The organism is Streptomyces sp. Y2F8-2 (genome assembly GCF_014905555.1).
In the GTDB taxonomy this organism is placed as follows: domain Bacteria; phylum Actinomycetota; class Actinomycetes; order Streptomycetales; family Streptomycetaceae; genus Streptomyces; species Streptomyces cynarae.
The window spans coordinates 226794-342136 of sequence record NZ_BNGS01000010.1 but is presented as its reverse complement, the minus strand read 5'-3'; the positions used below and the strand labels follow the sequence as shown (position 1 = coordinate 342136).

The following is a 115343-nucleotide window of genomic DNA, read 5'->3' as shown; positions in this document are numbered from 1 at the left end:
GGCTCTTCGCGTCCAGCTGCGCCGACTGCTCGGTGATCTTCGACCCCAGCGCACCGGCCCGCTCGGCCATCACGTGCTGCACCCGGTTGTTGAACAGCGCACCCATGATCGCGACGCCGAAGGAGGAGCCCAGCGTCCGCGCGAGGGTCGTGGTCGACGAGGCGACACCCATGTCCCGCATCTCGACGCTGTTCTGCGCCACCAGCATGGTGACCTGCATCAGGCAGCCCATCCCGGCACCCAGCACGGCCATGTACACACCCGAGGTGAACCGGCTGGTCCCCGTGTCCATCTGCGACAGCAGGAAGAGGCCCGCGATCATCAGCACGCTGCCGACCACCGGAAAGACCTTGTACCGCCCGCTGTTGGTGGTGACCCGCCCCGCGATCATCGACACCACGAGCATGGCGCCGAGCATCGGCAGGAGCAGCAGCCCCGAGTTGGTCGCGGACGCACCCTGCACGGACTGCTGGTACAGCGGCAGGAACAGCGTCGCACCGAACATCACGAACCCGGTGATGAAACCGATCGCCGACATCAGCGAGAAGTTCCGGCTGCGGAAGATGTGCAGCGGCACGACCGGCTCGGCGGCCTTCGTCTGCCAGAACACGAACCCGACGAGCGCGGCGACACCGATCCCGATCAGCTCCATGATCCGTGCGGACGTCCACGCGTACTGGGATCCGCCCCAGGTGGTGACCAGCACGATCGAGGTGATGCCGACGGTCAGCAGGGCGGCGCCGAGGTAGTCGACACGGGCCTGGGAGCGCTTCTTCGGCAGGTGCAGCACGACGCTGATGGCGGCCAGTGCGACCACACCGAGCGGCAGGTTGATGTAGAAGGCCCAGCGCCAGCCCCAGTTGTCGGTGATGGTGCCGCCGACCAGCGGACCGCCGATCATCGCGAGCGCCATGACGCCCGCCATCATGCCCTGGTACTTGCCGCGCTCACGCGGCGGAATCAGATCACCGATGATGGCCATGACGCCGACCATGAGACCGCCGGCGCCGAGGCCCTGGACGGCCCGGAAGCCGATGAGCTGGCCCATGTTCTGCGCCATGCCGCTGAGCGCGGAGCCGGCCAGGAAGATCACGATCGAGGTCATGAACGAGCCCTTGCGCCCGTACATGTCGCCGAGCTTGCCCCACAGCGGCGTGGCGGCGGCGGTGGCGAGGGTGTACGCGGTCACCACCCACGACAGGTGTTCGAGGCCGCCCAGCTCGCCCACGATGGTCGGCATCGCCGTGCCCACGATCATGTTGTCGAGCATCGCGAGCATCATCGTGATCATCAGCGCGAGCAGGACGACCCGTATGCTCCGAGGTTGTTTCTCACTCTTCTCACCGTCAGCGGCCGGTGCCGCGCTGTCCGCCATGGTCCCCAGACTCCCCTTGGTACTGCCTGCCGCCCGGCTACTTACTTGTCGCCCGGCTAGTTCACTATTCTCGGGGAAGATAGCCCCGTAACTAGCCGTGCGTCAAGTAAGTTTCGTAGGCTCGGCCAGGAGGCCTGCACACAGGCTCTGCGGGAGTGCGAGGAGTACGAGGATGGGCGGCACCACCATGGAAGGCACCAAGCGGCAGCGGCGCGGGGACACCCGTCAGCGCATCCAGGACGTGGCGCTCGACCTCTTCGCCGAGCAGGGCTACGAGAAGACCTCGCTGCGGGAGATCGCCGAGCGCCTGAACGTCACCAAGGCCGCGCTCTACTACCACTTCAAGACCAAGGAAGAGATCCTCGCCAGCATCTTCGAGGACCTGACCCGCCCGATCGACGAACTGATCGAGTGGGGCAAGGCGCAGCCGCACACCCTCGAGACCAAGCAGGAGGCGCTGCGCCGCTACAGCGAGGCACTGGCCGGCGCGGCCCCGCTCTTCCGCTTCATGCAGGAGAACCAGGCCACGATCCGCGAGCTGAGCATCGGCAACCAGTTCAAGGACCGGATGCTGCAGATGCGCGACATCATCCGGGACCCGGACGCCTCCCTGACCGACCAGGTCCGCTGCGTCAGCGCGCTGTTCACGATGCACGCGGGGATGTTCGTCCTGCAGGAGGTCGAGGGCGATCCGGAGGACAAGCGCAGGGCGGTGCTGGAGGTCGCGATCGACCTGGTCACGCAGGCCCACTCGGGTGAGGGGACGGCGTAGGGAGGGCCCGGGCACGCCTCAGACGGCCACGCCCCTGCCCCTCAGGTAGGCGACGGGGTCGACGGCGGATCCGTAGTGCGGGGTCGTCCGGACCTCGAAGTGCAGATGCGGGCCGCTGGAGTTGCCCGTGTTGCCGGTCAGCCCGATGCGCTGACCGGTGGCGACGGCCTGGCCGACCCTGACGTCGATCCGTGAGAGGTGGGCGTACTGCGAGTAGGTGCCGCCCGCATGCCTGATGACGACGGCCTTGCCGTACGCCGCCCCGTCCCCGGCGCCGCCCGCTCCCGCCTTGACGACGGTCCCGGCGTGCGCGGCGACGACGCTCGTCCCGCTCGGCACGGCGAAGTCCTGCCCGCTGTGGGCGGACTGCCACATGCCGCCGGCCTGGTTGAAGCCGGCCGTGAGCGAGTAGCCCCTGACCGGATGGACCCAGGACGCGGCGCTCACCGCGCCGCTCCCGGCGGCGGCCGCCACACCGGCCCCCAGCACGGCTGAAGCCCCGGCACCGGCGGCCAGCACGGCCAGCCGGGCACGCATCCGGGACGTACGGAAGGAGGAGGGCATGACGCTCTGAGACATGGAAACCTCGGGAAGCAGGCGACTTGACCGTTTCTTGGTACAAGTCATCCCTCTCGATTACCAAACGTGCGATCTACGAGGACATGCCGTACTCGCGGCGAAATCGCCCCATCCTGGGCGCCTCACTGGCGGCCGGCCGCTACTAGGCGCCCTCGTACCAGACCCTCCCCCTGTGCGGCATGTCACCCGGCGGGCCCGCTAGGCTGACCCACCGTCACGGACCGAGCACGGGGGAGCAGATGGATCCAGCGGCCCTGGGCGTCAAGGTGGCCTCCAGCGTGGTCACCCCGCTCGTGAAGCGGCTCTTCGTCACGGAGGGGCCCGGCGCCGGGCTCGTCGACAAGCCGGTGCGCGTCTCGCAGTTCGTCTCGTTCCGCGGCGAGAAGCGCGCCCTCGCCGAGAAGGAGCTCAGCAAGCTCGCCGCCGAGCTGGTCAGGCGGGCCGTCACCGCGGAGGGCGAACGCCCGCTGCCCGAGGACGAGACACCCGCCGTCGTCCTCGCGCTGGCCACCACCCTGCATGCCCTCGGCGACCTCAACATGACCGACGTCCAGGCCGTGCGACTGGGTCCCCAGACCCTCGCCCTGCACCTGCGGGCCGCCAGCGGCACCCCCGACCGCGACCTCTCCCTCGACGCCACCCTCTTCTACGAGCGCGTCCTGGAGATCGCCTGCCTGCACATCCTGCACTTCTTCACACAGCGGTCCACCTTTGTCCCACGCACCCTCGTCGAACAGACCCGGCGACAGGCCGAGATCATCGCGAAGATCGACGAGCTGATCGCCCGCACCCCGCCCACCGGCGGCACCGACCCGGCCTTCGACCAGCGCTACCTCGCCTATGTCGCCACCAGGCACAGCCACCTGACCATCTACGGAATCGATCTCGTCAACTCCCCGGAGCGCTGGCCCCTCGACACGGCCTACCTCAGCCTCCAGGCACTGCGCCCGGACGACGAGACCGACGCCCGTATCGCCACCGCCTCCGCGGCCCTGTCCGCCGACCAGGCCCTCACCGGTCACGACCGGGTCCTGCTGCGCGGGGTCGCCGGCTCCGGCAAGACCACGCTGGTGCAGTGGCTCGCGGTGACGGCGGCCCGCGGTGAGCGCGGCGACCGGATCCCGTTCGTCCTGCCGCTGCGCACCCTCCTGCGCCGCCCCGGCGGGCTGCCGGCGCCCGACGCCTTCCTGGACGCCGTCCGCGTCCCCTTCCACGCCACCCAGCCGCCCGGCTGGGCCGACCGGGTCCTCACCGCCCGCCGCGCGCTCCTGCTCGTCGACGGCGTCGACGAGATCCCCGAGCGCGAACGGGAACGCACCCGGCGCTGGCTGCGCGAACTGCTCGACGTCTACCCCGGCAACCAGTGGCTCGTGACCTCGCGCCCCTCCGCCGTGCGCGAGGACTGGCTCGCCGCCGACGGCTTCACCGAACTCTCCCTCGCCCCCATGGGCCGCGACGACGTCGCCGCGTTCGTCCGCCGCTGGCACACCGCGGCCCGCGTCGGCGCCCCCGACACCGACCGCCTCGACGACTACGAACACTCGCTCCTGGACGCCGTACGCACCAAGCCGGACCTCGGCCGGCTCGCCACCAACCCGCTGATGTGCGGGCTGATCTGCGCCCTGCACCGGGACCGGCGGGGGTATCTGCCGCACGGCAGGCAGGAGTTGTACGAGGCGGCCCTGTCGATGCTGCTGGCGCGGCGCGACGAGGAGCGGGACATGTTCGTCCGGCAGGACGGCATCCACCTGACCGAGGCCCCGCAGATCCAGCTGCTGCAGCGCCTGGCGTACTGGCTGATCCGCAACAACCAGTCCGAGATGGACCGTGAGCGCGCGGAGCGGATCATCGCCGACGTGCTGCCCTCGCTGCCGGCCGCCGCCTCCCAGGGCGATGCCGGACAGATCCTGCGCCACCTCCTGGTCCGCAGCGGGCTGCTGCGCGAACCCGCCCCCGGTACGGTCGAGTTCGTCCACCGCACCTTCCAGGACTACCTGGGCGCGAAGGCGGCGGTCGAGGACGGGGACTTCGGGCTGCTGGTGCGGGGCGCCGCCGACGAACAGTGGGCGGACGTGATCCGCATGGCGGTGGCGCACGCCCGGCCGCGGGAGAGGGCCGAACTGCTGGACGACCTGAGCGCCTCCGCCGACCGGGTCCCGGCAGCGGCCGCGACGCGCATCCGGCTCCTGGCGCTCGCCTCACTCGAACACGCGACGGAACTCGATCCCCGTGTCCGCAGCCGGGTGGAGTCCGAGGCCGCCGCGCTCATCCCGCCCCGTACGACGGCGGAGGCCCGAGCCCTCGCCGAGGCCGGCCCCCTCGTCCTGGAACTGCTTCCGGGCCCGGAGGGGCTGACGGACGCGGAGGCGAGGGCAGTGGCCATCACCGCGTCGCTGATCGGCACCGAGGCGGCCATCCCGGTACTGGCCCGGTTCCGGTCGCATCACGCCCTGTCCGTGCGGGCGCAACTGACGTGGACCTGGCACCGCTTCCACACCGAACGGTACGCGGAGGAGGTGATCGCGCATCTGCGGCCCAAGGGCCTGTACTTCGCGGCGCACTCGGCGGCCGAACTGCGCGCTCTGCGGGACCTGGGCGGGCCGTCCCTGCTCCAGATCGTCGGCGACATCGGCTCGGACGACATCCGGGCCGCACTCCGCCCGGACCAGGTGCGCAAGCTGGTCGTCCGCGACAACCGCGCATTGCGGGACCTGAGCTGTCTCTCCGATCAGGGGCGGCTGAACGAACTGGATCTCGGAAGCCTGGACCCGGACGTCGACGATCTCTCGCCGCTCGCGGAACTGCCGATCACCCTGCTGTCGCTGCACGGCAACTCCCGTCTGGGGACGCCGGACGCACTGGCCCGGCTCGGGCCCACCGTGACGGGGCTCGACCTCAGTATCCGGCTGCACGGCGACTCCCTCGACGCGGTCCTCCCCCGGGACCACCCCCTGGAATACCTTCGGCTCTCCGAAAAGGCACTGCGGTTCACCGGACTGCGCGGGCTTCGGCACCTGCACACGGTGAAGAGGCTGAGTCTGGCCTCCCTTCCGAAAGAGCTTCCCCCGGAGGACTTCGAGGAGATCGCCGCCCTGCCGGCCCTGGAGGATCTGCGGCTCATCTGGAATGCCACCGGCTGGGAAGCGGGCCCCGTTCTGCCCCGGATCACCCGGCTGCGGCTGAACATGTTCACCGGGACCGAGGACCTCTCGAAACTCCCCACGCTCTTCCCCGGAGTGCAAGACCTCACCCTTCGCCTCGCCCCGGACGTGTCCGGCCTCCCGGATCACGTACTGGATCTTCTACCGATCCGGCCCGTCATCGAACGCACCGACAGCGTGCTGTGACCGCACACGGAAAAGGGGCTGCCCCGGGACCGAAGTCCCGGGGCAGCCCCTTTCCGTCTCACCCCGGCAGGGGTCAGTCCTTGCTCAGGTTCGGACCGCCACCGGCCGCCTGCTCGATCGGCGGAACGTCCGGCAGAGCCGACTTCTCCTCACCACGGAAGGTGAACTTCTGGGCGTCGCCCTCGCCTTCCGTGTCGACGACCACGATGTGGCCCGGACGCAGCTCCCCGAAGAGGATCTTCTCGGACAGCGTGTCCTCGATCTCGCGCTGGATCGTGCGGCGCAGCGGCCGGGCGCCCAGCACGGGGTCGTAGCCCTTCTTCGCCAGCAGCTCCTTCGCGGACTGGGCGAGCTCGATGCCCATGTCCCGGTCCTTGAGCCGCTCGTCGACCTTGCTGATCATCAGGTCGACGATCGCCAGGATGTCGTCCTGCGTCAGCTGCGGGAAGACCACCACGTCGTCGACGCGGTTGAGGAACTCGGGCCGGAAGTGCTGCTTGAGCTCGTCCGACACCTTGTTCTTCATACGCTCGTAGTTGGTCTTCGTGTCGCCCGCGGCGGCGAAGCCGAGGTTGAAGCCCTTGGAGATGTCCCGGGTGCCGAGGTTGGTCGTCATGATGATGACCGTGTTCTTGAAGTCCACGACCCGGCCCTGGGAGTCGGTCAGGCGACCGTCCTCCAGGATCTGCAGCAGCGAGTTGAAGATGTCCGGGTGGGCCTTCTCGACCTCGTCGAAGAGGACCACCGAGAACGGCTTGCGGCGCACCTTCTCCGTCAGCTGGCCGCCCTCCTCGTAGCCCACGTAACCGGGGGGCGAACCGAAGAGACGCGACACCGTGTGCTTCTCGCTGAACTCCGACATGTCGAGGGAGATCAGCGCGTCCTCGTCGCCGAACAGGAACTCCGCCAGCGCCTTGGACAGCTCGGTCTTACCGACACCGGACGGGCCGGCGAAGATGAACGAACCACCCGGACGCTTGGGGTCCTTCAGGCCCGCACGCGTACGGCGGATCGCCTTCGACAGCGCCTTGACGGCGTCCACCTGGCCGATGACCCGCTTGTGGAGCTCGTCCTCCATGCGGAGCAGGCGGCTGGACTCCTCCTCGGTCAGCTTGAAGACCGGGATGCCCGTGGCCGTGGCCAGCACCTCGGCGATCAGCTCGCCGTCGACCTCGGCGACGACGTCCATGTCGCCGGCCTTCCACTCCTTCTCCCGCTTGGCCTTCGCGGCGAGCAGCTGCTTCTCCTTGTCGCGGAGGGAAGCCGCCTTCTCGAAGTCCTGGGAGTCGATCGCGGACTCCTTGTCCCGGCGGACGGCCGCGATCTTCTCGTCGAACTCGCGAAGGTCCGGCGGCGCGGTCATCCGGCGGATGCGCATCCGGGAACCGGCCTCGTCGATCAGGTCGATCGCCTTGTCCGGCAGGAAGCGGTCCGAGATGTAGCGGTCGGCCAGGGTGGCGGCCTGGACCAGGGCCTCGTCCGTGATGGAGACGCGGTGGTGCGCCTCGTAGCGGTCGCGCAGGCCCTTGAGGATCTCGATGGTGTGCGGCAGGGACGGCTCCGCGACCTGGATGGGCTGGAAGCGGCGCTCCAGGGCCGCGTCCTTCTCCAGGTGCTTGCGGTACTCGTCCAGCGTGGTGGCGCCGATGGTCTGCAGCTCACCGCGGGCCAGCATGGGCTTCAGGATGGAGGCCGCGTCGATGGCGCCCTCGGCGGCACCCGCACCGACCAGCGTGTGCAGCTCGTCGATGAACAGGATGATGTCGCCGCGGGTGCGGATCTCCTTGAGCACCTTCTTCAGGCGCTCCTCGAAGTCACCGCGGTAGCGGGAGCCGGCGACCAGCGCGCCCAGGTCGAGGGTGTAGAGGTGCTTGTCCTTGAGGGTCTCGGGCACCTCGCCCTTGACGATGGCCTGCGCCAGGCCCTCGACGACCGCCGTCTTGCCGACGCCGGGCTCGCCGATGAGCACCGGGTTGTTCTTGGTACGGCGGGACAGCACCTGCATGACCCGCTCGATCTCCTTCTCGCGCCCGATGACCGGGTCGAGCTTGGACTCACGAGCGGCCTGGGTGAGGTTCCGGCCGAACTGGTCCAGGACGAGAGAGGTCGAGGGCGTGCCCTCGGCCGGGCCGCCCGCGGCGGCGGTCTCCTTGCCCTGGTAGCCCGACAGCAGCTGGATGACCTGCTGGCGGACACGGTTGAGGTCTGCTCCGAGCTTGACCAGGACCTGGGCGGCGACGCCCTCGCCCTCACGGATCAGGCCGAGCAGGATGTGCTCCGTGCCGATGTAGTTGTGGCCCAGCTGAAGGGCCTCGCGGAGCGACAGCTCCAGGACCTTCTTGGCACGGGGGGTGAAGGGGATGTGCCCGGACGGGGCCTGCTGGCCCTGGCCGATGATCTCCTCCACCTGCTGGCGGACCGCCTCGAGCGAAATCCCGAGGCTCTCCAGGGCCTTAGCGGCGACACCCTCACCCTCGTGGATCAGGCCCAGGAGGATGTGCTCGGTGCCGATGTAGTTGTGGTTGAGCATCCGGGCTTCTTCCTGAGCCAGGACGACAACCCGCCGCGCGCGGTCGGTGAACCTCTCGAACATCGTTAATCGCTCCTCAGAGCGGTCAGGCAGTGGGGGGAACTTCCCCTCCCTGTCCTTCCGCAGCTTAGTCCCGCAAGCGGGGACCGCTCATTCCAACTGCCGACACCGTCGATGGCCTCCTGACCCCGAACGCCGACATCTGCTCCAACCCGATGGTGCGAGACGATGTTCCCGCAGGCCAGGCAGATACCCCACTCGCCAGTACGCCGATGGCGAACGTGAGACAGCCTCTCCCGCGAAACGCCCCCTCCCACTAGGGATGTCTTACCCGCCGACACCGACACTCCATGCCGCGCGCACCGTTTCCCTCCGCTACGGGCGAACATCCTTGCGCCGCCGGACACCCCCGTACGCCCCTTTTTTCGGCACTCGGCGCAATCGATCGGCCACCCAGCGTAACCCGGCGCCGACTCGGGCGGTTGCTTCGTACATGGTCCACACGGTCCTCCCGGCGCCCCCGCCACGAAGGCCACTCGATCCCGGCACGAGCGCCACGGTGCGTCAGTGGTACGAGCACGAGCTGGGCTGGGCGACGGCGCCCGGAGAACCGGTGCGGTTGGTCACCGGGGTGCGTTTCGACGTGCTGGAGGTGCCCGCGGAGGCCGGTTTCGCCGCGCTGAGGCATCTGGGGCCCGCGTCGCCGGTCGCGTTGTGTGCCGGGCGGATGCGACTGCTGGTGGCGGCGGGCAGCGCGGAGGAGCTGCCGGGGCTGCTCGACTGGCTGGAGTGGGGGGCGCTGGCCCTGGACCTCACGGTCACCGGCGCGGGCGGGCGGACGGAGGCGCCGCTGCCGCCGGGATGGCCGCCGGCTTCGGTGCCGGACCCGGCCGGCACCCCGGATTCCCGGCCGCTTCCCCTGGACCGGGCCGTTTCACAGGGGGCCGCTGTCTGGCTGCGGCCCCCCGAGCCGGGGTGCGAGGTCGAACAGGTGCTGCCGACGCTGTCGGCCGTGGGGGGCGGTGGGGGCGCCCCCGATCTGGTACGGCTGGTCGACACGGTGGCGACGCAGTGCCACCGGGTCCGGCTGCGGCGCGCGTGCGCTCAGCCCATCGCCTTCTCGTAGGCCTCGCGGATGGTCGCCGGAACACGGCCACGGTCGTTGACCTCGTAACCGTTCTCCTTCGCCCAGGCGCGGATCTGCGCGGTGTCCTGGCTGCCACCGGAAGCGGCCGCACGGGCCTTTCCACGCCCACCCGAAGCACGGCCTCCGGTACGACGGCCGCCCTTCACATACGGCTCGAGAAGGCTGCGCAGCTTGTCCGCGTTGGCGGTCGTGAGATCGATCTCGTACGTCTTGCCGTCCAGTGCGAACGTGACGGTCTCGTCCGCCTCGCCACCGTCGAGGTCGTCGACAAGAAGGACCTGAACCTTCTGTGCCACCGGATTTCCTTTCATCGATAACTTCGGGGCCGAGGGTCTGCGGCCGGTGCCGCCCGTTTCGCGTCCCCTGTTATATGCAGTACTGCAGTACGTCGGAAAGCAAACCGCTTTTGCCGGAAAAACACAAACCCCCCGGGAGAGACCGACGGGCGGCCGGGAGACCGGAAACATGCGCGTTTCGGACATAGGGAACCTGGGCAACGTCTTCAGGCTGTAGCGCGGTCTGAATAGTCCCCTGGGATCGCCCGGCGATCACAGATGCAGAAGCATCCGGCTGTTGCCCAAGGTGTTCGGTTTCACTCGTTCGAGACCGAGGAACTCCGCCACGCCCTCGTCATAGGAACGCAACAGCTCGGCGTAGACATCCTGGTCGACGGGCGTCTCGCCGATCTCCACGAAGCCGTGCTTCCCGAAGAAGTCGACTTCGAAGGTGAGACAGAAAACCCGGCGAACGCCGAGCCACCTGGCGGTCTGCAGCAACTTCTCCAGCAACTGGTGACCCACGCCCAGGCCCCTGGCCTCGGGCATCACCGCGAGAGTGCGGACTTCCGCCAGGTCCTCCCACATCACGTGCAAGGCGCCGCAGCCCACGACCTCGCCGTTGTCGTCGCGTTCCGCGACCCAGAACTCCTGGATGTCCTCGTAAAGCGTGACGGTCGCTTTGTCGAGCAGGATGCCGCGGCGGACGTAGGAGTCGAGGAGGCGGCGCACCGCCGGGACATCGCTCGTCCTGGCCCGTCGGACAGTGATGGCTTTTGTGGTGGCTTCGGGGCGCTTCGCTGGCATGAGCGGACGCTATCGCCCGGTGTCGCCCTCCGCCGAGGCGGGGTTGTTCTCCTCTGGCGTCCCGGCCGGGTTCTCGGGGCCCGTTTCGGCACTCGGGGGCTCCGGGGTGCTCTCCGGGCCCTGCACGATGCGCATCGCGTCACGGAGTGCCTGTCTCTGTTCGTCGCTCATCATCCCGAAGAAGGCGACAAGCGCGGCGGCCGGGTTGTCGCTCTGCGACCAGGCGTCGTTCATCAGGGCGGCCGCGTAGGCGGCGCGGGTGGAGACCGCCTCATATCGATAGGCCCGGCCTTCCGCTTCCCGGCGGACCCAGCCCTTCTGATGGAGATTGTCCAAAACGGTCATCACCGTGGTGTAGGCGATGGACCGTTCCTGCTGAAGGTCTTCCAGGACTTCTCGAACGGTCACCGGGCGGTTCCACTTCCACACCCGCGTCATGACCGCGTCTTCGAGTTCTCCCAATGGGCGAGGCACGCTTAGCACAATAGTGGGAGAAGTCGCCAATGGCTTGCGGGACGTGCACTTGCGCGGCAAACCACAACAAAAAGGGCGTATGACTCCTAAACGCACTCAGGGCATGAGTCGTACGCCCGGTGGCACGGGGTGCCACCCGGAAGGCCCGAGGGCCGCAAAGGGTGTCAGGCGTCGCCGTCCACGGACTTCCGGGGAGCGCTTTCCGCGTGCGCGAGGGCCGCGTCGACGGCGGCGTCCTCCTTGGCCTTGTTGGCGCCGCCCTGGGTCTTCACGATCACCCGGATGAGCCCGATGAAGAACACGGCCATGACGACCGGGGGCACGAGCGCGGAGACGTAGTCCATGCGTCAAGAGTAGCCAGGGGTGTCCGAAGGATCCCGGTCGGGTGGGCGTCACCGGATTGCGCCCGATCCAGGGCCTGTCGGTTCGACCGGCCCTAGCCGGCCGCGAGCTGCCCGCGGGAGTGGGCCGGGGGGCTCGGCCTCCGCTTCGGCGGGAAGACCTCGCCGGGGGTCGGGATCGGGCGGCGCGTCGGGCGCGGGGCCTGCGGCTCACGGCGGGGAGCGGGCTTCTCCGGCTTGCGCTCGGGCTTCCGCTCGGGTTTGCGGGTCGGCTCCTCCGGCCGCTCCTCCTCGCTCGCACGGCCGCCGGGAAGCGCCGTCAGACGCGCACGGCAGACGGGGGCCGCGGCCCCGCGGGGAGCGAGGTGCGCGCGCCCCCCGGGCTCGGCCGGTGCCGAAGCCCTCGCACCGGGCGTGCGTCGCGACGGGTCGAACGTCGCCTGTTGGGGCACCAGGGCCCGGCAGCGGTCGAGCAGGGCGGCGGCCAGGGGGGTGCCGCGCAGGGCGCGCAGCGCGGCGAGGTCGTCCGGGGCAGGGCGGTAGCCGGCGCGCAGAGCGTCCTGGAGGAGCGTGAGATAGCCGCCGGCGGCGCCCGGGAGGGCGGCGCGGTAGCGGGCGAGGTCGGCCAGCAGGAAGGCCCTCAGACGGTCCCCCTCACGCACCGCCGCGTCGACGGACTCGGCGAGGCGGAGGCAGTCCTGGACGTCCTCGGCGGAAGCGGTGCGGGGGTTCAGGGCGAGGGCGAGGGCGCGGCGGAGCACGCGCAGCTCCTCCGCGCCGAAGGCCAGGGCGCCTCGGGATCCGTGTGGCGTGGGCATGCGGGGACGCTACCGCTAATCGGACAAAACGGATCTCTCCGGGTGCCGTGTCGCTATGGGGTTCCCCCAGGTGGGGGCGCGGGTGCGCCTATTCGCCATTGAGCTGTTCGCCTTTCGGCGGGTGCCGCCTCGCGGCTCGTCGCGCCCACGCGGCGGAGCCGCACATCGACACGGCCCCGCGCCCCAGGAGTGCGCTCAGCCCCCCATACGTGAAACGTTCCGTTCGTACACCAACCGCAGGCCGATCAGTGTCAGCCACGGTTCGTGTTCGTCGATCACCGCCGACTCGCCCAGGACCATGGGAGCCAGACCGCCCGTCGCGATGACCGTGACGTCGTCCGGGTCGTCCGCCAGTTCTCTGGCCATGCGGGTGACCACGCCGTCCACCTGGCCCGCGAAGCCGTAGACGATGCCCGCCTGCATCGCCTCGACCGTGTTCTTGCCGATCACCGCGCGCGGCCGGGCCAGTTCGATCTTGCGGAGCTGGGCGCCGCGCACCCCCAGGGCCTCGACGGAGATCTCGATGCCGGGGGCGATGACGCCACCCGCGTACTCGCCGCGCGCCGAGACCGCGTCGAACGTCGTCGCCGTGCCGAAGTCCACCACGATCGCCGGGCCCCCGTAGAGCTCGACCGCCGCGACCGCGTTGATGATGCGGTCCGCGCCGACCTCCTTGGGGTTGTCCATCAGGATCGGCACGCCGGTCTTGATGCCGGGTTCGACCAGGACGGCGGGGACGTCGCCGTAGTAGCGGCGGGTCACCTCGCGCAGTTCGTGCAGGACGGACGGGACCGTCGAGCAGATCGCGATGCCGTCGATGCCCTCGCCCAGGTCCTCGCCGAGGAGCGGGTGCATGCCCATCAGGCCCTGGAGGAGGACCGCCAGCTCGTCGGCCGTGCGGCGGGCGTCGGTGGAGATGCGCCAGTGCTCCACGATGTCCTCGCCGTCGAACAGGCCGAGGACGGTGTGCGTGTTGCCTACGTCGATGGTCAGCAGCATGGGGCCCTACCTACTCCGCCGCTCGCAGGTCCAGGCCGATGTCCAGGATCGGGGAGGAGTGCGTGAGCGCGCCGACCGCCAGGAAGTCGACGCCCGTGTCCGCGTACGCCTTGGCGTTCCCCAGGGTCAGGCGGCCCGAGGCCTCCAGCAGGGCGCGGCCCTTGACGATGGCCACCGCCTCCTCGCACTCGGTGGGCGTGAAGTTGTCCAGGAGGATCAGGTCCGCGCCCGCGTCGACGGCCTCGCGCAGCTGGTGCAGGGTGTCGACCTCGACCTCGATCGGCACGTCCGGGAACATCTCCCGGACCGCCTGGAAGGCCTGGACCACGCCTCCGGCCGCGACGACGTGGTTGTCCTTCACCAGGGCAGCGTCCGAGAGGGACATGCGGTGGTTGACGCCACCGCCGCAGCGGACCGCGAACTTCTCCAGGGAGCGAAGGCCCGGCGTCGTCTTGCGGGTGTCCCGTACGCGGGTCTTGGTGCCCTCCAGGGCGTCCGCCCACGCGCGCGTGGCCGTCGCGATGCCGGACAGGCGGCACAGGATGTTCAGCGCGCTGCGCTCGGCGGTGAGCAGGTCCCGGGTGCGGGTGGTGACGGTCAGCAGCTTCTGGCCGGCCTCCACCCGGTCGCCGTCGTCCACGTGGCGCTCCACCTCGAACTCGTCGGTGCACACCACGGAGATGACGGCCTCGGCGACCCTGAGGCCCGCCACGACGCCCGCCTCGCGCGCGGTGAAGTCGCCGGTGGCGACCGCGTCCTCGGGAATCGTCGCGACCGTCGTCACGTCCACGCCGTGGTCCAGGTCCTCCTGGATGGCGACGCCTGCGATGTCCTCGACCTCCACCGGGTCGAGTCCGGCGTCGGCCAGGAGCTGGGCGAGCGCGGGGTCGAGCCCGCACTCCAGGTATTCCTCGTCGCCGTCCGCGCCGCAGGCGCAGCCGTCGCCGCAGCCGCCGTTGGAGGCGAGAGGGAGGTCGGGGGTACTCACTTCGGTCACTGCTCCTGGGGACGCTGGAAGGTCGGGGGGAAGTCTGCGGTGTCCGTGGTGTGCACGGCCAGCGATCGGTCCGGATTCAGCCGTACGACGATGTGGCGGCGCCAGTTCGCGTCGTCGCGGTCGGCCCGGTCCTCGCGCCAGTGGCAGCCGCGGGTCTCCTCGCGCAGGAGGGCGGCGGCCACCAGGACGCGGGCCACGCACAGGAGGTTGGTGGCCTCCCAGGTGTCGACGCCGGGCTCGGCGGTCTTGCCGTTCTCGTGGAGGGCGTCGCGGGCCTCGGTGTGCAGCCGCTGGAGCTGGTCGTCGGCCTTGGCCAGGGATTCGGCGGAGCGCAGCACGCCCGCGCCCTCCGTCATGATCCGCTGGATCGCGAAGCGGGCCTCGGGGCCGAGCAGCGGGTGCGCCGGCTTCTCCGAGTACGGGACCGGCTCCGGCACGCGCGCGTGGAGGCCGTTCTCCGTCTGGTCCCGGGCGATGTCGGCGGCGATGCGCTCGGCGTAGACCAGGCCCTCCAGGAGGGAGTTGGACGCGAGCCGGTTGGCGCCGTGGACGCCCGTGCAGGCGACCTCACCGCACGCGTACAGGCCCGGCACGGTGGTCCGGCCGTGGGAGTCGGTGCGCACGCCCCCGGAGGCGTAGTGGGCCGCGGGGGCGACCGGGACGGGCTCGGTGACCGGGTCGATGCCGTTGGCGCGGCAGGCGGCCAGGATCGTCGGGAAGCGGTGCTCCCACATCTCGGCACCGAAGTGGCGGGCGTCGAGGAACATGTGCTCGGCGTCCTGCTCCTGCATCCGGCGCATGATGCCCTTGGCGACGATGTCCCGGGGCGCGAGCTCCGCCAGCTCGTGCTGACCGACCATGAAGCGCACCCCGTCGGCGTCCACCAGGTGGGCGCCCTCGCCGCGGACCGCCTCGGAGACCAGGGGCTGCTGCCCCTCCGCGTCCGCGCCGAGGAACAGCACGGTCGGGTGGAACTGCACGAACTCCAGGTCACTGACCTCGGCGCCGGCGCGCAGGGCGAGCGCCACGCCGTCGCCGGTGGACACCGAGGGGTTGGTGGTCGCGGAGAAGACCTGGCCCATGCCGCCGGTGGCGAGGACCACGGCGGGCGCGTGCACGGCGCCCACGCCGTCGTGCTGACCCTCGCCCATGACGTGCAGGGTCACGCCCGCGGTACGGCCGTCGGCGTCCGTGAGCAGGTCCAGGACCAGCGCGTTCTCGATCGTGCGCAGCCCACGCGCGCGTACCGCCTCCACCAGCGCCCGGGAGATCTCGGCGCCGGTCGCGTCGCCGCCCGCGTGCGCGATGCGGCGGCGGTGGTGGCCGCCCTCGCGGGTGAGCTCGATGCCGCCCTCGTCGTCGGTGTCGAAGTGCGCGCCGGTGGAGATCAGCCGCCGTACGGCGTCGGGGCCCTCGGTGACGAGGATGCGGACGGCCTCCTCGTCGCACAGGCCCGCGCCCGCGACCAGGGTGTCGTCCAGGTGCTGCTCGGGGCTGTCGCCCTCACCGAGAGCCGCCGCGATGCCGCCCTGCGCCCAGCGGGTGGAGCCGTCGTCGAGGCGCGCCTTGGTGACGACGACCGTGTTCAGGCCGGCGGCGTCGCAGCGCAGCGCCGCGGTGAGACCGGCCACGCCGGAACCGACCACCACGACGTCGGCGGGGATGGACCAGCCCGGGGCGGGCGCGTGCAGTCGTATGCCTGTGCCGGTCACGAGGCGGCTCCGTGAGGGTCGACGGGTTCGGGTGCTCCGAAGGAGAGCGGGATGTTGTCGATCAGCCGGGTCGTCCCGACCCGGGCGGCGACGGCGAGGACCGCCTCGCCGGTGAAGTCGTCGGGGACGTCGGTGAAGTCCGACGGGTCGACCAGTGCCAGGTAGTCCAGGACGAGTGGCGGGTCCAGCTGGGCGGCCTCGTCCAGGACGAGCTTCGCGGCGGCGCGGACGGCGGCGGGACCGCCGGGCGCGGCCTTGGCGACGGCGTGCGCGTCCGCGGCGGCACGCGACTCGCCTATGGCGCTCAGGGCCTCGGCACGCGCGTGCGTCGCGGGCACCTCCAGGGCACGCGCGCGCAGCGCCTCCTGGGCGGCGTGCCGGTCGCGGCCCGCGAACAGGGCACGGGACAGGGCGAGCGCGGTGTGCCGCTCCTGGGGCGAGAGGTAGCGGTTGCGGCTGGACAGGGCCAGCCCGTCCTCCTCGCGCACGGTGGGCACGCCGACGATCTCCACGCCGAAGTTCAGGTCCCGCACCATCCGGCGGATCAAGGCGAGTTGCTGGGCGTCCTTCTGCCCGTACAGGGCCACGTCCGGTCGGGTGAGGTGGAGCAGCTTGGCGACGACGGTGAGCATGCCGTCGAAGTGGCCCGGGCGGAAGGCACCTTCCAGGCGCTCGCCCATGGGGCCGGCGGAGATCCGCACCTGGGGCTCGCCGCCCGGGTAGACCTCGTCCACGGACGGGGCGAACACCACGTCCGCGCCGGACTGCTCGGCGACCTTCAGGTCGGCGTCCAGGGTGCGCGGGTAGCGGTCGAGGTCCTCGCCCGCGCCGAACTGGAGCGGGTTCACGAAGACGGTGACGATCACGAGGCCCTTGCTGCCGACGTGCTTGCGCGCCGCCCGGATCAGGGTGGCGTGGCCCTCGTGCAGAGCGCCCATGGTCATCACGACGGCGGTGCGTCCCGGCACCGCGTGGTGGTCCTGGACGTACCGCAGGTCGTCCACCGTGGGAGCGAGTTCGAAGGGGCGGCGGCTCATCGGTCTTCCCCGTTCTCGGGCAGGTCGGTGCCGTCGGCGAGGACACCGAGCAGGTCCTCGGCCAGCTCCGGCTTCAGCAGTCCGTGGGCCAGGGCCCGGTCGGCGGTGGCGCGGGCCATCGCCAGGTAGCCGGCGACGGTCTGGGGGGCGTGCCTGCGCAGCTCCGAGACGTGCGCGGCGACCGTGCCCGCGTCTCCGCGCGCGACGGGGCCGGTGAGCGCCGCGTCGCCGGAGCGCAGCGCGTTGTCCAGGGCGGCGCCGAGCAGCGGGCCGAGCATGCGGTCGGGGGCCCCGACGCCCGCCGCGCGCAGCAGCTCCATGGACTGGGCGACCAGGGTGACCAGGTGGTTGGCGCCGAGGGCGAGGGCCGCGTGGTACAGCGGGCGCATCTCCTCGGCGACCCACTCGGGCTCACCGCCCATCTCGATCACCAGGGCCTCGGCGGCCAGCCGCAGCTCCTCCGGCGCGGTCACCCCGAAGGAGCATCCGGCCAGGCGCTGGACGTCCACGGGCGTGCCGGTGAAGGTCATCGCGGGGTGCAGGGCGAGCGGCAGGGCCCCGGCGCGCAGGGCGGGGTCGAGCACGCGCGTGCCGTACCGCCCGGATGTGTGCACGAGCAGCTGGCCCGGACGTACGGCCCCCGTCTCGGCGAGGCCCTCCACGAGGCCCGGCAGGGTGTCGTCCGGGACGGTCAGCAGGACCAGTTCGGCGCGCTCCATCACCTCGGAGGGCGGCACCAGCGGCACGCCCGGGAGCATCTGCTCGGCGCGCCGTCTGGAGGCGTCCGAGACCCCGGAGACGGCGACCGGGCGGTGCCCGGCGAGCTGGAGCGACGCGGCGAGCGCGGGGCCGACCCGGCCGGCTCCGACCACGCCCACGGTGAGCCGCGCGGGGCGGTCCTTGGGGTCTGGCTGCTGGACTGTACTCACTCGACGGTGGCCTTCCCGTTCCAGTCCGCTCTGGGTACCGGACGATTTCTCGTCATGTTAACGCGATTGGGGGGCGAGGCGGCCGGTTGTCCACAGGCTGTGGGTTCCCGCAGGTGGTGGCCGGTATGGAAATCGGGGTGCCGCGGGGGCGGGCGCGCGGGATGATCCCGGGATGAGGACGAGGGCGGAGGGGGACATGGCGCGAACGGCTGAACAGGTCGCCGGAGAGCCGGCTCGGGAGGGCGGGGAAGACACGGCGGAGTCACCCGAGGAGCTGCGGCGACGGCTGCGGGAACGCCGGATCGCCGCCTACCGGGGCGCGGGGCGCGTGCTGGCGCGGCCGGGGTTCCTGGGGACGCTGCGGGAGCGGCTTGCACTGCTCGACGGCGCGGAGGGCCTGCACGACCTGGACCAGGCCGGGGACATGTACGGCACGGGGATCGTCGAGGCGCTGGAGGAGAAGGTCGCCGGGCTGCTGGGCAAGGAGGCCGCCGCCTTCTTCCCGACCGGGACCATGGCCCAGCAGGTGGCGCTGCGCTGCTGGGCCGGCCGCACCGGCGACCGGACGGTGGCCCTGCATGCGCTCGCCCACCCCGAGGTGCACGAGCGGAAGGCGTTCAGCGAGGTCAGCGGGTTGCGCCCGGTGCGCGTGACGAGCGAGCCCCGGCTGCCGACCGCCGAGGAGGTGCGCGACTTCGAGGAACCCTTCGGGGCGCTGATGCTCGAGCTGCCCCTCAGGGACGCCGGTTTCGTCCTGCCCTCCTTCGAGGAGCTCACCGAGCTCGTCGAAGCGGCGCACGAGCGCGACGCGGTGGTGCACTTCGACGGCGCGCGCCTATGGGAGACCACGGTCCACTTCGACCGTCCGCTGGAGGAGATCGCGGGCCTCGCGGACAGCGTCTACGTGTCGTTCTACAAATCTCTCGACGGGTACGGCGGCGCGGCGCTCGCGGGCCCCAGGACCCTCGTCGACGAGGCGAAAACCTGGCGGCACCGCTACGGCGGCGCGGTCTTCCAGCAGTTCCCGACGGTGCTGTCGGCCCTGGCGGGACTGGAGCGGGAACTGCCCCGGCTGCCGGAGTACGTGCGCCACGCGCGCGTGGTCGCCGCCGCCCTGCGCGAGGGGTTCGCGGCGGCGGGACTGCCGTGGGCGCGGGTGCACCCCGACCCGCCGCACACCCACGAGTTCCAGGTCTGGCTGCCGTACGACACGGACGTCCTCGCTCAGGCCGCCGTCCGCCAAGGCGAGGAGACGGGGACGCTCCTGTTCGCCAACCCCTGGGACCGCGGCGGTCCGGGCCTGGCCTTCACCGAGGTCTACGTACGCGCCGCCGCCCTGGAGTGGACGGCGGACGACGTGAAGAAGGCGGCGGTGGAGTTCGTGGAGCGGCTCCCGGGTGTCGACGCGTCCGTTTGACGGCCTCCGTCAAACAAGGGCGGCTCTGTCAGTGGCGGGGTGCACCATGAGGCCATGAGCGTGGACATCGACATCAGCGGGCTGCGGCCGGAGAGGGTTTCCGTCGTGCCCTCTCCCCTGGCCGAGCTCAGCATGGCGCTGCACGCACTGGCCGAGCCGGGGCACCATCCGGGCCTTCAGGGATGGGTGACGGGCGTGACAGCCCGGCTCGACCCGCACCTGGCCGACCGGATGTGCGAGGCCGACTTCCTGTGGCGGACCACGTTCTCGGACCTGTTCCTGCCCTACGCGGGCATCCCGGGCCGCGCGGCCCTCCCCGGTGCCACCCTCACCGAGGACATGGACCTGCTGGACAAGCTCAGCGACGAGCAGTTCGTGGACGCGGCCCTGGAGTTCACCTGCGCCACGTGCTACAGCACGCCCGGCCCGACGGCGCTCTCGGACGCCGGGCTACGGGGGCGCGCCCTGGAGCTGGCCGCCGCGCGAGGACCTCGCCAACTGCGCTTCACCGAGCGGCTGCTGGCCGACCCACCGCGCACTCGGGCCTGGCTGCGGCAGTTCCTCCAGGACTGCGACGAGGCGTTCTTCGCCGACGCCTGGTCCCGGCTGCGCCACCAGCTCGCCGCGGACGCCCGCCACAAGACGGACCTGCTGCGGCGCAAGGGTCTGGCGGAGGCGCTGGCGGCCGTTTCGCCCGCCGTGACGCTGGACGAGACGAAGGCCAGGATCCTCGTGGACAAGCTCGGTGAGGGCCGCACCACCACCGGGGACGGCGGCCTGCTGCTCGTCCCGACGAGCCTCGGCTGGCCGCATCTGATGGTCCTTCACCGCCATGGCTGGCAGCCCGTGCTGCACTACCCGGTGGCGTCGCCCGAGCTGTCGGCGCCGCCCTCGCTGGAGCAGCTGACCCTGCGGATGACCGCCCTGTCCCACCCGGTGAGAATGCGCATCTGCCGCCATCTGGCCCGCAGCGCGTACACGACGAGCGAGCTGGCGCAGGCGCACGGGATGACCGCCCCCGAGATATCCCGGCACCTGGGCGTCCTGAAGAAGGCCGGTCTGATCACCACCCGCCGCCGCGGCCGGTACGTCCTGCACCAGATGGACGTCACGGCGGTGGCCCGGCTCGGCAGCGACTTCCTGGAGGGCATCCTCAGGTAGGCGCGCACCGGCCCGGGGCCGGCCGCAGCTCAGTGGTGGCTCAGCCGTGCCCGCCCGCCCGGACGAGCCCCGTCTCGTAGGCGAGGACGACCACCTGTACCCGGTCCCTGAGCCCCAGTTTGGTCAGGATGCGACCCACATGGGTCTTCACGGTCGCCTCGGACAGCACCAGCCGGGCCGCGATCTCGCCGTTGGACAGGCCCTGGGCCACCAGCACCATGACCTCGCGCTCGCGGTCGGTGAGCCGGTCCAGCTCCTTGTGCCGTGGCTCGGTGCTGCCGCCCGGCAGCATCGGTGCGAACCGGTCGAGCAGGCGACGGGTCGTGGACGGCGCGACCACCGCGTCGCCGCTGTGCACGGCGCGGATGGCGGCGAGCAGTTCGCCGGGCGGCACGTCCTTGAGCATGAAGCCGGAGGCGCCCGCCTTCAGCCCCGAGAACGCGTACTCGTCGAGGTCGAACGTGGTGAGGATCAGCACCTTGGGCGGGTTCGGGTCCGCACAGATACGGCGGGTCGCCTCCACGCCGTCCAGCTTCGGCATGCGCACGTCCATCAGCACCACGTCGACCTCGGTCGAACGCAGCACCTGAAGGGCCTCCACGCCGTCACCCGCCTCCGCGACGACCTCCATGTCCGGCTGGGCGTCCAGCACCATCCGGAACCCGGTGCGCAGCAGCACCTGGTCGTCGACGAGCATCACGCGGATCGGCATGGCGGGGGTCCTCCGGTCGGGTGTCGGGCGGGCTGGGGCGGGCACGTGTCAGTGGGCCGGTTTCAGCGGAAGCAGGGCACTGATGCGGAAGCCTCCTCCTGGGCGGGGGCCCGCGTCCAGGGTTCCGCCGACCATGCCGACGCGCTCCCGCATGCCGATCAGACCGTGGCCCTGGCCGTCGAGGCCGCCCTCCTCGTAGAGCTCGTGCGGGGCGCCCTTGCCGTCGTCCTCGACGAGCAGTCCGAGGCCGTCGTCGAAGTACACCAGGCGCACGCTGGCGCCCGCGCCCGGCCCCCCGTGCTTGCGGGTGTTGGTGAGCGCCTCCTGCACGATGCGGTACGCGGTCAGCTCCACGCCGCTGGGCAGCGGGCGCGGGGTGCCCTCCACCTTGAAGTCGACGGGCAGGCCCGAGCTGCGGCACTGCTCGACCAGCTCGTCGATCTGTTCGACGTCGGGCTGCGGGACGTACTCGCCCTCCTCCTTGTGCTCGCCGGTGCGCAGCACGCCGAGCAGACGGCGCATCTCGGCGAGCGCCTGACGGCCGGTGGTGGAGATCGTCTCCAGGGCCTTCTTCGCCTGGTCGGGGGCGGTGTCGAGGACGTAGGCGGCGCCGTCGGCCTGCACCACCATCACCGAGACGTTGTGTGCGACCACGTCGTGCAGCTCGCGGGCGATACGGGCGCGCTCGGCGGCGACCGCGACCTTGGCCTGCGCCTCGCGCTCCTTCTCGAGCCGGGCGGCACGCTCCTCCAGCTGGGCGAAGTAGGCGCGCCGGGTGCGCAGGGAGTCGCCGAGGACCCAGGCGAGCGCGAAGGGCACGGTCTGGAAGACGGCTATCGCGATGTTGCCGAGGGCGCCGGAGTGGTGCTCCGGCCAGCGGATCGTGGCCAGGGTGCCCGCGCTCAGGCCGGCGATCAGGCCCACGCGGGAGGCCCAGCGGGCGCCCAGAGCGGCGACCGTGTAGATGATCACCAGCATGGCGAAGTCGGCGATCATCGACTGCTCGTCCAGGACCAGCTGGGCCAGGCCCATGCCGGCGGCGACGATCAGCATCTTCTCGGGCATACGGCGGCGCAGCGCGACGACGAGGCAGAGCACGGCGGAGACGGCGAGCCCGACCGGGAGCGATCCGTGGTGGTCCGGCGCCCCGTTGAGATTCGTCAGACTCACGCAGGAGAGCCCGAACAGGACGACGGCCCAGAAACTGTCGACCCAGGTGGGATGCCTGCGGAGGAAGTCATAGAGGCGCTGCACGTAACCCAGAGTAGGGAAACGCGCAGGGTGCGGGGGTCAACCGGAGGACCGATCCGTGACGGACACACGTACTCCGCAAGGTGGATACCTGCCGGCACCCCTTGGTCGGAGATGCCTGGCGAAGATGCGCCTAGCCTGACCCCGTGGACCAGCGGCTGAGCGGTGAGTGGCGGGGATGGCGGGCGGCGGCTGAGGAGGCGCTGTACGGGGCGGACGGGTTCTACCGGCGGCCCGAGGGACCCGCCGCGCACTTCCGCACGTCCGTGCACGCCTCGCCGCTGTTCGCCGTGGCCGTGGCCCGGCTGCTGTGCCTGGTCGACGAGGCGCTGGGGCGGCCGGCCGAGCTGACCTTCGTGGACATGGCGGCGGGGCGGGGCGAACTGGTCGCCGGAGTCCTGGACGCGCTGCCCGGGGACGTGGCCGCCCGCACGCGCGCGTGCGCCGTGGAGGTCGCCGGCAGGCCCCGGGGCCTGGATCCCGGGATCGAGTGGCTGGCCGAGCCACCGGAGAAGATCACCGGGCTGCTGTTCGCGAACGAGTGGCTGGACAACGTGCCGGTCGAGGTCGCGGAGGCGGACGCCGACGGTGTGCCCCGGCTGGTCCTGGTCCGGCGGGACGGGACGGAGCGGCTCGGGGAGCCGGTCACGGGAACGGAGGCCGCGTGGCTGGAGCGCTGGTGGCCGCTGTCCGCCGAAGGGGCCAGGGCCGAGATCGGCGCGCCGCGGGACAGCGCGTGGGCCGCCGCGGTCGCCACCGTGGACCGCGGGCTGGCCGTCGCCGTCGACTACGCGCACAGGGCGGAGGCCCGGCCGCCGTTCGGGACGCTCACCGGGTTCCGCGCGGGCCGGGAGTGCGCTCCCGTGCCGGACGGCTCCTGCGACATCACGGCGCATGTGGCCCTGGACGCGTGCGCCCTGCCGGGGGCACGCCTGCTGACCCAGCGTGACTCGCTGCGAGCCCTCGGGATCACCGGCGCACGCCCCCCGCTCACCCTCGCCTCCACCGACCCCACCGCGTACGTACGCGCCCTCGCGCACGCCGGAGCCGCCGCCGAACTCACCGCGCCCGGCGGCCTCGGCGACTTCGGCTGGCTGCTCCAGCCCGTGGGCATCCCGGAGGCGGCCCTGGCAGGACTCGAAGGCTCGTAGGCCACGAAAGCTCGTAGGCCACGAAGGCTCAAAGGGCTCGACGGCCACGGGGCTCGGCGGCCGGGAGGCCTCGAACGGCCGGAAGGCCTCGACGGCCTCGAACGGCTCGGGAAGCTACTTGTCGATGTCCCCGACCACGAAGAACATCGACCCCAGGATCGCCACCATGTCCGCGACCAGCGTGCCCGGCAGCAGCTCGGTCAGCGCCTGGATGTTGTTGTACGAGGCCGAGCGGAGCTTGAGCCGGTACGGGGTCTTGTCGCCCTTGCTGACCAGGTAGTAGCCGTTGATGCCGAGCGGGTTCTCGGTCCAGGCGTAGGTGTGGCCCTCGGGCGCTTTGAGCACCTTGGGCAGGCGCTGGTTGACCGGCCCGGGCGGCAACTCGGCCAGCCGGTCCAGGCACGCGTCGGCCAGGTCCAGCGCGTTGTGCGTCTGCTCCAGCAGGCACTCGAAGCGGGCCAGGCAGTCGCCCTCCTGCCGGGTGACGACCCTGAGGGTGTCCTGGAGTTCCCCGTAGGCCAGGTACGGCTCGTCCCGGCGCAGGTCGAAATCCACACCGGACCCGCGCGCGATCGGCCCGCTGACGCCGTACGCGTGCACGGTCTCCGGCGCGAGGACGCCCACGCCCCGGGTGCGCCCCCGGAAGATCTCGTTACCGAGCACCAGGTCGTCGAACCGGTCCATTCGGGAGCGCACGTCACGGACGGCGGTACGCGCGCGTGCGGTCCATCCGGCCGGAAGGTCCTCCTTGAGCCCGCCGACCCGGTTGAACATGTAGTGCATGCGGCCGCCGGAGATCTCCTCCATGACGTTCTGCAGCTCCTCGCGCTCCTGGAACGCGTAGAACACCGGCGTGATGCCGCCCAGCTCCAGCGGATAGGAGCCGAGGAACATCAGGTGGTTCAGGACCCGGTTCAGCTCCGCGAGCAGCGTGCGCATCCAGACGGCGCGCTCGGGCACCTCCATGCCGAGCATCCGCTCGACGGCGAGGACCACGCCCAGCTCGTTGGAGAAGGCGGAGAGCCAGTCGTGGCGGTTGGCCAGCATGATGATCTGGCGGTAGTCGCGCGCCTCGAACAGCTTCTCCGCACCGCGGTGCATATAGCCGATGACCGGCTCCGCGTGCCTGATCCGCTCGCCGTCCAGCACCAGCTTCAGCCGCAGCACACCGTGCGTGGACGGGTGCTGGGGCCCGATGTTGAGCACCATGTCGGTGCTCTCCGCGGCGCCGCCGATCCCGACCATGGTCTCCGTCGTAGGAGTCATGGACACAGTGTCTCGTACGTACGCTTGCGCCATGGAAACGGGGACGGTGAAGACGGACGGGGAGCCCCTCTGGACAGGTCTGCCACCGGGGCTGCTGAGGATGCGGCGGATGCTGCTGGTGGTGTGGCTGGGGCTGGGGACCGTTGTGGTGGCGCTGCTGCCGGGGCTGCTGGCCGGGCCGGTGTGGGCGCTGTTCGCACTGCTGCCGCTGGCCGGGCTGGCCTGGGGCTGGGTGCTGCTCGGCCGCAACTGGCGCTCCTGGCGGTACGCCGAGCGCGCCGACGACCTGCTGATAAGCCGGGGCGTGCTGTGGCGGGAGGAGACGGTGGTGCCGTACGGCCGCATGCAGCTCGTGGAGGTGACCTCCGGTCCCGTCGAACGGCACTTCGGGCTGGCGAGCGTCCAGCTGCACACGGCCGCCGCCGCGACGGACGCCAGGATCCCGGGGCTGCATCCGGCCGAGGCGGAGCGGCTGCGGGACCGGCTGACCGAGCTGGGCGAGGCCCGATCGGCGGGGCTGTGAGCGACAGCGGGGCACAGCCCGGCATACCCGAGGGGCAGCGAGGTGCCGAGCGGCGGCTGCATCCGGTGACCCCGCTGCGGCGCGCCTGGGCGCCGGTCGCCGTGGTCGTCGGCTGGGCCGTGCACGACCCGAACCAGGCCCAGGAGCAGCTGGCGAAGCTGACGGCGACCGCGCTCCTCACCGGGCTCGCGGTCCTGGTGCCGGCCGCCGCCCTGTACGGCTTCCTCAGCTGGTGGTTCACGCACTTCTCGGTGACCGACACCGAACTGCGCATCCGCACGGGCCTGCTCTTCCGCCGTACCGCGCACATCCGTCTGGACCGGCTGCAGGCCGTCGACGTGAGCCAGCCGATGCTGGCCCGCCTAGCGGGTGTCGCCAAGCTGAAGCTGGATGTCGTCGGCACCCACAAGAAGGACGAACTGGCCTATCTCGGCCAGGGGGAGGCGCGGGCGCTGCGGGCCGAGCTCCTCGCCCGCGCGGCCGGCTTCGCCCCCGAGACGGCGCACGAGGTCGGCGAGGCGCCGGTACGGCGGCTGCTGCACGTGCCGCCGGGCGACCTGGCCGTCTCGCTCCTCCTCATCGGCGCCACCTGGGGCTCGCTGCTTGGCGCCCTGGTCGTGCCGGCGCTGGTGTGGCTCGGCACGCACAGCATGGGGGCGGTGCTGGCCGCCGGGGTGCCGTTGATCGGCGGCGCGGCCACCAGGTCGGCGGGGCGTTTCGTGCGCGCGTACGACTGGACGGTGGGCGAGTCGCCGGACGGGCTCCGTATCGACCACGGGCTGCTGGACCGGTCGCACGAGACGGTGCCGCCGGGGCGCGTGCAGGGCGTACGGATCGTGGAGCCGCTGCTGTGGCGGAGGCGCGGTTGGGTCCGGGTCGAACTGGACGTGGCGGGCTCGTCCAACTCGGTGCTGGTGCCGGTCGCCCCGCGCGCGGCCGCCGAGTCGGTGATCGCCCGGGTACTGCCCGGGGTGGCGGTGCCGACCTCCCCGTCCCGGCCGCCGCGGCGCGCGGCCCGCTGCCTGCCGGTGTGGTGGCGCGGCCAGGGACTGGCCGTCACCGAGACGGTGTTCGCCGCCCGGGGTGGCCTGCTGCGGCGCACCCTGTCCCTCGTCCCGCACGCCAAGGTGCAGAGCGCACGGCTGACGCAGGGGCCGTGGCAGCGGCTGTGGCGGGTCGCCGACGTGCACCTGGACACCGGCGCGAACAAGACGGTCACTGCGCGCCTCAGGGACGCCGAGGAGGCGGCGGCGCTGTTGTACGCGCAGGCGGACCGGTCGCGCACGGGGCGGCGGGACGCGCGGCCGGACCGGTGGATGGCCTCGTAGGCGACAGCGCCACCACGTGACGAGGGACGACGTGAGGAGTGAGCACGTGACGACGTGGGGGCGGCGGCACTGGTGTGCCGCCGCCCCTCATCACGCCCTGGCGGGTTCAGGAGGCCGCGGTCCGCAGCCCCTGCACGTCGATCCGCTCGGTCTCGTCGTGCGCCGTCAGGTCGATGACCTGTCCGACGGCGCGCGCCTCGGGGTCCGCGGACTTGAAGCCGGACTCGGACTCCGCCTTGTGCACCGCGAGTGCCTCCTGGCCGACGACGTCCGCGAGGTCCTCGTTCTGCACGGACTCCAGGCTCTGCCGTGACTTGGTGCCGAAGAAGTCGAACCCGCCCTCGACGGCCGGGCGCGGACGCGGGGCCGACGGTACGACGGCCACGGCGGTCGGCACCGTGAAGTGGCCGGTGGTGTGGGCCGACTGGGCGGCGGGGGGCTGGGGCTGCTGTTCCGTCGAGGCGGCCGGGTGCTCCTGCTCGGCGGCCGGCTCGCCCTCGGTCTCCGCCCCGGTGCCGGCCTCGGGGGCCTCCTGGGCGTCGGAGGCGTCGGGGTCGGCGGAGGCGCGCTCGCCGCCGTCGTCATCCGGGCCGTCCTTCGTCGGGGAGTCCTTCCCGCTCGCCGCCCCGGCGTCGGCGTCAGGCTCTTCGGCCACGCCCGCGGCACCGCCCCGGGCAAGCCGTGCCAGCGCCTCGTTGGCCGCCGCGAAGAGCGCCGGTCCCTCCGGGGAGAACGCCCGGGGCGCGGACGGCGCCGGCCCGGCGTCCCCGGCCGGCTCGGTGGCGGGCGCCTCAGCGACCGGCGCGGACAGCTCCGGCGCAGCGGGCGCGGCCTCGATCGCCAGCCGGCGGCGGCCCTCCAGGGCGCTGGCGCGCTCCGTCTCCGCTGTGGCGTACCGCCGCAGCAGGGCGGCGTGCTCGTTGCGGAGATTGGCCAGTTCCGTGCGCTTGGCGCGGAGCCTCTGCTCCAGTTTGGCGCGCAGTTCGCGCGACTCCTCGAGGTCGGTCTCCAGCTCGGCGACACGCTCCTCGTGACGCCATTCGTCGCTCGCCCGCGCGCGCGTGAGGTCGGCGACGCGTTTGCCCGCGGCCAGATCCCAGCGGCGCATGACGACCGAGCCCAGGATCGTCGTGACCGCGGCACCTGCGGCCAGCACACGGAGCACCAGCGGCTCCGTGAACAACCAGGGCCCCACGGCGCAGACGACCGAGACGCCTGCGATCACCGAAGGAGGCAACAGCCTGTGCAAGGGTGGGGAATGACGGTGACGTCCACGTGGCATGGCCAGAAACTTACCGCGCGTAGGCGAATGATGGTGCCACGCCCGGTAAAAATGCGGCCACACCGCAACGTTCACACAGTCCCACCGCCATCGGAATGGGAACAGGCGGCTTGCGAATCCGCGCGATTCCCTTCGGCGCCGATACGCCGACGATCTTGCCAGTGGTCCCGGGGGCAGGTATCGACCGCCCTGCCAGGCCCTTCCCGTGGCACGGCAGTCGTCTTCCCGGGGCCGCCGGGACCCACTTTCAAGATCATTCATCGGGAGGCCGTGATCCCGATCTCCCGCCCGGGCTCCCGCGCCCGAAAGCGAGTCAGGTGAGCTCGACCCGCCCGTCTTGGGATTGCGCGGAATTCCCGTCCGAGCCGCCGCCTATTCGGCCGCTCAGCGGTCGCTGAGCCGCCCGCTCAACCACTGCAACGCGGCCGGGATCTCGCGCCGCCAGGTGTTGAAGTTGTGGCCGCCGCTGTCGAGGATGATCGACGAGATCCGGGTCGACTTCCTGGCCTTCACCGCGTCTATGAACTGGAGCGTGGACTTGTAGTCCTTCTCGCCGGCCTTGCTGCTCGTGACGAGCAGTGAAGTGTCGGGAGCCTTCAGGTGCTTGATGCACCACATCAGGTCGGCGCGGTTCTCCAGGTCCTTCTTCCCGCCGAACAGGTCGCCCGTGGTCGGGTCGACCGCCGCCTTGTAGTACGGCGACAGACCCGCCCCGGCGGCGTACGTGAGCGGGTGGTGCATCGCCATCTTCAGCGCGCAGTAGCCTCCCGTGGAGTCGCCGATGATGCCCCAGCCGTAGGGGATCGGTCCCACCCGGTAGTGGGACCGGACCGCGTAGGGGAGGTCCTTCCCGAAGAACGTCTCCGTCTGCGGTCCACCCGGGATGTCCGCGCATTCCGTGTCCCGCGGCGGCGCGACGGTCGGGCGCATCATCACCAGGATCATCGGCTGCATCTTGCCCTTCTTGGCCAAGTCCTGCGCCGTCTGCGGGTAGTGCAGCCCCTTGACGAGCGCCGCGGTCGTCCCCGGGTAGCCCGTGAGGACGACGGTCACCGGGAACGTCCTCGCGCGGTACTGCGGCTGGAAGTACTCGGGCGGCAGGTACACCAGTGCCGATGTGGCGATGTGGGAGCCACTCCCCGTTATGGCGACCTTCTGGATCTGGCCGCCGATCTGCGGCTTCCCGCCGCCCGGCACGGGCACCGTCTGGGTGCCCATGACCTGGAGGGGCCCGCCGCCCGACCCCGCGGTGCCACCGGCGAGGACCACGCCCTGCTCGTTCTCCTGGCCGAGCAGATCCGCCCAACTGGCGTAGAAGCCGAAGGTCTGGTTGGCGAACAGCCCGAGGGACGCGAAGATCGACAACTGAGTGGCGAACAGCAGACCGACCCGTCCACTGACGGCCCGCCAGTTCCGTCGTGCCAGACGTGGCCAGTACCACACCGTGCCGACGAACAGCAGCACGGCGAACACAATCGCCAGCGCCAGCACCTTGTTGCTCGTGAGACCCATGGGCTCTTTCCTGCCTGCGCTTTCCATACGGCCGCGGGGCCCGCCCCCGCGGTTTCGCCGGCCCTTGCCCCAGACTTTCCATCGGCTTTGAACCAGCTTTGTGATGGGGAGTGAACCTCTCTCCCCGAGACACCGTCCTAGAGGGCGCAATGTCGCCGGATGCCCCGATCGGCACCGGGCTCAAGGTCTCTCGCAGAACTACGGGATGCGATGTCTGTCAGGATAGATGGGGAAAAGTCTGGTGAGGTTCCGGAGCGATCACGTGTGGTGCGACGCATACTCCGCGGCCCGCGTCCGGAGGCCGTGCCCACGCTGATCGCCAGGGCCTGCACCCTCGTGGGAGTCCTGGACATCGCCGGTGGCGTGTTCCCCCGCTTCCGGCACAGCCGTATGCACCGCATGGCCGAGGTGCTGCCCGGCTCGTTCGGGCCCTTCGCCGCGGCCCTGTCCCTGAGCGCGGGCGTCCTGTTGCTGCTCCTGGCCCACGGGCTGCGCCGGCGCAAGCGCCGGGCGTGGCGCGCCGCGGTACTGCTCCTTCCGGCGGGCGCCGTGTCGGAGTACGTCTACCGCCACTCGCTCATCGGCGTGCTCATCGCGGTGGCCCTGCTGGTGCCGCTGCTGCGCCACCGAAGCGAGTTCGCGGCCCTGCCCGACCCGCGCAGCCGCTGGCGCGCACTGGCCAACTTCATCCTCATGGGCGCCGGTTCCGTGGGTCTGGGCCTGGTCATCGTCAGCGTCCACGCGCACCGCATGGTCGGCGACCCGAGCCTGTCCGACCGCCTCGAGCACGTCCTGTACGGCCTGTTCGGCTTCGAGGGCCCGGTCGACTACACCGGCAACACCTCCTGGACGGTGGGCTTCTCGCTCGGCGCGCTCGGTCTGATCACCGCGATCACCACGATCTACCTGGCGTTCCGGCCCGAACACCCGGCCGCCCAGCTCACCGAGGAGGACGAGGAACGGCTGCGCGCCCTGCTGGACAAGCACGGCAGTCGTGACTCCCTCGGCCACTTCGCACTCCGTCGCGACAAGGCGGTCGTCTTCTCACCGAGCGGCAAGGCGGCGGTGACGTACCGCGTCGTGTCGGGCGTGATGCTGGCGAGCGGCGACCCGATCGGCGACGTGGAGGCGTGGCCGGGCGCCATCGAGCGGTTCATGGACGAGGCCAGGGTGCACTCCTGGACGCCCGCGGTCGTGGGCTGCTCGGAGACGGGCGGCGAGGTGTGGACCCGCGAGACCGGCCTGGACGCCCTCGAACTGGGTGACGAGGCGGTGGTGGACGTCAAGGATTTCTCCCTCTCCGGGCGCGCGATGCGCAACGTGCGCCAGATGGTGAAGCGCATCGAGCGCGCCGGTTACGAAACCCGGGTACGGCGCATCCGTGACCTCGGCGAGGGCGAGTTGGAGCGCATACGACGGGCGGCCGAGGACTGGCGCGGTACGGACACCGAGCGCGGCTTCTCCATGGCGCTCGGCCGTGTCGGGGACCCGGCCGACGGTGACTGCCTGATCGCGACGGCCCACAAGGCCGACGCCGAGGCGGGACCTTACGGCGACCTCAAGGCCGTCCTGCACTTCGTCCCCTGGGGCACGGACGGGGCCTCCCTGGACCTGATGCGCCGCGACCGCTCGGCCGACCCGGGCATGAACGAACTGCTGATCGTGGCCGCGCTCCAGGCCGCCCCGAAGTTCGGCATCGAGCACGTCTCGCTGAACTTCGCGATGTTCCGCTCGGCGCTGGCCCGCGGCGAGAAGATCGGTGCGGGGCCCGTGCTGCGGGCGTGGCGGGGGCTGCTGGTCTTCCTCTCCCGTTGGTTCCAGATCGAGTCCCTGTACAAGTTCAACGCCAAGTTCCAGCCGCGCTGGGAGCCGCGCTTCATGGTGTACGCCTCCACCCGCGACCTGCCGCGCATCGGCTTCGCGGTCATGCAGGCCGAGGGCTTCGTGAACCTGGCCCTCCCCCGCGTCCTGCGCCGCACGCCCCGGGCACCGCGCCCGTGCGCGCACGGCTTGGCGGAACGCGGAGTACGGACCCCCAGCCGCGCCTGACAAGCCCCAACAGGCCCGGTCGGGGCCCCGATCCCCCCGGGCCTCACCAGGCCGTCCCCGGAGCCCGGCCGCAGCCGGCCCACCGTGGTGGTCACCCGCCCCTGGAGCCGGGTGCGGTGGCTCGGCCCGTCTTTGCCACGCCCCCGACGCCGAGCTGATCCGAAAGACAGGTCCCGGGGGCCTACGCTGAACGTATGAGCACGAAGAGTGGGCGGGGCCGCGTGGCCGGTCTTCCGGTGTGGGACCGCTGTGCGGTCATGGGGGTCGTCAACGTCACCCCCGACTCCTTCTCCGACGGCGGCCGCTGGTTCGACACCACCGTCGCCGTCAAGCACGGCCTCGACCTGGTCTCCGAGGGCGCCGACCTCGTCGACGTCGGCGGGGAGTCCACCCGCCCCGGCGCCACCCGTGTCGACGAGGCGGAGGAGCTGAGGCGGGTGATCCCCGTCGTGCGCGGCCTCGCCTCCGAGGGTGTCACGGTCTCCGTCGACACCATGCGCGCCAGCGTCGCCGAGCAGGCCCTCGCCGCCGGTGCCGCCCTCGTCAACGACGTCAGCGGCGGACTCGCCGACCCCGCGATGATCCCGGTCGTCGCAGCCACGGGCGCCCCGTTCGTGGTCATGCACTGGCGCGGCTTCCTCCAGGGCGGCAACGTCAAGGGCGTCTACGAGGACGTCGTCACCGAGGTCGTGGACGAGCTGCACGCGCGCGTGGAGGCCGTCCTCGAGGGCGGCGTCGCCCCGGACCGCATCGTCGTCGACCCCGGTCTCGGGTTCTCCAAGGACGCCGAGCACGACCTGGCCCTGCTCGCCCGCCTCGACCGCCTGCTCGGCCTCGGCCACCCCCTGCTGGTGGCCGCCTCCCGCAAACGGTTCCTCGGCCGCGTCCTGGCCGGCCCCGAGGGCGCACCCCCGCCCGCACGGGAGCGCGACGCCGCCACGGCCGCCGTCTCCGCACTCGCCGCGCACGCCGGCGCCTGGGCCGTGCGCGTGCACGAGGTGCGCGCGACGGCGGACGCCGTACGCGTCGCCCGCGCCCTGGAGGACGCACGCACGAGCGGAACACCCGAAGGAGCCCGGTGAGCACCGCCCACACCGACGTGGAACAGGTCGAGCAGGCCAACACGGCCTTCTACGAGGCCATGGAGCGGGGCGACTTCGAGGAGCTGTCCTCGCTCTGGCTCACCCCCTCCGACCTGGGCGTGGACGAGGAGTACCACGACCCGGCCGACACCGGCGTGGTCTCCTGCGTCCACCCCGGCTGGCCCGTGCTGACCGGACGCGGCGAGGTCCTGAGGTCGTACGCGCTGATCATGGCGAACACCGACTACATCCAGTTCTTCCTCACCGACGTCCATGTCTCCGTGACCGGCGACACCGCCCTCGTGACGTGCACGGAGAACATCCTCAGCGGCGGCCCGTCCCCCGACGGCGGCGAGGAGCCGGGTCCGCTCGTCGGTCAGCTCGTGGTCGCCACGAACGTGTTCCGCCGCACGTCCGACGGCTGGAAGCTCTGGTCGCACCACGCCTCCCCCGTGCTGACCGAAACCAGTGACGACGAGGAGGACGACTCCGTCTGAGGGGTGGACGGCCCGCGCGAGTGGGTAGGCGGCCTGAAGTGGTCGGAATCACCTACTCCTGGGTATGGGCGGCTACCTGGCCATGAGCCACCGTGTTCCCCAGGGGAAACGCCCGACGAAACTTTCTGCCGGTGCTGTCGGCGCGCGCCCTCGTGGCCGACGCTGTCATTGCTCGCAGGTAGATTCGTTCGAGGCCGGTGTACCGTCCGCACCCGGTGAGAATCGGCCGCTACCGACGATTGCAGGAGTGATTCGCGTGGATCGTGTCGCGCTGCGCGGCCTGAAGGCCCGCGGGCACCACGGCGTGTACCCCAAGGAGCGCGAGGAGGGCCAGACCTTCATCGTCGATCTCGTCCTGGGCGTGGACACCCGGCCGGCCGCGACCGACGACGATCTGACGAAGACGGTGCACTACGGCGTCGTGGCCGAGGAGGTCGTCGCCGTGGTCGAGGGGGAGCCCGTGAACCTCATCGAGACGCTCGCGGAGCGCATCGCACTGTCCTGCCTGAAGCACGCCCCGGTCCAGGAGGTCGAGGTCTGCGTCCACAAGCCGGACGCCCCGATCACGGTCCCCTTCGACGACGTGACCGTCACCATCACCCGGAGCCGAGTATGACCGCCTTCTTCGCCGGGGGTCAGAGCGACCCGACCGTCCAGCCGGTGCCCGCCTCCGTCGTGGAGAAGGTGGACGCCGCCGACACCACCCTGCAGAACCCGAAACGGGCCGTGATCTCCATCGGCTCGAACCTGGGCAACCGCCTGGAGAACCTCCAGGGGGCGATAGACGCCCTGGAGGACACGCCGGGCGTCCGCGTCAAGGCGGTCTCGCCGGTGTACGAGACCGAGCCGTGGGGCGTGGCCCCCGGCAGCCAGCCGGCGTACTTCAACGCGGTGGTGGTCGTGAAGACGACCCTGCCCCCCTCCTCCCTGCTGGAGCGGGCGCACGCCGTCGAGGAGGCCTTCCACCGGGTGCGCGACGAGCGCTGGGGGGCCCGCACGCTGGACGTGGACATCGTCGCGTACGCCGACGTGGTCTCCGACGACCCGGTGCTCACGCTGCCCCACCCGCGCGCCCACGAGCGGGCCTTCGTCCTCGCGCCGTGGCACGACCTCGACCCCGAGGCCCAGCTGCCCGGCCGCGGCCCGGTGGCACACCTGCTCGACGCCGTCACCCGCCACGGGGTCACGCCCCGTGCCGACCTGGAACTCCGGCTGCCCGAGTAGTCGTTAAGGTCTACCGGGCCGGGGCCTCCCGGATCACCGCCCCGTGCGACCGACGGCCGGGCCGACGAAGGGACATCGTGAAAGAGCTGCGCGTCAGGACGCTGGTGGCGGTGTTCGTGGTGGCCGGAGTGCTGTCCTGGGCGGGCGCCCGCCTGTGGGACGCCGTGGGCACCCTGCCCCGGGTCCCCCTGGCCGCGCCCGTCGTCCTCGCCCTGATCGCCGTGGTCCTGCTGGCCACGGCGCTCTCCCTGCGCGCCCGCCTCAAGGCCCAGCGGGAGCGCCGCCAGGACGCGAAGGGCGTCGACCCGCTGATGGCGGCCCGCGCGGTCGTCTTCGGCCAGGCCAGCGCCCTGGTCGCGTCCCTGGTCGCCGGCATGTACGGCGGCACGGGCGTCTTCCTCCTGGGCTCCCTGGACCTGCCCTCCCGCCGCGACCAGGCCATCTACGCCGGCTTCTCGGTCGTCGCCGGCATCGCGGTCATAGCGGCCGCCCTGTTCCTGGAGCGGGTCTGCAAGCTCCCCGAGGACGACGACCACAACGGCAACGACGGCAACACGGCGCCCGTCTCCTGACGGTCGGCGCCACGGGCGCCGAGGGCGGTCAGCGCGCCAGTATCAGGCTCATCGCCTCGGCGCGTGTCGTGGCGTCCCGCAGCTGGCCGCGCACGGCCGACGTCGTCGTCTTGGCGCCCGGCTTGCGGATGCCGCGCACCGACATGCACATGTGCTCGGCCTCGATGACGACGATGGCGCCCCGGGCCTCGAGTAGGCGCATGAGCGAGTCGGCGATCTGCGTGGTGAGTCGTTCCTGCACCTGCGGCCGGCGAGCGAACACCTCGACGAGACGCGCCAGCTTCGACAGGCCGGTGATCTTTCCGCTCTCGGCCGGGATGTAGCCGACATGGGCGACACCGTGGAACGGCAGCAGGTGGTGCTCGCAGAGGGAGACGATCTCGATGTCCTTGACCAGGACCATCTCGTCGTGGCCCAGATCGAACGTCGTCGTCAGTACGTCCTCGGGCTCCTGCCTGAGCCCGGCCAGAAGCTCCCGGTACGCCCGCGCCACCCTGCCCGGGGTCTCCCGCAGCCCCTCTCGGTCCGGATCCTCCCCGACCGCGATGAGCAACTCCCTCACGGCGTTCTCCGCACGCTTCTCGTCGAACTCGCCGATCGTGCTCTCGCCGTTCAGCGTCACCGGGTCGGTCATGTGGTGCCTCGTTCCTGCGCCTGTGACGCGCACGGGTCGCGCGTCTCATCCGCGGCCCTACCAAAACCGGCCGCGCCCCCCAGGCTAGAACCCTGGGGGGCGCGGCCGAAATTCCGGGGCCGGTGGGACCCGTGTTCAGCTCTCGCGGCGGTCCTCCGGAGACGCCTCCGTGGAGGAGACGGACTCCGCGGCGTTCGCGATCGCCGGCGTCGCGCCGTTCGCCCCGTTCGTCAGTGCGAGCTCCTTGGGGGAGAGCACCGGCGGGCGGGTGGACGGCGTGCGGCGCGAGGAACCGGTCCAGGCGGGCCGCGGCGGGCGCTTGACGATCGGGGCGAAGATCTCGGCGATCTCCTCCTTGCCCAGCGTCTCCTTCTCCAGCAGCTGGAGCACCAGGTTGTCGAGGACGTCGCGGTTCTCGACCAGGATCTCCCAGGCCTCGTTGTGCGCCGTCTCGATGAGCTTCTTGACTTCCTCGTCCACCAGCGCGGCGACCTCTTCCGAGTAGTCGCGCTGGTGAGACATCTCACGGCCGAGGAACGGCTCGCTGCCGTCGCTGCCGAACTTGATCGCACCGAGGCGCTCGGTCATGCCGTACTGCGTGACCATCGCGCGGGCCAGGTTGGTGGCCTTCTCGATGTCGTTGGCGGCACCGGTGGTCGGGTCGTGGAAGACGAGCTCCTCGGCCGCGCGGCCGCCCAGCATGTAGGCCAGCTGGTCCAGCATCTCGTTGCGGGTCGTGGAGTACTTGTCCTCGTCCGGGAGGACCATCGTGTAGCCGAGGGCGCGGCCGCGGGACAGGATCGTGATCTTGTGGACCGGGTCGGAGTTCGGCGAGGCCGCCGCGACCAGGGCGTGGCCGCCCTCGTGGTACGCGGTGATCTTCTTCTCCTTGTCCGACATGATCCGGGTCCGCTTCTGCGGGCCCGCGACCACGCGGTCGATCGCCTCGTCCAGCATCCGGTTGTCGATCAGCTTCTTGTCGCTGCGGGCCGTCAGCAGCGCGGCCTCGTTCAGGACGTTGGCGAGGTCGGCGCCGGTCATGCCGGGGGTGCGGCGGGCGACGGCCGACAGATCGACGTCCGGGGCGACCGGCTTGCCCTTCTGGTGGACCTTGAGGATCTCCAGACGGCCCTGCATGTCCGGGCGGTCGACCGCGATCTGACGGTCGAAGCGGCCGGGACGCAGGAGGGCCGGGTCGAGGATGTCGGGGCGGTTGGTGGCCGCGATGAGGATCACGCCGCCCTTGACGTCGAAGCCGTCCATCTCGACGAGCAGCTGGTTCAGGGTCTGCTCGCGCTCGTCGTGACCACCGCCGAGGCCGGCGCCGCGGTGGCGGCCGACCGCGTCGATCTCGTCGACGAAGACGATCGCCGGGGCGTTCGCCTTGGCCTGCTCGAACAGGTCACGGACCCGGGAGGCACCGACACCGACGAACATCTCGACGAAGTCGGAACCCGAGATCGAGTAGAACGGGACACCCGCCTCGCCGGCGACGGCACGCGCCAGCAGCGTCTTACCGGTACCCGGCGGGCCGTAGAGCAGCACGCCCTTGGGGATCTTCGCGCCGACCGCCTGGAACTTGGCCGGCTCCTGCAGGAACTCCTTGATCTCCTGGAGCTCCTCGACCGCCTCGTCCGCACCCGCGACGTCCGAGAACGTCGTCTTCGGGGTGTCCTTGGTGATGAGCTTCGCCTTCGACTTGCCGAAGTTCATCACCCGGGAGCCGCCGCCCTGCATCTGGTTCATCAGAAACAGGAAGACGACCACGATCAGGACGAAGGGCAACAGGGAGAGCAGGATGCCGACGAAGGGGTTCTGCTTGGACGGCGAGACCGTGTAGCCCTTCGGGATCTGCTTGTTCTGGTACTTGTCCTGCAGGGTGTTGGCCAGGGTCACACCCTGGTCGCCGATGTAGCTCGCCTGGATCTTGGAGCTGCCGTCGACCTTGACGCCGTCCTTGAGCGAGACCTTGATGACCTGCTCGTCGCCGGTGGTCAGCTTGGCCGAGTCGACCCTGTTGTCATTGATCGCCTGGACGACCTTGCCGGTGTCCACCGTTTTGTAGCCGCCTGAAGAGCCGACGACCTGCATCAACACGACCACGGCAAGGACGGCCAGCACGATCCACATGACCGGCCCACGGAAGTATCGCTTCACGTCCATCCATACGGAGCGGTGCCGCCCCGTCCCTCCTGCCATAGTGAGTTTGATAAAAACAGTTCTTCCGACGGTACCCCAGGATCGCCACCCTCAGCCGCAGGGGACTACCGGCAATACCGCCCACGCATCTCCAACGGCGCGAAACCCGTTGTGGTTCCCGAACGTCTTACAAAGACCGGAATCCGCGCGCCCGGCCGCCGCGCGGGCGGCCGGGCGCGCCGGGCCACGGAGGGTTCAGCCGCCGTAGACGTGGGGCGCGAGAGTACCGACGAACGGGAGGTTGCGGTACTTCTCCGCGTAGTCGAGACCGTAGCCCACGACAAATTCGTTCGGAATGTCGAATCCGACCCATTCAACGTCGATGGCGACCTTGGCGGCGTCCGGCTTGCGCAGCAACGTGCACACCTTCAGCGACTCGGGCTCGCGGGAGCCGAGGTTGGAGATCAGCCAGGACAGGGTCAGCCCGGAGTCGATGATGTCCTCGACGATCAGGACGTGCTTGCCCTTGATGTCGGTGTCGAGGTCCTTGAGGATCCGCACGACGCCGGAGGACTGCGTTCCCGCGCCGTAGGAGGACACGGCCATCCAGTCCATCGTGACGGGGGTGGACAGCGCCCGGGCGAGGTCGGCCATGACCATCACCGCGCCCTTGAGAACGCCGACGATCAGCAGGTCCTTGCCCGCGTACTCCGCGTCGATCTTCGCGGCCAGCTCAGCCAGCTTCGCGTCGATCTCTTCCTTGGTGATGAGCACCTGCTTGAGGTCGGCACCCATGTCTTTCGCGTCCACCCGCATCACTTTCGGTCGTCCCGCCGCTTCGATTGCTCGCGCGCGTCCGGTGGCGCCGTGCCGCCGTCGAGGGCCGACCGCGGCCGGTCACCCGCGCGGCGGCAGCCGCATGGCGGCTACTGCCCTCGCGGCCTGCCCGCGCTCTTGCTCGCGACAGCGGCGCGCCCCTTGGCCCGCCCGCGTGGCTGACCGACCCCCCGAGGGGCGGCCGGGCGCCTCCCGCAGGGGGCGTGTTCTCAGCCTTGCCGAATCACCAGTCTGCCACCCTGCCGCTGAGCGACGACTTTGCCCGGGAGATTGATGGCCCCCTGACCCCGCCAGCCGGTGATCAGCCGGTCGACCTCCTCGATGTGCCGGGCGAAGAGGGACCCGGCCGGGGCGCCCGCCTCGATGGCGGCGCGGCGCAGGATGCGGCGGCGGACGGCGGGAGGCAGGGCGTAGAGCTTGGCGCACTCCAGGAGCCCGGAGGCGTCGCGGACGGAGGCCTCGGCCTGGCTGGCCCAGGCGTCGAGGGCGTCGGCGTCGTCGCGGGAGAGCTGCGCCGTGCGGGCGAGGGCTTCGACGACGCCTTTGCCGAGCGCCTTCTCCAGGGCGGGCAGGCCCTCGTGGCGGAGCCGGGAGCGGGTGTAGGCCGGGTCGGTGTTGTGGGGGTCGTCCCAGACGGGCAGCGACTGGGTCATGCAGGCCTTGCGGGCGGTCTGCCGGTCGATGTGGAGGAAGGGGCGGCGGTAGCGGCCGCCGGACCCAGAGACCGCGGCCATCCCGGACAGGGAGCGGATGCCGGAGCCGCGGGCGAGGCCCAGCAGGACGGTCTCGGCCTGGTCGTCGCGGGTGTGCCCGAGGAGGATCGCGGTCGCGCCGAGGCGGTCCGCCGCGGCGTCCAGGGCGGCGTAGCGTGCGTCGCGGGCGGCGGCTTCGGGGCCTCCGCCACGGCCGACGGTGACGGCGACGGACTCGACGGGGTCCAGGCCCAGCTCGCGCAGGCGCAGGACGACCTCGGCGGCGCGCAGGTCGGAGCCGGGCTGCAGGCCGTGGTCGACGGTGATGCCGCCGGCACAGATGCCGAGCTTGGGTGCTTCGAAGGCGAGGGCGGAGGCGAGCGCCATGGAGTCGGCGCCGCCCGAGCACGCCACGAGCACGAGCGGCGCGGACGGGCGCTCGTGGGGCGGACGGCCGATCGTCACGTGCTCTCTCGGCCGCTCGGCGGTCTGCTCGGTCAGGATGTCGTGGAGGACGCGGCGGACCGCCAGGCGTATCGCCGCGACCGCGGGATGGGGACCCATGTCCGGTTCCCTTCATGAAGTTGTGTCGGGGGGTGAGCCCGAAGCCGGTCACTCTGAGTGTGTAGATGGTGACAGAAACGGGCCGTTCCCCGAGCATTGCACGCCTGTCCCAGGCTCACGGTCCCTCGGAAGGGTGATTGGCGGAGCGTTGACCTGCCGACGGCCGGATTACTTCACTCCGGATTCATGGCTCTCACTCCGGGTTCACGATTCCGCCCTGCGGTGCACCCGTGCGACCCAGTCCGCCGGTTTGGCGATCTCCGCCTTGGTCGGGAGGGTGTTCGGGGAGGTCCACACACGGTTGAAGCCGTCCATGCCGACCTGCTCGACGACCGCCCGCACGAACCGCTCGCCGTCGCGGTACTGCCTGAGCTTGGCGTCCAGGCCCAGCAGCTTGCGCAGGGCCAGGTCCAGACGGGAGGCGCCCCTGGCGCGGCGCTGCTGGAACTTCTCACGGATCTCGGCGACGCTCGGCACGACCTCCGGTCCGACGCCGTCCATCACGAAGTCGGCGTGTCCCTCAAGGAGCGACATCACCGCGGTGAGCCGGGCGAGGATCTCCCGCTGGGCGGGGGTCTGCACGAGTTCCACGAGGGAGTGACCGTCGTCGCCCTCCTCGCCCTCCGGGCGGCCCCCGGCGAGCGACTGGACGGCCTCCCTGATGCGCTCCAGGACGGTCATGGGATCGATGTCGGTCTCCCCGAGGAACGCCTGGATCTCGCCCTCCAGGTGGTCGCGCAGCCAGGGCACCGCGGTGAACTGCGTGCGGTGCGTCTCCTCGTGCAGACAGACCCAGAGGCGGAAGTCGTGCGGGTCCACGTCCAGCTCCCGCTCGACGTGGACGATGTTCGGCGCGACCAGCAGCAGGCGGCCACCGCCGTTCTCGCTCGCGGGCAGCTCGCGGGTGGGCGGGGCGAAGGTCTCGTACTGTCCGAGCACCCGGCTGGAGAGGAACGACAGCAGCATGCCCACTTCCACGCCGGTGACCTTGCCGCCGACGACGCCGAGGACGGCCCCGCCGGGCGTGCTGCCGCGGCGCTGCGACATCTTGTCGAGGAGGGGCTTGAGGATCTCCCGGAACCCGGCGACGTTCGCCCGGACCCAGCCGGGGCGGTCGACGACGAGGACCGGGGTGTCGTGCACACCCTCTTCACCCATACGAGTAAAGCCCCGGACATGTTCCTCCGAGGCCTTCGCGTGGCGGCGCAGCTCGGCGACGACGGCCCGGGCCTCGTCGCGGCTCACTTCGGGGCCCGGCCGCACGAGCCGGGTCGCGGTCGCCACCGCGAGATTCCAGTCGACCATCCCAGGAGATCCGGCACCACCGATGCTCGTCATGTGTCAACGGTACGTGAGCACTGCCGCCGGGGGCAGGGTCGAAAGAGCTCGGCCGGGGCTGCGCCTTGGTCGGGCCGTGCCCGGTGGGGGTGGGCTGTGCCCACCCTCCCCCGAACTGCTCGGCAGGACGACTGCCCACAGCGGTCGTCAGCGGCAGCCGCAGGACGCCAGGGTCGCCGCCGTGTGGTCCAGGGCCGTTCGCGCCGTCGTCTGGTCCATCGAGCCTTCCGTCAGGAACGCGAACGCCAGGAGGTGGCCGTCCGCGTCGACCACCGTTCCGGCGAGCGTGTTGATGCCGGTCAGGGAGCCCGTCTTGGCGCGTACCAGGCCCACGCCGGAGTGCTCGGCGGCGTCCGCGTAGCGGTCGCTGAGGGTGCCCGTGAAACCCGCCACCGGCAGACCCGTGAGGACGGCGCGCAGCTCGGGGTGGGACGGGGAGGCGGCGGCCGCCAGCAGGGCCGTCAGCAGGTCCGCGGTGAGCTTGTCGTCGCGGTCGAGACCGCTGCCGTCGTGGAACTGCGAGCCGCCGACCGGCAGGCCCAGCTTCTTCAACTGGGCGGAGATCGCCGCCGCGCCCCCGTCGAAGCTCGGGCTGCCGCCGGTGGCGAGGGCGGTCTGGCGGGCGAGGGCCTCGGCGATGTCGTTGTCGCTGTTGGTGAGCATCCGCTCGACGACCGCGGACAGGGGCGGCGACTGGACGGAGGCCAGCGCCTCGGCGCGCGCCGTGGCCTTCGCCGGGCCGGGCTCCGAGGTCTTGACGCCGTGGCCCTGGAGCAGTCGGGCGAACGCGCGGGCCGCGTCGGCCGCCGGGTCCGTGCCGCGCGGGGCCGGCCCGCTGGAGGTGTCGTCCGTGCGGCTCTCGTCGGCCATCAGGGCCGTGACCGGGGCCAGGTTGTCGTTGACGCCGATGGGGTGCAGGGCCGGGCCCGTGAACAGGGAGGCGTCGTAGGAGAGGGTCACCGAGGTCAGGTGGCGGGTCTTCAGGGCGGCGGCGGTGTCGTCGGCCAGGGTGCGCAGGCTCGCCCAGCCCCCGGTCTGCTTGCGGGCGGTCAGCGTCGGGTCGCCGCCGCCGACCAGGACCAGGTGGTCACCGCCGGGCTCCAGCACCGCGCGCGTGGTGAAGCGGTGGTCGGCGCCCGCCGCGGAGAGGACGGCGACGGCCGTGGCGATCTTCGTGGTCGAGGCGGGGGTCAGCGCGTCGTCCACGCCCTTGGCGTACAGGCGCTTCCCGGTGGCCACGTCGACGACCGCGGCGCTGCGCCGGGTGCCGAGCGAGGGGTCGCGCAGGAACGGGTCGAGTACGGCGGCGAGGGGCTTGCCCTCGGGGGCGGACTTGGTGGTGGCGCCGCCGAGGGCGACGAGCACGGAAGCGGCGCTAGGGGCGGGGGCGGGCGCGACCACCGCCGTACCGGCCCCGTGATCTGCGCCACCCCGGCGGTCCCACGCTGTGGCGAGGTCGCGCTCGGCCGTACGCTGGCCGGAGGAGTCCCAGGGACCGGCGGCGGTCGCGGCCCCGGCCGCGAGCGCGAGGCCCACGGTGGCGGCGACGGCCGCCAGCTGCGGGGTCGTCAGCCTCCCGTGGGGTGGGCGTACGGTGCGCGCGACCCGCGCGACGTACGGTTTCGCCACCCTCGTGATTCGTGTCACACCGGGTCGGGCGGTTGCGGCGATCCGCCGGGCGCGGGGCTCCACGGCCTGGGTCATGCGCGTGAGGTGCGGTTTCACGGCCTGCGCGACCCGTGCGAGACGTGGTCCCGCGGCCCGCCAAGGACCCAGCTCCGGCACGACCACCAGCCCCTTTCGCGATCACACTCCTGCGTGAGGGACACTTAACCACCAGAACTATGTGCTGATCATGGAGGAGCCACCGGTGGAGTTCGACGTCACGATCGAGATCCCGAAGGGTTCGCGGAACAAGTACGAGGTGGACCACGAGACCGGTCGTATCCGCCTCGACCGTCGACTCTTCACCTCGACCAGCTACCCGGCCGACTACGGCTTCGTGGAGAACACCCTGGGTGAGGACGGCGACCCGCTGGACGCTCTGGTCATCCTGGAGGAGCCGACCTTCCCCGGCTGCCTCATCAAGTGCCGTGCCATCGGCATGTTCCGGATGACGGACGAGGCGGGCGGCGACGACAAGGTGCTGTGCGTGCCGGCGTCCGACCCGCGCGTGGAGCATCTGCGGGACATCCACCACGTCTCCGAGTTCGACCGCCTGGAGATCCAGCACTTCTTCGAGGTCTACAAGGACCTGGAGCCCGGCAAGTCCGTCGAGGGCGCCGACTGGGTGGGCCGCACGGACGCCGAGGCCGAGATCGAGCGCTCGTTCAAGCGGTTCAAGGAGCACGGCGGTCACTGACCCCTCCCGACCTCCAGCGGGCCGCGTGACCCTTCCGGGTGACGCGGCCCGCTGACGTAGGTGCGCATACTGGGGCGCACGGGAGGTACCCACGGGACACACGCGCACGGAAGGGCGAGGCGGAAGCAGGTGGCGGAGCCGGACGGGGTGGGCCGCAAGCCGCGGTCGGACGAGGCGAGGGGCGTGTTCGCGCCCGACGGGCGGGGCGGGAGCGAATCCGCCACGACCCTGGCCTTCCCCGTCCCCGCGAGCGTGGGCGCGCCGGCGGCGGTCGGCGGCGAGTCGTCCACGACGTCGGAGTTCGCGATCCCCGAGGGCCTGGACGTACCGGCGGCCGGTGCCGACTCCGAGACCACGTCGGAGTTCGCCCTCCCGGAGGGCCTCCAGGTCCCGCAGCCGCCCGCCGCCGAGCCGGACGGGTCCGCGTTCAGCCCGCCGAGCACGTACAGCGCCCGCAGCGCCCCGGCGGCCTTCACGCCGCCCTCCGGGATTCCCGCGGTGCGGCTCACCAAGGAGGCGCCCTGGCAGGACCGGATGCGCGCGATGCTGCGCATGCCGGTGACCGAGCGGCCCGCGCCGGAGCCCGTGCAGAAGATCGGCGAGTCGGGTCCCGCCGTGCCGCGCGTGCTCGACCTGACCCTCCGGATCGGCGAACTGCTGCTGGCGGGCGGCGAGGGCGCCGAGGACGTGGAGGCGGCGATGTTCGCGGTCTGCCGGTCCTACGGCCTCGACCGCTGCGAGCCGAACGTCACCTTCACCCTGCTGTCGATCTCCTACCAGCCGTCCCTGGTGGACGACCCCGTGTCGGCCTCGCGGACGGTACGCCGCCGGGGCACCGACTACACCCGCCTTCAGGCCGTGTTCCGGCTCGTGGACGACCTCACCGATCCGGAGACCTCGATCTCCCTGGAGGACGCCTACCGGCGGCTCGCCGAGATCCGCCGCAACCGGCACCCCTACCCCGGCTGGGCGCTGACCGGAGCCAGCGGGCTGCTCGCCGGTGCGGCCTCCATGCTCGTCGGCGGCGATCCGATCGTGTTCGTCGCGGCCGCGCTGGGCGCCATGCTCGGCGACCGGCTCGCGTGGCTGTGCGCGGGCCGCGGGCTGCCGGAGTTCTACCAGTTCATGGTGGCCGCGATGCCGCCGGCCGCGATCGGTGTCGCGCTCACACTGGCCCATGTGCCCGTGGCCGCCTCCGCGGTGATCACCGGTGGGCTGTTCGCGCTGCTGCCCGGCCGGGCCCTGGTCGCGGGGGTGCAGGACGGGCTGACCGGCTTCTACATCACCGCCGCGGCGCGCCTGCTGGAGGTCATGTACTTCTTCGTGGGCATCGTCGCCGGCGTCCTGGTGGTCCTCTACTTTGGGGTGAAGCTGGGCGCCGAACTCGACCCGAACGCGGCCCTGCACCTGGCCGAGCGGCCGGTCGTGCAGATCGCGGCGTCGATGCTGCTCTCGCTGACCTTCGCCGTACTGCTCCAGCAGGAACGGTCCACCGTGCTGTGGGTGACCCTCAACGGCGGCGTCGCGTGGAGCGTGTACGGGGCGCTGCACTACCCGGGCGGGCTGTCGCCGGTCGCCTCCACGGCCGTCGCGGCCGGGCTGGTGGGACTGTTCGGGCAGTTGCTGTCGCGCTACCGGTTCGCGTCCGCGCTGCCGTACACGACCGCGGCGATCGGGCCGCTGCTGCCGGGCTCCGCCACGTATTTCGGGCTGCTGTCGATCGCCCAGAACAACGTCGACAAGGGCCTGGTGTCGCTGGCCAACGCCGTTTCCCTGGCGATGGCCATCGCGATCGGGGTGAACCTGGGGTCGGAGATCTCCCGGCTGTTCCTGCGGTTCGGGTCCGCCGGGGGGCGCCGGGCCGCCAAGCGGACTCGAGGGTTCTGAGCACCGCCGGGTGGTGAGCGCCGGGGAACGCGCGCGCCCCTAGTAGCCCTGGTTGTACGGGTACTGCTGCTGCGGCTGCTGGTACTCCTGCGGCACCTGCTGCCCGTACTGCTGGGGGTACTGCTCCTGGGCGTACTGGTCCGGGGCGTACTGCTCCTGGGCGTACTGCTGCTGCGGGTACTGCTGGTAGTCGTAGCCCTGGCTCTGGTTCTGGTTCTGGCCCTGATTCTGGTTGCCGTACTGCTGCGGGTACCGGCGGTCCGGGGAGATGCGGCGCAGTTGGGTCGTCGCGTCATCCATGACCGGGGGCCGGGACTGATTCTGGGCCTGGGGTCGGGGCTGGGGTTGCGGCGCGTTCTTCTGCGACTGGGAACGCGCCCGCAGGAACTCGATGACGATCGGGATCACCGAGACGAGGACGATCAGGATCAGGATCAGCTCGATGTTCTTGTGGACGAACGCCACGTTGCCCAGCCAGGAGCCCAGCAGCGTGACGCCCGCGCCCCACAGGACGCCGCCGATGACGTTGAACACCAGGAACGAGCGGTACTTCATGCCGCTGACGCCGGCGATGATCGGCGTGAACGTGCGCACGATGGGCACGAAACGCGCCAGCACCAGGGACTTCGGACCGTGCTTCTCGAAGAACTCGTGCGCCTTGGTGACGTTCTCCTGCTTGAAGAGGCGGGAGTCCGGGCGCCTGAAGAGCGACGGGCCGACCTTCTTGCCGAACATGTAGCCCGCCTGGTCGCCCAGGATCGCGCCCAGGCAGATCAGGCCGATCGCCCCCCACAGCGGGAACTTCATCGTCCCCGCGGTGATCAGCAAGCCGCAGGTGAACAGCAGCGAGTCACCCGGCAGGAAGAAGCCGATGAGCAGGCCCGACTCGGCGAAGACCACCAGGAGCAGACCCCAGATGCCGAAGGTGTCGAGCAGGTGATTCGGATCCAGCCAGCTCGGTCCGAGGGCAAGCGACATCACGGTTCCGGGCTCCTGAAGGGTGAGGGGACGTACCTGCGGCGTCCTGGGGCGGCCGTCACGCAGGCACTGGCCGGACAAAGCTATCAACGCACAGTGTCCCCGGCAGGTTCCCCCGGTGTCCCCGCAATGCACTGTGCGAGAACTGGGTCACAGCTGTGCCGCCCCCTCATCCCCCTTGTCCGCTCAGCCCTCGTGGTGGGCCGCGTTCGCCACGATCGCGTCCCTGAGGTGCTCCGCGAGGCCGGGGCGCATGGAGTCGTAGTACGCCCTGAAGCGCTCGTCGGAGACGTACATCTCGGCGAAGCACCGGTGCATCTCGTACGGGACCTCGAAGTACCACCTGCTGATGTGCTGACGGTGTTCCTCGGCCAGCTCCATCGCGCGCTCGCCGGTCGGCGGTTCCCCGGCGGTCATCAGGGCGACGTAGCGCTCCTCCCAGGCGTCGACCTCGGCCTTGATGCGCTTCCAGTCGTCCTTGGTGTAGCGGGCGGCGCGGCGCTGCGACTCGGCGTACGCCTCCGTACCGCCCCAGCGCTGCTCGGCCTCCTCGGCGTACTGCTCCGGGTCCTTGTCCCCGAAGACCTCGAACCTCTCCTCTGGCGTGAGGTTGATCCCCATCTTGTGTGCCTCCATGGCGTGCTCCACGGCCGCCGCCATCTTCCGCAGCTTCTCGATCCGGTCCGTCAGCAGCGCGTGCTGGCGCCGCAGGTGCTCCTGCGGATCCGTGTCCGGGTCGTCGAGCAGGGCGGCGACCTCGTCGAGCGGGAAGCCGAGTTCTCGGTAGAACATGATCTGCTGCAGCCGGTCGAGATCGGCGTCGCTGTAGCGCCGATGACCGGCGTACGTGCGCTCACTGGGTGTGAGCAGGCCGATCTCGTCGTAGTGGTGCAGCGTGCGCACGGTCACACCGGCGAAGCCGGCCACCTGGCCCACCGAGTAGCTCACTTCCGCTCCCTTCTGGGTACGTGCCTCAGCCTCGGCCCTCACGTCGCGTGAGGTGCAAGGGGATACGCCTGCACCCGGACGGAACCATGATTCGTTGAACCATCGAGACCGGCGACGAGGAAACCGACGCGTCGCCGGTTCCGCCTACGCGATGGGAGACGCGACGCCATGCCGCTCCACACTGGTCCGGGTACGCCCGACGAGCGTCCGAGGTCGATGAACCCCTTCTACGGGGAGGCCAATCCGGTCGTCGAGATGACCGAGGCGCCGCCCAGGCACCGGCTGCCCGCCGGCCCGATGCTGCCCACGACCGCCTACCAACTGGTCCACGACGAACTGATGCTGGACGGCAACTCGCGGCTGAACCTCGCCACCTTCGTCACCACCTGGATGGAGCCCCAGGCCGGCGTGCTGATGAACGAGTGCCAAGACAAGAACATGATCGACAAGGACGAGTACCCGCGCACCGCCGAGTTGGAGCGCCGCTGCGTGGCGATGCTCGCCCACCTGTGGAACGCACCGGACCCGGAGGCGGCCGTCGGCTGTTCGACGACCGGGTCCAGCGAGGCGTGCATGCTCGCCGGGATGGCGCTGAAGCGGCGCTGGGCGCGGCGCAACGCGGACCGCTACCCGTCCAGAGACGCCCGCCCGAACCTGGTGATGGGCGTGAACGTGCAGGTCTGCTGGGAGAAGTTCTGCAACTTCTGGGAGGTCGAGGCGCGCCAGGTGCCCATGGAGGGCGACCGGTTCCACATCGATCCGCAGGCCGCGGCGGACCTGTGCGACGAGAACACGATCGGGGTCGTCGGCATCCTCGGCTCCACCTTCGACGGGTCCTACGAGCCGATCGCGGAGCTGTGCGCGGCTCTGGACGCCCTCCAGGAGCGCACCGGTCTGGACATCCCCGTGCATGTGGACGGCGCCTCCGGGGCCATGATCGCGCCGTTTCTCGACGAGGACCTCGTGTGGGACTTCCGGCTGCCGAGGGTCGCGTCGATCAACACCTCGGGGCACAAGTACGGGCTGGTCTACCCGGGCGTGGGCTGGGCGCTGTGGCGGGACGACGAGGCCCTGCCGGAGGAACTCGTCTTCCGCGTCAACTACCTGGGCGGCGACATGCCGACCTTCGCGCTGAACTTCTCCCGGCCCGGGGCCCAGGTGGCCGCGCAGTACTACACCTTCCTGCGGCTCGGCCGGGAAGGGTACCGGGCGGTCCAGCAGACCACGCGGAACGTGGCGCGGGGCCTCGCCGAGCGGGTGGAGTCGCTCGGCGACTTCCGGCTCCTCACCCGCGGCGACGAGCTGCCGGTGTTCGCCTTCACGACGGCACCGGACGTGGAGGCGTACGACGTCTTCGACGTCTCGCGGCGGCTGCGCGAGTACGGCTGGCTGGTGCCCGCGTACACCTTCCCCGCCAACCGGCAGGACCTGTCCGTCCTGCGCGTCGTGTGCCGCAACGGCTTCTCGACGGACCTGGCGGACCTGTTCCTCGAGGACCTGACCCGCCTGCTGCCCGAACTCAGGCGCCAGCCGTACTCGCTGACCCGTGACAAGAAGGCGGCCACGAGCTTCCACCACTGAGCCGCCGCTCGCCGACCCGGCTCACCCCGCCTGTGCCAGGGCCACCAGTTCGAACGCGGTCTTCCCGTCGAGGGACTCCCGGATGATGTCCGCGTGTCCCGCGTGCCGGGCCGTCTCGCGGATCAGGTGGAGCATCACCCAGCGCATCGAGACCCGCTCGTCCGGCGGGAACCAGGGGTCGTTCGGCAGCGGGAAGGTGTCGTCGAGGCTCGGCACGGCGCGGATGAACGCCTCGGTCCCGGCCGCGACCTCCTCCCAGTACGCGAGCTGCGAGGCGACCGTCTCGCCGTCGAGGAGCTGGAAACACTCGTGCCAGTTCGACTCGTCCCGCTTGACCGCGGGGGGCTCCCCCTTGGCCCGGGCGATCCAGCTCTGTTCGACCTCGACGACATGCTTCAGCAGCCCTCCCAGGGACAGCTCACTGGCGCTCGGGCGGGTCCTGGCCTGCTCCTCGGTCAGCCCCAGCACCGCCCGGCGGATCCCGCCGCGCTGCTCCTCCACGAACGACAGGAGCGCCCCTCGCTCGTCTCCCTGCGCCTCGGCTCGTACGTGCGTGACCATGGCTGCCGCCTTTCGCCGATCCGGTTCTTCCTGACACCTGAGACGCTACGGGCCCTTGCGGTCAGCTTCTGTCCGCAAGGGCCCGCCACCTACACGGAGACCTAGAAGGGGAACGCGCTCCGCCCGTGCTGGATCGAGATCCACTTCAGCGTGGTGAAGGCGTCCAGCGTCGTCTCACCGTTCAAACGGCCGATGCCCGAGTTCTTCTCGCCGCCGAACGGGACCAGTGGCTCGTCGTGGACCGTGCCGTCGTTCACGTGGAACATGCCCGTGTCGATCTGCTGGGCGAAGGCGACCCCGCGCTCGACGTCGGAGGTGTGCACGGCGCCGCTGAGGCCGTACGGGGTGTCGTTGACGAGGCGGACCGCCTCCTCCTCACCGTCGAAGGGGATGAGCAGCGCGACCGGGCCGAAGATCTCCTGCCGCAGGATGGGGGAGCCGGCGGGGACGTCCGTGAGGACGGTCGGCTCGACCAGGTTGTCGGTGGTCGCGCCGTGCACCAGCGCCGTGGCGCCCTCGGCGATCGCCTGCTGCACCACACCGGTGATCGCGTCCGCCTGCGAGGAGTTGATGACCGGGCCGATGACGGTCTCCGCGTCGCGCGGGTCGCCCGCCTTCAGCGACTTCACCTTGGCGACGAACTTCTCGGTGAACTCCGCCAGCAGCGAGCGGTCCACCAGGACGCGGTTGGCGGCCATGCAGACCTGGCCCTGGTGCACGTACCGGCTGAAGACGGCGGCGTCGACCGCGTAGTCGACGTCCGCGTCGTCCAGGACCACCAGCGCGCTGTTGCCGCCGAGTTCCAGGACCGAGCGCTTGAAGTGGGCGGCGCAGACGGTGGCGACATGGCGGCCGACCTTGTCGGAGCCGGTGAAGGAGATCACCTTCGGGATCGGGTGCTCGAGGAACGCGTCGCCTATCTCCGCTATGTCGGTGATCACCACGTTGAGCAGTCCGCCCGGGAGCCCCGCGTCCTCGAAGATCCTGGCGACCAGGGAGCCGCCGACGACCGGCGTGTCCTGGTGCGGCTTGAGGACGACGCCGTTGCCGAGTGCGAGCGCGGGGGCGACCGACTTGATCGCCAGCAGAAACGGGAAGTTGAACGGGCTGATCACGCCGACGACGCCGACCGGCACGCGGTAGAGACGGTTCTCCTTGTTGTCGACGGGCGAGGGGAGGATCTTGCCCTCCGGACGCAGCACCAGCTGGATCGACTCGCGCAGGAACTCCTTGGCGAGGTGCAGCTCGAAGGCGGCCTTCAGCCGGGTGCCGCCCAGCTCGGCGATGATCGCCTCGGTGATCTCGGCCTCGCGCTCCTGAAGGAGCCCGAGCGCCTTCTCGAACACCGCGCGGCGTGCGTAGGGGTTGGTGGCGGCCCACTCCTTCTGCGCGGCCGCGGCGGCCCGGTAGGCCTCGTCGACCTCCTCGACCGTGGCTATCGTGATCGACGCCAGCTTCTCGCCGTCGTACGGGTTGAAGTCGATGATGTCCCAGGAGCCGGTGCCCGGACGCCACTCACCGCCGATGTACTGCCGAGCCAGATCGGTGAAGTAGGACGACGACATGTGATCCCTCAATCCCTTTGCAGCCGAAGCAGACACCCGTTTCCGCACCCGCGCTCACGTCACGGCCTGATCGGGCGTCATCGTACTTGCGGCGACCGCAAGTTGGGGGCTGCTGGGGATACTCCCGGGAGGACTCTCAGGAAAGCTGGAGCAGCCCCCGCAGCAGATCGCGGCTTTCGTCCGGGCCGGGGCTGTCCTGCTGCAGCTCCTTCATCGCGGCCTCGTACTGGGTCACGTCCTCGCGTTTGTCCAGGTAGAGCGCGCTGGTGAGCTGTTCCATGTACACCACGTCGGACAGGTCGGACTCGGAGAAGCTGAGGATCGTGAAGGAACCGCTCTCGCCGGAGTGCCCGCCGAAGCTGAACGGCATGACCTGCAGCCGTACGTTGGGGCGCTCGGAGATGTCGATCAGATGCTGCAGCTGGCCGCGCATCACCTGCCGGTCGCCATAGGGGCGGCGCAGGGCTGCCTCGTCGAGGACGACGTGGAACTGCGGGGCGTTCTCCGACACGAGGTACTTCTGCCGCTCCAGGCGCAGCGCCACCCGGCGGTCGATGTCCTCGGTGCTCGCGCCCTTCATGCCCCGGGAGACCACCGCGTGCGCGTACGCCTCGGTCTGCAGCAGGCCGTGCACGAACTGGACCTCGTAGGACCGGATCAGATGCGCCGCACCCTCGAGGCCGACGTACGTCGGGAACCAGTTGGGCAGGACGTCCGAGTAACTGTGCCACCACCCCGCGACGTTGGCCTCCTTCGCGAGGGAGAGCAGGGACGTGCGTTCGGCCTCGTCGGTGATCCCGTACAACGTCAACAGGTCCTCGACATCCCGCGTCTTGAAGCTCACCCGTCCCAACTCCATGCGGCTGATCTTCGACTCGGAGGCGCGGATCGAGTAACCGGCCTGCTCCCTGGTGATGCCGCGCGCCTCCCGCAGGCGCCTGAGGTGGGATCCCAGCAGAATGCGCCGCACCACCGAACCGCTCGAGTCCCCAGCGCTCACTTCGTCAGCCTCCCCAACGTCCTTCAGATCGCGCAGTCTGCCACTAAAACACTCCGAGCTGTACTCGTGCGGTTACAGAAACGGAAAGGAGACAAAGATGAGGCGCAGGGGGAGATGAGCGAGGGCAAGCAAGAGGGAAGAAAGTGGCTGAAGAAATAAGGGGAAAGCGGTACGGGAGGGGCCAATTCCGGCGCGTGCACGTGCATCTGCCCTTGCATCTGCTTGGCTCATCCGAAACCATGGTTCCGCGCCACCGCTGCATCGCCACGACCGCGAACACCCGGGAGTGCCTCGCATGGGGACGAATGGATCGACCATGCTCGAGCCCTTACGGCAGGGACTTCCGCCGCTCGATCCCGCGGCCGTGTCCAGCGCCGCCTCCTGTGCCCTGCCCGCCCGCCTCGAAGCGGTGCGCGAGGCACGGCGGTTCACCCGGGCCACGCTGGGGCAGTGGGAGGTGGGCGAGCGTTTCGACGACGTCTGCCTGGTGGTCTCCGAACTCGTGACCAACGCCCTGCGCCATGCCCTGCCGGCCTCCGCCGTGCGTGCGGGTGAGCAGGACCCGCCGGTGCGACTGCACCTGATGCGCTGGACCACGCGCCTGGTGTGCGCCGTGCGCGATCCCAGCCACGACAGTCCGGTCGCGGGCGACTCGGAAGACTTCTCGGCCGAGTCGGGCCGCGGGCTGTTCCTCGTCGAGTCGTTCGCCGACAGCTGGGGCTGGCACCCGCTGGCGGGCACGCTGAGCGGCAAGGTGGTCTGGGCGCTGTTCCGGCTGTCACCGGCACAGATGCGCCCTGAGTGATGTCCCGCGGCGCTTTCGATTGCCCGGGTTCTACGCGTGTTACACGCCTGCGGCGCCGCACGTCGCCGCAGGCGTCCGCTTGTTGCGTACGCGCGCGTTTCGACGCACCACTGAACCGGCCCTGTCGCGACGGGAGACGTCGACCGCTCCCGTGAGCCACCCGGGGTGCACGCCGGTCCGGCGTGTCACGCGATCAGATGGTCGAACTCGCCGTCCTTGATGCCCAGCAGCATCGCCTGGATCTCCGCGCGGGTGTAGACCAGCGCGGGCCCGTCGGGGAAGCGCGAGTTGCGCACCGCCACCTCTCCCCCGGGCAGCCGGGCGAACTCCACGCATGACCCCTGGGAGTTGCTGTGCCGGCTCTTCTGCCAGGCCACTCCCTCCAGCTCTGTCGCAGCCATGCCGTTGTACACGTCGTCCACGTCGCACACGTCGTGGTCCACAGGTCGCTCCCCGGGTGGTGCAGTGGCTGGTATGGCCATTGATACAGCGGTCAACTGCCCCGGATCATAACCCCGTTCACGTGCAGATGCAGGAGCAGATGCACGTGCACGCGGGGTGGTCCTGCGGTTACAGCTTTTACAGTTCCTTGACTACGCCACGACCGCGGTCTGGTTACAGTCGGTCGAGCGTCTGCCCCAGAGCTCGCATCACATGCGAGCTCCAGCCCCCGTGCATGATCTTCCGCGCCATCATCTGTGCCGGGTCGTCCGGGTCGAACCCTTCGTGCACTAGGAAGAGACGCGTTCCACGGCCTTCCTGTTCCAATGTCCATGTGATGGTCCAGTCCGCGCGGTTGGCGGGGTCGGCGTCGGCCCAGCGGACGCGCAGCATCCGTTCGGGCTCGAAGGCGAGAACCCGCACCTCGACGGTGCCGGAGAAGCGCGCATTGGGCCGCGGCACCGAGGCCATCGTGTAGCGGTGACCGACCTCGAGCCGGAAGTTCTCGCTGCCGGGCATCTGCCACTGGGCGAGCAGGGCGGGCTCGGTGAGCGCGCGCCAGACCTTGGCGGGCGGGTGCGGCAGGAACTGCTCGACACGGACGGTGGTGAGATCATCGTCGTCTGCGGTGCTCATGGCTGGTCATCGTCGGGCATGCGGTCGAGCAGATCGCCGAGGCCCTTCAGCGCCTCGCGCCAGAACCGCTCGTACGGATGGAGCCAGTCCTGCACCTCGGCGAGCGGCGCGGCCTGAAGGCGGTAGATGCGCTGCCGGCCGGAGCGCTGCTCGGCCACGAGACCGGCCTCGCGCAGCACCTTCAGATGCTCCGACAGACTCGGGCGACGCATGGCGAAGTGGTCGGCCAGAGCCTGGACGGGCTGCGGCCCCTTCTCCCGCAGCAGGCGCAGCACCTCGCGGCGCGTGCCGTTGGCGAGCGCGGCGAAGACGCGGTCCTCGGCGGTGGTGCCCGCCCCGGCCCCGGGGGTGGTCATGGCGGTCTTCCTATCCGTGAGCCTCCGTCAGCAGCATCAGACCGTTGCCGTCCGGGTCCCGGAAGGACGCCATCCGGCCCCAGGGGAGGTCGTCCGGGCCCTGCACGGAGACCCCCGCCTCGGCCAGACGGGCGCAGTCGGCGTCGACATCGGTCGTGACCAACATGATCCCCCGGGCGCTGCCGGGCTCGAAATCGCCCATTCCCGGCCCGGAGAGCGTGAAGACGGTCTGGGCACCCTCGGGGGCGACCTGGAGCCAGCGCCCCTGGGGCACGTCCAGGTCCACGGTGACCTGGAACCCGAGGACGTCGGTGTAGAAGCGCAGAGCGCGGTCCTGGTCGGTGACGGGGAGGGTGACGAAGGAAGCGTGCGTGATGGTCATGGACGGACTTTAGGTAGGAGATCTCCTACCCGTCAAACGTAGGGGATCTCCTACCTATGGGGGTCGCCGATGTCCTGGTAGCTTGCCAGCGGCCGTCCCCATGACGTCATCGGCACCCCTGGGAGACTTCAGTGACCACGGCGACCCAAGTCACGCGTCGGCAGGCCCGCGTCACACTCGCGGCCGCGGGCTGTGCGGCCGCGCTCCTGCTGACCGGCTGCAGCGACTCCGGCGCCTCGGGCGACGGCGCGTCGGCCACGCCCGGCGCGTCCTCGTCCTCGTCCTCGGCCTCCGCGGACAGCGGCGGGAACTCCACCTCCCAGGCGGGGAAGGCCGGGAAGCTGGAGGGGAGCTGGCTGGCCACGACCGGCGGCAAGGCCGTGGCCCTGGTGATCAACGGCAGGCAGGCCGGGCTCTTCGCGATGGGCGGGACCGTGTGCAGCGGCACCGCGGGCGAGGAGGCGGGCATGCAGATGATCCACCTCAAGTGCACCGGCGGCAGCAAGGGCCGCAGCACCGGCATGGTCGACTCCGTCACCTCCGGCAGCATGAAGGTGACATGGGAGGGCGGCGTCGGCACGGAGACGTACACCAAGGCCGAGGGCGGCACGCTCCCGAGCGGGTTCCCGACGGCGAGCCTGGGGTGACGCGCACCGCGGCCGGCGGTTCGAGCCGCTTCCGCCCTGTCGTCGGCCCCGCACGCGCGGCCTGCCCCGGCCCCGCAGCCGGCTCGTTCCGCCCGCGCCCGGGAGGCAGGAGCAAGGCATACGGGACGAATGGCGGCAAGCGCCCCCGACGGCGGCCGCGGTAAGCGGAGGGCGCGCAACGGGAGCCCGCACGCCTACGTGATGATCCATGAGCACCATCACGAACCAGAGGAGCCCGATGCGCGCCCTTCCCGTCCGTCTCGCCGTCACCGCCTTCGTGGCGGCCCTGGCGCTGACCGCCTGTGACAGCAGCGGCCACAGCGGCAGCGCCGACAAGAGCGGCGACAGCGGCAAGAGCAAGAACACCGCCGAGTGCACCCTCGGCATCAAGGTCGGCCCCGCCAACGCCGCCACCACCGCCGGCGACACCGGCGACGTCCCGGTCACCCTCACCAACGACGGCAGCCGTCCGTGCGCCTTCGACGGCTTCCCGGGCATCGAGCTGACCGGCGGCGACACCGGCTGGAAGGTGCCCGACCAGGAGGGCGCGAACCCGGAGAAGGTGACGCTGCAGAAGGGCGACACCGCGACCTTCACGATCACGTATGTGCGCGGGAAGGCCGGCGGCACCGACAGCGCCGCGGCGAAGAACGTGAAGATCACCGTCCCGGGCGCCGGTGACGCGCACAGCTACCCGTGGTCGTACGGCGAGGTCGCGCTGAAGGGCGGGAAGACCCCGGACGCCTCGGTGAGCCCGATCCAGGTCGCGGGCGACTGACGCGACCGTTCAGGGGAGCCGGGGCCGCCCCGTGACCTGGGCACGGTCGGCGGCCGCGGCCCCCTGCTCCCATCCGGTCGCGTCGCTGACGCCGCGCAGCCGGGTGGTGACCGTGTCGGGGAACATCTCTTCCATGCGGTCGGTGACGGCGACGTCCCGGGCGGCGAGCACCGGCAGCAACTCGCCCTCGCCGCCGGTCACCTGGCCCTCGGCCTCCTCGGCGGCGGCCCGGAGCCGGTCGCCGATGCGGTGCGCGTACGCGGCCAGGAACGACTGCCGGAACGTCTTCGTGCGCTTCCGGCCGCCCTTGCGCTGTGCCGCCTCCGCCTTCGTCATCGCGGCGGTGGCCTGCACCAGCAGCGAGGTGTAGAGGAGTTCGACGGCTTCGAGGTCGGGTTCGAATCCGACGACCGTGGAGAAGCCGAGCGCGTCGTGCCACACGGCTCGACAGCGGTTCGCGGCGGCCACGGCGTCCAGGAGCACCGCCTTGGCCGTCTCGTACGGCGGATCGACGCCTATGCGGCAGGCGCCGGGCGTGTCCCCGGTGTGCGTACGGGCCGCGAGCAGCGCCTCGTCGATGCTGTGCCGCGCCATCAGCTCCTGTGCCTTGGCGCTGAGCGCCTCGGCCTCCTCCGGGTATCCGGTAGCCTCCGCCTTCGCGAGCAGGGCGCGGATGCGGGTGAGCATGCGGGACTCCGGCTGCCGCGGGGCGGCGGAGGGCCGAGGCTCGTCGAGGGGTTCGAGGGCGGGCAGGCGGAGCAGCAGCCGGTACAGCTCCAGGACTGCGGTGGCGTGGGAGAAACGGTCGGGGCCGCGCCGAGAGCCGCCGTCGGGTTCTCCGAGTTCCTGCAACTGGGCGGCCCAGCGCGGCGTGGGGGCGGGCCGCTGTCCTGCCTCGTCGAGGATCAGCTGCGACACGAGCCGTACGTGCACCTCCTCCAGTCGGCGGCGCACGACGCGGACGACGTCGGCGGGCTGCCAGCCGCGCCGCCAGGCCGCCGCGACGAACTCCTGACCGCGCCGGGCGAGTTCCCCGTCGGCCGCGGGGTCGGGGGCGAGCAGCGAGGCGCCGGTGTCGAGGGCGGCGTCGTTGTCGTCGTAGAGGGCTGCCCGCAGGGCGCGGTCCACGGTGGTCGGCGTACTCACACGGTCGATCGTGACATGCGTGGACGCCGGTCGATTGTCAACTTCGGGTTGACACTCCCCACTGTCAACTTACGGTTGACACATGACGGTGAATCCCTACATCTCAGCGAACCTGCGTCTCGACGACCTCATCGACGCCATCAAGAAGGTCCACACCGACGCCCTGGAGCAGCTCCAGGACGCCGTGATCGCCGGGGAGCACCTCGGGGACGTGGCCGACCACCTGATCGGCCACTTCGTGGACCAGGCCCGGCGTTCGGGCGCCTCCTGGACCGAGATCGGCAAGAGCATGGGCGTCACCCGGCAGGCGGCCCAGAAGCGCTTCGTGCCCAAGGAGTCCGCGGACCTCGACCCCAGCCAGGGCTTCAGCCGCTACACCCCCCGCGCCCGGAACGTGGTCATGGCCGCGCACAACGCGGCGAAGGAAGCCGGCAACGCCGAAACCGTCCCCGCCCACCTGGTGCTGGGGCTCCTCAGCGAGCCGGAGGCGCTCGCCGCCAAGGCGATCACCGCGCAGGGCGTCTCCCTGGACGCCGTGCGCGAGGCGGCCTCCGCGGCACTCCCGGCCCCCGCCGAGGAGGTCCCGGAACTCGTCCCCTACGCCCCCGCCGCGAAGAAGGCCCTGGAGCTGACGTTCCGCGAGGCTCTTCGCCTCGGCCACAACTACATCGGCACCGAGCACATCCTCCTCGCGCTGCTCGAGCTGGAGAACGGCGAGGGCCCGCTCAGCGGTCTCGGCATCGACAAGGCGGCGGCCGAGGAGAACGTCAGGAAGGAGCTGACCGAGATCACCGAGGCCCTCAAGGCCCGTGAAAAGAAGGACTGAGAGCGCGTTTCCGCAGGTCATAGCCATTGTCAGACCCCCCTGCCACACTCGCAGCATGACCGGGCGCTGGGCTCTCGCTCCGGCCGGGGACGGTGGCGTGGAAGTCGCCGCCCTCGGCCCGGACGGGTTGCTCGCCGGGCCGGTGGTCAGGGAGGAGGACCTCGCCGGGGCCGTGCGCACGCGGCCCGAGGTCACCCGGTGGGTGTGGCGGTCCACCGCCGACGTCCAGCCACGTCTGCTCGCCACGGGGGTGCGAGTCGACCGGTGCTACGACGTCGAGGCCGCCGAGGCCCTCCTCCTCGGCCACGAGGGACGCCTCGGCGAGCCCCGGTCGGCCGCAGCCGCGCTGGCCCGGCTGCGCGGCGGCCCCGTGCCGCCCGATCCGCCGCCGCGCTCCGCCGAGCCCGGCTCGCAGTCCTCGCTGTTCGAGCCGAGCCCCGTCCACGTCCCCCTGAAGGACCTGGTCGAGGTCTACGCCGACCAGCAGCGGCGGCACGACACCGCCACGCACCCGCACCGCATGCGGCTGCTCACCGCCGCGGAGTCGGCCGGCATGCTGGTGGCCGCCGAGATGCACCACGCCGGCCTGCCGTGGAGCGCGGACGTCCACCGCGAGGTGCTGCACGAACTGCTCGGCGAGCGGTACGCGGGCGGGGGCGAGCCCCGGCGCCTGGCGGAGCTGGCCGACGAGGTGTCCGCCGCCTTCGGCCGCCGTGTCCGTCCCGACCTGCCCGCGGACGTCGTCAAGGCGTTCGCCCAGGCGGGGATCAAGGTCCGCTCCACCCGCCGCTGGGAGATCGAGTCCGTCGACCACCCCGCCGTGAAGCCGCTCCTCGAGTACAAGAAGCTGTACCGCATCTGGGTCGCCCACGGCTGGTCCTGGCTCCAGGACTGGGTGCGCGACGGCCGCTTCCGCCCCGAGTACCTGCCGGGCGGGACGGTCACCGGCCGCTGGGTCACCAACGGCGGCGGCGCCCTGCAGATCCCCAAGGTGATCCGGCGCGCCGTGGTCGCCGACCCGGGCTGGCGGCTGGTCGTGGCCGACGCCGCCCAGATGGAGCCGCGCGTCCTGGCCGCGATCTCCCGCGACCCGGCGTTCATGGAGGTCGCAGGCCGCGACGACGACCTCTACCAGTCGGTGTCCGACCGGGCGTTCTCCGGCGACCGCGCCCAGGCCAAGCTCGCCGTGCTCGGCGCGATCTACGGCCAGACCTCCGGCGACGGCCTGAAGAACCTCGCCGCGCTACGCCGCCGCTTCCCCAAGGCCGTCGCCTACGTCGACGACGCGGCCCGCGCCGGCGAGGAGGGCCGCCTGGTGCGCACCTGGCTGGGGCGTACGTCGCCGCCGGCGGCCGGGGCGTCCGACGACGCTGCGGAGGAAGCGGGCATTCCGCAGGAGGACACGGCAGCGGCCCCGCCCGACGAACCCCAGCAGTGGATGCCGGGGTACGCCTCCACCAACTCCCGCGCCCGGGGCCGCTTCGCACGCAACTTCGTGGTGCAGGGCAGTGCCGCCGACTGGGCGCTGCTGATGCTCGCCGCGCTCCGCCGCGCCTGCGCGGGCCTCGCCGCCGAGTTGGTCTTCTTCCAGCACGACGAGGTGATCGTGCACTGCCCCGCGAAGGAGGCGGAGACGGTGGCCGCGGCCATCCAGGAGGCGTCGGACCTGGCGATGCGGCTGACGTTCGGCGAGACACCGGTACGGATCCCGTTCACGACGGCGGTGGTGGAGTGCTACGCGGACGCCAAGTGAGGGCGGTGCGAACCGAGGCGCCGAGTGGCGGCACCCGTCCGGTCTCACCCCTCCGCCAGCAGTTCCCTCAGCTCCCCCGCCACCGGACTGTCCGTGCCCTCCAGGGCCGAAAGGGCCGCCTCCCACTGCCGGCGGGCCTCCTCCGCGTCGCCCTCCGCCCGGCGCAGCAGGCCCCGCTGGTGGCGGGCGAGCCCTTCGGTGTAGCGGTCACCGCGCCGGGCGGCGAGGCACAGCAGCACATCGCACTCGTGCGCGGCCCACCCGGCGTCCCCCCGTTCCCGCAGCGCCCGCACCAGGCCCAGCCGGGTCTGGGACTCGCCCTGCCAGTGGCCGTGCCCGCCGAGGATGCGCAGGCTCTCCTCGAAGTGGGGTACCGCGGCGTCCGGTTCGCCGAGCGCGAGATGCGCGAAACCCATGTTGCAGTGCGCGGAGTGACGGACGATCACATGGCCGATCCGCTCGCCGATCTCCAGGCTGCGGCGGTGGTGGTCGATGGCGCGCCGCGGGTCCGTGTGCTCGTACAGGTTGCCGAGGTTGCTGTAGGTGATGGCCTCCTGCATCGGGTCGTCGAGCACACGCGCGTACTCCAGGCACTGCCTGAGCGCCGCACCGGACTCCTCGTACCGCCCGAGGACCCCCAGCAGCAGCCCCCGGTTGTTCAGGCCACGGCACAGGCAGGAGAGATCGCCGAGCCGCCGCCAGATCTCCAGCGCCTCGTCCAGCAGGGCGAGTGCGTCGTTGCCCCGGCCCTTCAGGAACTGCACCCCGGCCATGTCCAGCAGCGCGTACGCCTCCGCCGGCGCGTCCCCGAGGCTTCGCGCCCCGCGCAGGGCGGCGCGCACCAGCGCCTCCGACTCGGCGACGCGGCCGCGGCGCTGCAGCGGGGAGGCGATCATGCGGACGAGCAGGGGCACATGGGCGGAGGTGTCCGCGTGCCGTTCCACGAGCGCGACGATGTTCTCCAGTTCGAGAACGATCCAGTCGGCGGCGGCCTCGGCGGAGCCGAAGGCGGGCACGGACGCCACGTCCGCCGTGTGCGTCCGGGGCTGTGAGGGGGTCGCCCGGAGCCGGTCCGTGCGCTCGGTGCCCGGTTCGACCAGCGCATCGAGGGCGCGCGTGGCCATCGCGGCGTACCAGCGCAGGGCGATCTCGGCGCCGGAGCGCTCCGGCTCGACGCCCTGTTCGCTCGCCACGGTCTCATGGGCGAAGTCCCGCACGAGGTCGTGCGGCGCGTAGCGGCCGTAGGCGGTCTCCTCCAGCAGGGCGACGTCGACCAGGCGGTCGAGGGCGGCCTCGGCGCGGCGTTCGTCCGTGCCGAGGAGGCGGGCGAGGAGGGACACGCCGTAGCCGGGCAGGTCCAGGGCGCCGATCCGGGCGAGGGCGCGTGCCGCGTCCCGGTCGGCCTCGCGGTCGGAGGCGCGCAGCGCGTCGTGTGCGACGGCGAGCGAGCGGCGCACGCTCAGATCGTCGTACTCCAGATGGTGCAGCCGCCCCTCGGTGGCGGCGAGTTGACCGGCCAGCATGTCAGGGGTGAGCGCGCGGCGGGCGGCGAGCCGCGCGGCCACGATGCGCAGGGCGAGCGGAAGCCGGCCGGCGAGTTCGACGAGCGGGTGCCCGGCGTGCAGCCCGTCCCGGCCGGAGACCGCGCGCAGCAGGGCCGCGCTGTCCTCGTCGCTGAGCGGGGCGAGCGGGACCCGGTGCGCGCCGTCGAGCGCGGTGAGCGGGGAGCGGCTGGTCACGATCACCGCGCAGCCCGGGCCGCCGGGCAGCAGCGGACGCACCTGGGCTGCGTGCGCCGCGTCGTCCAGCACCATCAGGGTGCGGGTCGGGGCGAGCACCGAGCGGAGCAACGAGGCGGCGGCGTCGGGGTGTTCGGGAATGCGGTGCGACTCGGCGCCGAGGTCGCGCAGCAGGGCGGCGAGCGCCTGCTCGGGGCTGAGCGGGGTCATGCCGGGGGTGGCGCCGTGCAGATTGACGTAGAGCTGACCGTCGGGGAAACGTTCCCGCAGTTCATGCGCCACATGCAGGGCGAGCGCGCTCTTGCCGACCCCGGCCATACCGCTGACCACGGCGATGCCGGGCGCGTCGCGTTCGGCGGCGAGGAACCGCAGCAGGTCTTCGCGGACGGCTTCGCGGCCGGTGAAGTGCGCGGGCGCAGGCGGGAGTTGGGCGGGCCTGGGCGCTTTCGTACGGTCGGGGCCCGGGTCGTGGTCGGCGTACGGGTCGTCCGCCCGCGGACCGTCCTGCCCCGTCCCCTCGCCGCTCCCGGCCTGCCCCTCCCGGAGGACCTCCAGATGCGCCTTGCGCACCGCAGCGCCGGGCTCGACGCCGAGTTCCTCGATGAGACGCGCCCGCAGGTCGCGGTGGACGGCCAGCGCCTCCGCCGGGCGGCCGGTGCGGTGCAGGGCCAGCATCAGCAGCCGGTGGAACCCCTCCCGCAGCGGATGCTCGGCGACCAGCGCGGCCAGCTCCGGCACGAGGCTCCCGAACCGCGCCCCGCCGAGCTGCAGTTCCGCGTCGTACCGCCACTCCAGGACGAGCAGCCGCGCCTCCTGGAGCCGCTGCACCAGCGCATGCGCCCCGGTCTCGTGAGGCAGCCCGCTGAGCGGGGTGCCGCGCCACAGCGCGAGCGCGGCGGACGCCTCGCGCAGGGCGCCCTCCCAGTCCCGGGCGGCGTGCGCGGCGCGGACCGCGATCAGGTGCTCCTCGAAGACGCGCACGTCCAGCTCGCCCTCGTCGACGCGCAGCAGATAGCCGGGCGGCACGGCGCGCAGCCGCTCCGGTCCGTCGTCGCCGAGCAGGCGGCGCAGCCGGGTGACGTGGTTCTGCAGGGACGCCTGCGCGGACACCGGCGGCGCACCGCCCCACAGCGCGTCCTTCAGGGCCTCGACCGAGACGACCCGGCCGGGCTCCAGCAGCAGCGCGACCAGCAGGGCACGCACCTTGCCGCTGCCGATCGTGCGCACCTCGCCGGCGGCGCCGTACACGACGGGCGGACCCAGCAGTCCGAACCGCAGCCCGTCCCGCATCGCCGCCCCGTCGCCCTTCTTCCCCCTGGCTCACGGCTTCGCTCGAGCAGGGGAAACCCGATGGCACGCTCGCCGTGCCTCGCCTCACCGTGCGGCACGACCGCCGCGTAACGCCTGATCGCGCGGCCCGACCGCCGCGTCCCGCCGCCGGATCGCGTCGACGGACGGCGCGTTTCCGTCGGACCGGGCCACAACTTCTCGTGGAACGGGCCAGCTCACGGCTTCCTCGTCAGCCGTTGGCCCCATGTTAGCGATCTGTTGGCGTGGCCTGATGTGATCCTTTCATCGGATCTGGCCCCGACGGCGCGCGCGTTCACGCGTAGCTCGGGGGAGTGTCGCCGCCGTGGCCGGATCCGGGATCGCACGAGGACCCGGTCGGCAGAGGTGAACGACCGGGTCCTTCGTCGTCTCCGCGAGCACGGGGGCCGCCTCCATGGAGTGCGCCTGCCCACCCCCGCACGGGCTACTCCTCAGGCGTCCCGCAACCGGCACGTCCCGCCCGACCGGGGCTCCTGGGTCATCCGGGGGTTTCGGGTCATCCGGGGATTCCGGGTCATTTGGGGATTCCAAGTCATCCGGGCGTCCCGGATCGTCCGGGAACCCTCAGATGACCGGCGGTCATCCGGGGGTCCCGGATCGTCCCGGAACCCTCAGATGACCGGCGGCCGGCCGAGCCTGGTGAGCCGCCACACCGTGCGCCAGCGCATGGGCCGCCGTGCGCCGCCGGAGGTCCGCAGCCCCTCCACGAACCCACCGAACCATGCCTTCAGCCCGCCGACCGACCGGGTGCGCAGGACAGTGACGGCGATCCACACCCCGAGGTGGACCGGAATGAGGGGAAACGGCAGCCGCCGCCGTACGAGCCAGACGCGGTTGCGGGCCGTGACGCGGTGGTAGACGGCGTGCCGGGCGGGTGAGGTCTTCGGGTGCTGGAGCAGCAGCTCCGGCGCGTACAGGATGGTCCACCCGGCGTCGGCGGCCCGCCAGGCCAGGTCGGTCTCCTCGTGCGCGAAGAAGAACTCCGCGGGCCAGTCGCCGGTCTCGGCGAGCATGGCCATGGACAGCGCATGCCCGCCGCCGAGGAAGCCGGTCACCTCCCCGCCGCGCATCGGGTCGGCGGCCCCGACCCGGGGCACGTGCCGCTGCTGGGTCTCGCCGTGCTCGTCGGCGATGCGGAAACCGACGATGCCGAGCCGAGGGTCGGCGGCGTACAGGTCCCGTACGCGGCGCAGCACGTCGGCGTCCACGAGCAGCCCGTCGTCGTCGAGCTCCACCACGACGTCGACGTCCCCGAACTCCCGCAGCCGGGCGAGGGCCACGTTGCGGCCGCCGGGGCAGCCGAGGTTCTCGTCGGTCTCGACGCAGGTGACCTCGCCGGGGAGGTCCAGGCGCTCGGCGAACTCGGGCAGCGGGCAGCCGTTGCCGACGATCACGATGCGGGAGGGGGCGAGGTCCTGCTTGGCGACGGACCTGAGGAGCGCGTCGACCTCGGCGGGCCGGTTGCCCATGGTCACGACGGCGACGGCGATCCTGGGCCCCTGCTCCTGCTGCGGCCGCGCCTGCGACACCACACCCACCCCATTCCCACCGACGACTGACCACGCGATGCTAGCCGTTCACCAAGAGGACGCCCGATGTCCGCCGGTTCTCCCCGCACCGGACGGTTTTCCGGGGCGTACGGGGCGGAAGGGGGCACGCGGGCGCCCGGCGCCCCTCCCCCGGGCCCGCATGTACGCTGGCCGCAACCGCGCGCAGCGCAGCGCACCACAGCAGCACGAGCGAGAACACGAGAAACACGAGAAAGGGGACGGAGGACCGGAGCCCGCCGCGGACCGTGACTCCCACCGCCCATGCCGTCCAACCCCCGGGCCGGGTCGCCCAAGGAGATCTCCAGCCCGAGCAACCCCCACGTCAAGGAACTCGCCGCCCTCCGCCGTCGGCGCAGCAGGCAGGCCGCCGGAGTGACCCTCGTGGAGGGATACGAGGAACTGGACCTCGCGCTGCGGGCCGGTGTGCGCCCCCGTGAGCTGTACTTCTGCCCCGCGCTGACCGGCGGGTCCGACCCGCGGAACGTGGTGGCCCGTGCGGCCGAGCGCGGCGCCGCCCTGTACAGCCTCAGCAGGCAGGCGTTCGACAAGGCGGCCTACCGCGAGGGCCCGGACGGCTGGCTCGCCGTCGTCCCGGACATCGAGACCGACCTCTCCCGCATCCAGGTCGACGACCGGTCCCTCTTCCTGATCTGCGAGAGCGTCGAGAAGCCCGGCAACCTGGGCTCGATGCTGCGCACCGCGGACGCGGCCGGAGTGACCGCGGTCATCTCCGCCAACCCGGTGACCGACTGGGGCAACCCCAACGTGATCCGGGCCAGCAAGGGCACGGTGTTCGCCGTCCCGATCGCCTCGGCCGACTCCGAACAGGTCATGCGCTGGCTGTCCGACCACGCGGTGAACGTCGTCGCCACCACCCCCGACACCGACGTCCTCATGGCGGACGTCGACATGACCGGGCCCACGGCGATCCTCGTCGGCAGCGAGAAGTACGGCCTGTCGGACCGGTGGCTGGGAGGCAGCCACACGAAGGCCAAGATCCCGATGTTCGGCCAGGTGGACTCGCTCAACGTCGGGGTGTCGGCGGCGCTGTTCACCTACGAGGCCGTACGGCAGCGGATGGCGTCGGGCCGACGCTGAGCCCGGGGGGCGAACGTCCCCTCGGTGAAGCGGAGTTCCGCCCACCCGCCCGTGGTCCCCGCCCGCCGGTACACCTGTGCGCCCGGCCCCGGGACACGGCGATGCGCTACCGGTGGGCAACTCGACTCCGCTGCACGAGCGTTCCCGATCCCCCCTCGCAGAAGAGGCACCCCCGCCGCGGTGTCCTAGGTGAAAACTTTAAACATCTGTGGCCTGTGAAACTGGTGAAGATCAGCGAGTCGGAAGTAGTATCAGCCGCTTCTCGTCAAGCATCCCCAGCATCTTCACTCATCGGGAGACCTGAGTGTCCTCTGCCCACAGAGGCGGGAATCACCGCCGCCGGGGCCGGATAGCCGTTCGCGCCGCTGCCGCCACCCTCTTCCTCGGTGGCGCCGGCGCGTTCCTCATGGCGCCTGCCAACGCGGCGCCCCTGCCGACGGACATCGGCGTCCAGGGCCACGACAGCGTCGGCAAGTCGCAGCTCAAAGCCCGCGTGCACGGCGCGCTCACCGCACCGGCCGCCAACACCCCCGCCAGCCTGCGCCCCGCCGCGAGCACGGGCACGGCGTCCAGCACCAAAACCAGCCCGACGCCGCAGCCGTCGGCTTCCGGCACCGCCAGCCCGCAGATCATCGGCGGCACGACCACCAGCATCTCCACGGCCCCGTGGATGGTGCAGCTGTGGTACTTCGACGACAAGGGCACCAGCGACACCAGTGACGACGTCGGCTTCTTCTGCGGTGGCACCGTCGTGTCGCCCACGAAGATCCTCACCGCCGCGCACTGCGTCTCGGGCTACGACTGGCACAACAACGGCGCCATCATCTACGGCACCGCCCAGCTGCCGACCACCGACCCGTCGACCAACACCACCGACTACCACGGCGGAACGGTGGCGGGCGTCTGGCGGCAGTGGAACGATTCTTCGTTCCAGATCACCGCGAACGGCACCGCCGTCAACGACGTCGCCGTGCTGACGCTGCCCGACCCGATCAGCGCCCAGCCGCTGCCCATCACCACCTCCGACGACACCACGTCGTACAAGGCGGGCACCCAGGCGCAGATCTACGGCTGGGGGCGCACCAGCTCCACCAGCCAGGACATCTCGCAGACCCTGCGCAAGGCCACCGTGCCGGTGAACGGCGACTCGACCTGCTCGAGTTTCTACGGCAGCGACTTCGTCGCGGGTGCCATGACGTGCGTCGGCGATCCGGCCACCGGCTCCGACACCGGCACCGTCGCCACCTGCAACGGCGACTCCGGCGGCCCGCTGGTCGTGAACGGACGCGTCGTCGGCGTCGTGTCGTGGGGCGTGCAGGACTGCGTGGCCAGCGGCTCGTACAGCGTCTTCACCAAGCTGAGCTCGTACGTCGGGGCGACCGAACCGCGCATCGACGACACCGACCTGAGCGGTGACGGTCGCGCGGACATGTTCGCGATCGCCTCCGACGGCCAGGGCTACGAGTACGACTCCCGCGGCAAGTCCTTCGCGCCGCGGATCTCGCTCGGCGACTGGAGCGGGGTCAACCTGGTGCGCCAGGCCGACCTCGACCGCGACGGCTACGCCGACCTGCTGGTCCGCACCACCGACGGCACCCTGTACTGGCAGCACCTCAACCTGTCCACCGGCGACACCGACGTGACCAAGCTCGGGGCCGGCTGGAACAGCATGAAGGTCATGCTCGTGCCCGGCGACCTGACCGGTGACGGCCTGCAGGACATGCTGGCCATCGACTCCAGCGGCAACTTCTGGCGCTACCCGGGCACCGGCCACGGCAACTTCGGCTCTCGCGTCAAGATCGGCACCGGCTGGGGCGCGTACGGCAGCAACGTCTTCGGCAAGGGCGACTTCACCGGCGACGGCAAGCTGGACCTGCTCGCCCAGGACTCCTCCGGGAACCTGTGGCTGTACAAGGGCACCGGCAACACGTCGACCCCGCTGGCGCCCCGCGTGAAGATCGGCTGGGGCTTCCACTACAACGCGTACGTGATGAACGGGGACATGACCGGCAACGGCCACTCCGACCTGATCGCCCGTGACAGCAGCAACAACCTGTGGCTGTACGAAGGAACCGGCGACGTCTCGCACCCGCTGGCCTCCCGCATCAAGGTGGGCTTCGGCTACGGCGGCTACCGGCTGAGCTGACCGGTACCGGCGGGGGATCGATCCCGCACCCGGACACCGGGTGAGAACGGGCCCGCATGCGTCCAGACAGGGCGCATGCGGGCCCGTTCGCGTTGATGGGCAACCGCTGCGGTGGATGGGCAACCGCTGCGGTGGAAACGAGCCTTCAGGACGGGACGCCGCCCGGCCGGACCGGCCCGCCTCCCCGTGGTCGGCCGGACGGCGAGGTCAGGCCGCCGCTGAGCAGGGGTGGAAGCGGGCCAGGTAGGCGAAGGTGGACCCGTGGCGGCCGGCCAGGTGGAGGCCGGACCCGTCGGCGAGGCGGTGCAACGTGCCGAACCAGCGACGCGGTGGACAGGGCTCGTTGTTCGGCGGTGAGCATGTGAGCCGGCAGCGGTCCGCCGACGGTGGCCTGCGCGAGTAGCGCCCGGGCCGCCAGGGCCAGTTCACCGGACGCGGCCCGCACCCGCTTCTCCAATTCCTGTGCGGCAGTGGCAGGGAGGCCCGGCGGCACCTGGTCCTGGGGCAGGGGCCAGCGCCGAGGCGTGCACCAAAGCCGTCCGGGGCGGATCGTTGCCTTGGCCGACTGCCACGAGAGTCTTGGTGATCGCAGCACCGAGTCGCTTAGCGGCGAAGCGGTTGAACAACACGTACACCGGAGCAACCACGACGTTCGTGGGACGGGTTTTCGTGCACACCCCCAGGTCGACATACTGCGACGGGAGCGACATGCGCACCGGCACTCCCTGAACGAGTCATAAGTCATGCGGGTACCGTCCGGGACGACCAACCAGCGACCTTCCGCTTTTCAGGCCGTGCCCTGGCAGACGTGGACCTGATCACACGCCGCCTCGTTGATCCCTGACGGACGTGGTTGCGCGCTGCTGTTGGCATACGGGTTGGCGTAGCCCTGTTCGACTTCTTCGGGGTGCTTTGGCACCGCTTTTCCGACGGAACCGTGCTCCGTGCGGAGTGATGCTATGACATGCCACCTTTGGTGTAATCAGAGGATATGTGCGGTTTGTCCATCAAGCTTTGTCTGTTGATCACGGTCCAGGTGACCGAGGCTGCTGGCACAGGTCGCGGGAGCGACTCTCCGAGAGGAACCCGCGGGCCCCTTCACAACATGGTTGGGACGGCGAATACATGGCTACTGAAGCGAGACCGGGGAAGGCCGGAAGAGGTGCGGGGGCATCAAGACGCCACCTGCTGACCACGGTTGCCCTGGGATCGACGTTCGCGGCACTGCCGGCACGGGCAGTCGACGCCGAGCGGGGCGCCTCGGGCGGTGGAGCGCACGGCGGCACGGATCACGACCGCAGCGGTGAGCGCGCGGGCCCTGACGGCAGGGCTGGCCGGGATGCCGGCGGGTTGGTGCGTCCAGTCGAGAGCACGACGAAGGACTGGGCTCACGTCGCGGCGGAGCTGGGCCGCGAGGGCAACATGCTGGGCAGGCTGATCTACCGGACGGCTTTTCCCCGCACCGATCTGCGTGTCGTCTCCCACGGCGTCACCGTGTCGCCGGAACTCGCCGTCGGCTCGCACGTGTCCTTCATCCGCTATGCCGACAACACCATGATGACCATGGGGGAACTGGCCGTCAGGGAGACGGAGCTGCACCGTGTGACCGGCGCGCTGCAGTCGCACGGCATCGAGCAGGTGGCCATTCACAACCACCTGCTCGCTCACTCTCCCCGTCTCGTGTGGATCCATACGCACGGGCACGGCCCGGATGCCGCGGCCCTGGCCCGTGGCCTGCGCGCCGCGCTTGCCTGCACAGGCACGCCGCCTGCCAAGTCCTCGACGACTCGTCCAAAGAAGCTGAAGCTGGACACTGCGGGTATCGACGCCGCCCTGGGCACCACAGGCACCGTCTACGGTGGCGTCTACAAGGTCGCATTCCTGCGCCGCGAGACGATCACCGAAGGCGGCTACATTCTGCCGCCCGGTTCCGGGGCGACCTCGGCCCTCAGCTTCCAGCCGGTGGGAGGAGGCCGTGCCGCAGTCAGCGGGGATGTCGCCGTGGTGGCTGGGGAGGCGCAGAACGTCTTGGACGCGCTCCAGCGCGGCGGAATCAGGATCGTCGAGTTGCACAACCATGGCATGGTCGACACGCCCCGCATGTTCTTCATCCACGTCTGGGCAGTCGATGACGCAGTGGCGATTGCGCGGGCCCTGCGCCGCGCGGTGGACGCTACCAACGCCGCACCCGCCCGTGGTAGAGAGGGCGGCGAGTAAGCGGTTGGAGGGTGCCGTGCCCCATCCATACCCGATCGTCCTTCGGCACACCCAGATCAGCCAGACGCGGCGATACGTGAAGGGGCGATCCCACCTGTCGAAGGACGCCATGCGGCGCATGGGCGAGTTCTTCGTGCCTGCGACCCCGGGGCCGATTCCGGGCCCCACTGAGACCAGAACTGAGACCGGGACAACCGCGCGGCACGTGCCCGCCGCCGTCGCCGCATCCGCTGAACGCAAAAACCCCAGCTCAGACACCGTCTGGGCTGGGGTTCGGATGGAGCCGCCTTCGGGATTCGAACCCGAGACCTACGCATTACGAGTGCGTTGCTCTGGCCATCTGAGCTAAGGCGGCGCGCTGCCCGCACTATGGTGCGATCAGCAACATCGGTAAGTCTACACAGTTTCCGAGGGTGCTCTGACCACCCCCGGAGGCGGGGCCTCCAGGGAGTGGCGCGGCGCCTACGAGCAGCGCTTTCCCTTCGCCGGTGGCGTGCCGCGGAGCAGATACGCGTCGATCGCCGAGTCCACGCACCTGCTGCCGCGGCCGAATGCCGTGTGGCCGTCGCCGTCGTACGTGAGGAGCCTGCCGGAGGAGAGCTGGGAGGCGAGGGAGCGCGCCCAGCGGTAAGGGGTGGCCGGGTCGCGGGTCGTGCCCACCACCACGATGGGTGCCGCCCCCTTCGCCTGGATGCGGTGCGGCCGTCCGGTCGCGCGCACCGGCCAGTACGCGCAGCTCAGCGATGCCCAGGCCAGCCCCCGCCCGAACACCGGGGAGGCCTTCTCGAACGCCGGGAGCGCCCTGCCCACGTCCTCCGGACCCGAGAACGCGGGCGGCAGGTCGAGGCAGTTCACCGCCGCGTTCGCGGCCATCAGGTTCGAGTACCTGCCGCCCGTGTCCCGCTCGTAGTAGCTGTCCGACAGCATGAGCAGCCCGGCGCCGTCGTGGTGCTTGATCGCCGAGGTCAGCGCCTGGCGCAGCCGCGGCCAGGCCGCCTCGTCGTACATCGCGGCGATCACTCCGGTCGTCGCCAGCGCCTCCCCGAGCCTGCGGCCGTCCGCGTCGCCGGTCGGGATGGGTGACGCGTCGAGCTTCTTGAAGAACGCCTTCAGCTTGTCGCCGACCTTCGCCGGCGACGTGCCCGGGCCGCCCAGCGGGCAGTCCGGTCGCCGGACGCAGTCCTTGGCGAAGGACTGGAACGCCGTCTCGAACCCCGCCGTCTGCTCCTCGTTGAGCCTGCGCGCGGACAGGGCCGGGTCCATCGCGCCGTCCAGCACCATCCGGCCCACCCGATCAGGGAACAGGCCCGCGTACGTGGCCCCGAGGAACGTCCCGTACGACGCCCCCACGTAGTTCAGCCTCCGGTCGCCGAGCACCCCGCGCAGGATGTCCATGTCCCGGGCCGCCTCGACCGTGGAGACATGGCGCAACAGAGCCGCCGAGTGCTGCCCGCAGCCCTCCGCGAACCGCTTGAAGGCATCCACCAGGCGGCGCGTCTCCGCCGGGCCGTCGGGGGTGATGTCGGTCTGCGCGTAGGCGTCCATCCGGGGACCGTCGAGGCATTCGACCGGTTCGCTGTGGGCCACGCCGCGCGGGTCGACGGCGACCATGTCGTAGCGGGCGCGAACCTCGGCCGGGTAGCCGACGCCCGCGTACTGCTCCAGATAGCCGACCGCCGAACCGCCCGGACCGCCCGGGTTCACGAGCAGCGACCCGAGGTGCCTGCCCTGGCCGGTGGCCTTCTTGCGGGCCACGGCGAGCCGTACGTCGCCCGCGCCGGGCCTGGCGTAGTCGCGCGGGGCCTTCATGGTGGCGCACTGGAAGCCGGGGACGCCGCAGGTGCGCCAGGTCAGCTTCTGGGTGTAGTACCGGGCCAGCGCCGACGGGGGCGACTGGGGCAGCACGGCCAGGGCCGTCTGCGCGGTCGTCGAGCCGCCGGTGGAGCAGGCCGAGACGAGCAGCGCGGCGGCGGCGAGCAGCGTGCCTCCGGTCCGCGTCGCGGGCAGGGAACGGCGGGAGTCTCGAGGGCGGCGGAGGGGGTGCAGAAGGCGGGACGGTCCGGGATTGCGCCTGGTGTGCATTTGGTGAGCGTAACCGTGCGCAACGTATTGATGCCGCACGGTGACGCAGGCACCTCTTACGAGTGAATGGTCACGTACGCGGTCGACCGACCGCACCGCCTGCCCACAGAAGAGGGAAGGGTTTCGCCGTCATCCCGCTCTGAGCGCCATCGTCATCGCCTCCACCGCCAGCAGCGGGGCCACATTGCGGTCCAGGGCGTCCCGGCACGCCGCGATCGCCTCGATACGGCGGAGCGTGGCCTCGGGTGTGCTGCCGCGGGCCAGTCGCTCCAGGGCGTCCTCCGCGTCCGTGTTGGCGAGGGCTACGCGGGAGCCGAGCTGGAGGGCGAGGACGTCGCGGTAGAAGCCCGTGAGGTCGGTGAGGGCCTGGTCGAGGCTGTCGCGCTGGGTGCGCGTTCTGCGGCGCTTCTGTTTGTCCTCCAGCTCCTTCATGACGCCCGCGGTGCCGCGCGGCATCCGGCCGCCCTGCGCCGCGCCGAGCGCTGCCTTCAGCTCCTCGGTCTCCTTGGCGTCGATCTCCTCGGCGAGCTGCTTGGAGTCGTCCGTGGCCGCGTCGACCAGCTCCTGGGCGGCCCTGAGGCAGCCGCCGATGTCGTCGAGCCGCAGCGGGAGCTTCAGGACGGCTGCTCGGCGGGCACGGGCCCCCTCGTCCGTGGCCAGCCTGCGGGCACGGTCCACGTGGCCCTGGGTGGCGCGGGCGGCGGCGGCAGCGATCTCCGGCTCGATGCCGTCGCGCCGCATGAGCATGTCCGCGACCGCCTCCACGGGCGGCGTGCGCAGGTTCAGGTGGCGGCAGCGGGAGCGGATCGTCGGCAGGACGTCCTCCAGGGACGGCGCGCACAGCAGCCAGACCGTGCGGGGAGCGGGCTCCTCCACCGCCTTCAGGACCGCGTTGGCCGACTTCTCGTTCAGCCGCTCGGCGTCCTCGACGAGGATCACCTGCCAGCGGCCGTTCGCCGGCGACGTGAACGACTTGCGGACGGTGTCGCGCATGTCGTCGGCGAGGATCTGGGTGCCGACGGCGGCGACCGTGGTGACGTCCGCGTGGGTGCCGATCAGGGCGGTGTGGCAGCCGTCGCAGAAGCCGCAGCCGGGGGCGCCGCCGAGCGCGCGGTCGGGGCTCACGCACTGCAGCGCCGCGGCGAAGGCCCGCGCCGCCTGCGTACGTCCCGCGCCGGGCGGACCCGTGAACAGCCAGGCGTGCGTCATCTTGGACGCCTCGGGCGGCGGGGTGTCGGCGGCGGCCGCGGTGACCAGGGCGTCGGCGTCCCGGGCAGCCGCGCCGAGCTGCTCGCACACCTTCTCCTGGCCCACCAGGTCGTCCCACACGCTCACGGGGACACCGCCCTTCCCTCGTACTGCCCGTACTGCCGTACAGCGCACAGCGCCCTACCGCGATCCATTGTGCGGGTCACCACTGACAACGGCGGCGGCACCGACACCCGGGGCAGGTCCGCTCAGCGGCGCCTGCCGCGTCCCCGCCCGTTCCGGCCGTCGTCCCAGTCGTCGTCCTCCCGGGGGCCGAGCAGCTCGTCCGCCAGGGTGGGGAGGTCGTCCAGGGGCGTCTCCTCCGCCCAGTCCGGGCGCGGGCGGCGGGGGCGGCCGTCGGGGTCCAGCTGCGGCAGCTCGCGCGTGCGGTCCTCGGCACCGTCCGGTCGCGGAGCCGGGCGCTCGTCGCGGAAGAAGCCGGGCGGCACCCTGTCCGCCGGCTCACCGCCGCCCGCGTCCCGTACGGGCGGCAGGACGGCCGTCTCGTCGGCGGATCCCGGCACCACGGGGGGCAGCACCGCCGTCTCGTCGGCCGCCCCCTGCGGCTCGGGCCGCGCCGGCAGCTCCGCCGTGGTCTCGGCATCGGTGTCGCGCCGCACCCGTACCGGGGGCAGGACCGCGGTCTCGTCCAGCGGTCCGCCGGACGCGTTCGTCGGCGTCACCAGCGGCGTGGGGACCGTCGTCTCGTTGTCCGGCGACGCGCCCCGTGCGGGCGCACCGGAGCCGGCGGCCGGCGTGGTGGGCGGGGCCGATGCCGCCGACGCGGCCGACGCCGCCGCCTCCGCCGCGGCCCTGCGCGCCTCCTCGGCCCGCAGCAGCGCCTCCTCGGCCTTCCGCTGCTTCTCCAGCCGCCGCTCCTCGGCCTCCGCCCGCAGCCGGGCCTCCTCCTCGGCCTCACGGCGCCGCCGCTCCTCCTCGGCCCTGCGCCGCGCCTCCTCCTCGGCCCGGGCCTTCTCCTCGGCCAGCAGCCGCGCCTTCTCCTCCTCGGCCCGCCGGCGGGCTTCCTCGGCCCGCCGCCGGGCCTCCTCCGCCTGCCGCTCGGCCTCGCGGCGCTGTGCCTCCTCCAGCTCGCGCCGCTTGCGCTCCTCCTCCTCGGCGCGCAGCTTGGCGAGCTGCTCCTGGCGCTCGCGCTCCAGCCGCTCCTCCTCGGCCTTGCGTGCCGCCTCTTCCTCGGCCTTGCGCCGGGCCTCCTCCTCGGCCTTGCGGCGCGCCTCCTCCTGCGCCTTCAGCTCGGCCTCGGACAGCGGGAGCACCTGGTCGAGCCGGGCCCGGATCACGGTCGTGACCGCCTCGGGCTCCTGCCCGGCGTCGACGACCAGATAGCGCGCGGGGTCGGCGGCGGCCAGCGTGAGGAAACCGGACCGCACACGCGCGTGGAACTCGGCGGGCTCCGACTCCAGCCGGTCCGGCGCCTCCGTGAACCGCTCCCGCGCCGTCTCCGGCGCGACGTCCAGCAGGACCGTGAGGTGCGGCACGAGGCCGTCGGTCGCCCAGCGGTTGATGCGGGCGATCTCGGTCGGGGACAGGTCACGGCCCGCGCCCTGGTAGGCCACGGAGGAGTCGATGTACCGGTCCGAGATCACGACGGCGCCCCGCTCCAGGGCCGGACGTACGACCGTGTCCACGTGCTCCGCGCGGTCCGCCGCGTACAGCAGCGCCTCCGCGCGGTGCGACAGCCCGGCGCTGGAGACGTCCAGCAGGATCGACCGCAGCCGCTTGCCGACCGGAGTGGCCCCCGGCTCACGGGTCAGCACGACCTCGTGGCCCTTGGCACGGATCCACTCGGCGAGCGCCTCGGCCTGGGTGGACTTCCCGGCGCCGTCACCACCCTCCAGGGCGATGAAGAATCCGTTCGCCGCGGGGGCGTGCTCCGGATCGTCGCCGCCGCGCAGGGCGTCGAGCAGGTCCTGCCGCAGCGGCACACCGGAGCGGTCGTCGACCTTGGCGAGCACCAGTGCGGCCACGGGCAGCAGCAGCGCGCCGACCAGCATCAGCGTGAAGGCGGCGCCGCCGTGCGCGAACACGAACCTGCCGTTCTCCATCCGGTGCGGCCCGATGGCCCCGGCCACCAGCGGCGCCACGAGCGCGCAGAGCGCGACGCACACCCGGACGACCGCGTGCAGATGCTCGGTCGTCCGTGCCCGGCGGTGCTCCTCGGCCTCCTGGTCGAGCAGTGTGTGCCCGGTGTTCGCGGCCACGCCCGCGCTGATGCCCGCGAGCAGCGCGATCAGCAGCACGCTGGTGACGTCCGGGTCGAGACCGGCGGCGAGCAGCGCCATACCGGTGAAGGAGATCGCCAGCGCGAGCAGCCGGCGCCGCGACAGCGCGGGCAGCACGCGGGGCGCCGTACGGATGCCGACGACCGTGCCGCCGGTCAGCGCGAGGACCAGCAGGCCGTACAGCACCGGGCCGCCGCCCAGGTCCTTGGCCTGCAGCACACAGACGGCGACGGCGGCCGAGACCGCCCCGGCCACGGCGGCGCAGGCCAGCACCAGGAGCGGAAGCGCGCCCGTGCGACCCTTCGCGACGCCCGCGTCCGTCCGGGGACGGCGCAGGCCCTCCAGCGGCGACCGCGCGCGCGGGGTGCGGGTGTCGGGCAGCTCCAGCGAGGAGGCCACCGACAGCGAGGCGGCGAACAGTCCGGCCGCCACATACGACGCGAGGGCCGCCTGATGCTGGCCGAACCAGGCGATGCCCGTGCCCAGCAGGTTGTTCACCAGCGCCACCACCACAAGTCCGGCAGCGGCCAGCGGCACCGCCACGAATCCCGTGCGCAGCGACAGACGGCGCAGGGCGTCCATGTGGTCCGGCAGCGGACGCACCGTCGCGCCCTCCAAGGGCGGCGCGGGCAACAGAGCGGGCGCCGCGCTCTCATGGCACACCGTCCAGAAGCGCTCGGCCACGCCGGTGACGAAGGCGGTGACCAGCAGGAGCGCGAGCGCGTTGCCCGGGATCCAGTCGATCCACAGGGGCGCGACGATCAGCAGAGCGGCCCTCACACCGTCCGCGCCGACCATGGTCCAGCGGCGGTCGAGCGGCCCCTCCTGGGAGGTCAGCGCGCTGAGCGGGCCCAGGAGCACGGCCCCGAAGAGCAGGGTGGAAAGAATCCGCGCGCCGAAGACGCTCGCGATCGCGAACGACACACCCCGGTAGCCGCCGCCGAACGACCCCTCGGCGATGGCCGCCTGGAGGACGAGCAGCACCAGGACGAGCACGGCGAGCGCGTCACCGATGCCTCCCACGAGCTGGGCGCTCCACAGGCGCTTCAGCTGCGGCTGGCGCAGCAGGGCGCGGACGGCGCGCTCGCGGGAATCTGCGACCAGGGCGTCGTCGGGGGCCGCTTGGGGGGCCGTTGGCTGCTCGGCTCGCGTCATGCATTCAGACTATCGGGAGCCACCGACAGCCCGAGGCGGCCACTCGCCATGTGCACACGGCCCGACACCGAACCGATGCCGGACCGTGTGTTTAGCGAAGGGGCTGTGAGGAACCGGTGCCCCTTCGGGCCCGGTCCTCTCCCGCGTCAGTCCTCCGCGGCACCCTTGGACGCCGCCGTCTTGGCGGCAGCGGTCTTCTTCGCCGTCGTCTTCTTCGCCGTCGTCTTCGCGGCGGTCTTCTTGGCGGCCGTCTTCTTGGCCGCGGTCGACGCCGTCTTCTTGGCCGGTGCCTTCTTGGCGGCGGCCTTCTTCGCCGTCTTCTTCGCGGGTGCCTTGGCGCGCTTCTCCGCGAGCAGCTCGAAGCCGCGCTCCGGAGTGATCGCCTCCACGCTGTCGCCGGAACGCAGGGTCGCGTTGGTCTCGCCGTCGGTGACGTACGGACCGAAGCGCCCGTCCTTGACGACGACCGGCTTCCCGCTCACCGGGTCCTCGCCGAGCTCCTTCAGCGGCGGCTTGGCGGCCGCCCGGCCACGCTGCTTGGGCTGGGCGTAGATCGCCTGGGCCTCCTCCAGCGTGATCGTGAAGATCTGGTCCTCGGACTGCAGCGAGCGCGAGTCCGTGCCCTTCTTCAGGTACGGGCCGTAGCGGCCGTTCTGCGCGGTGATCTCCTGCCCGTCGGCGTCGGTGCCCACCACACGCGGCAGCGACATCAGCCGCAGCGCGTCGTCGAGGGTCACCGTGTCCAGGGACATCGACTTGAACAGCGAGGCCGTGCGCGGCTTGATCGCGTTCTTGCCGGTCTTCGGGGTGCCCTCGGGGAGGATCTCCGTGACGTAGGGGCCGTAGCGGCCGTCCTTGGCGACGATCGGGCGGCCCGTCTCCGGGTCCGTGCCCAGCGGGCGCTCGCCGCTCGGCTTGGCCAGCAGCTCCTCCGCCAGCTCGACGGTGAGCTCGTCGGGAGCGAGGTCGGCCGGGATGTCGGCGCGCTGGTGCTGCTCGGTGTCCTTCTCGCCGCGCTCGATGTACGGGCCGTAGCGGCCGACCCGCAGCACGATGTCGTTGCCGACGGGGAACGACGACACCTCGCGCGCGTCGATCGCGCCCAGGTCGGTCACCAGCTCCTTGAGGCCGCCGAGGTGGTCCCCGTCGCCGTTCCCGGCGTCGGCGGCGGTGCCGTTGGTGCCCGCGGGGAAGCCGCTGCCCGATGCCGTCTCGCCGAAGTAGAACCGCTTCAGCCACGGCACGGCCTGCGCCTCGCCGCGGGCGATGCGGTCGAGGTCGTCCTCCATCTTGGCGGTGAAGTCGTAGTCGACGAGCCGCCCGAAGTGCTTCTCCAGGAGGTTGACCACGGCGAAGGACAGGAAGGACGGCACGAGGGCCGTGCCCTTCTTGAACACGTAGCCGCGGTCCAGGATCGTGCCGATGATCGACGCGTACGTCGACGGGCGGCCGATCTCCCGCTCTTCGAGCTCCTTGACCAGGCTGGCCTCGGTGTAGCGGGCCGGGGGCTTGGTCGCGTGGCCGTCGGCGGTGATCTCCTCGGCGCTCAGCGCGTCGCCCTCGGCGACCTGCGGCAGCCGGCGCTCGCGGTCGTCGAGCTCCGCGTTCGGGTCGTCGGCGCCCTCGACGTACGCCTTCAGGAAGCCGTGGAAGGTGATCGTCTTGCCCGACGCGCTGAACTCGGCGACCCGGCCGTCGGCGGCGGTGCCGCCGATCCTGACGGTGACCGAGTTGCCGGTCGCGTCCTTCATCTGGGAGGCGACGGTCCGCTTCCAGATCAGCTCGTAGAGCTTGAACTGGTCGCCGGTCAGTCCCGTCTCCGCCGGGGTGCGGAAACGATCACCCGAGGGCCGGATCGCCTCGTGCGCCTCCTGCGCGTTCTTGACCTTGGCGGCGTAGGTGCGCGGCGCGTCGGGCAGGTACTCGGCGCCGTACAGGTGCGTGACCTGGGCGCGGGCGGCGGCGATCGCCGTGTCCGACAGCGTCGTGGAGTCCGTACGCATGTACGTGATGTAGCCGTTCTCGTACAGCTTCTGCGCGATCTGCATGGTGGCCTTCGCGCCGAAGCCGAGCTTGCGGCTCGCCTCCTGCTGCAGCGTCGTCGTACGGAACGGGGCGTACGGCGAGCGGCGGTACGGCTTGGACTCGACGGACCGCACCGAGAAGCGGGTGTCCGCCAGGGCGGCGGCGAGGGCGCGGGCGTTCGCCTCGTCGAGGTGGAGGATCTGATCGCTCTTGAGCTGTCCCAGGGAGTCGAAGTCGCGCCCCTGCGCGACCCTCCTGCCGTCGACGCTCTGCAGACGGGCGACCAGCGACGACGGGTCCGAGGGGTCCCCCGCGCGGCCGGTGGCGAAGGTTCCCGTCAGGTCCCAGTACTCGGCGGAACGGAACGCGATGCGCTCGCGTTCCCGCTCCACCACGAGACGGGTGGCGACCGACTGGACACGGCCGGCCGACAGGCGCGGCATGACCTTCTTCCACAGGACCGGCGAGACCTCGTAGCCGTAGAGCCGGTCGAGGATGCGGCGGGTCTCCTGGGCGTCGACGAGCTTCTGGTTCAGCTCGCGCGGGTTGCGCACGGCCTGCTGGATCGCGTCCTTGGTGATCTCGTGGAAGACCATCCGCTTGACCGGGACCTTCGGCTTCAGCACCTCCTGGAGGTGCCAGGCGATGGCCTCGCCCTCGCGGTCCTCATCGGTGGCGAGGAAGAGCTCGTCGGATTCGCGCAGGAGGTCCTTGAGCTTCTTGACCTGCGCCTTCTTGTCGGCGTTGACGACGTAGATCGGCTGGAAGTCGTGTTCGACGTCCACGCCGAGGCGGCGGACCTCGCCGGTGTACTTCTCGGGCACCTCCGCGGCGCCGTTCGGAAGGTCGCGGATGTGCCCGACGCTCGCCTCGACGGTGTAGCCCGGGCCGAGATAGCCCTTGATCGTCTTCGCCTTGGCAGGCGACTCGACGATGACGAGTCGGCGGCCGCCCTGTGCGGTCTCGCTGGTCGGGGACAACTTCGCTCTTCTCTCCGGTCGACGCTGGGGCCTCCCCAGGCCTTGGTCCCGGGGTGAGGTCGCTTTCTGGCTCGCTGGTGACGCTGCGGAGTGTGACGGTACATCCCGCCCCCGTGTCAAACGGGAAAAGCCCACAACGGCCACTCGAACGGTAACCCGACTACCGGCATTCCTGCCGCCCGGACTGTCCAGCGGCCTTTTCCGGCCTGTCCGGAGCGTGATCCCCCAGTTACTCCGCCTCCGGTCGCCCGGGGACCGGGAACGGTGATGTCAGAGGCGCAGGAAGCACCACGTGCCGGCCGCGACCGCGGCCACGGCGGCGAGGCTCGCGAGCGTGGCGGATGCGATACGGCTCACACCGTCCGCCACCGGCTCACCACGGTACAGCCGGGTCGCGGTCCAGGTCAGCAGACCGCCGCCGAACAGGACGAACACCGTCCCCGTGATGATCGCCGGCCCGCTCTCCATGTCGTTTCCCTCCCGCCCGGCCGCCCCGGCTTCCCTCCACCCGACCTGCCCCGGCGACGGAGGCTGGCACGCCGGGAAAGCCTGCACGCGAACCCGGGGTGAACGCGCGGCGGACAAACCACCCCGCACGCCCGGTGCGCCCCGGCGCGACGGGCGTGCGGGCCTCTGGCCCCGGGGCCAGGGTCGGCGGCCGGTGAACGGTGGCCGGTGGCCGGTGGCCGGAACGAACTCGGCGCGAACTCGCTGCTGCGGGAGCTACCCGCCGTCCCGGCGCCCCAACCGCCGCAGCGGCCCTGAATGCCTCAGTGCCCCCAGTTCCAGTGCCCCAGCTGCCCCAGCGGCCCCAAGGGCCCCAGCACCCCGGGCGGTCCTCCGCGCCAGTACACCGGATGGTCCTGCGCGCCAGTACAGCGGCCCAGCGGCCCCACTCGGCCTCGCCGCCCGTCAGCGCGCGGGCTCCAGGAACCCCTGCTCGACCAGCAACCGGATCTGTGCGGGCGTGCGGTCGCGCAGCAGCACGGGGTCCTCGCCGACCAGCTGGGCGATGGCGTCCAGGATCCGTCCCGCGCTCAGCGTGCCGTCGCAGACGCCCGCGAAGCCCGCGCCGACCGTGTCCACCTTGGTGGCCCGGCGCATCCCCCGGTTCTGGCGCAGCACCACGTGCTCCGGGTCCTCGGCGCCGGGCAGCCCGACCTGCTCCTGAACGACTTCGGCGGCGAGCTTGAAGTGCCCGGCGAGCAGGGCCGCGTCGTCGTGCGCCCGCAGGTAGTCGACGCGGTCGAAGTGCGCACGCACCGTGTCCCCGAGCGGCTGTTCGACCGGATGCGGCCACTCCTCGACCGTGATCGAGGGCTCGGCCGCGTCGGTCCTGCGCAGGGCGATCCAGCCGAATCCGACCGCGCGCACCTTGCGCGCCTCGAACTCGTCCAGCCACGCGTCGTACCGCGCCTGGTACTCGGCCGCATCGCCACGGTGGTCCCCGGCGTCCCTCAGCCACAGCTCGGCGTACTGCGTGATGTCCTGCACCTCGCGCTGCACGACCCACGCGTCGCAGCCGCGCGGCACCCACGACCTGAGCCTGTCCTGCCAGTCCTCCCCTTCCACGTGCTGCCAGTTGGCGAGGAACTGCGCGAACCCGCCCTCGTTCAGCCGCTCCCCCGCCCCCTGAACGAGCGTGCGGCACAGATCGTCCCCGCCCATCCCGCCGTCACGGTAGGTGAGCCGGGCGCCGGGGGAGATCACGAAGGGCGGGTTCGAGACGATCAGGTCGAACGTCTCGTCGTCCCGGACCGGCTCGAAGAGCGAACCCTGGCGCAGATCGGCGGCCGGGGCGCCGGACAGCGCGAGGGTGAGTGCGGCGATGTGCAGGGCGCGCGGGTTGACGTCGGTCGCGGTCACGCGCGTGGCGTGCTGGGCGGCGTGCAGCGCCTGGATCCCGGAGCCGGTGCCGAGGTCGAGTGCCGAGCCGACGGGGGTCCGTACGGTGATGCCGGCGAGGGTGGTGGAGGCGCCGCCGACCCCTAGGACGACGCCTTCGTCGCGGCTGCCGATGCCCCCCGCGCCTCCGACGGCACACCCGAGGTCGGAGACGATGAACCAGTCCTCGCCGTCCGGTCCGCCGTACGGCCGCACGTCCACGGTCGCGGCGACTTCGCCCCCACCGGTGCGCACCAGCCAGCCGGCCTCCAGGCAGGCGTCGAGGGGCAGGACGTCGGCCACGCGCGCGTGGAGCACGGGCTGTTGCAGCAGGAACAGCCGTACGAGTGTCTCCAGCGGTGTGTCCCCGCGCGTCGCCCGGAGTGCGGGGACGGTCTCGCTCCGCGCGAGCGCCGCGTACGCGGGCGCTCCGAGCAGGTCGAGCAGCCCGTCGGCGGTGAAGGAGGCGTCGAGCAGGGCGTCCCGCAGCCGTGCGGCGACATCGGTGCGGTCCAGGGAGGGCAGGGTGCGACTGGGGGTACTCACGCCCCCATTGTGGCGTGCGGGCGGACTCAGCCCGCAGTCGCCGAGGCCGTAGCGGTCGCCTTCTTGCAGCTCGCCTGCTCCGCGATCGCCTTCTTGACGTCGCCCTGTTCGAGGTTCTTCAGCGCGGTGGTCCCGCTCTGGTTCTGCTTCTCCAGCTCGGTCATCTGGGCCGCGATGTCGTGCAGCCCGGACGCGAACTTGCCCTGGTCCTTCGTATTGAGCGCGTCCACCTTCTTCTTCAGGTCGGCGTAGGACGCGGAGAGGTTGTTCAGGGTCTTGACGGCGTCCTGCTGCCGCTGCGCACCGCCGTCGACACCGGGGGGCGCTCCGGCGTTGTTCAGGGCGGTCGCGAGCGCCTTGTAGCCGTCGGACATGTCCTGGAAGGCCTGGGAGTCGGTCTTCTGGATGGTCTGAGGCGGGTTCGTGGTGTCCGAGGCCGCCTTCGTGATCGCGTCGTTGGCGGCCTTGATCTTCGCGTTCTGCGCCGGCACCGCGTCGCAGACCTGCTTTGCCCAGGAGGCCAGCTTTTCGTCGGTCTGGCTCTTGCCACCGCCTGTGCAGGCCGACAGCGCCAGTACCAGCACCGCACCGCCGGACACTGTGGTCGCGAGCTTCTTGTTCACCGGATTGGTCCCTTCCATGGCTCTCTCGGCCCGGAAGATACACGCCAATCGGGCGACACCCGGAGGCCGAATATCACCTATGGGTGCCATTACCACCTTTTGCGCCAAGCGAGAGAAGGCTCACGAGAGGGCCCCGCACACGGACAAGGGCGGGCGCACGGCCTCTCGAGGAGCGCCGTACGCCCGCCCGTGTGCCCGTATCTGACCAGGCGTAAGAGCGGGGTGCCGTCCAGCCGGGCTACGACACCACCGCCGGATCAGCGGGCTTGGACACCTTCTCGGCGTTGTCTTCGTCACCCACGGCGATCCCGCGCCGCTTGGACACGTACACCGCGAGCACGATCACGACGAGCGCGAGCACCGCGATGGCGATCCGCACGCCGATGTTCCTGTCGCTTCCGTAGGAGAACTTGATGACCGCGGGCGCGATCAGCAGCGACACCAGGTTCATCACCTTCAGCAGCGGGTTGATCGCCGGGCCTGCGGTGTCCTTGAACGGGTCGCCGACCGTGTCGCCGATCACCGTCGCGGCGTGCGCCTCGCTTCCCTTGCCGCCGTGGTGGCCGTCCTCGACGAGCTTCTTGGCGTTGTCCCAGGCGCCTCCGGAGTTGGCGAGGAAGACCGCCATCAGCGTGCCGGTGCCGATCGCGCCCGCGAGGTAGGCGCCGAGCGCTCCGACGCCCAGCGTGAACCCGAGGGCGATGGGCGCCATGACGGCGAGCAGACCGGGCGTGGCCAGCTCCCTGAGGGCGTCCTTGGTGCAGATGTCGACGACCTTGCCGTACTCCGGTTTCTCCGTGTAGTTCATGATCCCGGGCCGGTCGCGGAACTGCCGCCGCACCTCGAAGACCACCGCACCGGCCGCCCGCGACACCGCGTTGATCGCCAGCCCCGAGAAGAGGAAGACGACCGCCGCGCCGACGATGAGGCCGACCAGGTTGTTGGGCTGCGAGATGTCCATGACGAGGCTCATCGGCCCGCCGTCACCGACCTTCTCGCCCACGTCCTGGGCGGCCGTGGTGATCGCGTCCCGGTACGAGCCGAAGAGCGCCGACGCCGCGAGAACGGCGGTGGCGATCGCGATGCCCTTGGTGATCGCCTTGGTGGTGTTGCCCACGGCGTCCAGATCGGTGAGCACCTGCGCGCCCGAGCCCTGGACGTCGCCGGACATCTCGGCGATGCCCTGTGCGTTGTCGGAGACCGGGCCGAAGGTGTCCATGGCGACGATCACGCCGACCGTGGTGAGCAGGCCCGTGCCGGCCAGCGCCACCGCGAACAGCGCGAGCATGATCGACGTACCGCCGAGCAGGAACGCCCCGTAGACGCCGAGACCGATCAGCAGCGCCGTGTAGACGGCCGATTCCAGACCGACGGAGATACCGGCGAGGACCACGGTGGCGGGACCCGTCAGCGAGGTCTTGCCGATGTCTCGCACGGGACGGCGGCTGGTCTCGGTGAAGTAGCCGGTCAGCTGCTGGATCAGGGCGGCGAGCAGGATGCCGATGGCGACAGCGACGAGCGCGAGGATCCGCGGATCGCCGCTCTTGGCACGGACCGCCGCATCGGCGACGCCCTTGAGGGCGGCGTACGACGACGGCAGGTAGGCGAAGACGGCCGCCGCGACGAGCCCCAGCGAGATCACCGCGGAGATGAAGAAGCCCCGGTTGATCGCGGACATGCCGCTGCGGTCGGCCCGGCGCGGGGCCACCGCGAAGATGCCGATCATCGCGGTCACGACCCCGATCGCGGGCACGATCAGCGGGAACGCCAGTCCCGAGTCGCCGAACGCGGCCTTGCCCAGGATCAGCGCGGCGACGAGCGTGACGGCGTACGACTCGAAGAGGTCGGCAGCCATCCCCGCGCAGTCGCCGACGTTGTCGCCCACGTTGTCGGCGATGGTCGCGGCATTGCGCGGATCGTCCTCCGGAATGCCCTGCTCGACCTTGCCGACCAGGTCGGCGCCGACGTCGGCGGCCTTGGTGAAGATGCCGCCGCCGACACGCATGAACATGGCGATCAGCGCGGCGCCCAGACCGAAGCCCTCGAGGACTTTCGGGGCGTTCGCCGCGTAGACGAGCACCACACAGGAGGCGCCCAGCAGACCGAGCCCCACCGTGAACATGCCGACGACACCGCCTGTGCGGAAAGCGATCTTCATCGCCCGGTGCGAGACGGCGGTGAGGTCCTTTTCGGGCTCACCCTCCGCCGGGGTCGCCTCGCGCGCCGCCGCGGCGACGCGCACATTGCTGCGCACGGCGAGCCACATACCGATATAGCCGGTGGCCGCCGAGAACGCCGCACCGATCAGGAAGAACACCGACCGTCCGACGCGCTGATTCCAGTCGTCCGCGGGCAGCAGCAAGAGCAGGAAGAACACGACCACGGCGAATACGCCGAGCGTGCGCAACTGCCGGGCCAGATAGGCGTTCGCGCCTTCCTGGACCGCGGCCGCGATCTTCTTCATGCTGTCGGTGCCCTCGCCGGCCGCGAGCACCTCGCGCACCAGGATCCCGGCCACCACGAGGGCCGCCAGCGCGACGGCCGCGATGACCACCACGATCATGCGGTTGTCGTGGGTCAGGACCGCGGCCGCGAGAGCTGAGGGGTGGTCAAACTGTTGAGGGGTAGAAAGCCCCGCCATTCGTCCTCCTTGACGCTTGGGCTGAGCTCAAGATGTGGACGGATTGTAGGTACCGGAACCTGATCAAAACAGTGCGCGGTAAACCGATCGAGACGTCACCTGCTCTTCAGGAAAAGATCGCACACCAGCCACAGAACCCGAAAGTGGTAACGCACCAAAACCATTGACGAGATGGACTCTTGATCAAATTATCGCGCTATTGATCGTGAATTCATTCACGTGAAGCGGTTCACTAATTACGATACGACTTTACAAAAAGAAGGGCCCTGCACAGGCAGGACCCTTCCGGAGAAGTCTTCGAGCTTGAAGGAGAAACGTGCCGTCAGGCGGGGAACGCGACGGCGCCGGGCGGCGTGGTCGGCCAGCTCATTCTGATCATTCCGCCGTTCTCCCCGGTGGTGACCTCCACGTCGTCGACGAGGCCACTGATGACCGCGAGGCCCATCTCGTCCTCCTCGGCCTCCGCCTCCACCTCGACCGCGTCGGCACCCGCCGGGTCGTCCCCGGGCACGATGTGCGGCGCCTCGTCGCCGACCTCGATGGAGAACTGTTTCTCCTCCTCGGTCAGCAGCACTCGCACCGGCGCCGAGATGCCGTTGCTCTGGTGCAGTCCGACGGCCCGGGAGCAGGCCTCCCCGACGGCGAGCCTGACCTCGTCGAGTGCGGCCTCCTCCACCCCGGCCCGGCGCGCCACCGCCGCCGCCACGAGCCGGGCGGTCCTGACGTGTTCGGGCAGCGCGCTGAAGCGGAGTTCAACGGTGGCCATGCATCCCCCTCAGAACTTCGGGCGTGCGGTCGGGGGGCCGGGCCGTACTGGCCCGCACCCCCCGCTCTTGCTTCTGCCGTCCGGGCACCACGGCCCGGAAGCGGGGTCAGTCGGTGGCCGACACCGCTTCCTCGACCGAGGTGTGAATCGGGAACACCTTGGTGAGGCCGGTGATGCGGAAGATCTTGAGAATGCGCTCCTGGTTGCACACCAGGCGCAGGGAGCCCTCATGGGCTCGAACACGCTTCAAGCCGCCTACCAGCACGCCGAGCCCGGTGGAGTCGAGGAAGTCCACGCCCTCCATGTCGACGACGAGGTGGAAATTCCCGTCGTTCACCAGCTCGACCAGCTGCTCGCGCAGCTTGGGCGCGGTATATACGTCGATTTCGCCACCGACCTCGACGACCGTACGATCGCCGACGGTACGGGTCGACAGGGACAGGTCCACGGATCCTCCAGCACCTTGCTATCGAGCGGTCGCCCCTCGGGCACCTCGGCTTCAGCCCCCGGGACGGTTCGCCAGCCGCGATGGCATTCAATCACTTACCGGCAGGCGTGTACGACGCCTTGGACCCATTGTCCGTCACGCCAGTGACACACTCGGTGCCGATGGCCAAGAATCACCGATCCGATCGACCCACGACGAGCCCCGTGTCCCGCCTCTCGCCGGGCACGGTGCTGGACCGGCTCGCCTCGGGTCCGAGCCGAGCTGCGCGCATCACTCATACGGAGCACTTGCCCCCGCGAGAGGGTCGCCATGCCGTCTGGCCGGACCGGATCCGTGCCGAGGTCGTCGCCGCCGTGCGCCGCGCGGGCATCGAGCACCCCTGGGCCCACCAGGCGCTCGCCGCCGAGCACGCCCTGGACGGCGACTCGGTGGTCGTCGCCACGGGCACCGCGTCGGGTAAGTCGCTCGCCTACCTGGTCCCGGTGCTGTCGCGGCTGCTGGACGGCGCCGAGGCTCCGAACGGCCGGGGCGCGACCGCCCTGTACCTCGCCCCCACCAAGGCCCTCGCGGCGGATCAGTGTCGATCGGTGAAGGAACTTTCACATCCTCTCGGCACGGCGATCCGCGCAGCGGTCTACGACGGCGACACGCCGCCCGAGGAACGGGAATGGGTACGCCAGTACGCCAACTACGTCCTCACCAACCCCGACATGTTGCATCGCGGCATATTGCCCTCCCATCCGCGCTGGTCCTCCTTCCTGCGCGCCCTGAAGTACGTCGTCATCGACGAGTGCCACACCTACCGCGGCGTCTTCGGCTCCCACGTCGCCCAGGTGCTGCGCCGGCTGCGCCGCCTGTGCGCCCGCTACGGCGCCTCACCCGTCTTCCTGCTGGCCTCCGCGACCGCCGCCGAGCCCTCGGTGGCCGCCCGCCGCCTCACCGGCCTGCCGGTCGTCGAGGTCGCGGACGACGCCTCCCCGCGTGGCGAGCTGGTCTTCGCCCTGTGGGAGCCGCCGCTCACCGAGCTGCACGGAGAGCGGGGCGCGCCCGTCCGGCGCACGGCCACCGCCGAGACCGCCGACCTGCTGACCGACCTGACCGTGCAGGGCGTGCGCTCGGTCGCCTTCGTCCGCTCCCGCCGCGGCGCCGAGCTGATCTCCGTGATCGCCCAGGAGCGCCTGGCGGAGGTCGACCGCTCCCTGGCCCGCCGCGTGGCCGCCTACCGCGGCGGTTACCTTCCCGAGGAGCGCCGCGCCCTGGAGCGGGCCCTCCACTCCGGGGAACTCCTCGGCCTCGCCGCGACGACCGCCCTGGAGCTCGGCGTGGACGTGTCCGGGCTCGACGCCGTGCTGATCGCCGGGTACCCGGGGACACGCGCGTCGCTGTGGCAGCAGGCGGGGCGCGCGGGCCGTGCCGGGCAGGGGGCCCTCGCGGTGCTGGTCGCCCGTGACGACCCTCTGGACACGTTCCTCGTCCACCATCCCGAGGCCCTCTTCGACCAGCCGGTGGAGTCCACGGTCCTCGACCCGGACAACCCCTACGTCCTCGCGCCGCACCTGTGCGCGGCGGCGGCCGAGCTGCCGCTGACGGAGGAAGACCTGGAACTGTTCGGTCCCGCGTGCGTGGACGTGCTGCCGCAGCTGGAGGCCGCGAAGCTGCTGCGCCGCCGCACGAAGACCTGGCACTGGACGCGCCGGGAGCGGGCCGCCGACCTCACGGACATCCGCGGGGCGGGCGGGCGCCCGGTCCAGGTCGTCGAGGCCGGCACCGGTCGGCTGCTCGGCACGGTCGACTCGGGCGCCGCCCACACGACGGTCCACGAGGGCGCGGTCCATCTGCACCAGGGCCGTACGTACCTGGTGCGGTCGCTCGACCTGGAGGACTCCGTCGCCCTGGTCGAGGAGGCCAACCCGCCGTACACGACGGTCGCCCGCGACACGACCTCCATCTCCGTCCTGGAGACGGACGTGGAGATCCCCTGGGGCGAGGGGCGGCTGTGCTACGGCTCCGTCGAGGTCACCAACCAGGTCGTCTCCTTTCTGCGTCGGCGTGTCATCACCGGTGAGGTGCTGGGCGAGACGAAACTCGACCTCCCTCCTCGCACGCTGCGCACCCGCGCCGTGTGGTGGACGGTCACCGAGGACCAGCTGGACCAGGCCCGGATCGGCCCGGAGATCCTCGGCGGCGCGCTGCACGCGGCCGAACACGCCTCGATCGGCATGCTTCCGCTCTTCGCCACCTGCGACCGCTGGGACATCGGAGGCGTTTCGGTGCCGCTGCACCCGGACACGCTCCTGCCCACGGTCTTCGTGTACGACGGCCACCCGGGCGGCGCGGGCTTCGCCGAGCGCGCCTTCCACACGGCCCGCGCCTGGCTGTCCGCCACCCGTCAGGCCATCGCGTCCTGCGAGTGCGAGGCGGGCTGCCCCTCCTGCATCCAGTCCCCCAAGTGCGGCAACGGCAACGATCCGCTGCACAAGAGGGGTGCCGTACGCCTCCTCACGGTGCTGCTGCGCGGGGCGCCCGAGGAGGCGGCGAGCGGTCCGGCTGCGGCGCCCTCGGCTCCGCCGGCCCAGCCCTCGCCCTGACCTCGGTGGTGAACGGCCCCGCGGCCGACGCCGCCGTGACGTCGGAGACCGCCCCCACGAGGGCGCACCGCACGAGCCTGCTTCCCTGGGCCCGGGCCACCCGGGCCGCCGTGGCGCACGCCTTGCCGCCTCCGTCCATCCAGTGGTCCGCGGCCGCGAGTGCGGCGAGGTCGGCCGCACCGGCCGCACGGTGCCGGGCCAGCACGACCTCGCCCTGGGCCAGCAGGACGCCGAACACGGCACACATCGCGCCGAGCAGGCACACGACCCAGACGGTGGTGGTGCCGCGATCCGAACCAGCAGCCGCCGCACGGGCATGGAGGGCCTCCAAGAGCCTCCGTACGGCGACCGGTTCACGCCCCCTCACTGCTTCACCCCCACCGTCTCCTCCGCCAACGCCACCGCTTCGTGACGCAGTTCGAGAGGGAACACATCGGGGCCCGGGGGATGCGCCACGACCAGGACGCGTACCAGATCGCCCTGTCGGCTCACCGTGATCCTCGCGCCGTCCGGAGCCGCCTGCCGGGTCGTCTCCCGCACCACGCCCGGCGGCTCCTGCCGAGCCGCCGCCCGGGCCCCCGCGCGGGCCGCGTCCACGCACCGGATCTGCGCGGACGCGGCCGACAAGGCCCAGACGAGGGCCATCGCGAAGAGCACCAGAGCGGGCAGCACGACCGCGGTCTCGGCCGTCACGAAGCCCTGGTCCCGGCCCCGGCCCGCTCCCGGGCGGGCCCTCACGCCGTCACATCCGGACACTGAGCGCGCGTTTCACGATCGCCTGCAGTTCCGCGCTGACCTGCCCGCTCGTCAGCACCTTGTAGAGGACCGCCGCGAAGGCCACCGCGGCGATGATCCCCACCGCGTACTCGGACGTGACCATGCCCGCGTCCTTGCGCACCACCGCCCGCAGCCGGCGCACCAGCGCGCGCACCCGGGCTCGTACTCGTACCGCCTTGCTCATATCAACCCCCGTGAGGTTCTCGTTGTCGTCTGGTCGTTCACGTGGCCGTTTGCCGGTCGTTCTCTGTCCGGCCGCGGCCTTTCTCCGGTCCGTCCGTCCGGTCCGTCCGTCCGGTCGGTCAGCCGTCACCGGATGTCATGCACCCTCATCTCCCACCTCCTCCCAGCAGCCCTCCCGCCAGCCCGATCACCACCGGCAGCACCCCGACCGCGATGAACGCGGGCAGGAAGCACAGCCCCACCGGGGCGGTGACCAGGACGCCCGCGCGGCGCGCCCGCGCCGTCGCCCCTCGGGCCCACTCGGCCCGCGCCTGAGCCGCGAGGCGCCCGACCGGTGCGGCCGCCGGGGCACCGGAATCGCCGGCCCGTTCAAGGAGCCGCGCCAGTGCTCCCGCGCCGGGGAGCGTGGCGAGCCGCTGCCACGCATCGGCCGGTTCGCCCCCGAGCCGCACTTCGGCCGCGCCCCGCGCCAGCCGCTCCCCGACCGGCCCCGCCAACGCCTCGCCCACCGCCTGGGCCGCCGACACCGGGCTCGCCCCCGCCGCGATGCACGCCGCCAGCAGGTCGGCGGCCAACGGGAGCTGACGGGCGGCCACGGCAGGGTCGTACTCCTCGGTGCTGCGGTCGCGCTCCTGCCGGGCCCGCCACCGCGCCAAGCCGAACCCGGTGACCAGTCCGGCCCCCAGCCCCACGAACCCCCCGATCACCACCCAGCCGGCACACAGCGCCCCGGCGACCGGCAGCCACCGCCGCACGGCATCCCGCACCTCGGCCCGACCCAGCACTCCACCCGGCCCCCGCTCGCGCGACCGCTCCTGCGCCGCACGCGCACCCGGACCCGCACCCGCCAGGACCGCATCCACTCGCCGCCGCACTCTCCGCTCCCGCCGCGCGACGACGAGTGTCCGCGCCGGCCACCACAGCGCCAGCACCGCGCACAACATCCCCAGCCTGTGGACAACGCCCGCGCTCACGCCGCCTCCGCCCCGCGCACGATCCGCAGCGCCCACCACAGCCCCGCCCCCTCCAGCACGCCACCGGCCACCAGGCACGCCAGCCCCGCCCCGGTGTGCAGCAGCACGTGCAGCGGGCGTGCGCCGAGCGCGGTGCCCAGCAGCAGTCCGAGGACCGGCAGCCCGGCGAGCAGGACCGCCGTCGACCGGGCGCCCGCCAACTGCGCCTGCAGATCGGCTCGTTGGTCGCGCTCCGCACGCAGTGCCGCTTCCAGCCGGTCCAGCCCGGCCGCCAGTCCCGCGCCCCGGTCCACGGCCACCCGCCAGCACGCGGCGAGCCCTGACAGCCCGTCGGCCCCCGGCTGCCGTGCCGCGTCCGCGAGCGCGCCTGGGACGTCCCCACCGAACCGCGCAGCCGCCAGCACCGCCGCCTGGGCCTCGCCGAGCCCGCCGGAGTCACGAACCGCCCGCAGCAGTGCCTCGCCCGGCTGACGCCCGGCGCGCACCTCCCCGGCGAGCGCTCCGCACAGCGCGATCACCCCCTCGCCCCGCGCTTCCCGTGCCTGCCCCGCCTCCCGCGTCCGCCGCACCCGGCGCAGCACCGGCACACCCACGGCTCCGGCCACCAGGGGCAGAAGAGATGTCCCGAGCAGCGCGATCACCACGCCCACCGCCACCGACCACCACTCCACGGGCAACCGCCGCGCCCGGAGCAGGAACCGCTCCCAGGGCGGCGGACCGCCCCGCGCCGCGGCGCCACCGCCCGCGAACAGCAACCGGGCGCGGCGGGCCGTCGTGTCGGGGCCGCTCACCATCCAGGCCGCCGCACCGGCACACACCAGGCCCACGCCGAGCGCCAGATGACCGATCCCCGGCGCACTTCCGGCCGCCATCTGCCCGAGGCCCGTCCCACCGACTGCCATCCGACCGACCGCGCTCACAGCACCTCCACCTCACTGCCCCCGCTTCCGTCCCTGAGCAGCTCCCGCAGCCGCTCCCATCCGCGCTCGCGCGTGAATGCCTCCGGTCCCCACCGCAGCGCGGGCACCGTCGCCACGAGCCCGGACGCGTCCCGCTCCAGCACATGCACCTCCGCGATCCGGCGCCGCCCGGTCCGGTCGCGCACGAGGTGGATGACCACCGACAGCGCGGCCGCCAGCTGGCTGTGCAGCGCGGCCCGGTCCAGGCCCGCCGCCGTGCCGAGCGCCTCCAGCCGGGCGGGCACCTGGGCCGCCGCGTTCGCGTGGAGCGTGCCGCAGCCGCCTTCGTGGCCCGTGTTCAGCGCGGCCAGCAGGGACACCACCTCGGGCCCGCGCACCTCACCGACGACGAGCCGGTCGGGTCTCATGCGCAGTGCCTGCCGCACCAGGTCCTGGAGCTCGACGAGCCCCACGCCCTCCTGGTTCGCGGGCCGCCCCTCCAGACGCACCACATGCGGGTGGTCGGGGCGCAGCTCAGCCGAGTCCTCGGCGAGCACGATCCGCTCGGCCGGCCCCACCACGCCCAGGAGCGCGCTCAGAAGCGTGGTCTTGCCCGAACCGGTTCCGCCACTGATCACATAGGAGAGCCGGGAGGCGATCAGCGCCCGCAGCACCCGGTCCCCGCCCGGCGGCACCGTGCCGGCCGCCACGAGTTCGTCGAGGGTGAACGCCCGGGGCCGTACGACCCGCAGGGACAGGCATGTCGAGCCGACCGCGACCGGCGGCAGCACCGCGTGCAGACGGGTGCCGTCCGGCAGGCGGGCGTCGACCCACGGCCGGGCGTCGTCGAGCCGCCGGCCGGCCACGGCGGCCAACCGCTGCGCGAGGCGCCGTACGGCCGCCGCGTCCTGGAAGGACACCTCCGTCAGCTCCAGGCCGGCACCCCGGTCCACCCACACCCGGTCCGGCGCGGACACCAGGACGTCGGTCACGGACGGGTCTGCGAGCAACGGTTCCAGAGGGCCGCTGCCGACCAGTTCGGACCGCAACTGCCGGGCCGCGCCCAGGACTTCCGCATCCCCGAGCACCCGCCCCTGTTCGCGCAGCGCCTGCGCCACGCGCGCGGGGGTCGGCTCGGCCCCGCTCTCGGCGAGCCACTGCCGCACTCCGTCCAGCAGCCGCGTCCGCTCGCCGGACCCCACCACACCGGTACCCGCGTCCGCCCCGGCACCGTGCCCCGCCGTACCTGCCGCCGAGCCCCAGCCCGTGGTCATACGGGGTCACCCGCCTCGGCCAGCGCCCGCTCCCAGAAGGCCGAGCAGAACCGGGCGAGCGACCCCCGCGCCGCTCCCCCGGGCGGTACCGAACCGTCCGCCGGGGGTGTCTCGTACGGCACCTCGCCGACCAGCGGCAGCCCCAGCAGTCGCGCCACCTCCCGGTCGTCCAGTCCGGGCGTGTACGGCCCCCGTACCGCGATCCGCAGATCGCCGAGGACCATGCCGACCGCGGACGCCACCCGCCGCGCGGCCGCGACCCCCCGCAGTTCTCCGGGGACCACCAGGATCCCGACGTCCAGCTGCGCGAGGACCTCGGCGACCCCCTCGTCGACACGGCGCGGGAGATCGACGACGACAGCGCCGCCGCGTCGCCGGGCCGCGGCGAGGACCGCGCGGACCGCCTGGGGCGGGACGGCCACGGTGTCGCCGCGGTCCCAGCTCAGCACCCGCAGCGCGTGCACCTGGGGTAGGGACTCCTCCAAGGCGCCGCTTCCCACCCGCCCCCGGGAGGCGGCGAAAGCCGGCCAGCGCAGCCCTTCCGTGGTCTCCCCGCCGAGGAGTACGTCGAGTCCGCCGCCCAGCGGATCCGCGTCCACGAGCAGGGTGCGCCTGCCCTCACGCGCGGAGGTGACGGCGAGGGCGCAGGCGAGCGTGGAGGCGCCGGCCCCGCCACGCCCGCCGATCACGCCGACGGTGAGCGCGGGCCGGCCGACCCCCTCGGCCACGTCGGCGATGCGGTCCACCAGCCACTGCTCGCCGTCCGGCAGCAGCAGGACGTGGTCGGCGCCGATCTCGACGGCGCGCCGCCAGACCCCGGGATCGTCCTGATCCCGGCCGACCAGCACCACTCCCCGTCTGCGCGCGGCCCCGCGCACCCGGCGCGCCGCGTCGTCGCCGACCAGGACCAGGGGTGCCGCCTCCCAGCCGCCCCGTTGCCCGGGCACTCCCGGGTGCACCTCCGCTCTGGCGCCCGCGGCCGCGCACAGGCGCAGCAGGTCGTCGAGGAGCTCGGCGTCCTCGGTGACGATCAGCGGTCCGCTCCGCCGCCCCTCGGCGGCGGCCGGTCCGTCGTGTGTGATGGCTCCCGCCACGGTTTCCAGCCCCCTTCGCTGCTTCCTTCGGGCGCGTCCGCGGACCTGTGCGGCCCGCGCTTCCCGCCCGTGTGGAGAGCCGGCAACCGGCCTCCATATGACCGGCCGATACGAGCCGGCCATACGCGCCCGACAAACGGAACCGGCCGTGCACGGGCCATGAACTGGCTGCCGTGAACCGGCGGGAACTCGCCGTCGGCCGGACGCGCTGGAATCAAGGTGCGGCGATCCCGGAAATCGTGTGGATCTTGGTCGATAACTGTGGACAACTCAGCGGTTGTGAATATCGCCTTCACCCATACCGGTGAGGGCTCGGCGGCAACCGCAGAGCAGCGACGGGACTACTGAGCGTCACAGATCATGGACATGATCAATCGCGCACCGCAGGACCACCACTGGGCCGCGGAATGGCGTCGAAAAACAGAAAAACCCACCCGGACATGCGACGACCCCCGCCGGGGGGGAGAGCGGGGGTCGTCCCCACGGCCGACTCGGGGGGGGAGGAGTCGGGCCGGGTTAGCACGGTCGCGAACGATCCGTGACTTCCATGGTGTACCCGAGAGCCCTCTCAGGCAAACCCACACGCCCCACCTTACGCCGAATGGTGGGCCCCTATGCTCAGGCCCGTGGAAAACCACTCCTTGCCCCGCACAGCGGCCTTCTTTGACCTGGACAAGACGGTCATTGCGAAGTCGAGCACTCTCACCTTCGGCAAGTCCTTCTACCAAGGCGGACTGATCAACCGCAGGGCGGCGTTGCGTACCGCATATGCCCAGTTCGTGTTCCTGGTGGGCGGCGCCGACCACGACCAGATGGAGCGGATGCGGGAGTACCTGTCCGCGCTGTGCCGCGGCTGGAACGTCCGGCAGGTGAAGGAGATCGTCGCCGAGACGCTCCACGACCTGATCGACCCGATCATCTACGACGAGGCCGCCTCCCTCATCGAGGAGCACCACGGAAGCGGGCGCGACGTGGTGATCGTGTCCACGTCGGGCGCCGAGGTCGTCGAGCCGATCGGCGAACTGCTCGGCGCGGACCGGGTGGTGGCGACCCGGATGGTCGTGGGCGACGACGGCTGCTTCACGGGCGAGGTGGAGTACTACGCCTACGGGCCGACGAAGGCGGAGGCGGTCAGGGAACTGGCGGAGTCGGAGGGGTACGACCTGGCGCGCTGCTACGCGTACAGCGACTCGATCACCGACCTGCCGATGCTGGAGGCCGTCGGCCATCCACACGCCGTGAACCCCGACCGGGCGCTGCGCCGCGAGGCAGTCGCGCGAGGATGGCCGATTCTCGACTTCCACCGCCCGGTGCGACTGAAGCAGCGGTTGTCGGTGCCGCCGCGCCCCGCGCTCCTCGCGATGGCGGCGATAGGCGCGGCGGCGGCCACAGCAGGACTCGTCTGGTACGCGAGCCGGCGCCGCGCACCCCTCCTGTGAATCTCCGGACGCCCCGGAGAAGCACATTCCCGCCCGGTTCGCACCTCTTTGAACGTAAAAGTAAAGAACTGCATCAAGGGCTTCCGCTTGTCCGCGCCCTGGAGTACAAAGGGGTTAACGGCCCGCGAGACCAAAGGACATCCGAAAGGATCACCTTTTAAACGCAATTGGCCCCACGGACCGAGCATGAACACCGGGCACCCACGCGACGTCGACCCGTCGATTACGGGCCAGCCGCACCAGGTGACGGGCAAAGTTCCCGACCTGATGGGCGACCATCGAGGACGCTTGGTAACTCGGTGAACATGCCAGCGGCGGTACGAGACTTCGTACCGCCGCAACCATTGCCGAAGGCCCCCGAGGGGGCCTTTTCCCGTGCCTAGGCGGCCCCGCGCTGCAGCGCCTCGCAGACCGCCGTCGACTCGCGTACGCCGAGTTCGACCGCCTTTGCACAGTGGGCGATCCAGGCCGCCATGCCCTCCGGGGTGCCGGACACGTAGCCGTCCAGAGCGGCGACGTAGGCGGCCCGGCCCAGTTCCGCGTGGCCCACCTCCGCCGGGCAGATCGCCTTGGGGTCGAGTCCGCTCCCCACGAGGACGATGCGCTGCGCCGCGCGGGCGACGAGACCGTTGTGGGACACGAAGGGACGCAGGGCGAGCAGTTCGCCGTGCACCACGGCGGCGGTCACCAGCGCGGGCGCGGAACTGCCCGTGATGATCAGCTCGGAGAGTCCCTCGAGGCGGCCCGAGACCTCGGCCGCGTCCGGCAGCGGCAGCTCGACCAGCGGCTCGTCGACGCCCTCACCGTCCTGCCGGGGGCGCCCCACGCGTGGGTCGGGATCCGCCGCCGCCACCAGATGCAGCCGCGCGAGCACCCGCAGGGGGGACTGCCGCCAGATGGACAGCAGCTGCCCCGCCTCGGCGGTCAGCCGCAGCGCGGCCCCGACCGTACGGGCGCCGTCGTCAGCGCTGAAGTCGGTGCGCCGCCGCACCTCCTCCAAGGCCCAGTCGGCGCCGGACAGCGCGGCCGAGCCGCGCGCGCCACGCAGCGCCGCCTCGGAGGTGATCTCATTGCTGCGGCGCCGCATGACCCGGTGCCCGTAGACCCGGTCCACGGCCTTGCGCACGGATTCCACGGACTCGGCGACCCCGGGCAGCGCCCCTAGGGCCGCCAGCGGGTCGGCGGACGCACCTGTCGTACTCATGGGTACGACCCTACGCACCCCGGGCCCCCTCCTTCGAAGGGGTGGTCTTCTTTCCACAGGCCTGCCACGGACAGCTACCGCAACGCTACGCTTCGTGAATATGAAAATTGCTTTCGTCGGGAAGGGCGGCAGCGGCAAGACCACCCTGTCCTCCCTGTTCATCCGCCATCTCGCCGCCGCCGGGGCGCCCGTCATCGCCATCGACGCGGACATCAACCAACACCTCGGGCCCGCGCTCGGGCTCGACGAGGACGAGGCCGCGGCGCTGCCCGCCATGGGCGAGCGGCTTCCGCTGATCAAGGACTATCTGCGCGGCACCAATCCGCGGATCGCCTCCCCCGAGACGATGATCAAGACCACGCCCCCCGGGGAGGGGTCGCGGCTGCTGCGCGTGCGCGAGGACAACCCGGTCTACGACGCCTGCGCGCGTCCGGTGGAGCTCGACGGCGGCACCGTCCGTCTGATGGTCACCGGCCCCTTCACGGACGCCGACCTGGGGGTCGCCTGCTACCACTCCAAGACGGGAGCGGTGGAGCTGTGCCTGAACCACCTGGTGGACGGCCGCGACGAGTACGTGGTGGTCGACATGACGGCGGGCTCCGACTCCTTCGCCTCTGGCATGTTCACCCGCTTCGACATGACGTTCGTGGTCGCCGAGCCGACCCGGAAGGGGGTCTCCGTCTACCGCCAGTACAAGGAGTACGCGCGGGACTACGGGGTCATCCTGAGGGTCGTCGGCAACAAGGTGCAGGGCACGGACGACATCGACTTCCTCCGCGCCCACGTGGGTGACGACCTGCTGGTGACGGTGGCGCACTCGGACTGGGTGCGGTCCATGGAGAAGGGCCGCCCTCCCCGGTTCGAGTCCCTGGATGACGCGAGCCGCCGCTCCCTTCGCGTGCTCCAGGCGGCCGCCGACGCGACGTACGAACTGCGCGACTGGGAGCGGTACACACGCCAGATGGCGCACTTCCACCGGAAGAACGCGACCAGTTGGGGAAACGAGCGCACGGGTGCGGACCTTGCGGCCCAGATCGACCCGGGCTTCGTGCTCAGCGAGGCCCTGACGGCCGCGGTGTGAGCGACGGCCGCCCCGTCTACCGCTTGGCCGGTGGTGCCCCCGGCACCCCCCTCGGTGCCGGGGCAGGTGACGAGGCCAGGAAGCTTTCCCAGCCCTCGGCAGGGGCCTGCCCCACCTTCAGGGTGCGCAGTTTCTCCAGGACCTGCGGGTCCTGTGCGTCCAGCCAGTCGACGAGTTGGCGGAACGAGACGCAGCGCACCTCGGGCTCGTTGCAGACGTGCTCCACGACCTTCTGGACGGCACGCATGTAGGTGCCGCCGTTCCAGGACTCGAAGTGGTTGCCGATGATCAGGGGCGCGCGGTTTCCGTCGTACGCCCGCCGGAAGCCCTGGTAGAGGCCGTCCCGCATCTGGTCGCCCCACTCCTCGAACTTGTCGGGGTCGCCCTGGGTCTGGGTGCCCGACTGGTTGACCATGAAGTTGTAGTCCATGGTCAACTGCTCGTAGGTGTGTCCCGGGAAGGGCACGAGCTGCATCGACAGGTCCCACAGCCCTTCCTTCTTCTTCGGCCAGACCTGCTCGTCGACGCCGGAGGTGTCGTAGCGGAAACCCAGCTCACGGGCCGCCTTCATGAAGTTCTGCTGCCCCTCCAGACACGGGGTGCGGCCACCGATGAGCTCCTTGTCGTAGTCGAAGGGAAGCGAAGGCTCCTGTTTCAGGCCGGAGTTCGTCTTCCAGGACTTCACGAACGCCTTGGCCTGGGCGATCTCGTCCTTCCACTCCTCCACGGACCACTGGCCGACCCCGCCCTCGGGGCCGCAGAAGTGTCCGTTGAAGTGAGTACCGATCTCATTGCCCTCGAGCCACGCCAGCCGCAACTGCTCGACGGTGTCCTTGATGCCCTTCTCGTCGTTGAAGCCGATGTCCGAGCGGCCCGGCGAGTGCTGCGGCGGCCGGTACAGGTCGCGTTTCTCCTCGGGCAGCATGTACACACCGCTCAGGAAGAACGTCATCGTCGCGTTGTTGGCCCTGGCGACCTCGCGGAAGTGCGAGAAGAGCTTCTGGCTGTCCTCACCGGCCCCGTCCCACGAGAAGACCACGAACTGCGGGGGCTTCCGACCGGGCCTCAGCCGCTCGGGTCTCGGCAGATGCGGCTGGGCGCCCGTGTAGGCGGTGGAGCCGTCGCCGATCAGGCGGACCGCGCTGCCCGGAGCCCCGGCACCGGCACCGGCCCCCTTCCGCGGACTCTGCTCGGAACGGGCCGGTCCGAGGGAACAGCCGGCCAGCGCGGTGGCGCAGGCGGCGGCCAGGGCGAGGCCCGTGGCGGTCCTGCGGGAGGAGGTTCCGGTTCTCGGGGTGGCGGTTCTCGGGATGGCGGTTCTCGGGGTGGCGGTCATCTTCCCCCCACCTTCTTCCTTCGGTCGGGCCACGCTGAGCAGGTGTGGTGCTACGCGGCAGACGCAAGCGGAAGCCCGTGCCCCCGCGCGGCCAAGCCAAGGTCGCACGGAACACGGAAGGAATTTGTATGACAAGCCGATGAAATAACCGCTCCACCCTTTTGAGTGATTAGATGCCCCATTTGCCCCTATATCAGATACCTTTCCTTTACCGTCCATTACGATCCATTTACCGAAGCAGTGAGACATCCCGCCGCTTACGCCGTGACCCACGGCCGCGCCCGACCCCTGGCCCCAGCCGGGGCCACCATTCCGCGACCGCGCCGCACCGGAGGAGACGGGACCATGCCCGCCTGCGTCCCCGCCCGCGCCACCGACTCGACTCGGACGAAGCGCGTACACCCGCCCCACAGCCCCCCGCCCGCCCCGCCCCGCCGCTTCCGCGTCGCGGGCGCCGATCTGTCCGCCTCCCTCGCCGTCTTCCTGATCGCCCTCCCCCTGTCCCTGGGCATCGCCCTCGCCACCGGCGCCCCGCTCCAGGCCGGCCTGGTCGCCGCGGCCGTCGGCGGTATCGTCGCCGGCCGGTTCGGGGGCTGCCCGCTCCAGGTCAGCGGCCCCGCCGCCGGCCTCACCGTGGTCACCGCCGACCTCATCCACCGCTACGGATGGCGGACGACATGCGCCGTCACCGTCCTCGCCGGCCTCGCCCAACTGGGTCTCGGCTGCCTGCGCGTGGCGCGCACCGCGCTCGCGGTGAGCCCGGCGATCGTGCACGGCATGCTCGCCGGCATCGGCGCCACCATCGCCGTCGCCCAGTTGCACATCGTGCTCGGCGGCACCCCGCAGAGCGCCGTCCTCGACAACCTCCGTGCGCTGCCCGCCCAGTTGGCGCACCTGCACCCGGCGGCCGTGTCGGTGAGCGTGCTGACCCTGGCCCTGCTCCTGGCCTGGCCACGGCTGCCCGGACGGACCGGGCACCTGCTGCGCCGGGTCCCGGCTCCGCTCGTCTCCGTGGCGGGCGCCACCGCGACCGCCTCGCTCGCCGGGCTGACCCTGCCCAGGGTCGACCTGCCGTCCTGGAGCAGCCACGCCCTGGCCGGACTGCCCGAGGGCCCGGCGCTCGGCATCGCCACCGCCGTCCTCACCATCACCCTGGTGTGCAGCGTGCAGTCCCTGCTCGGCGCCGTCGCCGTGGACAAGCTGGCGGCCCGGCGCCACCCCCACCTCGGCCGCTCCGACCTGGACCGCGAGCTGCTCGGACAGGGCGCCGCGAACATCGCCTCCGGAGCGCTCGGCGGACTGCCGATCGCCGGCGTCGCCGTGAGAAGTACGGCGAACGTCAACTCCGGAGCGATCAGCCGCAACTCCACGATGCTGCACGGCGTTTGGGTGGTGGTGGCCACGCTGCTGATGGTCCCGGTGCTCGAGCTGATCCCCCTCGCCTCGCTCGCCGCACTGGTGATGGCCGTCGGCATCCAGATGGTGTCCCTGCACCACATCCGCACGGTCACCCGGCACCGAGAGGTGCTGGTGTACGCCGTCACCACACTCGGCGTCGTCCTCCTGGGCGTCCTCCAGGGCGTGGCGCTGGGCGTGGCAGCCGCCGTCGCCGTCGCGCTGCACCGCCTCACCCGCACCCGCATCACCCACGAGCAGCGGAAGGGAGTCCACCACGTACACGTACGAGGCCAGTTGACGTTCCTCGCGGTTCCCCGGCTCAGCCGGGCACTGCACCTGGTGCCCGCCGGGGCGGAGGCCGTCGTGGAGCTGGACGGGTCGTTCATGGACCACGCTGCGCACGAGTCGCTGCAGGACTGGCAGCGCACCCACCGCGCGCGGGGCGGCACGGTCGCCCTGACCGGCCGGGACGGCTTCCCGGTCGCGATGCCCTCGCTGAGCTCGGCCCGGGCCGACTCGGGCGGGGAGTCCGCCGGGCCGTCGGCATGCCGGTGCCGGCCCTGGACACCGTGGCGCAACCACCAGTGCGAACGCCCACCGACCGCGACCACAGGCGGTGGCCCGGAGACGCCGGGCGAGGCCACCGGACCGAGCGGGCGGCAACTCGCGCACGGCATCAGCGCCTTCCAGCAGAACACCGCCCCGCTGGTGCGCGGTGAGCTGGCCCGTCTCGCGCGTGAGGGGCAGCGACCGTCGCACCTGTTCCTGACCTGCGCCGACTCCCGGCTCGTCACCTCGATGATCACCTCCAGCGGGCCCGGCGACCTCTTCGTCGTCCGCAATGTCGGCAACCTGGTGCCGCTGCCCGGCGCGGAGAGCGGGGACGATTCGGTGGCGGCCGCCATCGAGTACGCGGTGGACGTGCTCAAGGTGCGCTCCATCACGGTGTGCGGGCACTCCGGGTGCGGCGCGATGCAGGCCCTGCTCACCTCGGACGCGGACGGCGCCCAGACCCCGCTGAGGCGGTGGCTGCGGCACGGGCTGCCCAGCCTGGAGCGTATGGCCGACGACGAGGGGCCGTGGGCCCGGATCGCCGGGCGTGAGCCCGCCGACACGATCGAACAGCTGTGCCTGACCAATGTGGTGCAGCAGTTGGAGCATCTTCGGGCGCACGAGTCCGTGGCCCGGGTGCTCGGCGAGGGCACGCTGGAACTGCACGGGATGTACTTCCACGTGGGCGAGGCCCAGGCGTATCTGCTGGCCCCGTCCGAGGGCGGCGACGACGTCTTCAGCCGAGTGGGGGCGGCCGGGGACCTGCGCCACCCGGCGTGACACGGCGGTGGTGCGCGGCGCGGACCGGCCCGGTCCGGTCCGCGCCGCGCACCACCGTGACGACACCCTTTCCTGGCCCTTCCGGATCCCCTCCGGCCCCTTCCGGATCCCCGCTGGGCCCCTCCGGGCAAGTGTGAGATGCGTCGCCGTACGGACCCGCCGTGTGAACCGGGCGGGCGGCCCGCACGTGACCTGGGGCAGAACGTCCGGCCGCGGACCGCGACAGGTCTAAACCATTTTCCGGTCGGCCCTTGTCACCGAGCCCTCCGGTCTGGTGAGCTGTGGCCTGGGACACAACGGACACCCTGGGAAAGGGAGATGTCGTGAGCAACGAAAGCCTGGCCAACCTGCTCAAGGAAGAGCGCAGGTTCGCGCCCCCCGCCGACCTGGCCGCACACGCCAACGTCACGGCAGAGGCGTACGAACAGGCCAAGGCTGACAGGCTCGGCTTCTGGGCCGAGCAGGCCCGCCGGCTGACCTGGGCCAAGGAGCCTTCCGAGACGCTGGACTGGTCGAACCCGCCGTTCGCCAAGTGGTTCAAGGACGGCACACTCAACGTCGCGTACAACTGCGTCGACCGGCACGTCGAGGCGGGTCTGGGCGACCGCGTCGCCATCCACTTCGAGGGCGAGCCCGGCGACAGCCGCTCGATCACCTACGCCGAGCTCAAGGACGAGGTCTCCAAGGCCGCGAACGCCCTGCTCGAGCTGGGTGTCCGCAAGGGCGACCGGGTCGCCGTCTACATGCCGATGATCCCCGAGACCGCGATCGCGATGCTGGCCTGCGCCCGCATCGGCGCCGCCCACTCCGTCGTCTTCGGCGGCTTCTCGGCGGACGCGCTCGCCACCCGCATCCAGGACGCCGACGCGCGGGTCGTCATCACCGCCGACGGCGGCTACCGGCGCGGCAAGCCGTCCGCGCTCAAGCCGGCCGTCGACGACGCCATCGCGCGCGTGGACAACGTCGAGCACGTGCTCGTGGTACGCCGCACCGGCCAGGACGTCGCCTGGAGCGAGGGCCGGGACGTCTGGTGGCACGAGCTCGTGGACCGGCAGTCCGCCGAACACACGCCCGAGGCGTTCGAGGCGGAGCACCCGCTGTTCATCCTGTACACCTCCGGTACGACGGGTAAGCCGAAGGGCATCCTGCACACCTCCGGCGGTTACCTCACCCAGGTGGCGTACACCCACCACGCCGTCTTCGACCTCAAGCCCGAGACCGACGTGTACTGGTGCACGGCGGACGTCGGCTGGGTCACCGGGCACTCCTACATCGTCTACGGGCCGCTGGCCAACGGCGCCACCCAGGTCATGTACGAGGGCACGCCCGACACCCCGCACCAGGGCCGCTTCTGGGAGATCGTGCAGAAGTACGGGGTCACCATCCTGTACACGGCGCCCACCGCGATCCGCACCTTCATGAAGTGGGGCGACGACATCCCCGCGAAGTTCGACCTGTCCTCGCTCAGGGTGCTGGGTTCCGTCGGTGAGCCGATCAACCCCGAGGCCTGGATCTGGTACCGCAAGCACATCGGCGGGGACCGCACGCCGGTCGTGGACACCTGGTGGCAGACCGAGACCGGCGGCATCATGATCTCCCCGCTGCCCGGCGCGACCGAGGCCAAGCCGGGCTCCGCGCAGCGGCCGCTGCCCGGCATCTCGGCGACGGTCGTCGACGACGAGGCGAACGAGGTGTCGAACGGAGGCGGCGGTTATCTGGTGCTCACCGAGCCGTGGCCGTCGATGCTGCGCACCATCTGGGGCGACGACCAGCGCTTCATCGACACCTACTGGTCGCGGTTCGAGGGCAGGTACTTCGCCGGTGACGGCGCCAAGAAGGACGACGACGGCGACATCTGGCTGCTCGGCCGCGTGGACGACGTGATGCTGGTGTCCGGGCACAACATCTCCACCACCGAGGTCGAGTCGGCCCTCGTCTCGCACCCGTCGGTCGCCGAGGCGGCCGTCGTCGGCGCGGCGGACGAGACGACGGGCCAGGCGATCGTCGCCTTCGTGATCCTGCGCGGTACGGCCGCGGAGACCGAGGACCTGGTGGCGGAGCTGCGCAACCACGTGGGCACCACGCTCGGCCCGATCGCCAAGCCCAAGCGGATCCTGCCGGTGGCGGAGCTGCCGAAGACCCGCTCCGGCAAGATCATGCGGCGCCTGCTGCGCGATGTGGCGGAGAACCGCCAGCTCGGCGACGTCACTACGCTGACGGACTCGACCGTGATGGACCTCATCCAGGCCAAGCTCCCGGCCGCACCGAGCGAGGACTGAGAATCCGGACCTCGACGGGGCGCTCGGCAGTACGCCGGGCGCCCCGCCGTCACGCCCCCCTTCGCACCACCCGGGAGCACCGGAGTGCAATGATCAGGTAAAATGGCGGTTCCCAGGTGTGCCGGGAAGTCTGGTCGGCAAGCGGTCCTCACGTCTGTGACGGCCGTCCGTCTGCCGTACCGACCCGGAGGTCCCCACCGTGGCAGCGTCCCGCACCCGCACCTTCCTCGGACGCCTGTCCCTGCCCGAGCGCACCTTCGTCGCGGACGCGCTGCGCACCGAGACCGTCGGCGGCGTACTGCTCCTGCTCGCCGCGGTGGCCGCCCTGGTGTGGGCGAACACACCCGGCCTCAGCAGCAGCTACGCGAGCGTCGGCCACTACCGCCTCGGCCCCGCCTCCCTCGGCCTGAACCTGTCCGTCCAGCACTGGGCCGCGGACGGTCTCCTCGCGGTCTTCTTCTTCGTCGCCGGGATCGAACTCAAACGGGAGCTGGTCGCGGGCGATCTGCGCGACCCCCGCGCCGCCGCCCTCCCGGTGGTCGCCGCACTGTGCGGCATGGCCGCGCCCGCACTCGTCTCCACCCTGACCAACGCGGCCGGCGGCGGGTCCTTCGCCGGCTGGGCCGTCCCCACCGCCACCGACATCGCCTTCGCACTGGCGGTCCTCGCGGTCATCGGGACCTCCCTGCCCTCCGCCCTGCGCGCCTTCCTGCTCACCCTGGCCGTCGTCGACGACCTGTTCGCGATCCTGATCATCGCGATCTTCTTCACGGACGGCCTGAACTTCGCGGCCCTCGGCGGCGCCGCCGCCGGCCTCGTCGTGTTCTGGGTGCTGCTGCGCAAGGGAGTGCGCGGCTGGTACGTGTACGTGCCGCTGGCACTGGTGATCTGGGGACTGATGTACAACAGCGGCATCCACGCCACCATCGCCGGTGTGGCCATGGGGCTGATGCTGCGCTGCCACCGGCGGGAGGACGAGGAGCGGTCCCCCGGAGAGCACATCGAACACCTTGTACGCCCCCTGTCGGCGGGACTCGCGGTGCCGCTGTTCGCCCTGTTCAGCGCGGGAGTCGCGGTCTCGGGCGGGGCGCTCGCGGACGTGTTCGCCCGGCCGGAGACGCTCGGCGTCGTGCTCGGCCTCGTCGTCGGCAAGACGGTCGGCATCTTCGGAGGTACGTGGCTGACCGTCCGCTTCACCCGGGCCTCGCTGAGCGAGGGCCTCGCGTGGGCCGACGTGTTCGCGGTCGCCTCCCTGGCCGGTATCGGCTTCACCGTCTCGCTGCTCATCGGCGAACTCGCCTTCGACGGCGATCCGGCGCTGGGGAACGAGGTGAAGGCCGCCGTCCTCACCGGATCGCTGATCGCGGCCGCCTGCGCGACGGTGCTGCTGAAGATGCGCAACGCCAAGTACCGCGCCCTGTGCGCGGAGGAGGACCGCGACGACGACCTGGACGGCGTCCCGGACGTCTACGAGGAGGACGACCCGGGATACCACCTGCGCATGGCCGAGATCCACGAGCGGAAGGCCGCCGAGCACCGCAGGCTCGCGGCACTGAAGTCGGCCGGGCACGGCACGGACGCCGGTCCGCCTGCCGCAGGCGCTGACGGCGCGCTTGCGGAAGTGGCGGGCAGGGCAAGCGAGGAGAACGAGCGTCCGGCATGATCTGACACATCACCACACTCCGCAGCGTCCGCGGAGCCCGTACGCAGAGAGCAGGGAGATCGCGATGAGCGCACCCGACGGCAGCCCGGTCGGCGCCGAACGCAGCATCGGCCAGCTGTTCGCCTCGGCGACGACCGAATTGTCCGCACTGGTGCACGACGAGATCGCACTGGCCAAGGCCCAGCTCAAACGGGACGTCAAGCGCGGCGCGATGAGCGGCGGCGCCTTCTCGGCCGCGGGAGCGGTCCTCCTGTTCTCGCTGCCGATGCTGAACTTCGCGCTGGCGTACGGCATCCGGACGTGGAGCGGCTGGAACCTGGCCGTCTGCTTCCTGCTCTCCTTCGGCGCGAACGTGGTGGTCGCCGGCCTGCTCGGGCTCATCGGCCTGGTGTTCGCGAAGAAGGCGAAGAAGAGCAAGGGCCCGCAGAAGGTCGCCGCGTCGATGAAGCAGACCGCCGGCGTCCTGCAGAACGCCAAGCCGCACCCGCGTGAGCCCCAGCAGGCCGCCAAGGCCGTCGAGCCTGTGGCACGCTCGTCCTCATGACGGACCCCGCCACCCCTTCGGCGCAATCCCCCTCGGTCGTACGACTTGACGTCCCCGGCGGAAAAAAGGTGACGCACCGGGACGTAGCGGCCAATGGCGCACGCTTCCACATCGCCGAACTGGGCGACGGACCGCTGGTCCTGCTGCTGCATGGCTTCCCCCAGTTCTGGTGGACCTGGCGGCACCAGCTGGTGGCGCTGGCCGACGCGGGCTTCAGGGCCGTGGCGATGGACCTGCGCGGGGTGGGCGGCAGCGACCGTACGCCGCGCGGTTACGACCCCGCGAACCTGGCGCTCGACATCACCGGGGTCGTGCGGTCCCTGGGCGAGCCCGACGCCGCGCTCGTCGGCCACGACCTGGGCGGCTACCTGGCCTGGACGGCGGCCGCCATGCGTCCCAAGCTCGTACGGCGACTCGCGGTCGCCTCGATGCCGCATCCGCGGCGCTGGCGCTCGGCGATGCTCGGTGACGTCAGGCAGTCCTCCGCGAGTTCCCACATCTGGGGACTCCAGCGGCCCTGGATCCCCGAGCGCCGGCTCACCGCCGACGGTGCCGCTCTGGTGGGGCAGCTGATCCGGGACTGGTCGGGGCCGCGGCTGCCGGACGACGAGGCCGTGGAGGTGTACCAGCGCGCCATGCTCATCCCGTCGACGGCGCACTGCTCCATCGAGCCGTACCGCTGGATGGTGCGCTCCCTGGCCCGGCCCGACGGCATCCAGTTCAACCGCCGCATGAAGCGGCCCGTACGGGTCCCGACCCTGCACCTGCACGGCTCGCTGGACCCGGTGATGCGGACCAGGAGCGCGGCCGGGTCCGGCCAGTACGTCGAGGCGCCGTACCGCTGGCGGCTGTTCGACGGTCTCGGGCACTTCCCGCACGAAGAGGACCCCGTGGCGTTCTCCTCCGAGCTGATCAACTGGCTGAAGGACCCCGAACCCGACCGCTGACCCGCCGCCCGCCCATCCGGAATCGGCCTGCCTGCCGGAACGCCGACGGGCCCCGGCCGGCGACGCAGCGCATCCGCCCGGTATCCGGACGAGAACGCCTGTTCCACGAACGGCCACATGCCCGCCGCATAGGCCAATTGGGCGCCCCGGAAACGGTTATCGACCTTGGAGCGGGGGCAGACGTCCGGGTATGGGCTGGACGCACGACTACAGTGACGTAGCACGCAACCGCCGCTCGGCCACCGCGCCGGGCTCCCACCAAAGGGGCACCCCGCAACTGGCGGGCACCGACACCCAGGTGGGGATCCCCCGCATTCTGCGCCGCCGGGCCCGCTGGGTCTCGGTCCGCCTGCGCCACCCGCGCGGCTGAGCCGGCGCCCGTCCACGGCACACGGACGCTCGGCCCGCCGGGCCTCACAGGGCGCAGCTGTCGCTGTCCACCTGCTGGTTCGCCGTACGTCCCTGGGCGATGTCCTCACGGACCTCGTCCGCCGTCAGCGCGTACCCCGTGTCGGCGTCGTCCAGGGACTTCGCGAACACCACCCCGTAGACCCTGCCGTCGGGGGTGAGCAGCGGGCCGCCGGAGTTGCCCTGACGGACGGTCGCGTACAGCGAGTACACGTCGCGGCGCACCGTGCCGCGGTGGTAGATGTCGGGGCCGTTGGCCGTGATGCGGCCGCGGACACGCGCGGGCTGGACGTTGTACGACCCGTTCTCCGGGAAGCCCGCGACGATCGCGCCGCTGCCTCCGGTCGCGTCCTTGGACGCGAACTTCAGCACCGGGGCGTCCAGGTCGGGCACGTCGAGTACGGCGATGTCGCGCCGCCAGTCGTACAGGACGACCTTCGCGTCGTACTTCCGTCCTTCGCCGCCTATCTGGACGGTGGGCTCGTCAACGCCGCCCACCACGTGCGCGTTGGTCATCACACGGCGGTCACCGAAGACGAAGCCGGTGCCTTCGAGGACCTTGCCACAGCTCTGCGCCGTGCCCATCACCTTCACGATGGAGCGCTGCGCGCGCACGGCGACCGCGCTCCTGGCGAGGGCCGGGTCGGGCGGCTGGACCTCGTTGATGGGTTCGTTCGCGAACGGGCTGAACACCTGCGGGAAGCCGTTCTGCGCGAGGACCGAGGAGAAGTCCGCGAACCAGGTGCCCGCCTGTTCGGGCAGGGCGCGGGAGACGCCGAGGAGCACCTTGGAGCCGCGCACCTCGCGGCCGAGCGTCGGCAGCGTCGTACCGGCCAGGGCGGAGCCGATCAGCCAGGCGACCAGAAGCATCGCCACCACGTTGACGAGGGCGCCGCCCGTGGCGTCCAGGGCGCGCGCCGGCGACCAGGTGATGTGTCTGCGCAGCTTGTTGCCGAGGTGGGTGGTCAGGGCCTGGCCGACGGAGGCGCAGACGATCACCACGACGACGGCGACGACGGCGACGGTCGTGCTCACCTCGTGGTCGCCCGTCGCCCGGTCCCACAGGAACGGCAGGAGATAGACCGCGACGAGACCGCCGCCCAGGAAGCCGATCACCGACAGGATGCCGACGACGAAACCCTGGCGGTAGCCGACGACCGCGAACCAGAGGGCGGCGACCAGCAACAGGATGTCCAGCACGTTCACTGCTTCAAGCCTCGCCTCGCCTCGTCACGTTCCGGTCGCCGTCGTCCGGCCGGGGACACGGCTCACCACGCGGCGGCATGGCGGCACGCCGCTCCCCGGGAAGACACAGCACGGGGGTCACCTTGTCATGCGCGCCAGTCGAGCGGGACCTGCTTGTCGCGGTCCCAGGGTCGCTCCCAGCCTGCGTAGTGCAGCAGGCGTTCGATGACGCCGGCCGTGAAGCCCCAGACGAGGGCCGATTCGACCAGGAATGCCGGACCTCGGTGGCCGCTGGGATGGACCGTGGTGGCCCTGTTGGCCGGGTCCGTGAGATCCGCCACGGGCACGGTGAACACCCGCGCCGTCTCGTTCGGATCCACGACACCCACCGGGCTCGGCTCGCGCCACCAGCCGAGGACCGGTGTCACGACGAAGCCGCTGACCGGGATGTAGAGCTTGGGGAGCACGCCGAAGAGCTGCACCCCGGCCGGGTCGAGCCCGGTCTCCTCCTCGGCCTCCCGCAGGGCCGCCCGCAGCGGTCCCTCACCCTTCGGGTCGCCGTCCTCGGGGTCGAGAGCGCCACCGGGGAACGAGGGCTGCCCGGCGTGCGAGCGCAGCGAACCGGCGCGCTCCATGAGCAGCAGCTCGGGGCCGCGCTCGCCCTCGCCGAACAGGATCAGCACGGCCGACTGGCGCCCCGCGCCGTTCTCCGGCGGCAGGAAACGGCTGAGTTGGAGGGGCTCGACGGTCCGCGCGGCCCGTACGACCGGGTCGAGCCAGTCCGGCAGGCCCTCCGTGCTCAGCCGCAGCCGCCCGCCGTCCGTGTGGTGCCTGTGGCCGGTGTTGCTCGCGTGCGTCATCGCCACCCCCGTTCTGCCGAGTCCAACGCCCGCGGCACAGCGGATCGTTCCGCACGTCCCTCGTGCGGGTGTCGCACCTCGCGGCCCGCCGCGACACGTCCCTCCGCCGGGTGGCGTGCCGCACCGCGCACGGCCGTCACGCGGCACCCAGCGGCGGGGCCGCCTTTCCGCCCGCGTCCAGGTACGCCTGCGGGGGCTTGAGCCGCTGGCCGGGGAAGCCGCCCTTCTCGTACTTCAGCAGCTTCCTCGCCTTCTCCGGGTCGGTCTCGCCCTCCCCGAAGGCCGGGCAGAGCGGGGCGATCGGGCAGGCACCGCAGGCCGGCTTGCGGGCGTGGCAGATGCGGCGGCCGTGCCAGATGACGTGGTGCGACAGGTCGGTCCAGTCGCTCTTGGGGAAGAGCGCGCCGACGGCCGCCTCGATCTTGTCGGGGTCGGTCTCCTCGGTCCACCGCCAGCGGCGCACCAGCCGCTGGAAGTGCGTGTCGACGGTGATGCCGGGGCGGCCGAAGGCGTTGCCCAGCACCACGAAGGCGGTCTTGCGCCCGACACCGGGCAGTTTGACGAGGTCTTCGAGGCGGTCGGGGACCTCGCCGCCGAACTGCTCCACCAGGGCCTTGGAGAGCCCTATCACCGACTTGGTCTTGGCCCGGAAGAACCCGGTCGGGCGCAGGATCTCCTCGACCTCCTCCGGATTGGCCGCCGCGAGGTCCTCCGGGGTCGGGTACCTGGCGAAGAGCCCGGGGGTGGTCTGGTTCACCCGGAGATCCGTCGTCTGCGCGGACAGGACCGTCGCGACGATGAGCTGGAAGGGGTTCTCGAAGTCGAGCTCCGGGTGAGCGTACGGGTACACCTCGGCGAGCTCGCGGTTGATACGGCGGGCACGGCGGACGAGGGCGGTGCGCGACTCGCTCGTGGGGGGCTTGGCGGCGACGGTCTTCGCGGGGACGTGCTTGACGGCGACGGTGCCGTCGGCTGCGACGACCTCGGCGTGGGCGGGTTTCCGGGGGGCCCTCTTGGCCGGGGCCTTCTTCGCGGAGGCCTTTTTGGCGGGGGCCGTCTGCTTCGCCGGGGCGGTCTTCTTGGCGGGGGCCGCCGCAGAGGCCGCCTTCTTCGCCGGGGCGGCCTTCTTGGTGGGAGCGGTCTCCTTGGCCGCGGCGGCGTTCTTGGTGGCGGCCGTGGTCTTCCCGGTGGCCGTCTTCGCGGCAGGGCGCTGCTCCGGCGCCTCCTCGGGCGCCTCCTTCGCCGTCTTTGCCGTTTTCCTTCCGCCGCCAGGGCTCTGTTCGCCCATGGCTGAATCGCGACGTGCAGCCACCCGTCCAGCTCCCTTGGCCTGCGCTCTCACCGGCGATTTGGACACCCGGCCAGCCTAAGGCCCGGCACCGACATCCGCCCCGCACCCGGAAGATCAGCATCCAATTGGGCCCCTGCCGCGTACCCCGGCCCATCGGTGCGGCATCCTTGTGACAGATCACACTGTTAGGACCGTCCGGCAAAATGGGGAACACGGTCCCCTGGTATCCGGGGGAGCAAGATCCCCTGAGCAGGTCGACAAGGAGAGAACTCGTGGACGACGTTCTGCGGCGCGCCCCGCTCTTCGCGGCGCTCGATGACGAGCAGGCCGCGGAGCTCCGCGCCTCCATGAGTGAGGTGACCCTCGCCCGCGGCGACTCGCTGTTCCACGAGGGCGACCCCGGTGACCGCCTGTACGTGGTCATGGAAGGCAAGGTCAAGCTCCACCGCACGTCCCCCGACGGCCGCGAGAACATGCTTGCGGTTCTCGGCCCCGGTGAGCTGATCGGCGAGCTGTCGCTGTTCGACCCGGGCCCGCGTACGGCGACGGCCACCGCGCTGACCGAGGTCAAGCTGCTGGGCCTCGGCCACGGCGACCTCCAGCCGTGGCTGAACGCCCGGCCCGAGGTGGCCGCGGCGCTGCTGCGCGCCGTCGCCCGGCGGCTGCGCAAGACCAACGACCAGATGTCCGACCTGGTCTTCTCGGACGTGCCGGGCCGTGTGGCCCGCGCCCTGCTGGACCTCTCGCGGCGCTTCGGCGTGCAGTCCGAGGAGGGCATCCACGTCGTGCACGACCTCACGCAGGAGGAGCTGGCCCAGCTGGTCGGCGCGTCCCGCGAGACCGTGAACAAGGCGCTGGCGGACTTCGCCCAGCGCGGGTGGCTCCGCCTGGAGGCGCGGGCCGTGATCCTGCTGGACGTGGAGCGGCTGGCGAAGCGGTCGCGCTGACGCTCGGCCTCGGCCTAACGGTCCGGGTCCCGTCTCTCGGTGAGGCGGGGCCCGTTGTCGTTTCCTCTACCGGGGCTGCCGCCGCAGAGACCCGCGCACGCGCGAACGGCGGAGCACGCGCGCGTGCACGGCGCCGGAACCCCGCGCCCCGGGCTCAGATCAGGCCGTGCTCCCTCAGGTAGTCCAGCTGAGCCCGCACCGACAGCTCCGCCGCCGGCCACAGGGAGGGGTCCACGTCCGCGTACACATGGGCGACGACCTCGCTCGGGGTGCGGTGGCCGTTCTCGACCGCCGTCTCGACCTGAGCCAGGCGGTGGGCGCGGTGGGCGAGGTAGTACTCCACGGCGCCCTGGGCGTCCTCCAGGACCGGCCCGTGGCCCGGGAGCACCGTGTGGACGCCGTCGTCGACCGTGAGCGACCTGAGGCGGCGCAGGGAGTCGAGATAGTCCCCCAGGCGGCCGTCGGGGTGCGCCACCACCGTCGTACCGCGGCCCAGGACGGTGTCGCCCGTCAGTACGGCCCGGTCGGCCGGGAGGTGGAAGCACAGGGAGTCGGAGGTGTGGCCCGGCGTCGGCACGACCCTCAGTTCCAGGCCGCCGACCGTGACCACGTCCCCGTGGCCCAGTCCCTCGTCGCCCAGGCGCAGCGTGGGGTCCAGGGCGCGCACCTTCGTGCCCGTCAGCTCGGCGAACCGGGCGGCGCCCTCCGCGTGGTCGGGGTGGCCGTGGGTGAGCAGGGTGAGCGCGATCCGCTTCCCGGACTTCTCGGCCGTGTCGATCACGTTGCGCAGGTGGCCCTCGTCGAGCGGTCCCGGGTCGATCACCACCGCCTGCTCGGAGTCCGGCTCGGCGACGATCCAGGTGTTGGTGCCGTCCAGGGTCATCGCCGACGCGTTGGGCGCGAGGACGTTCACCGCGCGCGCGGTGGCCGGGCCGGAGAGGACCGCGCCGCGCGGCCGGCCGGGGAGGGCTGCGGCGTCCGTCATGCCAGGGCACCTTCCGTCGCATGGGTCGCGTGGGTCATCCGGGCGCCTGGCCCGTCGTGATGTGCTTGGTGAACTCGTCGTGGCCGGGCCAGGACAGCACGATCCGGCCGTCCTCCAGGCGGGCCGTGGCCAGGACGGGGGTCAGGTCGCGGCCCGGCGCGGCCTTCAGCGCCTCGGCGGCGGTCGCGCAGCCGGTCAGCTGGCGCAGGGTCGCGATGGTGGGCGGCATCATCAGCAGCTCGCCCCTGTCGTACGCGGCCGCCGCCTCGGCGGGGCGGATCCACACGGTGCTGTCGGCCTCCGTGGAGGCGTTGCGGGTGCGCTGTCCCTCGGGGAGCGCGGCCACGAAGAACCAGGTGTCGTAGCGGCGGGGCTCGAACTCCGGGGTGATCCAGCGGGTCCACGCGCCGAGCAGGTCGGAGCGCAGGACCAGCCCCCGGCGCTCGAGGAACTCCGCGAACGACAGGTCGCGGGCGACCAGGGCCGCGCGATCCGCCTCCCAGTCGGCGCCCGTGGTGTCGCCGACGACCGTGTCCGGGGCCGGCCCGGCGAGCAGCACGCCCGCCTCCTCGTACGTCTCCCGTACGGCGGCGCAGACGATGGCCTGCGCGGACGTCTCGTCGACGCCGAGGCGCTCGGCCCACCACGCTCGCGTGGGACCCGCCCAGCCGATCCTCAGGTCGTGGTCGCGCGGGTCGACGCCGCCGCCCGGGTAGGCGTACGCGCCTCCGGCGAACGCCATGGAGGCGCGTCTGCGCAGCATGTGGACGGCGGGTGCGCCGCCGTCGTCCCTGAGGAGCATGACGGTGGCCGCGCGCTTCGGGGTGACCGGGGTGAGCGTGCCCTCCGCGAGCGCGCGGATCCGCTCTGGCCACTCCGGGGGAAACCACTGCCCATTCGCCATGGGCGGAGGCTATCCCGTAGTGAGCGGATGTTCGAGAGGCAACGATCGCCCGCCGGGGGACATCGTCCTCGCCCTCTCCAGGACGTCATCGCCCTCGCGTGGTCGGCGAGGGTCGGTCACGCCTGCGTCAGCTCCACCTGGATCTCCACCTCGACCGGCGCGTCCAGCGGGAGCACCGCCACGCCGACCGCGCTGCGGGCGTGCACGCCCTTGTCGCCGAGGACCTCGCCGAGCAGTTCACTGGCGCCGTTGACGACACCGGGCTGGCCCGTGAAGTCGGAGGCCGACGCCACGAAGCCGACGACCTTCACCACGCGCGCGATGCGGTCCAGGTCGCCCGTCACGGACTTGACCGCCGCGAGCGCGTTCAGCGCGCACGTACGGGCCAGCTCCTTGGCCTCCTCGGCGGTGACCTCGGCGCCCACCTTGCCGGTCACCGGCAGCTTGCCGCCCACCATCGGGAGCTGCCCGGAGGTGTACACGTACGGCCCCGACTGCACGGCGGGCTGGTAGGCGGCGAGCGGCGGCACGACCTCCGGCAGGGTCAGGCCCAGCTCGGCGATCCGGGACTCGACCGCGCTCACGCCTGCTTCTCCCGCTTCAGGTAGGCCACCAGCTGCTCGGGGTTGTTCGGCCCGGGCACGACCTGGACGAGCTCCCAGCCGTCCTCGCCCCAGGTGTCCAGGATCTGCTTCGTGGCGTGGACGAGCAGCGGCACGGTGACGTATTCCCACTTGGTCATGGGGCCGACTGTAGCCGCTGTGGCCCAAGGGACACTCGGTCGGCCACCATCGTGCCCACGACCTGGCGGAAAGCCGGGCGGAACGGTGGCCGCGGCCGCCGCGCGGGCCCGGCCGGGACGGCGCAGGCGACCGGGCGGGAGGTCGACCGGGACCACCGTTGTCCACAGCCTCCCGCGTAGCCCGCGCGCGAACTGGTTAGGCTCGAGGACGTGAGCAGGCTCCAGGTCGTCAGCGGTAAGGGCGGGACCGGAAAGACCACGGTCGCCGCA

General features: G+C 71.6%; 98 protein-coding genes, 1 tRNA gene and 1 pseudogene (2 of these 100 cut by a window edge). 37 read left to right on the top strand and 63 right to left on the bottom strand.

The annotated features are described in order from the left end of the window. Nucleotides 1–1375, bottom strand: partial view of an MDR family MFS transporter gene (locus tag SY2F82_RS30765; RefSeq protein ID WP_200422417.1) — the 5' portion only. The gene continues 221 nt to the left of window position 1, outside the view; 1375 of the gene's 1596 nt are visible here — the first part of the coding sequence; the start codon lies at nucleotides 1373–1375; the stop codon falls past the left edge of the window. A gap of 172 nt (nucleotides 1376–1547) precedes the next feature. On the opposite strand from SY2F82_RS30765, the gene SY2F82_RS30760 reads away from it, so the two are divergent. Beyond that, complete coding sequence (locus SY2F82_RS30760) at nucleotides 1548–2147, top strand: TetR/AcrR family transcriptional regulator (RefSeq protein ID WP_200422416.1); 600 nt, start codon at nucleotides 1548–1550, stop codon at nucleotides 2145–2147. Nucleotides 2148–2165: 18 nt separating this feature from the next. Here SY2F82_RS30760 and SY2F82_RS30755 read toward each other — a convergent pair whose 3' ends face one another. Then, nucleotides 2166–2726 carry a M23 family metallopeptidase gene (locus tag SY2F82_RS30755; RefSeq protein WP_200422415.1) on the bottom strand — a complete coding sequence of 187 codons (561 nt, stop codon included), beginning with the start codon at nucleotides 2724–2726 and terminating at the stop codon, nucleotides 2166–2168. A gap of 239 nt (nucleotides 2727–2965) precedes the next feature. Here SY2F82_RS30755 and SY2F82_RS30750 point away from each other — a divergent pair, with 239 nt between their 5' ends. Next, nucleotides 2966–6073: an NACHT domain-containing NTPase gene (locus SY2F82_RS30750; RefSeq protein WP_200422414.1), complete on the top strand. Its 3108-nt coding sequence runs from the start codon at nucleotides 2966–2968 to the stop codon at nucleotides 6071–6073. Between the two features lie 73 nt (nucleotides 6074–6146). Here SY2F82_RS30750 and SY2F82_RS30745 read toward each other — a convergent pair whose 3' ends face one another. Beyond that, entirely contained in the window at nucleotides 6147–8666 is a 2520-nt protein-coding gene (locus tag SY2F82_RS30745) for an ATP-dependent Clp protease ATP-binding subunit (RefSeq protein WP_200422413.1), read from the bottom strand. A gap of 430 nt (nucleotides 8667–9096) precedes the next feature. On the opposite strand from SY2F82_RS30745, the gene SY2F82_RS30740 reads away from it, so the two are divergent. Further along, the gene (locus SY2F82_RS30740) at nucleotides 9097–9729 is read left to right on the top strand and encodes an SCO3374 family protein (RefSeq protein ID WP_200422412.1); all 633 of its coding nucleotides are present in this window, start codon (nucleotides 9097–9099) and stop codon (nucleotides 9727–9729) included. Here the strand turns inward: SY2F82_RS30740 and SY2F82_RS30735 are convergent. The 10 genes from SY2F82_RS30735 to SY2F82_RS30690 form a co-directional block, all read right to left on the bottom strand. Further along, a complete protein-coding gene (locus SY2F82_RS30735) occupies nucleotides 9708–10046 on the bottom strand; it encodes an Lsr2 family protein (protein WP_103842140.1) in 339 nt (112 codons plus the stop codon). The two genes, SY2F82_RS30740 and SY2F82_RS30735, sit on opposite strands and share 22 nt — an antisense overlap. 252 nt (nucleotides 10047–10298) lie before the next feature. After that, nucleotides 10299–10832 (bottom strand): amino-acid N-acetyltransferase, encoded by a 534-nt coding sequence (locus SY2F82_RS30730; RefSeq protein ID WP_200422411.1) that lies wholly within the window; start codon nucleotides 10830–10832, stop codon nucleotides 10299–10301. A 9-nt stretch (nucleotides 10833–10841) separates the two neighbouring features. After that, on the bottom strand, nucleotides 10842–11270 hold the full coding sequence (locus tag SY2F82_RS30725; RefSeq protein WP_200422465.1) for a BlaI/MecI/CopY family transcriptional regulator: 429 nt from the start codon (nucleotides 11268–11270) through the stop codon (nucleotides 10842–10844). Nucleotides 11271–11470: 200 nt separating this feature from the next. After that, a complete protein-coding gene (locus SY2F82_RS30720; protein WP_200422410.1) occupies nucleotides 11471–11650 on the bottom strand; it encodes a hypothetical protein in 180 nt (59 codons plus the stop codon). A 92-nt stretch (nucleotides 11651–11742) separates the two neighbouring features. Beyond that, entirely contained in the window at nucleotides 11743–12465 is a 723-nt protein-coding gene (locus SY2F82_RS30715) for a hypothetical protein (RefSeq protein WP_236041885.1), read from the bottom strand. A 195-nt stretch (nucleotides 12466–12660) separates the two neighbouring features. Continuing rightward, a complete protein-coding gene (locus SY2F82_RS30710; RefSeq protein ID WP_200422409.1) occupies nucleotides 12661–13464 on the bottom strand; it encodes a type III pantothenate kinase in 804 nt (267 codons plus the stop codon). 10 nt (nucleotides 13465–13474) lie between these two features. After that, nucleotides 13475–14452: a carboxylating nicotinate-nucleotide diphosphorylase gene (gene nadC / locus SY2F82_RS30705; RefSeq protein ID WP_200422463.1), complete on the bottom strand. Its 978-nt coding sequence runs from the start codon at nucleotides 14450–14452 to the stop codon at nucleotides 13475–13477. A gap of 5 nt (nucleotides 14453–14457) precedes the next feature. Beyond that, nucleotides 14458–16173, bottom strand: coding sequence for an L-aspartate oxidase (locus SY2F82_RS30700; protein WP_200422408.1), 1716 nt, complete (start codon nucleotides 16171–16173; stop codon nucleotides 14458–14460). Next, nucleotides 16170–17210 carry a pantoate--beta-alanine ligase gene (gene panC / locus SY2F82_RS30695; protein ID WP_200422407.1) on the bottom strand — a complete coding sequence of 347 codons (1041 nt, stop codon included), beginning with the start codon at nucleotides 17208–17210 and terminating at the stop codon, nucleotides 16170–16172. The genes SY2F82_RS30700 and panC overlap by 4 nt, the downstream gene beginning before the upstream one ends. Beyond that, a complete protein-coding gene (locus tag SY2F82_RS30690; protein WP_200422406.1) occupies nucleotides 17207–18139 on the bottom strand; it encodes a Rossmann-like and DUF2520 domain-containing protein in 933 nt (310 codons plus the stop codon). Before SY2F82_RS30690 ends, panC begins: the two co-directional genes overlap by 4 nt. Nucleotides 18140–18335: 196 nt before the next feature. Between SY2F82_RS30690 and SY2F82_RS30685 the strand changes: the two genes are divergently transcribed. Both SY2F82_RS30685 and SY2F82_RS30680 read left to right on the top strand, forming a co-directional pair. Beyond that, nucleotides 18336–19556 (top strand): low specificity L-threonine aldolase, encoded by a 1221-nt coding sequence (locus SY2F82_RS30685; protein ID WP_200422405.1) that lies wholly within the window; start codon nucleotides 18336–18338, stop codon nucleotides 19554–19556. A 54-nt stretch (nucleotides 19557–19610) separates the two neighbouring features. Beyond that, the gene (locus SY2F82_RS30680; protein ID WP_200422404.1) at nucleotides 19611–20717 is read left to right on the top strand and encodes a DUF5937 family protein; all 1107 of its coding nucleotides are present in this window, start codon (nucleotides 19611–19613) and stop codon (nucleotides 20715–20717) included. A 40-nt stretch (nucleotides 20718–20757) separates the two neighbouring features. Here SY2F82_RS30680 and SY2F82_RS30675 read toward each other — a convergent pair whose 3' ends face one another. Then, nucleotides 20758–21429, bottom strand: a complete 672-nt coding sequence (locus SY2F82_RS30675; RefSeq protein WP_200422403.1) for a response regulator transcription factor — start codon at nucleotides 21427–21429, stop codon at nucleotides 20758–20760. A 48-nt stretch (nucleotides 21430–21477) separates the two neighbouring features. Continuing rightward, a complete protein-coding gene (locus SY2F82_RS30670; protein ID WP_200422402.1) occupies nucleotides 21478–22683 on the bottom strand; it encodes a sensor histidine kinase in 1206 nt (401 codons plus the stop codon). A gap of 143 nt (nucleotides 22684–22826) precedes the next feature. On the opposite strand from SY2F82_RS30670, the gene SY2F82_RS30665 reads away from it, so the two are divergent. Beyond that, nucleotides 22827–23831, top strand: a complete 1005-nt coding sequence (locus tag SY2F82_RS30665) for an SAM-dependent methyltransferase (protein WP_200422401.1) — start codon at nucleotides 22827–22829, stop codon at nucleotides 23829–23831. A 114-nt stretch (nucleotides 23832–23945) separates the two neighbouring features. Here the strand turns inward: SY2F82_RS30665 and SY2F82_RS30660 are convergent, their stop codons facing one another. Continuing rightward, a complete protein-coding gene (locus tag SY2F82_RS30660) occupies nucleotides 23946–25097 on the bottom strand; it encodes an NADH-quinone oxidoreductase subunit D (RefSeq protein ID WP_200422400.1) in 1152 nt (383 codons plus the stop codon). Between the two features lie 31 nt (nucleotides 25098–25128). On the opposite strand from SY2F82_RS30660, the gene SY2F82_RS30655 reads away from it, so the two are divergent. Further along, entirely contained in the window at nucleotides 25129–25620 is a 492-nt protein-coding gene (locus SY2F82_RS30655) for a PH domain-containing protein (RefSeq protein ID WP_200422399.1), read from the top strand. Beyond that, nucleotides 25617–26948, top strand: a complete 1332-nt coding sequence (locus tag SY2F82_RS30650; protein ID WP_200422398.1) for a PH domain-containing protein — start codon at nucleotides 25617–25619, stop codon at nucleotides 26946–26948. Before SY2F82_RS30655 ends, SY2F82_RS30650 begins: the two co-directional genes overlap by 4 nt. A 106-nt stretch (nucleotides 26949–27054) precedes the next feature. Here SY2F82_RS30650 and SY2F82_RS30645 read toward each other — a convergent pair whose 3' ends face one another. Together SY2F82_RS30645 and SY2F82_RS30640 are read right to left on the bottom strand one after the other, a co-directional pair. Continuing rightward, entirely contained in the window at nucleotides 27055–28230 is a 1176-nt protein-coding gene (locus SY2F82_RS30645) for a hypothetical protein (protein WP_200422397.1), read from the bottom strand. Nucleotides 28231–28614: 384 nt separating this feature from the next. After that, nucleotides 28615–29742 (bottom strand): alpha/beta hydrolase-fold protein, encoded by a 1128-nt coding sequence (locus SY2F82_RS30640; RefSeq protein WP_200422396.1) that lies wholly within the window; start codon nucleotides 29740–29742, stop codon nucleotides 28615–28617. Between the two features lie 210 nt (nucleotides 29743–29952). Here SY2F82_RS30640 and SY2F82_RS30635 point away from each other — a divergent pair, with 210 nt between their 5' ends. The 6 genes from SY2F82_RS30635 (at nucleotide 29953) to SY2F82_RS30610 (ending at nucleotide 35166) form a co-directional block, all read left to right on the top strand. Next, nucleotides 29953–31791 carry a phosphatidylglycerol lysyltransferase domain-containing protein gene (locus tag SY2F82_RS30635; RefSeq protein WP_200422395.1) on the top strand — a complete coding sequence of 613 codons (1839 nt, stop codon included), beginning with the start codon at nucleotides 29953–29955 and terminating at the stop codon, nucleotides 31789–31791. Between the two features lie 194 nt (nucleotides 31792–31985). Further along, nucleotides 31986–32873, top strand: a complete 888-nt coding sequence (gene folP, locus SY2F82_RS30630; RefSeq protein WP_200422394.1) for a dihydropteroate synthase — start codon at nucleotides 31986–31988, stop codon at nucleotides 32871–32873. Continuing rightward, nucleotides 32870–33370, top strand: coding sequence for a nuclear transport factor 2 family protein (locus SY2F82_RS30625; RefSeq protein WP_200422393.1), 501 nt, complete (start codon nucleotides 32870–32872; stop codon nucleotides 33368–33370). The genes folP and SY2F82_RS30625 overlap by 4 nt, the downstream gene beginning before the upstream one ends. A 256-nt stretch (nucleotides 33371–33626) precedes the next feature. Beyond that, entirely contained in the window at nucleotides 33627–33986 is a 360-nt protein-coding gene (gene folB, locus SY2F82_RS30620; RefSeq protein WP_200422392.1) for a dihydroneopterin aldolase, read from the top strand. After that, on the top strand, nucleotides 33983–34594 hold the full coding sequence (gene folK, locus SY2F82_RS30615; protein ID WP_103840514.1) for a 2-amino-4-hydroxy-6-hydroxymethyldihydropteridine diphosphokinase: 612 nt from the start codon (nucleotides 33983–33985) through the stop codon (nucleotides 34592–34594). Before folB ends, folK begins: the two co-directional genes overlap by 4 nt. Before the next feature lie 77 nt (nucleotides 34595–34671). Beyond that, nucleotides 34672–35166 carry a DUF3180 domain-containing protein gene (locus SY2F82_RS30610; RefSeq protein WP_200422391.1) on the top strand — a complete coding sequence of 165 codons (495 nt, stop codon included), beginning with the start codon at nucleotides 34672–34674 and terminating at the stop codon, nucleotides 35164–35166. 28 nt (nucleotides 35167–35194) lie between these two features. Here SY2F82_RS30610 and folE read toward each other — a convergent pair whose 3' ends face one another. From folE to dacB, 6 genes are all read right to left on the bottom strand, one after another. Then, entirely contained in the window at nucleotides 35195–35800 is a 606-nt protein-coding gene (folE, locus tag SY2F82_RS30605) for a GTP cyclohydrolase I FolE (RefSeq protein ID WP_200422390.1), read from the bottom strand. Nucleotides 35801–35935: 135 nt separating this feature from the next. Next, nucleotides 35936–37963, bottom strand: a complete 2028-nt coding sequence (gene ftsH, locus SY2F82_RS30600; protein WP_200422389.1) for an ATP-dependent zinc metalloprotease FtsH — start codon at nucleotides 37961–37963, stop codon at nucleotides 35936–35938. A 231-nt stretch (nucleotides 37964–38194) separates the two neighbouring features. Next, a complete protein-coding gene (hpt, locus tag SY2F82_RS30595) occupies nucleotides 38195–38755 on the bottom strand; it encodes a hypoxanthine phosphoribosyltransferase (protein WP_103840506.1) in 561 nt (186 codons plus the stop codon). A 230-nt stretch (nucleotides 38756–38985) separates the two neighbouring features. Further along, nucleotides 38986–40032 carry a tRNA lysidine(34) synthetase TilS gene (gene tilS / locus SY2F82_RS30590; RefSeq protein WP_200422388.1) on the bottom strand — a complete coding sequence of 349 codons (1047 nt, stop codon included), beginning with the start codon at nucleotides 40030–40032 and terminating at the stop codon, nucleotides 38986–38988. Between the two features lie 204 nt (nucleotides 40033–40236). Then, the gene (locus tag SY2F82_RS30585) at nucleotides 40237–41370 is read right to left on the bottom strand and encodes a zinc-dependent metalloprotease (protein ID WP_200422387.1); all 1134 of its coding nucleotides are present in this window, start codon (nucleotides 41368–41370) and stop codon (nucleotides 40237–40239) included. 147 nt (nucleotides 41371–41517) lie between these two features. Further along, complete coding sequence (dacB, locus tag SY2F82_RS30580) at nucleotides 41518–43161, bottom strand: D-alanyl-D-alanine carboxypeptidase/D-alanyl-D-alanine-endopeptidase (protein ID WP_236041884.1); 1644 nt, start codon at nucleotides 43159–43161, stop codon at nucleotides 41518–41520. 79 nt (nucleotides 43162–43240) lie between these two features. Here dacB and SY2F82_RS30575 point away from each other — a divergent pair, with 79 nt between their 5' ends. Together SY2F82_RS30575 and SY2F82_RS30570 are read left to right on the top strand one after the other, a co-directional pair. Continuing rightward, on the top strand, nucleotides 43241–43732 hold the full coding sequence (locus SY2F82_RS30575) for an inorganic diphosphatase (RefSeq protein ID WP_200422385.1): 492 nt from the start codon (nucleotides 43241–43243) through the stop codon (nucleotides 43730–43732). A gap of 129 nt (nucleotides 43733–43861) precedes the next feature. Continuing rightward, nucleotides 43862–45619 (top strand): threonine/serine exporter ThrE family protein, encoded by a 1758-nt coding sequence (locus tag SY2F82_RS30570; protein ID WP_200422384.1) that lies wholly within the window; start codon nucleotides 43862–43864, stop codon nucleotides 45617–45619. Between the two features lie 39 nt (nucleotides 45620–45658). On the opposite strand, the gene SY2F82_RS30565 is transcribed toward SY2F82_RS30570, so the two are convergent. Both SY2F82_RS30565 and SY2F82_RS30560 read right to left on the bottom strand, forming a co-directional pair. Continuing rightward, the gene (locus tag SY2F82_RS30565) at nucleotides 45659–46600 is read right to left on the bottom strand and encodes a DedA family protein (protein ID WP_200422383.1); all 942 of its coding nucleotides are present in this window, start codon (nucleotides 46598–46600) and stop codon (nucleotides 45659–45661) included. Nucleotides 46601–46783: 183 nt separating this feature from the next. Further along, nucleotides 46784–47545, bottom strand: a complete 762-nt coding sequence (locus SY2F82_RS30560) for a MerR family transcriptional regulator (RefSeq protein WP_200422382.1) — start codon at nucleotides 47543–47545, stop codon at nucleotides 46784–46786. Nucleotides 47546–47713: 168 nt separating this feature from the next. On the opposite strand from SY2F82_RS30560, the gene SY2F82_RS30555 reads away from it, so the two are divergent. Then, complete coding sequence (locus SY2F82_RS30555) at nucleotides 47714–49126, top strand: glutamate decarboxylase (RefSeq protein ID WP_200422381.1); 1413 nt, start codon at nucleotides 47714–47716, stop codon at nucleotides 49124–49126. A 21-nt stretch (nucleotides 49127–49147) separates the two neighbouring features. Here the strand turns inward: SY2F82_RS30555 and SY2F82_RS30550 are convergent, their stop codons facing one another. The 3 genes from SY2F82_RS30550 to SY2F82_RS30540 all read right to left on the bottom strand — a co-directional run bounded on the left by SY2F82_RS30550 (nucleotide 49148) and on the right by SY2F82_RS30540 (nucleotide 52225). Continuing rightward, complete coding sequence (locus SY2F82_RS30550; RefSeq protein WP_200422380.1) at nucleotides 49148–49687, bottom strand: DinB family protein; 540 nt, start codon at nucleotides 49685–49687, stop codon at nucleotides 49148–49150. 101 nt (nucleotides 49688–49788) lie between these two features. Continuing rightward, on the bottom strand, nucleotides 49789–51252 hold the full coding sequence (locus SY2F82_RS30545; RefSeq protein ID WP_200422379.1) for an aldehyde dehydrogenase family protein: 1464 nt from the start codon (nucleotides 51250–51252) through the stop codon (nucleotides 49789–49791). Nucleotides 51253–51388: 136 nt separating this feature from the next. Continuing rightward, nucleotides 51389–52225, bottom strand: a complete 837-nt coding sequence (locus tag SY2F82_RS30540) for a helix-turn-helix transcriptional regulator (protein WP_200422462.1) — start codon at nucleotides 52223–52225, stop codon at nucleotides 51389–51391. Between the two features lie 322 nt (nucleotides 52226–52547). Here SY2F82_RS30540 and SY2F82_RS30535 point away from each other — a divergent pair, with 322 nt between their 5' ends. Continuing rightward, on the top strand, nucleotides 52548–53057 hold the full coding sequence (locus tag SY2F82_RS30535; protein ID WP_200422378.1) for an ATP-binding protein: 510 nt from the start codon (nucleotides 52548–52550) through the stop codon (nucleotides 53055–53057). A gap of 185 nt (nucleotides 53058–53242) precedes the next feature. Here the strand turns inward: SY2F82_RS30535 and SY2F82_RS30530 are convergent, their stop codons facing one another. The 4 genes from SY2F82_RS30530 to SY2F82_RS30515 all read right to left on the bottom strand — a co-directional run bounded on the left by SY2F82_RS30530 (nucleotide 53243) and on the right by SY2F82_RS30515 (nucleotide 54872). Further along, complete coding sequence (locus SY2F82_RS30530) at nucleotides 53243–53500, bottom strand: DUF397 domain-containing protein (protein WP_200422377.1); 258 nt, start codon at nucleotides 53498–53500, stop codon at nucleotides 53243–53245. A 172-nt stretch (nucleotides 53501–53672) separates the two neighbouring features. After that, nucleotides 53673–54134, bottom strand: a complete 462-nt coding sequence (locus SY2F82_RS30525; RefSeq protein WP_200422376.1) for an SRPBCC domain-containing protein — start codon at nucleotides 54132–54134, stop codon at nucleotides 53673–53675. Then, nucleotides 54131–54490, bottom strand: a complete 360-nt coding sequence (locus SY2F82_RS30520; protein ID WP_200422375.1) for a helix-turn-helix transcriptional regulator — start codon at nucleotides 54488–54490, stop codon at nucleotides 54131–54133. Before SY2F82_RS30520 ends, SY2F82_RS30525 begins: the two co-directional genes overlap by 4 nt. Before the next feature lie 10 nt (nucleotides 54491–54500). Beyond that, nucleotides 54501–54872, bottom strand: coding sequence for a VOC family protein (locus SY2F82_RS30515; RefSeq protein ID WP_200422374.1), 372 nt, complete (start codon nucleotides 54870–54872; stop codon nucleotides 54501–54503). A 131-nt stretch (nucleotides 54873–55003) separates the two neighbouring features. On the opposite strand from SY2F82_RS30515, the gene SY2F82_RS30510 reads away from it, so the two are divergent. Then, nucleotides 55004–55519, top strand: a complete 516-nt coding sequence (locus tag SY2F82_RS30510) for a hypothetical protein (RefSeq protein WP_200422373.1) — start codon at nucleotides 55004–55006, stop codon at nucleotides 55517–55519. A gap of 208 nt (nucleotides 55520–55727) precedes the next feature. Next, complete coding sequence (locus SY2F82_RS30505; protein ID WP_236041882.1) at nucleotides 55728–56297, top strand: DUF4232 domain-containing protein; 570 nt, start codon at nucleotides 55728–55730, stop codon at nucleotides 56295–56297. A gap of 9 nt (nucleotides 56298–56306) precedes the next feature. On the opposite strand, the gene SY2F82_RS30500 is transcribed toward SY2F82_RS30505, so the two are convergent. Continuing rightward, nucleotides 56307–57443 (bottom strand): DUF2786 domain-containing protein, encoded by a 1137-nt coding sequence (locus SY2F82_RS30500; RefSeq protein WP_200422372.1) that lies wholly within the window; start codon nucleotides 57441–57443, stop codon nucleotides 56307–56309. Between the two features lie 82 nt (nucleotides 57444–57525). Here SY2F82_RS30500 and SY2F82_RS30495 point away from each other — a divergent pair, with 82 nt between their 5' ends. Both SY2F82_RS30495 and SY2F82_RS30490 read left to right on the top strand, forming a co-directional pair. Next, complete coding sequence (locus SY2F82_RS30495) at nucleotides 57526–58269, top strand: Clp protease N-terminal domain-containing protein (RefSeq protein WP_200422371.1); 744 nt, start codon at nucleotides 57526–57528, stop codon at nucleotides 58267–58269. Between the two features lie 55 nt (nucleotides 58270–58324). Continuing rightward, nucleotides 58325–60022: a bifunctional 3'-5' exonuclease/DNA polymerase gene (locus SY2F82_RS30490; RefSeq protein ID WP_200422370.1), complete on the top strand. Its 1698-nt coding sequence runs from the start codon at nucleotides 58325–58327 to the stop codon at nucleotides 60020–60022. Between the two features lie 44 nt (nucleotides 60023–60066). On the opposite strand, the gene SY2F82_RS30485 is transcribed toward SY2F82_RS30490, so the two are convergent. Together SY2F82_RS30485 and SY2F82_RS30480 are read right to left on the bottom strand one after the other, a co-directional pair. After that, a complete protein-coding gene (locus SY2F82_RS30485; RefSeq protein ID WP_200422369.1) occupies nucleotides 60067–63051 on the bottom strand; it encodes a BTAD domain-containing putative transcriptional regulator in 2985 nt (994 codons plus the stop codon). 650 nt (nucleotides 63052–63701) lie between these two features. After that, complete coding sequence (locus SY2F82_RS30480; RefSeq protein WP_268980412.1) at nucleotides 63702–64619, bottom strand: glycosyltransferase family 2 protein; 918 nt, start codon at nucleotides 64617–64619, stop codon at nucleotides 63702–63704. Nucleotides 64620–64901: 282 nt separating this feature from the next. On the opposite strand from SY2F82_RS30480, the gene SY2F82_RS30475 reads away from it, so the two are divergent. The 4 genes and pseudogenes from SY2F82_RS30475 to SY2F82_RS39230 form a co-directional block, all read left to right on the top strand. Beyond that, entirely contained in the window at nucleotides 64902–65738 is an 837-nt protein-coding gene (locus tag SY2F82_RS30475) for an RNA methyltransferase (RefSeq protein ID WP_200422368.1), read from the top strand. Between the two features lie 304 nt (nucleotides 65739–66042). Continuing rightward, nucleotides 66043–67884, top strand: a complete 1842-nt coding sequence (locus SY2F82_RS30470; protein ID WP_200422367.1) for a trypsin-like serine protease — start codon at nucleotides 66043–66045, stop codon at nucleotides 67882–67884. 1125 nt (nucleotides 67885–69009) lie between these two features. Continuing rightward, nucleotides 69010–70101: an LppY/LpqO family protein gene (locus SY2F82_RS30465; protein WP_200422366.1), complete on the top strand. Its 1092-nt coding sequence runs from the start codon at nucleotides 69010–69012 to the stop codon at nucleotides 70099–70101. A 37-nt stretch (nucleotides 70102–70138) separates the two neighbouring features. Further along, nucleotides 70139–70335 (top strand): annotated as a pseudogene (locus SY2F82_RS39230) (integrase); the annotation flags it as partial. Nucleotides 70336–70379: 44 nt separating this feature from the next. On the opposite strand, the gene SY2F82_RS30460 reads toward SY2F82_RS39230, so the two are convergent. The 11 genes from SY2F82_RS30460 to bldG form a co-directional block, all read right to left on the bottom strand. Beyond that, nucleotides 70380–70456, bottom strand: a tRNA-Thr gene (locus SY2F82_RS30460). Nucleotides 70457–70563: 107 nt separating this feature from the next. Beyond that, on the bottom strand, nucleotides 70564–72183 hold the full coding sequence (locus SY2F82_RS30455) for an alpha/beta hydrolase (RefSeq protein WP_200422365.1): 1620 nt from the start codon (nucleotides 72181–72183) through the stop codon (nucleotides 70564–70566). Nucleotides 72184–72312: 129 nt separating this feature from the next. Beyond that, nucleotides 72313–73518 carry a DNA polymerase III subunit delta' gene (locus SY2F82_RS30450; protein WP_200422364.1) on the bottom strand — a complete coding sequence of 402 codons (1206 nt, stop codon included), beginning with the start codon at nucleotides 73516–73518 and terminating at the stop codon, nucleotides 72313–72315. 122 nt (nucleotides 73519–73640) lie between these two features. After that, entirely contained in the window at nucleotides 73641–76826 is a 3186-nt protein-coding gene (gene tmk / locus SY2F82_RS30445) for a dTMP kinase (RefSeq protein WP_200422363.1), read from the bottom strand. A gap of 146 nt (nucleotides 76827–76972) precedes the next feature. Next, nucleotides 76973–79831 carry a type I DNA topoisomerase gene (gene topA, locus SY2F82_RS30440; RefSeq protein ID WP_200422362.1) on the bottom strand — a complete coding sequence of 953 codons (2859 nt, stop codon included), beginning with the start codon at nucleotides 79829–79831 and terminating at the stop codon, nucleotides 76973–76975. A gap of 270 nt (nucleotides 79832–80101) precedes the next feature. After that, on the bottom strand, nucleotides 80102–80299 hold the full coding sequence (locus SY2F82_RS30435) for a hypothetical protein (protein WP_200422361.1): 198 nt from the start codon (nucleotides 80297–80299) through the stop codon (nucleotides 80102–80104). A gap of 444 nt (nucleotides 80300–80743) precedes the next feature. Next, nucleotides 80744–82261, bottom strand: coding sequence for a class I SAM-dependent methyltransferase (locus SY2F82_RS30430; RefSeq protein ID WP_236041881.1), 1518 nt, complete (start codon nucleotides 82259–82261; stop codon nucleotides 80744–80746). 26 nt (nucleotides 82262–82287) lie between these two features. After that, nucleotides 82288–82902: a small secreted protein gene (locus tag SY2F82_RS30425; RefSeq protein WP_200422360.1), complete on the bottom strand. Its 615-nt coding sequence runs from the start codon at nucleotides 82900–82902 to the stop codon at nucleotides 82288–82290. Nucleotides 82903–83122: 220 nt separating this feature from the next. Next, nucleotides 83123–85525: a sodium-translocating pyrophosphatase gene (locus SY2F82_RS30420; protein ID WP_200422359.1), complete on the bottom strand. Its 2403-nt coding sequence runs from the start codon at nucleotides 85523–85525 to the stop codon at nucleotides 83123–83125. A 322-nt stretch (nucleotides 85526–85847) separates the two neighbouring features. Beyond that, nucleotides 85848–86291 (bottom strand): ATP-binding protein, encoded by a 444-nt coding sequence (locus SY2F82_RS30415; protein ID WP_200422358.1) that lies wholly within the window; start codon nucleotides 86289–86291, stop codon nucleotides 85848–85850. Between the two features lie 106 nt (nucleotides 86292–86397). Then, entirely contained in the window at nucleotides 86398–86739 is a 342-nt protein-coding gene (gene bldG / locus SY2F82_RS30410; RefSeq protein WP_103840429.1) for an anti-sigma factor antagonist BldG, read from the bottom strand. An 80-nt stretch (nucleotides 86740–86819) separates the two neighbouring features. Here bldG and SY2F82_RS30405 point away from each other — a divergent pair, with 80 nt between their 5' ends. Next, nucleotides 86820–89327: a DEAD/DEAH box helicase gene (locus SY2F82_RS30405; protein WP_200422357.1), complete on the top strand. Its 2508-nt coding sequence runs from the start codon at nucleotides 86820–86822 to the stop codon at nucleotides 89325–89327. Here the strand turns inward: SY2F82_RS30405 and SY2F82_RS30400 are convergent. The 7 genes from SY2F82_RS30400 to ssd all read right to left on the bottom strand — a co-directional run bounded on the left by SY2F82_RS30400 (nucleotide 89239) and on the right by ssd (nucleotide 94528). After that, the gene (locus tag SY2F82_RS30400; RefSeq protein WP_308437799.1) at nucleotides 89239–89658 is read right to left on the bottom strand and encodes an Rv3654c family TadE-like protein; all 420 of its coding nucleotides are present in this window, start codon (nucleotides 89656–89658) and stop codon (nucleotides 89239–89241) included. The genes SY2F82_RS30405 and SY2F82_RS30400 overlap by 89 nt on opposite strands. Nucleotides 89659–89690: 32 nt before the next feature. Further along, nucleotides 89691–90083 (bottom strand): TadE family type IV pilus minor pilin, encoded by a 393-nt coding sequence (locus tag SY2F82_RS30395; RefSeq protein ID WP_374707218.1) that lies wholly within the window; start codon nucleotides 90081–90083, stop codon nucleotides 89691–89693. Beyond that, complete coding sequence (locus tag SY2F82_RS30390; RefSeq protein ID WP_200422355.1) at nucleotides 90070–90288, bottom strand: DUF4244 domain-containing protein; 219 nt, start codon at nucleotides 90286–90288, stop codon at nucleotides 90070–90072. Before SY2F82_RS30390 ends, SY2F82_RS30395 begins: the two co-directional genes overlap by 14 nt. 145 nt (nucleotides 90289–90433) lie before the next feature. Then, nucleotides 90434–91261, bottom strand: a complete 828-nt coding sequence (locus SY2F82_RS30385) for a type II secretion system F family protein (protein ID WP_200422354.1) — start codon at nucleotides 91259–91261, stop codon at nucleotides 90434–90436. Continuing rightward, nucleotides 91258–92133, bottom strand: coding sequence for a type II secretion system F family protein (locus SY2F82_RS30380; protein ID WP_200422457.1), 876 nt, complete (start codon nucleotides 92131–92133; stop codon nucleotides 91258–91260). The genes SY2F82_RS30385 and SY2F82_RS30380 overlap by 4 nt, the downstream gene beginning before the upstream one ends. Before the next feature lie 44 nt (nucleotides 92134–92177). Beyond that, on the bottom strand, nucleotides 92178–93434 hold the full coding sequence (locus SY2F82_RS30375; RefSeq protein WP_236041880.1) for a TadA family conjugal transfer-associated ATPase: 1257 nt from the start codon (nucleotides 93432–93434) through the stop codon (nucleotides 92178–92180). Next, nucleotides 93431–94528, bottom strand: coding sequence for a septum site-determining protein Ssd (gene ssd / locus SY2F82_RS30370; protein WP_200422353.1), 1098 nt, complete (start codon nucleotides 94526–94528; stop codon nucleotides 93431–93433). Before ssd ends, SY2F82_RS30375 begins: the two co-directional genes overlap by 4 nt. Before the next feature lie 614 nt (nucleotides 94529–95142). On the opposite strand from ssd, the gene SY2F82_RS30365 reads away from it, so the two are divergent. After that, nucleotides 95143–95967, top strand: a complete 825-nt coding sequence (locus SY2F82_RS30365) for an HAD family phosphatase (RefSeq protein WP_200422352.1) — start codon at nucleotides 95143–95145, stop codon at nucleotides 95965–95967. A 379-nt stretch (nucleotides 95968–96346) separates the two neighbouring features. Here SY2F82_RS30365 and SY2F82_RS30360 read toward each other — a convergent pair whose 3' ends face one another. Beyond that, nucleotides 96347–97171 carry a Fic family protein gene (locus SY2F82_RS30360; RefSeq protein WP_200422351.1) on the bottom strand — a complete coding sequence of 275 codons (825 nt, stop codon included), beginning with the start codon at nucleotides 97169–97171 and terminating at the stop codon, nucleotides 96347–96349. A 100-nt stretch (nucleotides 97172–97271) separates the two neighbouring features. On the opposite strand from SY2F82_RS30360, the gene SY2F82_RS30355 reads away from it, so the two are divergent. Then, nucleotides 97272–98252 carry an ATP-binding protein gene (locus SY2F82_RS30355; protein ID WP_200422350.1) on the top strand — a complete coding sequence of 327 codons (981 nt, stop codon included), beginning with the start codon at nucleotides 97272–97274 and terminating at the stop codon, nucleotides 98250–98252. Nucleotides 98253–98268: 16 nt separating this feature from the next. On the opposite strand, the gene SY2F82_RS30350 is transcribed toward SY2F82_RS30355, so the two are convergent. Next, nucleotides 98269–99588, bottom strand: coding sequence for a hypothetical protein (locus SY2F82_RS30350; RefSeq protein WP_200422349.1), 1320 nt, complete (start codon nucleotides 99586–99588; stop codon nucleotides 98269–98271). A 345-nt stretch (nucleotides 99589–99933) separates the two neighbouring features. Between SY2F82_RS30350 and SY2F82_RS30345 the strand changes: the two genes are divergently transcribed. From SY2F82_RS30345 to SY2F82_RS39225, 6 genes are all read left to right on the top strand, one after another. Beyond that, nucleotides 99934–102318, top strand: a complete 2385-nt coding sequence (locus tag SY2F82_RS30345) for a SulP family inorganic anion transporter (RefSeq protein WP_200422348.1) — start codon at nucleotides 99934–99936, stop codon at nucleotides 102316–102318. Nucleotides 102319–102641: 323 nt separating this feature from the next. After that, a complete protein-coding gene (gene acs, locus SY2F82_RS30340; RefSeq protein ID WP_200422347.1) occupies nucleotides 102642–104597 on the top strand; it encodes an acetate--CoA ligase in 1956 nt (651 codons plus the stop codon). A gap of 199 nt (nucleotides 104598–104796) precedes the next feature. Beyond that, nucleotides 104797–106260, top strand: a complete 1464-nt coding sequence (gene nhaA, locus SY2F82_RS30335; protein WP_200422346.1) for a Na+/H+ antiporter NhaA — start codon at nucleotides 104797–104799, stop codon at nucleotides 106258–106260. A gap of 64 nt (nucleotides 106261–106324) precedes the next feature. Continuing rightward, nucleotides 106325–106804 (top strand): phage holin family protein, encoded by a 480-nt coding sequence (locus SY2F82_RS30330; RefSeq protein ID WP_200422345.1) that lies wholly within the window; start codon nucleotides 106325–106327, stop codon nucleotides 106802–106804. After that, nucleotides 106801–107751, top strand: a complete 951-nt coding sequence (locus SY2F82_RS30325) for an alpha/beta fold hydrolase (protein WP_200422344.1) — start codon at nucleotides 106801–106803, stop codon at nucleotides 107749–107751. The genes SY2F82_RS30330 and SY2F82_RS30325 overlap by 4 nt, the downstream gene beginning before the upstream one ends. 190 nt (nucleotides 107752–107941) lie before the next feature. Beyond that, the gene (locus SY2F82_RS39225) at nucleotides 107942–108121 is read left to right on the top strand and encodes a hypothetical protein (protein WP_103837946.1); all 180 of its coding nucleotides are present in this window, start codon (nucleotides 107942–107944) and stop codon (nucleotides 108119–108121) included. 44 nt (nucleotides 108122–108165) lie between these two features. On the opposite strand, the gene SY2F82_RS30320 is transcribed toward SY2F82_RS39225, so the two are convergent. From SY2F82_RS30320 to nth, 3 genes are all read right to left on the bottom strand, one after another. Continuing rightward, a complete protein-coding gene (locus SY2F82_RS30320; protein ID WP_200422343.1) occupies nucleotides 108166–109365 on the bottom strand; it encodes a MarP family serine protease in 1200 nt (399 codons plus the stop codon). Nucleotides 109366–109490: 125 nt separating this feature from the next. Then, complete coding sequence (locus tag SY2F82_RS30315; protein ID WP_200422342.1) at nucleotides 109491–110204, bottom strand: CoA pyrophosphatase; 714 nt, start codon at nucleotides 110202–110204, stop codon at nucleotides 109491–109493. 136 nt (nucleotides 110205–110340) lie between these two features. After that, nucleotides 110341–111492, bottom strand: a complete 1152-nt coding sequence (gene nth, locus SY2F82_RS30310) for an endonuclease III (protein ID WP_200422341.1) — start codon at nucleotides 111490–111492, stop codon at nucleotides 110341–110343. A 275-nt stretch (nucleotides 111493–111767) separates the two neighbouring features. On the opposite strand from nth, the gene SY2F82_RS30305 reads away from it, so the two are divergent. Continuing rightward, nucleotides 111768–112442, top strand: a complete 675-nt coding sequence (locus SY2F82_RS30305) for a Crp/Fnr family transcriptional regulator (RefSeq protein WP_103837943.1) — start codon at nucleotides 111768–111770, stop codon at nucleotides 112440–112442. A gap of 154 nt (nucleotides 112443–112596) precedes the next feature. Here the strand turns inward: SY2F82_RS30305 and SY2F82_RS30300 are convergent, their stop codons facing one another. The 4 genes from SY2F82_RS30300 to SY2F82_RS30285 all read right to left on the bottom strand — a co-directional run bounded on the left by SY2F82_RS30300 (nucleotide 112597) and on the right by SY2F82_RS30285 (nucleotide 115073). Next, complete coding sequence (locus SY2F82_RS30300) at nucleotides 112597–113427, bottom strand: MBL fold metallo-hydrolase (protein WP_200422340.1); 831 nt, start codon at nucleotides 113425–113427, stop codon at nucleotides 112597–112599. 34 nt (nucleotides 113428–113461) lie between these two features. Beyond that, nucleotides 113462–114331 carry an NUDIX domain-containing protein gene (locus SY2F82_RS30295; RefSeq protein ID WP_200422339.1) on the bottom strand — a complete coding sequence of 290 codons (870 nt, stop codon included), beginning with the start codon at nucleotides 114329–114331 and terminating at the stop codon, nucleotides 113462–113464. A gap of 116 nt (nucleotides 114332–114447) precedes the next feature. Then, a complete protein-coding gene (locus tag SY2F82_RS30290) occupies nucleotides 114448–114915 on the bottom strand; it encodes a RidA family protein (RefSeq protein ID WP_200422338.1) in 468 nt (155 codons plus the stop codon). Beyond that, nucleotides 114912–115073 carry a DUF4177 domain-containing protein gene (locus SY2F82_RS30285; protein WP_003981536.1) on the bottom strand — a complete coding sequence of 54 codons (162 nt, stop codon included), beginning with the start codon at nucleotides 115071–115073 and terminating at the stop codon, nucleotides 114912–114914. Before SY2F82_RS30285 ends, SY2F82_RS30290 begins: the two co-directional genes overlap by 4 nt. A 210-nt stretch (nucleotides 115074–115283) precedes the next feature. On the opposite strand from SY2F82_RS30285, the gene SY2F82_RS30280 reads away from it, so the two are divergent. Continuing rightward, on the top strand, nucleotides 115284–115343 hold the start of the coding sequence (locus SY2F82_RS30280) for an ArsA-related P-loop ATPase (protein ID WP_200422337.1). Its footprint extends 918 nt past the window's final position; the window shows 60 of its 978 coding nt (coding positions 1–60); it begins with the start codon at nucleotides 115284–115286; its stop codon lies beyond the right edge, outside the window.

Bases quoted from the DNA above. Each gene is read 5' to 3' on its own strand.
- SY2F82_RS30760 (WP_200422416.1), top strand. From the start codon at position 1,548: ATGGGCGGCACCACCATGGAAGGCACCAAGCGGCAGCGGCGCGGGGAC.
- SY2F82_RS30755 (WP_200422415.1), bottom strand. From the start codon at position 2,726: ATGTCTCAGAGCGTCATGCCCTCCTCCTTCCGTACGTCCCGGATGCGT.
- SY2F82_RS30750 (WP_200422414.1), top strand. From the start codon at position 2,966: ATGGATCCAGCGGCCCTGGGCGTCAAGGTGGCCTCCAGCGTGGTCACC.
- SY2F82_RS30745 (WP_200422413.1), bottom strand. From the start codon at position 8,666: ATGTTCGAGAGGTTCACCGACCGCGCGCGGCGGGTTGTCGTCCTGGCT.
- SY2F82_RS30740 (WP_200422412.1), top strand. From the start codon at position 9,097: ATGGTCCACACGGTCCTCCCGGCGCCCCCGCCACGAAGGCCACTCGAT.
- SY2F82_RS30730 (WP_200422411.1), bottom strand. From the start codon at position 10,832: ATGCCAGCGAAGCGCCCCGAAGCCACCACAAAAGCCATCACTGTCCGA.
- SY2F82_RS30725 (WP_200422465.1), bottom strand. From the start codon at position 11,270: ATGACGCGGGTGTGGAAGTGGAACCGCCCGGTGACCGTTCGAGAAGTC.
- SY2F82_RS30720 (WP_200422410.1), bottom strand. From the start codon at position 11,650: ATGGACTACGTCTCCGCGCTCGTGCCCCCGGTCGTCATGGCCGTGTTC.
- SY2F82_RS30715 (WP_236041885.1), bottom strand. From the start codon at position 12,465: ATGCCCACGCCACACGGATCCCGAGGCGCCCTGGCCTTCGGCGCGGAG.
- SY2F82_RS30710 (WP_200422409.1), bottom strand. From the start codon at position 13,464: ATGCTGCTGACCATCGACGTAGGCAACACGCACACCGTCCTCGGCCTG.
- panC (WP_200422407.1), bottom strand. From the start codon at position 17,210: ATGAGCCGCCGCCCCTTCGAACTCGCTCCCACGGTGGACGACCTGCGG.
- SY2F82_RS30685 (WP_200422405.1), top strand. From the start codon at position 18,336: ATGGCGCGAACGGCTGAACAGGTCGCCGGAGAGCCGGCTCGGGAGGGC.
- SY2F82_RS30680 (WP_200422404.1), top strand. From the start codon at position 19,611: ATGAGCGTGGACATCGACATCAGCGGGCTGCGGCCGGAGAGGGTTTCC.
- SY2F82_RS30675 (WP_200422403.1), bottom strand. From the start codon at position 21,429: ATGCCGATCCGCGTGATGCTCGTCGACGACCAGGTGCTGCTGCGCACC.
- SY2F82_RS30660 (WP_200422400.1), bottom strand. From the start codon at position 25,097: ATGACTCCTACGACGGAGACCATGGTCGGGATCGGCGGCGCCGCGGAG.
- SY2F82_RS30655 (WP_200422399.1), top strand. From the start codon at position 25,129: ATGGAAACGGGGACGGTGAAGACGGACGGGGAGCCCCTCTGGACAGGT.
- SY2F82_RS30645 (WP_200422397.1), bottom strand. From the start codon at position 28,230: ATGCCACGTGGACGTCACCGTCATTCCCCACCCTTGCACAGGCTGTTG.
- SY2F82_RS30640 (WP_200422396.1), bottom strand. From the start codon at position 29,742: ATGGGTCTCACGAGCAACAAGGTGCTGGCGCTGGCGATTGTGTTCGCC.
- SY2F82_RS30635 (WP_200422395.1), top strand. From the start codon at position 29,953: ATGTCTGTCAGGATAGATGGGGAAAAGTCTGGTGAGGTTCCGGAGCGA.
- folP (WP_200422394.1), top strand. From the start codon at position 31,986: ATGAGCACGAAGAGTGGGCGGGGCCGCGTGGCCGGTCTTCCGGTGTGG.
- folK (WP_103840514.1), top strand. From the start codon at position 33,983: ATGACCGCCTTCTTCGCCGGGGGTCAGAGCGACCCGACCGTCCAGCCG.
- folE (WP_200422390.1), bottom strand. From the start codon at position 35,800: ATGACCGACCCGGTGACGCTGAACGGCGAGAGCACGATCGGCGAGTTC.
- ftsH (WP_200422389.1), bottom strand. From the start codon at position 37,963: ATGGACGTGAAGCGATACTTCCGTGGGCCGGTCATGTGGATCGTGCTG.
- hpt (WP_103840506.1), bottom strand. From the start codon at position 38,755: ATGCGGGTGGACGCGAAAGACATGGGTGCCGACCTCAAGCAGGTGCTC.
- tilS (WP_200422388.1), bottom strand. From the start codon at position 40,032: ATGGGTCCCCATCCCGCGGTCGCGGCGATACGCCTGGCGGTCCGCCGC.
- SY2F82_RS30585 (WP_200422387.1), bottom strand. From the start codon at position 41,370: ATGACGAGCATCGGTGGTGCCGGATCTCCTGGGATGGTCGACTGGAAT.
- SY2F82_RS30555 (WP_200422381.1), top strand. From the start codon at position 47,714: ATGCCGCTCCACACTGGTCCGGGTACGCCCGACGAGCGTCCGAGGTCG.
- SY2F82_RS30550 (WP_200422380.1), bottom strand. From the start codon at position 49,687: ATGGTCACGCACGTACGAGCCGAGGCGCAGGGAGACGAGCGAGGGGCG.
- SY2F82_RS30545 (WP_200422379.1), bottom strand. From the start codon at position 51,252: ATGTCGTCGTCCTACTTCACCGATCTGGCTCGGCAGTACATCGGCGGT.
- SY2F82_RS30535 (WP_200422378.1), top strand. From the start codon at position 52,548: ATGGGGACGAATGGATCGACCATGCTCGAGCCCTTACGGCAGGGACTT.
- SY2F82_RS30525 (WP_200422376.1), bottom strand. From the start codon at position 54,134: ATGAGCACCGCAGACGACGATGATCTCACCACCGTCCGTGTCGAGCAG.
- SY2F82_RS30520 (WP_200422375.1), bottom strand. From the start codon at position 54,490: ATGACCACCCCCGGGGCCGGGGCGGGCACCACCGCCGAGGACCGCGTC.
- SY2F82_RS30515 (WP_200422374.1), bottom strand. From the start codon at position 54,872: ATGACCATCACGCACGCTTCCTTCGTCACCCTCCCCGTCACCGACCAG.
- SY2F82_RS30505 (WP_236041882.1), top strand. From the start codon at position 55,728: ATGAGCACCATCACGAACCAGAGGAGCCCGATGCGCGCCCTTCCCGTC.
- SY2F82_RS30495 (WP_200422371.1), top strand. From the start codon at position 57,526: ATGACGGTGAATCCCTACATCTCAGCGAACCTGCGTCTCGACGACCTC.
- SY2F82_RS30490 (WP_200422370.1), top strand. From the start codon at position 58,325: ATGACCGGGCGCTGGGCTCTCGCTCCGGCCGGGGACGGTGGCGTGGAA.
- SY2F82_RS30485 (WP_200422369.1), bottom strand. From the start codon at position 63,051: ATGCGGGACGGGCTGCGGTTCGGACTGCTGGGTCCGCCCGTCGTGTAC.
- SY2F82_RS30475 (WP_200422368.1), top strand. From the start codon at position 64,902: ATGCCGTCCAACCCCCGGGCCGGGTCGCCCAAGGAGATCTCCAGCCCG.
- SY2F82_RS30465 (WP_200422366.1), top strand. From the start codon at position 69,010: ATGGCTACTGAAGCGAGACCGGGGAAGGCCGGAAGAGGTGCGGGGGCA.
- SY2F82_RS30455 (WP_200422365.1), bottom strand. From the start codon at position 72,183: ATGCACACCAGGCGCAATCCCGGACCGTCCCGCCTTCTGCACCCCCTC.
- tmk (WP_200422363.1), bottom strand. From the start codon at position 76,826: ATGACGCGAGCCGAGCAGCCAACGGCCCCCCAAGCGGCCCCCGACGAC.
- SY2F82_RS30435 (WP_200422361.1), bottom strand. From the start codon at position 80,299: ATGGAGAGCGGGCCGGCGATCATCACGGGGACGGTGTTCGTCCTGTTC.
- SY2F82_RS30425 (WP_200422360.1), bottom strand. From the start codon at position 82,902: ATGGAAGGGACCAATCCGGTGAACAAGAAGCTCGCGACCACAGTGTCC.
- SY2F82_RS30420 (WP_200422359.1), bottom strand. From the start codon at position 85,525: ATGGCGGGGCTTTCTACCCCTCAACAGTTTGACCACCCCTCAGCTCTC.
- SY2F82_RS30415 (WP_200422358.1), bottom strand. From the start codon at position 86,291: ATGGCCACCGTTGAACTCCGCTTCAGCGCGCTGCCCGAACACGTCAGG.
- SY2F82_RS30405 (WP_200422357.1), top strand. From the start codon at position 86,820: ATGGCATTCAATCACTTACCGGCAGGCGTGTACGACGCCTTGGACCCA.
- SY2F82_RS30390 (WP_200422355.1), bottom strand. From the start codon at position 90,288: ATGAGCAAGGCGGTACGAGTACGAGCCCGGGTGCGCGCGCTGGTGCGC.
- SY2F82_RS30380 (WP_200422457.1), bottom strand. From the start codon at position 92,133: ATGGCGGCCGGAAGTGCGCCGGGGATCGGTCATCTGGCGCTCGGCGTG.
- SY2F82_RS30375 (WP_236041880.1), bottom strand. From the start codon at position 93,434: ATGACCACGGGCTGGGGCTCGGCGGCAGGTACGGCGGGGCACGGTGCC.
- SY2F82_RS30365 (WP_200422352.1), top strand. From the start codon at position 95,143: ATGCTCAGGCCCGTGGAAAACCACTCCTTGCCCCGCACAGCGGCCTTC.
- SY2F82_RS30360 (WP_200422351.1), bottom strand. From the start codon at position 97,171: ATGAGTACGACAGGTGCGTCCGCCGACCCGCTGGCGGCCCTAGGGGCG.
- SY2F82_RS30355 (WP_200422350.1), top strand. From the start codon at position 97,272: ATGAAAATTGCTTTCGTCGGGAAGGGCGGCAGCGGCAAGACCACCCTG.
- SY2F82_RS30350 (WP_200422349.1), bottom strand. From the start codon at position 99,588: ATGACCGCCACCCCGAGAACCGCCATCCCGAGAACCGCCACCCCGAGA.
- SY2F82_RS30345 (WP_200422348.1), top strand. From the start codon at position 99,934: ATGCCCGCCTGCGTCCCCGCCCGCGCCACCGACTCGACTCGGACGAAG.
- SY2F82_RS30330 (WP_200422345.1), top strand. From the start codon at position 106,325: ATGAGCGCACCCGACGGCAGCCCGGTCGGCGCCGAACGCAGCATCGGC.
- SY2F82_RS30325 (WP_200422344.1), top strand. From the start codon at position 106,801: ATGACGGACCCCGCCACCCCTTCGGCGCAATCCCCCTCGGTCGTACGA.
- SY2F82_RS39225 (WP_103837946.1), top strand. From the start codon at position 107,942: ATGGGCTGGACGCACGACTACAGTGACGTAGCACGCAACCGCCGCTCG.
- SY2F82_RS30315 (WP_200422342.1), bottom strand. From the start codon at position 110,204: ATGACGCACGCGAGCAACACCGGCCACAGGCACCACACGGACGGCGGG.
- nth (WP_200422341.1), bottom strand. From the start codon at position 111,492: ATGGGCGAACAGAGCCCTGGCGGCGGAAGGAAAACGGCAAAGACGGCG.
- SY2F82_RS30300 (WP_200422340.1), bottom strand. From the start codon at position 113,427: ATGACGGACGCCGCAGCCCTCCCCGGCCGGCCGCGCGGCGCGGTCCTC.
- SY2F82_RS30295 (WP_200422339.1), bottom strand. From the start codon at position 114,331: ATGGCGAATGGGCAGTGGTTTCCCCCGGAGTGGCCAGAGCGGATCCGC.
- SY2F82_RS30285 (WP_003981536.1), bottom strand. From the start codon at position 115,073: ATGACCAAGTGGGAATACGTCACCGTGCCGCTGCTCGTCCACGCCACG.